This is a genomic window from Shewanella sp. BF02_Schw (assembly GCF_014596695.2).
GTDB lineage: Bacteria > Pseudomonadota > Gammaproteobacteria > Enterobacterales > Shewanellaceae > Shewanella.
The window spans coordinates 692059-807401 of sequence record NZ_JABKAW020000001.1 but is presented as its reverse complement, the minus strand read 5'-3'; the positions used below and the strand labels follow the sequence as shown (position 1 = coordinate 807401).

Genomic DNA, 115343 nt, shown 5'->3' with positions numbered 1-115343 from the left:
TGACGTGCTTTTGTCACCATGCTCATAATGTCCATACGGGCAATTTCGTCTAAATAGTCAATATGATCGATAACATAATAAATAGGTTGCATGATATCAATACGATACGGTGTGCGCAGTACGTCGAGTAAATCAAACGGCTTACGTTCAGGGCTGTCACTTAATGCATACATGGTTTCACCCGGTGAACTTAAAATGCCGCCGCCGTATATTTGCAGTGATTCATTTTTCGCCTGAACCAAACCGAACTCAATAGTAAACCAATATAATCGCGCCAGAAACACGCGCTCTTCTTTTGATGCCGCCAGCCCTAACTGGCCATACATATGTGAAAAATGCCCAAATGATGGATTGGTTAATAACGGACAATGGCCAAATATCTCATGAAAAATGTCAGGTTCTTGCAGGTAATCAAACTCTTCTTTGCTACGAATAAACGTCGCGACTGGAAACTCTTTATTGGCCAGTAACTCAAAGAAACGCCCAAATGAAATCAGTGCAGGCACTGCAGCAGTTTTCCAACCCGTTGCATCAAGTAACACTTTATCGATTTCAGGCAATTGTGGAATGCGATCAACTGACATGCCTAATGCATCTAAGCCTTGTAAATAGGCTTGGCATGCGCGGCCCGGCATATTCGTCACTTGGCGCTGATACAATTGTTGCCATAATTGATTCTCATGCTCTGAGTAATCAATGTAACCTTGGGCATCAGGTTGGTGTGCAATATACTTTGTTGCTGTACTCATAGGTTCCACTTTACGTCAACTTCACTCCCTACATAGTGTGCTAAGGGTGATGTTTTGTTAACTCCTTCACAGTTTATTGTCTTGCCATAATGTAGTGCTAATCGTAAACAAATAAATACAACTACTGATTTAGCTCTCACTCTGCGCCCATTTTTATAACTACTTTTGACTCACTTTATAGGAAAGCTGACCGGTATTAATTTGAACGTGCCATCAATAATTTAAATGGCAATTGAACTGTGATAATTTACAATACATGAGAGGCTATTTATCTAACTGACCGGATAAAAGTTGATCGCCAAAAATCAACCAGCCCTATAACTTGACTCATTAATTCACAGGACGATTAAACTATGACAATTTTGGTAACCGGCGGCGCAGGCTATATTGGTACACATACCGTAGTAGAGCTATTAAAGGCCGGACAGAAAGTGGTCATCGTAGACAATCTATCAAACTCAAGTGTTGAAGCGTTGGCTCGAGTTAGAACCATTACCGGTAAAGATGTCACGTTTTATCAAGGCGACATTCTAAACAAAGCCTTACTGCAAAAAGTTTTTGCAGATCACAGCATCGAATCCGTCATTCATTTTGCAGGATTAAAAGCTGTCGGTGAATCGGTCGAAAAACCATTGAAATATTACGAAAACAACGTCACCGGTTCCATCATTTTATGCCAAGTCATGGCTGAAAATAACGTCAAAAACTTAGTTTTTAGCTCATCTGCCACGGTTTACGGCGATCCCGCTAGCTTACCCATTAAAGAAGATTTTCCTACTGGCGCAACCAACCCTTATGGCCAGTCAAAATTGATGGTTGAGAATATTTTAGCTGACTTGCATAACTCGGATAACAGCTGGAATATAGCTCGTTTACGTTACTTTAATCCAGTCGGCGCTCACGAAAGTGGCTTGATTGGCGAAGACCCTAACGATATCCCTAATAACTTGATGCCATTTATTGCCCAAGTTGCTGTTGGCAAACGCCAACAATTAAGCGTTTTTGGTGATGATTACAACACACCAGATGGCACAGGCGTACGTGATTATATTCATGTTGTTGATTTAGCTATGGGTCACTTGCAAGCACTTAAAAAGCTGCAAACTAAACCTGGGCTGGTGACTTATAACCTCGGTACGGGCATAGGCTACAGCGTGTTAGACATGGTCAAGGCATTTGAAAAAGCTTGTGGCAAAACCATTGCTTATCAAATTAGTCCTCGCCGCCCTGGTGATATTGCAGCCTGTTATGCCGACCCAAGCTTTGCCGCTACAGAATTGGATTGGCGTGCAACCCATACAGTTGAAGATATGGCAAATAGCAGTTGGAAATGGCAATCAAATAATCCTGATGGTTACAATACCAACGCCATTAATTAGGTGATCTATCAGAGTCACTCAGGACGAATTTATGCACCTACTATGCTGCTTAATAGTATTTTGACGTACGACTGCATGGTCTATTTTTTTCTATAAAAAATAAGATATTGCCACCATCCATGGCGGCAAGATGCACGAGATAGAGCAATGTAGGAGCTGTTGCCGAGAGCAACTATGCCTACAATCCTATTGCTTGCCTAGAAGAATTGCTTGCCTAGAAGATGCCGATTCTCTTTGAATGACCAGATAATTATTGGAATTGGTATGAATTGCCAAGCGCTTAACAATTTTGTGCTGCAGTTAATGCTAATATTGATTGCAGCAAATATATTTAAGCTCAATTGGAACCGAAATGAACCAAGGTATTAATCAAAGTCGCCGTAATCTATTTAGTCGCAGAAAATCCAATGTTACCCGCCCGCCATGGAGCAAAACGGATCAAGAGTTTACTGACAATTGCACACGCTGTGACAAGTGTATTACCGCCTGCGAAACCCAAATAATTAAACGCGGTGAAGGTGGTTTTCCTGAAATAGATTTCACTAAAGATGAATGTACCTTCTGTAAGCAATGCGTTGATGTGTGCCCAGAGCCTGTATTTGATCGCGACCAATCCTTACCTTGGTCAATTACAGCAGCGATAAAAGACAACTGTTTAACCCATGAAGGTGTTTGGTGTCAGAGCTGCAAAGATGCCTGCGACCCTCGCGCAATTAGCTTTATTATGGCAATAGGACAAGTGCCTAAACCCATGATAGATACTGAGGCCTGTACTGGTTGTGGTGCTTGTGTGTCTCCTTGCCCCGCCGATGCGATACTCATTGGCAATTCAAACTGATTTATCCTCCAAAATGTAGAAAGATGTTATAAATACAGTTAGCGATTTTAGTGTTGTTTATCAACCTATCACGTTATATTACCGACATAATACCAACTTAAGAGCACTAAGATGTTTCGTCAAAAGCAACCGGCTAATCCACTCAGTTTTATCGCCCAAGAATGCCATTTAACCGGTAAGCTCATTTTTAGTGGTGATGTCCTAATTGCAGGTCATGTGAGTGGTGACATCAAAGCGCAGGGCAATGTAACCATTGAAACTAGTGGCACTGTCGATGGTGATATTTTATGTCGCGAGTTAATGATTGCTGGCCAATTAGCAGGTAAAGCGCGTTGTAAAAAAATCACCCTCCATGAGCAAGGGATTTTTGAAGGCGATGCTTATTGTGAAAATATTGAAATTTTAGATGGTGGCCAGTTTTTAGGTTATCGTCACAGAGAGCCTCTTACGAGTACTTCCTCAGAAAGTTAATCTGGTTTTTTAGCTGCTGTTTTACCTGCCTTATAGCGCGGGCAAGAATCATCTATCTTTAACCAACTAACCTGCTCGTCAGTGTGTATATGATAAGTCGGTCGTACTAGGTTTGGTTGGTCTAAAGAGGCTATCGACAATGAAGTGTATTGTGGATAATCTAAATGTCGGTAAGTCAATGAACAGCCACAGCGCTGACAAAAACCACGTCGAATGTTATCTGAAGAGGCAAATTCAGTCACCGGTCCTTGTAACCACTGCACTTTGTCTGTATGAAAATCCATCCAGCTCATGACTACCGCACCAACACTTTTACGACATTGATTACAATGGCAATGATCGGCTTCAAATGGCATACCGTTAACTTGATAACGTATCGCTCCACATAAACAACCGCCTTGTAATGCCATTTGAACACCTGCTACTTGATTGTTAGTCGTGTCATTCGATATCTGTCGCAGATGTTGTGTGCTGCTGAGTTTGTAGTTGGGCTTGCTGTTGCCATTGACGCAACAAAGTCACAAACTCTTTCGGTTCTCGATCTAAATTATCAATCGATAAATACACATGGTAACCCAACTGTTCGTTTAACGTTTGACAGCGATGACCAAACATTGCCAATACCCCACGGTAACGTTCACCATTGACCACTAGCGGCGTAAATTCAGCCCCCAAATAACCTTCTAAACTTTGTAAATCTTCATCTTGGGTGGCCGCAGTCATGAGTAATGGCCGCTGTTCGGTCAGTAAACCAGTGGCAAGACGGGGTGAAATACAGTCTAAAATGGGATTAATCTGTTTAAGCTTAACGCCAATATAAGGTAGCTCAATCAACTGCAAGTTTTGATTTACTCGGGCACAATCGACTCGTTGAATGTTATGCCATTCAATAAACACTTGGCCGCGGCGATGAAAAAATGCCACACCTGCAGCAGTTAGCTTAAAACTAACCGCCGGCTGATGCACTTTAGCGACACCTAAAATGAGTGCCACTGAGCCTAATGCAAAGCACAACATTCCTACGGCAAAAAAACCGTTAAGGCCGATAAAAATAATCAAGCTAGCCGTTAAACTGATGGCACCAACCACCGTTAAGGTTATGCCATTTCGTTTGGTAAAAGGGCTAATTAGTAACTCATCATTGACCACGGTTTGTCCTTTAAACTAAATATAATAAATAAGGTTTTTAATATCGCTTTGCGTCTTTTGGCTAATACATTTAATCAGCAGTCATACCTTTAATATTAAGCCACAGCATGCCAACATATTCATGGATAGATTTTTGCGAAGCTAGCAGTTGCTCTGCATCTAAACGCCACCAGAAACCTTGATGTGCAATAAAATCACTCGGTGCAGGCTGGGGTTGCATCCCTAATGAGGTGAATATCATCATCGCCCGCGGCATATGAGTTGCTGAAGTGACTAATCGAAATGGTTGCTGCCCAATTCGCTGTTGTAAAGCATAGGCCTCTTCAATGGTATCTTTGGGTTCATTAAAGGCCACAATACTGGCTTTGGGGATCCCTAACTCTTCTGCAGCTTGAGCCATAATGGTCGCATGAGCTGTCTTCAGATATCCGCCACTCCAACCACTCACAATTAAAGTGCATTGCTGTCCCAACCTAAACTGACGAACGCCTTCGGTTAAACGAGCCAGTGCTGTTGATGATAGTTGCTGCACTGCAGTATGGCCTTGTTGCTCACGATTGCCTGAACCTAATACCATCACAACACAAGAACCAGTAATCGGTTGATGATTAACGTTATGCTGTGATTCTAATGAATCTGCTAAAAAATAGCTCACTTGCGATTGGCTTGTTAATGTTAGCACCACGATAGCGGTAACCAAGAGCACTCGGCCAAATTGCAGTAACGTTACACGATTCGTTCGCCATAAAATGGCAGCCAGAACGAACAACATTATGCTAAAAGGAATTGGCATCACCAATTGTGACAACAGTTTTTTAAGCCAAAACATTAATTATTCACTTCGTTTATCATTATTGCGGCTAGTTTATCGTTATCGAGCACTAAAACAAACTCAAAACAAAAACGGCACCTTTAAGTGCCGTTTAATCTACTGTAATACTTAATGTATTTGCATATCGCGTAAGAAGTGATTACTTCTCGTCTTTGCCCCACAACCATGCTGCACCGCGAACACCAGATGATGCACCAAACTTATTTTTAACCACTTGGGTACCACATTCACGGCCAACAACATATTTGGGTAACACTTTAGGTAATTCAGTATAAATAGCTTCAATATTAGAGACGCCGCCGCCAAGTACAATCATGTCTGGGTCCATCATATTAATCACGTGTGCGAGTGAACGCGCTAAGCGATCGATATAACGTTCAAATGCGGCTGTGGCTAACGGATCGCCTTGTTGCATCATCTCAGAAATTTGAATACCGCTAGTGGCATCACCACCCGCTTCACGAAAATCACGAACAAAGCCTGTGCCAGAAATAAAGGTTTCAATACAGTCACGATTACCACAAAAACAAGTAGTGGTATTAAACTCATCTGCTGTCATCCACGGTAATGGGTTATGTCCCCACTCTCCGCCAATGCCATTACCGCCGCCATGGACACGACCGTTAATCGCAACACCTGCACCACAACCGGTACCAATAATGCCGCCAAATACAACCCCTTTACCAGCAGCTGCGCCATCAACGGCTTCTGATACTGCAAAACAGTTCGCATCATTAGCTACACGTACTTCACGGCTTAATACTTCACTTAAATCTTTATCCAGCGGATGACCGTTAATCCAGGTTGAATTAGAGTTTTTTACCAAGCCAGTAAACGGTGACACAACACCTGGAATGCCAACCCCAACAGAGCCGGTTTGGCCCGTTGCTGATTCTGCATCAGCCACTAAGCTGACAATGGCTTCTATGGTACCAGGATAGTTTTTTGGCGTTGGAATGCGCTTTCTGAAAATTTCAGATCCATCATCGGCTAAAGCCACTATTTCAATTTTTGTACCACCGAGATCGACGCCCATGCGCATCATAACTTGTCACTCCATTTGCTTATTATTAATTGGGGTTCCATATTGGGCTTGCAAGAGCTGATAACGATTAGCGCTATTTGCGTGCAAACCATGCCGATGAAGCAGCAATAAAATACGGATTTAAAATATTTTCTTTTTGGTTGTATTGCAGCGGTGTAAGCGCTGGATATTCAACAACCTGACCACCAGCACTTTCTAATACTGCTTGCGCTGCGGCGGTATCCCATTCACTGGTTAGGCCTAATCTTGGATACACATCTGCTTGCCCTTCGGCCACCATACAAAATTTTAATGAACTGCCGACACTTAACATTTGGTGTTCGCCAATAGTCTGTAAATAAGCGGCAACATCAGGGCTTACGTGAGAGCGGCTTCCGACTACAATAGGTGGCGATTGCAATGCTCTGTCACGAATATCTAATAACGATATTTGTCCGTTATATTCAAGCCATGCCCCTTGATCAACAATGCCGCTATAACATTTGTCTAATACTGGTGCATATACCACACCGGCAATGGCTTTACCTTGGTGAATAAGGGCGATGTTGACGGTAAATTCGCCATTACGTTTAATAAATTCTTTGGTGCCATCTAGCGGATCGATCAACCAATACGTTTGCCACGTTTGTCGCTCTGCCCAGCTGATATCAGCCGCTTCTTCACTCATTACAGCAATATCAGCAAAATGCTGTTTAAGGCCAGCGACAATCACATTATGGCTGGCAATATCGGCTGCAGTAACAGGGCTATCGTCTTGTTTAACCTCAATCTGCAAATCAGTTTGAGCATAAACCTGCATAATCGCAGTACCTGCATCTTTAGCAATGGCGACTACCTGTTCTAGCTCAGCTAGAGAAAATGTAATGTTCGACAAATCAATTCCTTAAAATCTATAACGGCTTCAATACCATTAAGGTGCATTTGCTCCATTATGCCATTGTTGACATCATAAATTTATATAATCATTTGATCGCACTTAAACCAAAACACTCTGATCATGCCATTACATGCTTACAACATACTGACAACACCTCTAAACTTGCTCGATACTAAGCTAAACCACTCACCACTCAAAGCAAACAGTGCATTTTTGCATTCGTATTCAGTTAAAAATCAACATCATAAAATGACACTATTTAGCTGGGATATCACAGTAAAAAACCATCGTCACTCACAGTGCTAGCTGATGATTATTGACTACATAAAACAAAATCCACTGTTAAAGCGCTGAGTCTAGTGACATAATTTCTGGTGCTATTTTGCCTAAGGTAACGTCAACACTGCCATCAATTGTTTCGCATCCAGCACCTGTTTTAGGTGATTTAGCACATTCATATACACGCACGTAATCCACTAACATCGACTGCGGAAAAATCGACTCATCGATACCGGTTTTATTCACATTCGCGGCCCATGCGCCACCCACAGCAAGATTAAGTAACATGTGAAATGGCTGATTAAACGGTGCATCATCAGGTGCGTTGACCACATCACCATTATCATCGACATACTGGCTAAACCAACCCGATGCTCGTTGAGTGGCAAAATGAACATCATCGACATACCAACGGATTTCACCTTGTTGCCATTCAACAGCATACACATGGAAGTCGTCTGCAGGATTGAGGTCATGTGGTAAACGATATTCTGTGCCCGTATAAACATTGTTGGGCCATTGTTTACCGTAATGTAATGTGCCATGTACTGCAGATTCTGGCGCCTTATCGTCGTTAACAACCTTAAGGTTTACGGCCTCCATAATGTCAATTTCACCTGATCCAGCCCAAGGACCGTATACCAAATCTGTCGGTAACATCCATATCGCCGGCCAAGTCCCCTGACCTTGCGGTAATTTGGCGCGAATTTCAAAACGGCCGTATTTCCAATCACCTTTGTTTTTCGATACTAAACGAGCAGAGGTGTAATCTAATGTTTTCGAGGTACCGTTTACGTCATAGCTTGGATCAGAATCATTTACTGCAGGCCCAGAAAAGGTTTCTCTTAATGCCGTAATCGCTAACAAACCATTACTAACTGCAGTATTTTCAGGCCGTGCGGTATAACACTGAGCCTCATCATTGCCGCCACCGTAACAGTCAACAGCAAAGCTCCACTTGGTTGTGTCTATTTGGTTACCCTCAAACTCATCTTGCCAAACCAGTTGCCAACCTGAAGCTTCGATATTGGTTATCACGGTATCTGTTGCTTGTTCTGTTGCATCATCAGCACTACAGCCAGACAGAAATATGACCGACAAAGTTAACGCGGTTAAGCTGGATACAAATGAATGATGTTTATTGAGATTTTGCATTGTTGTTCTTACCCATTTACCGTTTTTTCTTTGCCTAACGCTGTAGTAAAACAAACAACAAACGTCGCCAACTATTACGATATAACGTTAGTGAAACTAGCCCTATCAGATGACTCAAATAGGGCTAATTCGCTTTTAATTAGTTACATTTGATGGTGTTTTCTGCTGATGCAGCTTGAATGACCACATCACTGAAACGAATTTCCACTGCCGCGTCGGTGGCAAGGTAAAATGGCATCACAATTTTAGCAAAATCCATTGGTTCATCAGCAAAACATGCCAATGAAAAGCTTAAACGTTGCCATTCACCTAATTGAGTATTCACCTGCTTGGCAATATCGATTTGCTTACGACAATCACCTTCACATGCCATACCTAGCCATAACGGCTTTTGCAGTGCTTGTGTTGCATTAATACTCACTGATAACGTGGCATCACTATTACTGTAAGCCCTTAAATCACGAGGGAAATTACTAATTAACCCTACAGTGCCCAGCTCATTACCATTAAAAGATACTAAGCGCGCATCTTCTTGAACCACACGATCCATAGTACGAATGGTTAATGCGCTATTTTGCGCTACGCTACTGGTTAACCCTTGGCGCTCAGAAGCGTTAGCGATGAACATTGACCAAGGCGATTTTACTGCGCGCTCAAATAAAGGTAAATCTTCTAGTGTTTGAGTTGCAGCTAAATTGTCTTCCGACAAATTGTCTAACACAACCGCATCACTGGCAGTAGATTGGTAAGTTAAGCCATAGCCATAAGGTATAAGCGGCTGATAATCAGCTTGTGCTTGTTTAGTGTTGTATTGGGCTAATGGCACATTAATCTGAGTTTGCTGAGGTGTCGCAGGCCATGAGAATGACAATTTACCGACAAAATCATGAGCAACTTTGCCATCAGCCTGAGTAAATAACACATCTGCAACGCCTTGCCCTTCAGAACCCGGTAACCAGGCTGCGACAAATGCATCAGAGCTGTTGAACTCAGCATTAACCCACATAGGACGGCCACTAATAAACACAGATACCACTGGAATACCTTGCGCTGTTAACTTCTGCAATAAAGCAAGATCACGCTTGTCTCCACGTTGATATTCTAAGTTATCAATGTCGCCGTTACCTTCTGCATACGGCTCTTCACCAAACACAACAATCGCAACATCTGGCTTTTGCTGTGGTTCAAATTCACCCGCAACACTTAATGTTGTTGTACCACCAGCTTGAGTGACCAATTTATCAATACCAGCGTAAATTGACGTAGCACCAGGAAAATCACTATTTTGGTTATCAGTACCCTGCCACGTAATGGTCCAGCCACCCGATTGTTTACCGATATTATCCGCAGCATCACCTGCAACCAACACCTTTGCATTAGGCGCTAAAGGCAATAAACCTTGATTATTTTTAAGCAGTACTAAAGATTCACGAACGGCTTGACGTGCCACCTCACGGTGACTTGCTTGGCCAATTAATTCAGTTTTACCCGATAACGGCCGATTGGCAGGGCTAGGTTTGTCAAACAAACCTGCACGGAACTTAACCCGTAAAATACGTTTAACCGCATCATCAATACGCGCTTGGCTTATTTCGCCATTATTCACCTGTGCAATGGTGTTTTCATATAACGGTTTCCAAGCGGCAGTTGGCACCATAAAGATATCTAAACCGGCATTGACGGCTTGCGCACACGACTCATTAGTACAATTTTCGATTTGTCCGTGACCGTTCCAATCACCTACCACAAAACCATCGAAATTTAATTTATCTTTAAGTACATCGGTTAACAGATATTTATTGCCATGATTTTTAACCCCATGCCAGCTATTAAATGATGCCATAACACTTTGTGCCCCAGCATTGAGTCCACCCACATAGCCTTGTGCATGTATGTCATATAAGTCTTGTTCGCTGGCAATATTATCGCCTTGATCGATGCCATTTTCAGTGCCGCCATCGCCTAAAAAGTGCTTAACCGTTGAAATCACATGTTGATCAGATAAAAAGTCACCATTAACTGAGCCTTGCAGGCCCTCAACGATGGCGTAAGAATAGGCTTTGACGATTTGTGGGTCTTCTGAATAACCTTCATAAGTTCGACCCCAGCGATCGTCTCTCACTACGGCAACTGTGGGTGCAAATACCCAATCGATACCGGTCACCATCACTTCTTTTGCCGTGATAGCGGCTATCTTTTCAATTAACTTAGGGTTATTAGCCGCCCCTAAACCAATGTTATGCGGGAACAAAGTCGCGCCGATAACATTGTTATGACCGTGTACGGCATCGGTGCCCCACATGGTTGGAATATTAATCCCATCAACACTGTCATCGACCGATGCTTGATACAAAGATTCCGCCAGTGCAATCCAATCTGCAGGCGTAGCATGTTTGTCATTGTTAGGGTATGCACCACCACCATTGAGATACGAGCCAAAACCATATTTACGCATATCTTCAACGGTAATATCGCGAATTTCAGGTTGGATCATTTGCGCGACTTTTTGATCTATAGTCATTTTAGCCACTAACGCATCAATTTTGGCTTCTAAAGCATCATCTTTGGCGATAGCAGGCTTAAGATCCGGCCAAATGGCTAATGACGACTTAGCTGCTGTATCACCAACCATGGCTGGGGTAACTGCAGTTTTTTTATCTTGTTGAGTGGCGTTGTTGTTCTCGCCGCACCCACTTAAGCCAAGCAATACGCCTAAGGCTATCAAGCTTGTTTTTGTCGGTGTGCTGACTTTATGCATGCACTGTAATTGAGTTAATCTCATGGTCTTCCCTTATACCTTATCTGCGAATACTGGACGTTTTGCAGCACATCCAATCAAACCGTAATAACCAATAAATACGTAACATAACAGAGGTAGAATAAAGGCTAATTGAATGCCTAAACTGTCAGCTAACATGCCTTGTAATAATGGTAAAACAGCACCTCCGACAATGGCCAAGCATAAAATACCCGAACCTTGACTGGTGTGCTGTTTTAAATCTTGTAGCGCTAAACTGAAAATGGTTGGGAACATGATTGAATTACACAAGCCGACTAGCAACAATGCCCACATGGCAACGGTACCGGCACTCAACATGGCTGCTGCCACTAAAACACACGCACATAGCGCATTAAACGCGAGTACTTTGCCTGCGTTAATTTTTTGCATGACTGCAGCACCAATAAAGCGCCCAACCATCGCGCCACCAAAGTAGTAAGCAATGTAATGCGCAGCCTCCGATTCAGACACGCCTCCAATATCATCTTGAGTTAAAAAACTAATTAAAAAGCTGCCAATCCCTACTTCAGCGCCCACATAAACAAAAATACCCACGGCACCCAGCACCAAATGCGGGTATTGCCATGCGCTACCTTTTACAGCGGCATTAGACTGAGTGTCTCGTTTGCCCAGTAAAGGCAGTTTTAACAACATAAAAATGAATGCTAATACAAACAACGCACCCGCTAAAATAAGGTAAGGCGTTTGTACTGCAGAGGCTTGTTGCTGAATCGATAGCTGGCCAATCACTTCGCCAACCTCAGTGACTTTGCTGTCATGTTCAACGGTCGATAAAATTAACCAACTACCAAAAAATGGCGCCACCGTGGTGCCTAATGAATTAAATGCTTGGGTTAAGGTTAAACGAGACGATGCGGTTTCGGCTGGACCTAATACGCTCACATATGGATTTGCTGATACTTGCAAGATGGTAATGCCCGAAGCCAGTACAAAAAAAGCAAATAAAAACATATTGTAAGAGCCATAACTGGCCGATGGATAGAACAGTAAACACCCTACACATGCAATAACCAATCCGGTAATAATACCTTTTTGATAACCAATTTTACCGACTAGGGCTCCTGCCGGAATAGACACAATAAAATAGGCTCCGAAAAAGCAGAACTGTACCAGCATTGCTTGGGTGTAATTAAGGTCGAACATGTTTTTTAAATAAGGGATTAAAATATCATTTAAACAGGTTAAAAAGCCCCACATAAAAAATAACGAGGTTAACGCTATCAAAGCAAAACGAAAGTTGCCTTGCTGGTGAGTCGAATCGGCATTTGCCAACTCAGGTTGAAGCGGTGAAGTCGCCATGACATTCCCTTATTGTTGTTAATAGTTATCTTGGGTTGCAGTACATAACGCCATTGAATGGATACCAATAATCTCACGCCAAGAGTTAATTCCCCGTAAACCCTAGACATTTGACTGGTGATAATTTCCACACTTGAGCAAGCAGATAAGCATTCAATAATTAACCAAATCAATTATTGACCTTTGGATAATTAATCACTAATCTCAATGTAAGCGCTTTCATTTTTAACATATCGATAACTGATGTCAACGATTTTTAAACGCGAGAGCTTATTTTTTACTGCGTATCTATCACGGCGGCAAGGCCTTTTATCAGGGTATTTCAACGTAATAAGTTAGTCATAAAAATAGACACAATTAAATAATACTAAGTGAATTTAAATATGAAAATTATGTTACCAGCCGATTCTAAAATGCATTCAAAAGCGTTCACCTTTGGTGTGGCGACTGCTTCTTTTCAAATTGAAGGCGCAGTGGATTCTCGTCTTCCTTGTATATGGGATACCTTTTGTGCGACTCCAGGCAAAATTCGTGATGGTTCTGACGGTTCGCAAGCATGCGAGCATGTAAAGTTATGGCGTGAAGATGTCGATCTAATTGAATCGCTAGGCGTTGACGCCTACCGTTTATCGATTTCATGGCCACGCGTAATGCATAAAGATGGCAGCCTCAATCCGCAAGGTGTGACGTTTTATACCGACTTACTCGATGAATTAAATCGTCGTGGTATTAAAACCTTTGTGACCTTATACCATTGGGATTTACCACAACATATTGAAGATAATGGTGGTTGGTTAAATCGCGAAACGGCCTATTTATTTGCAGACTACGCCGACAAAATCACTCAGGCATTCGGTGACAGAGTCTATTCATATGCAACCTTTAACGAACCATTTTGCAGTTCTTACTTAGGTTACGAAATTGGCGTTCATGCGCCTGGATTAGCAACCAAAGCGTTCGGTCGTCAATCTGCACACCATTTATTATTGGCTCATGGTTTAGCCATGAAAGTATTGCAAAAAAACAGTCCTAATAGCCAAAATGGTATCGTACTTAACTTCACGCCTTGCTATAGCGCGACAGACTCTGCAGCAGATGTTAACGCCGCAAGTAAAGCCGATCAGTACTTTAATCAATGGTACATCAAACCACTGTTTGACCGTTGCTACCCTGACATTATTAATGACTTCGCCGCTGAAGATATGCCCGTTATTGAACAAGGCGACTTTGATATTATTGCTCAACCTATCGACTTCTTAGGCATTAACTTTTACACCCGTGCGGTCTATAAAGCAGACCCAGTAAATGGCTTTAGCCAAATCGATATGGTCGACAAACCTAAAACAGATATTGGCTGGGAAATATACCCACAATCCTTCACCGACTTATTAACCTCTTTGCATGCACTTTATCCTTTACCGCCGATCTACATTACTGAAAACGGTGCGGCAATGGATGATAAATTGCAAGACGGTAAAGTGGATGATCAAGACAGACTCGAATACTATAACGCTCACTTAAATGCAGTAAATAATGCCATTGAACAAGGCGTTAATGTTGTAGGATATTTTGCGTGGAGTTTAATGGATAATTTTGAATGGGCTGAAGGCTATTTAAAACGTTTTGGGATTGTTTATGTTGATTATACAACTCAACAACGCACCCTGAAAGCCAGCGCCTATGCGTATCGAGAATTTATAAACTTAAGAAAATAATATGTTAACCAGATAAAGCCGTTGTATAAAACGGCTTTGTTCTATTCAAACAGTTGCATCATTTTAACAAATAACAACAATTGAGGCATGTATGATAAGCACCAGAGAAAAAATAGCTTACGGGCTCGGGGACACTGCCAGTAATATTGTTTTCCAAACTGTTATGCTGTTTTTAACCTTTTTCTATACCGACATTTTCGGTATTTCGCCAGCATTTGTCGGCACCATGTTTCTAGCTGTACGCTTAATTGATGCGGTCACCGACCCATTGATGGGCGCGTTGGCAGATAGAACCAATACCCGTTGGGGTAAGTTTAGACCCTACCTATTATGGTTTGCCCTACCCTTTGGTTTTATCAGTGTTTTAGCCTTTACTACTCCTGATTTAACTGAAGACGGCAAAATGATTTATGCCTTCGTTACTTATACCGCACTCATGATGGTCTACACCGCCATTAATATCCCATATTGTGCATTAGGCGGCGTGTTAACAGCCGACCCAAAAGAGCGAGTGTCAGTACAATCTTACCGTTTTGTATTTGCAATGCTCGGTGGTTTATTGGTGTCAGGTTTAACCTTACCCCTAGTCGAATTTTTAGGTCAAGGCGATCAAGCCAAAGGTTACCAACTGACTATTGCCGCCATGAGCGTTTTGGGTGTTGCGATGTTTCTTGCCTGTTTTTGGGGTACTAAAGAGCGTTTACACCCGCCAGCGGATCAACAGTCTAGCTTTAAGAAAGACTTTACCGATATGCTCAAAAATGACCAATGGCGTGTGTTAGCTATTGCGGCAGTGTGTTTATTATCAGGCATGGTGTTACGCACTAGCTTAGCGATTTACTACGTTAAATATTTCCTTAACATGCCGGACTCCATCACCCTATTTATCACTCTGGCTATGGTTGGTAATATATTTGGTTGTATTTTAGCTGAGCCTTTGGCTAAACGCTTTTGTAAGGTCAAAGCTTATATCACTTTGCAACTGCTTGCGGCAGCGATGTGCGTAGTGAGCTACTTTGTACCTAGCGATCAAGTCGTGCTCGCCTTTGGAATGTTTATTATCTGGGGCTTTACGTTCAACATGGCCACCCCATTACTTTGGGCAAAAATGGCTGATGTTGTCGATTATGGCCAATATAAAAATGGCGTACGCATTACCGGGATGATTTATTCCTCAGTGATTTTCTTTATCAAACTGGGTGTTGCCATTGGTGGTGCTTCTGCGGGGTGGTTATTAGCGGGTTATGGTTATCAGCCTGATACCATGCAAACGGAGCATACTCAGCAAGGTATATTATTATCATTCACTATTTACCCTGCGATTGGATCTTTAGTCGTGGCTTTTGTAATGCGCTGGTACACTTTAGATAATCAAAAAGTGGACCAAATTCACTTAGAATTAAATAGAGAAGCAAAATAAAAGCATGTTAATCTTGGAGCCATGTGCTCCAAGACGGCTTTTTAATACTCATTATATGGCAACTATTTACGATGTATCAGTGATGGCTGGTGTGTCTCTGGCGACTGTGTCCCGAGTCATGAACAACAACACCAAAGTAAGCGATAAAACCAAACAAAAAGTACTCGATGCAATGAAAGCGTTAGGTTACCGACCTAATACCATTGCACAGTCACTCGCCTCGAACTGTTCAAACAGTGTCGGGGTTTTGGTGTCTCAGCTTGACGGTCCTTTTTACGGTCCCATGATGACCGAAATTGAAACAGCCCTTAGAACAGCTAACAAGCACGTGATTATTGCTGCTGGTCATAGTGACGAGAAACAAGAAAAAGAAGGGGTTGAGTTTTTAATGAGTCGCGGCTGTGATGCCCTTATTTTGGACATTGAGGCTGTATCGGACGATTACCTAATCGAGCTCAGTAAAGGTTCAACGCCGGTGGTATTTATTAACCGCTATATCGACGCTATCAAAGAACGCTGTGTTTATCTTGAAAATGAACAAGGTGGCTTCATGGCTACCGAGCACATTTTATCACTTGGCCATAAAGATATCGCATACATTTCAGGGCCATTGTTTAAGCTCGATGTGAGAGATCGCCTAAAAGGACATAAACGAGCATTGCAACAATACAATATCGATTTTGATGACACCCTTTGCGTTGAAAGTGACTTTAAAGAAGCTGGCGGTTGTGAAGCGATGGAACGTTTATTGTCGATGAACAAACCGATCACAGCTGTAGTGTGTGCTAATGATCAGATGGCCTCAGGCGCTATTGCTGTGTGTTTGGAGCATGGATTGCGTGTTCCGGAAGATATTTCATTTATCGGTTACGATAATATCCCTTTCCCGCAATATATTTCACCTAAATTATCTACCGTCAGTAACCCCATTAACGAGATGGGTAAAATGGCCGCTCGCTGGGTACTTCGACAAGTTTACAACAATAAAGACGTGGTAATTGAACGCTCATTTCAGCCAGAATTATTTATTCGTGATTCAGCCAAAGCGGTTAACCTAAAAAGTCAATAACCTGAATTTACAAGGCAGATAACATGAGCATATATCATTAATTGTTCATGTTATTTAGCAACGGTATTGGCTCATAATGCAGTCGCTATTAGCTAATACAGCAACTATTAACGAGTGTAATAACTATTCATAGACAGGATCTTTAGCAATAAACCTATATTTTAGATAGAAAAAAGGCCTTATTTATGATCTGATAATTGTCGCCAAACAAATCAACCTGAACAATAAATAAAGCCAATGACAATTATCACCTTAAAAAAGCAATTTATGCAATTCTTCAATGCAGACATCCTTCAAAAAATGGCTAAGCGCACAGGGTTTATACAGCGAAATCGCGCTGTACTACCTGAGTTACTGGTGCCGAGCTTGGTCTCTGCGTTGAGCAAAGGGAACTGCCATGCCATTGCTGACTTACATCGTCAGTTTAATGGTATGTGTCTGACAGAAAATGATAATGTGGCTTACAAACCTTTTCATAATCAGCTCCGCAAAGCCGCCTTTGCTGATTTTATGAAGCAACTGGTTCAGCTGGCTATCGCTCAGTTTGCTCGCCAACAATGCGCTTCGCTTCCGAAGAAATTGTCAGGCTTTGATGATATTTTGCTTCAGGACGGCAGTTCTTTTCATGTTCACAAGGCGTTAGCTGACGTGTACCCAAGCCGCTTTAAGCGTAATCCCGCCGCGATAGAGTGCCATATGACCATGTCATTGCGCACATTTAATCCCACAGCAATGGCGATAAGTGCTGATACCGCTTCAGAAAGAACCTATCTCCCCATGGCCTTTAGAATGAAAAATACACTGCTTCTGGCTGATGCGGGCTATCCTGATTTCGAATATTTTGCCAATGTGGAACGCCATAATGGTTTCTATATTTTTCGGGGGACAAAGTCACTCAACCCAAGAATAGTTGAAGCTAGAAATGGCAAGGGCCGTGTGCTGCCTAAGCTTGCCGGAGTGAAACTTAAAGACATCACGCGTCGCACCAATCGCTCAGAAGTGCTTGACCTAAAAGCCCAGCGGGGAACGCAGGAATTTCGAGTGATAAGGCGTTGGTTTGCAGAAGAAAAGAGATTTTGCATCTGGCTAACCAACTTACCGGCAGAGTCTTACTCAGCCGATGACATTATGGCGATTTACCGCTGCCGCTGGCAGGTTGAGCTGCTGTTCAAAGAGTTGAAATCACATACAAACTGGCAGAGATTTGCCACCGCGCAGAAAGCGATAGTTGACGGCCTAGTATGGGCCAGCCTGCTGGCACTTATCATCAGACGCAGCACCGCGATGCGTATCATGCCTTCAGTTTCGCTGTTCAAAGCGGCAAAGAATGTGGACGTTTGGCTGCTGCCAATCTTTGAGTGTATCTGTCATCGGGCTTGGTCAGAAATAACAGAAAAGATAGACTGGGCGGTCTGCTATATAACAATAAACGCAAAAAAGTCACAACAAAGAAAATCTAGAAAAGACATAACGTTAGATGGAATTTTTGCAGGCCTTAATGCTTAAGGTCCAGTGTATGAATAACTATTAACATTTGATTTTTGATACGACCCACTAATAAAAAGTAAGCCTCTCACATATTCACCGCTAACATAACACTTAGTATTTAAGTGAAACTCCAATACCTGCTCACGACTGACATTATTACGATTACCTGAGCTAGGTGATTACTGGCATGTTCAAGTCACTTATCAGCTCCCCTTTTCACCAGACAATATAATAGTTCAACGTATCTAACATTCAATGTAACACCTTCACCACCATTGTTGCTTTAACAAGGTATCTATATTGAACGAGCCAGCGCTGATGATAGTAATAGGATGAAGTCAAAGGCGTGAGTGTTAACCCTATTGATTGACAACCATGCCACCCAAATACATGACAACACCTTAGCTTATGCCTCTGAGCACACCTTATTCGAGCCCAATAATAAGATAAGTCATAAATATAATTGGTAACAATCTAACCCACAAAAGAAAGCGCTTACATTTTAGTGCGGAAACAAACATTAAATTAAAAACGTTTAAAAACAATAAATAACAACATTAAGTATAAATAAATCTACATCTGAGTTAATGAAATGTAATAATTCGAACTTGTTTTTGTTGACTGCGGTCACATTTTACACTAGTTTTATGTAAGCGCTTACATTAGATGTTTTATAACCCTACAATTATAAATAATGATTACTGCGTGGATAGAGAATTAAAAAAACGATTTGCGCCTAACCCGCAATATTGAGAGAAGTAAAATCTAGTCAATGGGGATTTCCTAGATGAAAACAACAAAATTTACAAAAACTAAGCTTGCGACCAGTTTATCGCTAGTGCTTGGTGTGAGCAGTATGTTACCAGCCTATGCTGCTGATGAAGCAAGTGAAGAAAATATCGAAGTAATATCGGTTACTGGTATTCGTGGCAGTTTAATTAAATCAATGGATGTGAAACGTTCATCAAGTGGAGTCGTTGACTCTATTTCAGCTGAAGACATTGGTAAGTTTCCTGATACCAACCTAGCGGAATCGTTACAGCGTATTACTGGTGTATCGATTGACCGTTCTAACGGTGAAGGCAGTAAAGTATCCGTGCGTGGTTTTGGTCCAGACTACAACTTGATCACCCTCAATGGTCGTCAAATGCCTGTGACTACAGGTTCGCGCTCATTTGATTTTGCTAACATCGCTTCTGAAAGTATCAGTGGTGTTGAAGTACACAAAACTAGCCAAGCTTCAGATTCAACCGGTGGTATTGGTTCTACTATTGATATTTTAACGCATAAGCCATTCAGCTCTCCGGGCTTAAAAGCCACATTTGGTGTAAAAGCAGTTGATGATCAATCAACCGATAATGGCTCAGTTACCCCTGAGTTATCAGGTTTATACTCAAACACGTTTGCTGATGATAAATTTGGTATTTCACTCTCGGCCAGTTATCAAGAGCGTGAAAGTGGCAACCAACAAGCACAGGTCGGCACCGGCTGGCGTAGCTTCCCAGGTTCTGCTGACAACAGTGATTGGGGCGGCGTTGCTAAAGACAGCACCCAAGTTAATCGTCCTGGTGATAGCGATATTTATTCAGTTCCGCAAACCACTGTTTATCGTTTTGAAGAACAACAACGTACCCGTACTAACGGCCAGTTAGTATTACAGTACAGCCCTGTTGATAGCGTAGTCGCAAGCTTAGATTATACCTACATGCGTAACGACATCGACACTCAATCGAATGACGTATCAGCATGGTTTAACTTCGTTCCGTCTGAAAACGTATGGTCTGATGGCCCTATCGCCTCACCACTTATTTATTCTGAAACTTATGGTTCACCTGCTGATTTATCTATGGCGGCTGGTGATTATGGCGTACGTAACGAAAGTGGTTCTTTAGGTTTTAACCTTGAGTGGCAAGCAACAGATAACTTAAAGCTGACATTTGATGCGCACAACTCGGTTGCGGAAAACAAACCAAACAACCTTTATGGTTCAAACAACAATTTAAGTACTGCAGCGTTTGTGCGTACCAGCGCGGCAACTGACTTTAGCGGTGACTTACCAGTGCTTGCTGTTGGTGGTGGTAATGCAGTGACACCTGCAGACATGATGCTTACCGGTTCTGTTTTTGGTAACGCACGTAATAAGTCTGAAATTGATCAATACCAATTTGACGGTGAATACTTATTTGAAGATGCTGGCAGCATTGACTTTGGTGTTGCGTTAACGAACGTAAACAATCACTCACAAAGCGTCAACGTTCAGCGTAACGATTGGGGTGGAGTAGGCTCTGCAGGTGACTTTGAAGACGCATGGTTCCCAGCTGACACCATTCATGACAAATTTGACGCCAATGGCGGTGACTTCTCACTTTCAGACGGTAACTTCGATGTTTTAGATACCATTTTCATGTGGGACTTTGCGTCAGTACGTGATTTTGCAGCAGCAAACTATGCTTCTGCAGTAAGCGGTGATTGTGGTAATGGCTTCTGCCCTTCAACAAACTATGCAGCTGAAACAGACCGTTACACTGAAGAAGAATCACAAGCCGTTTATGTACAGTACAACTACGATAATGAAATTGCTGGCATGCCATATGACGTGCATTTTGGACTTCGTTATGAGCAAACTGATGTCACCTCGACCGCAGCCGTTGCTGGTTATGATGGCGCAAATTGGATTGCTGAAACTGAAATTGCATTAGTGGGTACTGGTGAGCAAGTTTTTGAAACCAAAACCGGTGATTACGACTATTTACTTCCAAGCTTCAACTTTAATATTGAAGTGGTAGAAGATGTCATGCTTCGTGCAGCATACAGCGAAACTATTGGTCGTCCTAGCTACACAGATATTCAAGGCGGTACGGTATTAGCGACCCTTGCCAATCGTAGTAATGGTGGTGGTTCTGCTGGTAACCCTACATTATTGCCGCTCGAGTCTGAAAATATCGACTTCTCGGCAGAGTGGTATTACGCGCCATCGAGCTACGTGTCGGTAGGATACTTCCGTAAAGACACTAAGAACTTTATCAGTTCTGAAACAGTTAAAACCACTAACGGCATTTATAACCCAGCATCTGGTGATTTATATAAAGCTGCTGTGGCCGCAACGGGGACAACTGAAGCTGGCGCTGTTCGTGATTATATTTTCGCAAATTATGCTGATAATGCTGCTGTAGATGCCACCAATCAAATTATTAGCGGCAGTGCAGCTAATAATGATGAATTGTTGAACTTTAATATTTCAACGCCATCAAATAGCTCTAATAACTCAGTCATTGATGGTTGGGAGTTTGCGGCTCAACACTTCTTCGGCGAAAGCGGATTTGGTGTAATAGCCAACTACACCTTGGTTGATAGTGATCAGGCTTACGACAATTTCTCATTTGATGCACAGTCAGCATTAATCGGTATCAGTGACACTGCTAATGCGGTATTGGTGTACGAGAATTATGGTTTCCAAGCTCGTATCGCATACAACTGGCGTGATGAGTTCTTAAACTCTACAGGTCAAGGTACTGGCGCTAACCCACAGTACACAGAAGCTTACTCGCAAATCGATTTGTCTGTTAGTTATGATGTCGAATCTGTTGAAGGCTTAACCGTGTTTTTCGAAGGACTTAACATTACTGAAGAGTACATCCGTGTTCACGGTCGTGCAGAAGAGCAAGTGTTAAACCTAACCGAAACCGGCGCTCGTTATAGTTTAGGTGCTCGCTACACTTTCTAGCCTATAGCGTAATGCAATAGTCATTGAGTGATATTTCGGCTAATACCCCAGTGTTAGACGGAATTCACTCAAGTTCCCTTTCAGGTCGTTGAGGTGCCAGCCTTTGTCACCTCCTTTTATTGCAACATATTGAGTAACAAGGACGTTACTATTTTTTACGCCTAGTTGTTTGAAACCATACACGCAAAACATAAAAAAACTATTACTTGAATGTGCAGACATTTTATTGAATGCTAGTTAATGTGTTCTTTAAGCAATCAGATTTTTAGATTCATCAGAATAAAAATAATAATCACGCCAAAAGCGTAGGTAAAGATGATGCAAAAACCAATAACCGAAATAGTCATCGTTGGAGGCGGTACCGCTGGTTGGATAACTGCCGGTTTGTTGGCCGCTGAACATAATGTTGATAACGGTGTTTTAGCTCACTCTCCCAAACTCAATATTACTTTAATCGAATCACCGGATGTGGCCACTATTGGCGTAGGTGAAGGCACTTGGCCTTCAATGCGCTCAACCCTGAGCAAAATTGGTATCGATGAGAACGACTTTATTCGCCAATGTGATGCTAGCTTTAAACAGGGCTCTCGGTTTATCAATTGGTGTGCAGACCCACAAAGCAAGGTCACTGACAGCTATTTACATCCATTTAGTTTGCCCCACGGTCACCAAGAACTCGACTTATGCCAATATTGGCTGCCTCATGCCGAACAAGTCAGCTTTGCCGAAGCCGTTTGTAGCCAGCAAGTATTAACTCAGCTTGGTTTAGCCCCCAAAAGCATTGCCACTGCTCAGTATCATTTTCAAAATAACTACGGCTACCACCTTAATGCGGCTAAGTTTAGTCAGTTACTCACAGAGCATTGCACTCAAAAACTCGGCGTCACCCATATTCGCGACCATGTCAGTCAAATTATTAATAACGATCATGGCGACATCGACAAGCTGATCACTAAACAACATGGCGAAATCAGTGGCCAGTTATTTATCGACTGCACCGGCGCAAAATCTCTACTGTTAGGTGAACACTTGCAAGTGCCTTTTTTATGTCAAAAATCGGTGCTTTTTAATGATCGCGCGCTCGCGATACAAGTCCCCTACCCTGATGCAAATAGCCCTATTGCGTCTTGCACCCACTCAACTGCACAGTCAAACGGTTGGATTTGGGATATAGGCCTACCAACGCGTAAAGGTGTCGGCTATGTATATTCATCAAGCCATACCAATGACATAGATGCACAGCAAACATTGTTTAATTATCTCGGTGTTGATGGCGCTGCAGCTGACAAATTGGAACCGAGACAACTGACGATTAACCCTGGGTATCGTGCTAAATGCTGGCAAAATAACTGTATTGCTATCGGGATGGCAGCAGGCTTTATCGAACCATTAGAAGCGTCGGCTTTGGCATTAATAGAATGGACTGCGTCTACCTTAGCCCAACAATTACCACCCAATCGTATGGTGATGGACACGATTGCTAAGCGTGTTAACGAGCGCTATCAACTACACTGGCAACAAATTATCGACTTTTTAAAGCTGCATTATGTGATAAGCCGACGTGAAGCTGATGGTTATTGGCGTGACCATCGTGAGTCAAACTCAATCCCCGACAGCTTACAAGCCATGCTCGAATTATGGCGTTATCAAACACCGAGCCAACAAGATATTAGTTATAAAGAAGCCTTATTTCCGGCAGCCAGTTTTCAATATGTACTTTATGGCATGGGCTATAACACCCAATTGCCCAATCATGTGAAACCGTCAATGCAACAATTGGCACAGCGACTGTTTAATGACAATCAACAGCGCACCCAAGCGCTTGCTAAAAACCTGCCGAGTAATCGAGAGTTACTCGATAAAGTTGCGCAATATGGTTTCCCTAAGCTTTAAGACATGACATAAATAATCACGATAACAACGCAAATAAGATTACAGACAAAATTCACGTACAATAATCATAAAAATACGACGTATTTGAACGAACAAGATAGGACATCAAAATGAGCCAACATGTATTACTAAACAGCATTGAACATAAAGACGTAAAAGTGATGACTCATCGCTCTGCTGCACTAGGCGATAACCTTTGGTATAGCGTGACATTTCCGCAAGAGTTTCGCAGCGTGCAAGCCCATTACCCGATCTTTTTTCATAAAGATACTGCCACAGGTCAGTTTTACGCGGTGGCACTATTTGGTTTCCAGCAAAATGATAACGTGTTTTTAAGTGAACAAGGCTGGAGCGCATCATACGTGCCGCTTACTGTGCGTCGCCAACCTTTTTTAATCGGTCAACAAACCGTACTTGAAGACGGTGTAGAACGTCAGCAACGCGTTATTCATGTGGACTTAGACCACCCTAGAGTCAGCGAAACCGAAGGTGAAGCATTATTTTTACCTTACGGCGGTAACACGCCATTACTCGATGATGTCGGCGAAATTCTTGAGGTCATACATCATGGTTTACAAGATGGTCAACGCTTTGTCGATGCCTTGATTGAACATCAATTGCTGGAATCATTCACTTTAGATATTGAGTTAGACAACGGTCAAAAAAATCAGATGATCGGTTTTTATACCATCAATGAAGAAACCTTAGCCGGATTGTCTGCTGACGCATTAGCAAAGCTGCACCAGCAAGGTTACTTGCAAGCCATTTACATGACATTAGCCTCGCAAAGCAATGTAAGAGACTTACTTAACCTCAAGAATGCGCAAGGTTAATAGTGATGACAACGGTCAAGACACTGCAGCAAGTCGAACGTATCAATGAATGTACATTAGAGAACGTCATAGACTTAATCCGTGAAGCCGACAAACCCATGGTATTTAAAGGGCTGTGTCGCCATTGGCCGTTGGTCCAGGCAGGATTAGAGTCGGCACAAAGTGCGATGACTTACCTGCGCCAGTTTTATCAAGGCATGCCAGTAACAGCGTATTATTTACCGCCAGAGCAACAAGGTAGAGTGTTTTACAATGAAAAACTTGATGGTTTTAATTATCAAGCCGGCCGATTGGACTTTAATCAGCTGCTAGACCGATTAAGCCAAGAAATGATTAAAGACATGCCTGCGGGAATGTACATGGGCTCGACGGATATCCACCAATGTTTACCCGGTTTAGGGGCACAAAACAGTTTAGATTTAGCGCCCATGCAACCGTTAACCAGCATCTGGCTAGGTAACCAAACCAAGGTGGCTGCTCATTATGACTTTCCGCTAAATCTGGCGTGTAACGTGGTTGGTAAGCGTACCTTTACCCTATTCCCACCCGAGCAAATTAGTAATTTGTATGTTGGCCCCATGGAACTGGCACCCGGTGGCCAAGACATCAGTCTCGTTGATATGGCGAACCCCGACTTTGAACGTTTCCCACGTTTTCAGCAGGCATTAGACGCCAGCCTAACAGCAGAGCTAAGCCCTGGTGATGTGTTATTTATTCCCAGCATATGGTGGCACCATGTTCGTGGCGTCGATGACTTTAACGTACTCATTACCCACTGGTGGCGCGATACTCCTGGCTTTTTAGGCCGCCCTAACAATGCCTTATTGCACAGCATATTAAGCTTACGCTCTCTGCCTAAAGCTCAGCGCCAAGCATGGAAATCGATATTCGAACACTACATTTTCGATCATGACGATGTTGATGACAGTCATATTCCCGACAATGTGAAAGGCATGCAAACTAAGCCATTAGACGAATTAACGGCCCGCAAAATACGTGCAGACTTAATCAATAAATTAAAACGATAATGCTGAACACAGCAAGATATCAAGCCAAACAGGATGCCCAAGATGAATAAATCAATCAAAAAAGTTGTCATTGCCGGTGGTGGAACCGCAGGTTGGATGGCCGCAGCCGCCTTTAGCAAACTGTTGGGCAAAAATCTTGAAATTGTATTAGGGGCTGTTGATCTTTCACATTGGCAGCCAAATTATAGAGCAAGCTAGAGCCAGCAGGCTTTCAAAATTAATTTTCAATTTATCATAGCGGGTAGCTATCGCTCTAAAATGCTTGAGCCGAGCAAAAGCATTTTCAACTAAATGCCGATATTTGTATAAACACCAATCGATATCGCCATTTCCTTGCTTCGAATTTTGTCTTCTAGGGATCACTGGCTTTGAACCACATTCACGCACTTTATCTCTAATCGCTTCACTGTCGTAGCTGTCTGCAATAATAAATGACTTTGTGGCAATAATTCAATAAGGGCATTAGCTGCTTGCTATCATGAACTTTCCACCTGTAACAATGAATTCATCGGTAAACCAGCTATCTACCGCGAGATGGATTTGCTTGTATTACCACCACGACTTAACCCAATTGCTGATTTCATCAGATGATGCACCTGAACTGTGTTGATGGCTTTACAACTTCCATCAATAAATTCCCATTCAGTATCACTATTAGTCGATAATGTTTTGAACAGCTAAGTAAAATACCTTTTCTGACCACAGTAAAATCGACGGTAAATGGTATTCCATAAGCCAAAATATTCAGGTAAATCTCATAGGGCAGCAACACGCAATCGGTAAAGGATACCTATCGTAAATCGATGCTCTTGCTTGTTATAAACTCTATCATCAAGCAGAATAGCTTTTAGCTTCGACCACATCTCATCAGTGAGCATTAATCGGGGCATGGTAATCTCGTTGTATTTGTTTTTGGCGAAGTGAATTATACGAGATTACCTTCTTCGCACAAAATTCAAACAAAGATCAACAGCCCCTAGTAGAATCTGACGAAATTGGTACTGTTGGTGTCGGTGAAGCCACTATTCCAACCTTGCATATTTTCCATCGTTTACTTGGGTTAAAAGAGCAAGACGTTATGGCAGCCACTAATGCCACCTTCAAACTCGGTATCCAGTTTGAAAACTGGCATGACGTCAACAAAGACTACCTGCATTCATTTGGCTTTTTAGGTAAAGACTGCTGGGCTTGTGGCTTTCAGCACTTTTGGCTTAAAGGCAAGCAACAAGGCCTAGTCAGTGACATTGGCGACTATTGCACCGAGCATTTAGCTGCTCGCCAAGGCCGATTTGCCGTATTACCCAATCAAGACTACAACCATGCTTACCATATGGATGCGAGCCTTTACGCTAAATTTTTACGTAAATTTGCCGAACACCATGGCATGACCCGCATCGAAGGTAAAATCGCCGACGTATTACAACACGACGACACGGGTAATATCCGCGCGTTAAAGCTTGAAAATGGTGAGTTAATTGAAGGCGATTTATTTATCGACTGCACCGGATTTAAAGCGTTGCTTATTGAGCAAACCTTAAACACTGGCTTTGAAGATTGGAGCCACTGGTTACCGTGTGACAGTGCGATAGCAGTACAAACTGAAGCGGTTCAAAAACCAATTCCATATACTCGCTCGATTGCCCGAGAGTCTGGTTGGCAATGGCGTATTCCGTTGCAAACCCGCACCGGCAATGGTTTAGTGTTTTGCAGTAAATACATTTCTGATGCTGATGCGACTGAATTATTGCTCAATAACATTGAAGGCGCGCCGATCAATCAACCTCGGGTGATTAAGTTTAAAACGGGTACTCGTCGTCAACATTGGAACAAAAACTGTGTAGCAATAGGGTTAGCTGCCGGCTTTTTAGAGCCATTAGAGTCCACCAGCATTCATATGATCCAACGCAGCATAGTGCGCCTATTACAGCTGTTCCCATCACAAGGCATTATAGATACCGATATTGCTGAATTCAATCAACAAACGAAAGTTGAAATGGATAACATTCGCGACTTTATTATTTTGCATTACAAGGTCACTGATCGCGAAGACAGTCGCTTTTGGCGTTACTGTAAAAACATGCCAATTCCAGCCTCATTACAACATCGTATCGACATGTTCAGCCAATCAGGCAAAGTCTATAAATACGGCAATGAATTGTTTGGTGAAAGCTCGTGGATCCAAGTGATGATGGGCCAAGGCTTAATGCCGAAAGAATATCATCCTATTGTCGACATGATGGACGAAGCGGAATTAACCAGCTTTTTAAACAGCATTAAAGCAACGGTAAAACGTAAAGTTGATACCTTGCCAGCGCACCATGATTTTGTGCAGCATTACTGTAAATCAGCCAGCATGTAAGGTTGTAACATGACAACCGACTCATCGAACAACCAAACGATATCAAGCAAGAATACTCTATCAAGCAAGAGTATTATCAAGGTGGGGCCATTTACGCCCCACATTGAGTTTATTGGCCTACAGCAAACGCCGGTGATTATCATTGATGACTTTGGCGCTGATCTTTCGCCGCTAATCGATATTGCGATAGATGATAGTCAATTTAATCAAGACCAAGGTTCATACTATCCAGGGCAGCGCGCACCGCTGCCCAAGCAATATGTAATCGACGTGATTAATGCGGTATACCAGTTAATATATGATACCTACAAGGTGTCACACTCGTTACGCATAAAGCCCCAACAATGCGTGTTTTCGGTTATCGACAAGCCTGCAAAACGTTTATTGCCGCTGCAATGCATGCCACACTTTGACACCCCAGACCCGCACTATTTTGCGATTCTGCACTATCTCAATGATGGTGCTCATGGGGATACTGGATTTTTTCGCCATAACGCCACGCAATATGAACAGATAACACCACACAACATTGACCATTACTTTAATCAGGCACAGCCGGTTGTCGATGCACAACAAGCGCTGACGCCTGATTATGTGGTCGATAGTAATGATCACTACACCCTTTATCATCAGGTTCAATATCGGCCAAATCGTTTAGTCATATATCCCGGCAACCTACTCCACTCGACGTTAGTCAACCCAGCTACCGACATCGATAGCAGCCCTAAAACAGGACGATTAACCGCGAATATCTTTATCAATTTCAAATAACACAGGGACCTCGTTATGGCTAAGCCACAGCACGGCAACATCTCGTCAAATAATAAAAAGAAAGCGCTTACAGCATGTGTTTCATCACTTATATGCTTAGGTGTCAGCCACGCTGCACTGGCGGCACACCCAACGATTACCCCACAAACCTTACATGCATTAACGGTGTTACCAGATAATGAAAAGCTGCGTATTGGCAATCGTATCAGCCAAGTCGAAGATGACATTAACCGCTTATTACCTCAATTAACCTTAGAGGAAAAAGTGTCATTAGTGCATGCTGCGGGCAAGTTTCACATACCTGCTATTGAGCGCTTAGGCATACATGAAATGTGGATGTCAGACGGCCCACACGGTGTGCGCTACGAAATCGATCGCAACTCATGGGCACCCGCAGGATGGACTAACGATTACTCAACTTATTTACCGCCATTAACTGCCATCGCCGCCAGTTGGGATCTCAACATGGCCACGCTGCACGGCAATGTGCTTGGCGCCGAAGCACGTCATCGCAATAAAGATCTTATTTTGGGCCCTGGTGTAAACCTCGCGCGCCTACCGTTATATGGGCGTAACTTTGAATACATGGGTGAAGACCCATTTTTAGCAGCTAGCTTAGTAGTGCCCGAAATTAAAGCGATTCAGGCCAATGATGTCGGCGCCACCGTAAAGCATTATGCCCTTAATACCCAAGAGCTAAACCGCACAAAAGTAAATGCAAAACCTGATGAGCGCACCTTGCGTGAAGTGTATTTACCAGCGTTTGAAGCGGCGGTAAAACAAGCCAACGTACATGCCATTATGGGCGCCTATAACGAATTTAGAGGCACTAACGCCAATCAGAGCGAGCACTTAGTCAATACTATCTTAAAAGGCGAATGGGGCTTTCAAGGGGTGTTACTTACCGACTGGAACGTCGACATCAACACTTATGATGCCGCCATGAACGGCCTTGATATCGAAATGGGCACAGATGTCGCTGATTTTGACGATTACTTTATGGCAAAACCGCTACTCGAGATGCTTAACGCTGGCAAAGTACCAGTATCAGTACTTGATGATAAAGTCCGCCGTATTTTACGGGTGCAACTCAGCATCGGCATGATGGATAAACACCGTTTATCCGGCGAGCGTAACACTCAAGCTCACCGTGATGATGCTCGCACACTGGCTGCAAATGGCATTGTATTACTTAAAAACGATAACAAGGTATTACCGCTTCACGCTGACAAACTTAAATATGTCTTGGTACTTGGTCCCAATGCCGATAAACGCCATGGATTTGGTGGCGGCTCATCAGAAGTTAAAGCACTCTACGAAATCAGCCCATTAGCCGGTTTAAAAGCCAAACTGGGTGATAAGGTCGACATTCAACTAATGCGTCCAGCCAGCAGCCAGTTTATGCCGATACCCAATGACTATCTCACCACACGTCATTGGACAGGCACGCCATCGTGGCAAATTAATTATTACAATGACAACAAAATGACCCAGCTCGCCAGTGAATCATGGATAGCCGATCCGCAATTTAATGCCAAAGGCCAAAAACAGTTTGTCGATATTAAAGCCAACATCAAACCTATCGAAACTGGCAGTCACAGTTTTAACATAAAAGCTGACGGCCAAGTGGCATTGTACATTAACGATAAACAGCTGATCGCCAGCACCCAAGCAAACCAAGGACATGTTATCAGTAAAGCCATGACCTTAACTGCTGGTGAAACTTACGCGGTGAGCTTACGTTACCAAGGCGACAAGCAAGCAACCTTAGGCTGGGAAACACCCAACAGTTTGTACAATACCGAACAAGAGTATTTAGCCGCAGCCAAGAAAGCCGATGCGGTTATCTACTTTGGCGGCTTAAGTCATGCTGATGACCGCGAGTCTATCGACAGACCTGACATGGTATTGCCTGGCCAACAAGATGAGGTCATCGCCAAACTGCTCAAAGTGAATCCAAATACTGTGGTGTTTATGATTGGCGGTTCTGCGGTAGAAATGCCGTGGGCAGATAACGCTAAAGCGGTTGTGTGGGGCTGGTATGGCGGTATGGAAGCCGGTAATGCTTACGCGGATATGTTATTGGGCAATCAAAACCCTAGCGGTAAAATGCCCATCACCTTACCGAGAAAACTTACTGACACCGCGCCAATAGCGTTAAACGATTACAACGCCACTGAATCAGTTTATAGCGAAGGGGTATTTATTGGTTATCGCTGGTTTGAACAGCAAAATATTGCGCCGTTATTTGCCTTTGGCCATGGCTTGTCTTACAGCCAATTTGATTACAGCAACATCCGTCTTTCAAGCGCTGACATTGCAAATGATGACACTATCACCGTTACTGTCGATGTCACTAACACCAGTAAAGTCGATGGTGCCGAGGTAGTGCAATTGTATTTGCACGACGTTAAAGCCAGCGTACCGCGTCCCGCAAAAGAGCTAAAAGGCTTTGATAAGTTATGGTTAAAGGCAGGTGAAACCAAAACAGCTAGCTTTACACTAACCCAACGCGACTTATCGTTTTGGGACGTTAACACTAATAATTGGTTAGCCGAATCAGGCCAGTTTGAAGTGATGATTGGTGCATCGGTTGCCGACATTCGTTTGCGTAAACGCTTTAACTATCAACATAAAGCCAAACCTTAGCGGTTCAACTTAGTCTCTTATAACCCAACAACTGCCTGCGCCACATTATTCTGTTGGCGCAGGCAGCTCCAAACGTTAACGCTCAATAAATGTCATCAGTTGCTCGGTTAACCTTGTCGATAATGCGCTTTCACCCGCATGATTAAGCAGTAATGCCACACATTCTGCTGTGCATAAACCACCTTCAATTTGATTGCGCCTAAGTGGGTATATCGATTTAGGTGGATTCACTAAAGACACTTTAGGCAATTCCTTTAGATAAGGGCTCTGATTAAACATTTTGCGCGCTTCTTGCCAAGTGGCATCGATAATCACTAAATATTCAGGCGACGCTAATGACAAACCAGCCTCTTGCGTAGTGTCATCACTTGGAAACACTAAGCCTACTTTACCCGCTTCAATCGCAGCCAATAATTCAGCATCGGGCTGTTTGCGGTGCCACTCAACCACCCGCGCGCTATCGCCTAAAACGTGTTTGACTAATTGGCCGGTATTATTAGCACGATCCATTTCTCGTGAATGCGTTAGTAAAATAATTTTCAACATAATTTTAAAAATAACACCTATAAAATGAACCGCTTAACGCCGTAATGACAAACCGCAATACCAAAGTAATAAAAACATAACGTCGATAAACACAATTCAATAACCTGAAACGACTGCTTACGATAGACCAATACATTAACGCTATGAAAATACGATATACTCTCGAAAAATCGATTTAGTGTCGCGACCTAATCGATTATAACCACCGTATTCTACCCATAAACCCAAGTTCAGGTTATTTAATGATACTACAGCAAGTTATTGCATTATTTTTCACTATGTTAATTTTGGCGATACTACCGGGACCGGTAGTGTTTGCCGTGGTATCAAGAGCATTTTCAAATGGGTTCAAGCATGGCGCTTTTATTACCCTTGGCGTGCTGATGGGCGACTTTGTTTACATCCTATTAGCCTTGTTTGGTTTGGCTGCCATTGCCAATGCGATGGGGCCAGCGTTTGAAATAATAAAGTACGCCAGTGCGCTTTATTTATGTTGGTTAGGTTTCAGTATGTTGCGTGCAACCGCCAAAGGCGTTCAATTAGCAACCATACCTAAAGTGAGCCAATTTAAAAATTTAATCACAGGCCTGCTTATTGCCCTTGGCAACCCTAAAGCATTGATATTTTACGTCAGCTTTTTTCCTGCTTTTGTGCCTATGGTCCATGTTGACCTTATCGATGTGATGATTATACTCGCCACTGCAACCTTGGCTTTTGGTTCAGTTAACCTCACTTATGCATATTTGGCATCAAGTGCAAAACAGGTATTTACCTCCCCTAAAGCGGCAACGATAATGAATCGTACTGCAGGCAGTATTATGTTGATTGCTGGCATATTGATAGCCATAAATATATAGGATGTTGCAATGACCGCGTTACGCTTTACCCCACTGACACTCACAAACGGACTGACCTTTAAAAACCGTTTAGTGGTGCCGCCAATGGCGTCACAAACCGCAGATCTAAATGGCTTAGCAACTGAAACGACCATCAATCATTACCATCATTTAGCCCAGTCGGGTGCAGGGTTGGTGATGGTAGAATACAGCCATGTAAATTTGGCAGGACGAAGTGAGTCTAATCAGCTTGGGGCGCATGATGATGCTTGCTTACCCGGCTTAAGCCAAATTGCCGCGACGTTACATAATGCAGGGGTAAAAACAGGCTTACAAATTACCCATTGCGGCGGCAAAGACAGTGCAGGTATTAGCGCTGATATTATGGGGCCGTCAGGCATTACCGTGCCAGCATATGATCGTGTATTACCAACCCCTAGAGCCATGACATTGGATGATATCAATCAATGGCAGCAGGATTTTGTTAGTGCTGCCATTCGTGCTGACAAAGCCGGATTTGATTTAGTCGAGCTGCACTGTGCCCACGGTTACGGTATTAATCAATGGTTATCTCCGCTGACGAATCAACGCCAAGACCAATACGGTGGCAGCCTTGAAAATCGCGCCAGAATATTGATCGAAATAGTCAGTAAAATAAAACAAGCGGCGCCAAGATTAGCAGTAATGACCCGCATTCCTGGGCAAGACGGTTACCCTGGTGGTTTGTCTCATGACGATATGGGCCACGTTAGCCAATGGCTAGTTGATGCGGGCGTTGAAATACTTAATGTTTCATCAGGCATTGGGGGCTGGAATCGCCCTAAAGACAAACGCGGCGAGGGCTTTTTAGTTGAAGATGCAGCGCCGCTGACAGGTACAACGAAAGCGGCAGTGATTGGTGTCGGCGGCATTGAAAGTATTGATTACATCGAAACCATTTTAGCCACTGAACAGGTTGATTTAGTGGCTGTGGGCCGGGCTATTTTGGCCGGACCAAGTGAGTTTGCAACACGAGTGATGGCTCAACATAAATAATGCTGTAACGTCAGCAATGGCTCAGCCTAAATAATGATCTAGAGCCTAAATCTAATCTTAATTGCTGAGTATTAAGTACTAAAAAAGCCGCTCAATAACGCGTTATTGAGCGGCTTTTTTAGTACTTGTTACAAAGACGAGTGATAGAAATTAGTTACCGATTGTTTTCAATTTATGTAGATAATCCGCATTGCTTAATAATGCTATCACCTCTGCGGGTTCCAACCATGATTCTAATTGCGATAAGCTTTCAGCATGGTTTAATTTCCATTCCGCAATAATTCTCGGGGCATAAAACGTCGGTTTTTGTTCACCTACGTCTGGTAACTGAGCAAGGTGCCATTTAAGTAATAAAGGATTATTAACCAACCGACTGAACGGATGCATGTGTCGTAGATGGGGCAAATTAGCCTCGTTTTCCTTCACTTTAACCAAAATGTTAACTGGTTTTTTTTCTTCAGGCGCTCGCAATAATCCGACTGTTTTAATCCATTTAGTTCGCCTCGCGCCGCCGCTTAACCAGGACAAAGGGATCGATAGCATCAACCCTATTGTAATCGGTAATAACCAGTAAAAGAGTTCTGTACTGAGCGATAGTGCAGTCAAAGCCAGCGCAACCCCAAACACGGTATGACCAAGATGAGCACGCATCACTGACATCCAGCTCAATGCACCATCGTCTCGAGATTGCGGCATCCAACCACTGTCTTTGCCTCGAAATATAGACAACACCACGCCAAACTGCGACACCATCAGAATGGGTGCATACAGAGCAGACATGATCATTTCCAGCAAGGTACTCAAGGTTAACAATATTGGCCCGCCAAATCGTAAACACCGCGGAATATTAATCAAGGCAGCAAACCAGCCAAATGCTTTAGGTGCCAGCACAATGGCCATTGACACCACAAACAGGCTTAATGCGCGCTCAGAATCAAACACTGGCCAGGTTGGAAACAGCGATGGATTGGCAAAGTACTCTGGACGTATAAATGCCGCCTGAACCGCAATCGCAAGCCCGACCATAATCAGGGCTAACCAAAAAATGGCGCTCAGGTAAGACATCACCCCAGACAAAAGATGCAACCGCGTCGGCAATGAGAAACCGCGAGCAAACATAAATGCTGAATGCTGTAAATTACCCTGACACCAGCGTCGGTCACGGATCATCACATCAATTAACGACGGTGGAGCTTCTTCAAATGAAGCCTCAATATCGGTATCAAAACGTACTCCCCAACCTGCACGACGCAGCAACGCCGCTTCGATAAAGTCATGACTTAATACATGGCCGCCAAAAGGTGCTTTACCGGACAGAATAGGCAGATGACATGACTCAGCAAATGCTTTGGTGCGAATAATGGCATTGTGGCCCCAAAAATTTGAGGACAAACCATGCCAAGCCGACAAACCCTCGGCATAAATAGGACCGAAGCATTGATTGGCAAACTGTTGCAAACGGCTGTAAAGCGTATTGGCAAACACCAGTGTCGGTAAGGTTTGAATAAGACCGACGCCAGGTGCGCCAGCTAAACGACGTGATAATGTCACCATCGACTTTGCGCTCATGATACTGTCAGCATCAAGCACTATCATTGCCTCATAATCACCGCCCCAACGCTGAACCCAGTCGCCGATATTACCGGCTTTACGTTCACTGTTTTGGTGACGACGACGGTAATAAACCGGACACTGTGGTTGGCTGTTATTGATAAGATCTAGAAAAGTCTGTTCCTCAGCAATCCATGCATCAGCTCGATTAGTGTCACTGAGAATAAAGAAAGCATATTTACCCGGTGCGGTAGCGATTAAATCTGCACTCATCGCCTCTATTGTGGCCCGAATACGCAGCGGATCTTCGTTATAAATAGGCAGCAATACCGCCGTTTTGAACTCTGGTTCTGTCTCATTCTCTTTAATTAGGCGTGGTTTGAGATGCAACAGAAAACCTAATAGTGCCTGTGAAAAAGCAAAAGTAACCCACAGAAAGTTAATGCTAAACAACACCAAAAAAACCATTTGCAAACTGGTAATGGCATTGGTGTTAAGCACCAAATACATTTCTCTTATGCCATAAGTCGATAAGCCTGCTGTAACCATGAACACAAATAACTGTGCAACAAATGTGCGTAGCGTAAACCACACGGTTGGTTGACTCGGAGTTAATCTATGACCCGGTTCAGAAACCTCATGACGAGACATCAGCAGTGGCGATTCCTCTGGCAATGCACGTGCATCATGATAGGTATTGTTAACGTGAGCAGACAAAGGATTATTATTGTCTATCATAAAGGCCAGTCCTCTGCAGTAAAGCGATACAGCCATGTCATGCCAAGCGGTTTATCTTTGTTGCTTAGCTGTACACGTAATTCTGCAACCTCAGCATCTTGCGGATCGAACGTGATAAAAACTCTGGCACCATCAACACTGGGATTAGACTCAATACGTGATTCTAAAATAGCGCCGCTGCTGATACTGGCATCGACGCGAATATGGCTGATATCATTGGCATTAATGTGACTGTAATCGATAACAATCTCATTTTTATCCGTCGATAACTTGCGACCACCAGCAGTTCGAACCACTTTTACTTTGCCTTCGGTTTTAGGGATCTGATCCACCCAGGTCAATTGATATGAATAGGCGAATGGCTGGCCTTTTTTCAAACCTTGTTCTGGCTTCCAATAGGCAACAATATTGTCATTGGCTTCAGAATCAGATGGAATTTCAACCAGTTCAACTCTACCTTTACCCCAATCACCAGTTGGTTCAACCCACGCAGATGGACGAAGATGATAATTTGCTTCAAGGTCCTGATAATAATCTAATTTTCGATGTGGCTGGATCAAACCAAATCCTTTAGGATTCTCATCCATAAAAGAACTCACCTGTAATCCACGAGGATTATTCAGCGGACGCCAGATTTTCTCATTATTACCTTTTTCCATTAGCAGGCCTTCAGAGTCATGCACCGCAGGACGGTAATCAGCAGTATCAGCGCGATCGATGCCGCCATGCATAAACATTGACGTTAACGGAGCCAGACCCACATTCTTAACATCCTGCCTTGGGAAAAGCTTAACATCGACGCCCATTCGGGTCGGATCGCCAGGGTAAATAGCAAAACGATAGGCTCCTGTTACACTCACACTGTCTAGTAACGCATGGACCACAATCGCCTCTTGATGACTGGATGGACGTTCAATCCAAAACTTTTTAAATAAAGGATATTCTTCACCTTTAGGATCGGCAACATTGATGGCAAGTCCGCGGGTAGATAAGCCATACGCTTGCCCTTTAGAGACCCCACGAAAATAACTGGCGCCCTGAAACACAAGAAATTCATCTTTATAATCATCGCGATTGATCGGGTAATGCAAACGAAAACCTGCATATTTACCGACTTGCTCCAGTAATTTGCCAATTGATTCATCTGGCACTCTGAAGGATGATTCAGATACTGCTACCGGAAATGATTTACCATTCTCGACCACGTCGATATCAATCAACTGTTTATAGATATACCCAGGAGCAAATAGTTGTATCGAGAAAGGCGTGGGCGCATTGCCCCAAATAGCAGCATGTTGTTGGAAATTAATTTGACGATAGGTTGAGTAATCTATTTTAGTCAGCGCTTCGGGGGCTTGTTTGGGTTCAATAAAAGGGGTCTGGGACAGTTTTTGAGCAACTTCTACGACTGTGTCATGGGAGAATGGCTTGCCATCAGTTTTGGATACTGGCGTTTCTGCATAAGCAATACTTACCGATGAAACTAAAAAGAGTGATACCACGAGATGAACCCAAGCTTGCACAGAAAAGCGCTCATCAAGCATATTTTTTAGCGGTGAATCGTAAAACATATTAACAGTCCTTAACATATTGAAACTCCTTATTGAAAATTCACAAAATAGCTCCACAACATCGTACTCACTAACGGTTCTGCCCCTGTACTGTTAATCGAGGTTGGTATTAATCGAGGCTGGTGTTGACCGAAGATAATTTTAGTCAAAGATCATTTAAACGACCTCGTTTAGATAATATTGATCGCTATCAGCATAGCTTCAATTATTTAAAAAAATGAACCCCAATCATCTTGAGCATTACGACTTAACTAGTATTACCATTAAACGTAAACATTTTGAGTATTTTATCCACAATATGAATATTGTTTAACGCTCAATCCTATTTCGCTGAAATATATGGCCAATATCTAACCCAATAATGACTATTAGTAATAAATACGACTAAATAAGGGCAAATAAATAAGGGCGAATAAATAAGGGCGAATAAGCAAGGCGTGCCATTTGGTGAATTAATCTAACGACCATTTGAGATAACCACGGTATTGGAGGGAACCACTACAAGCGGTCAAAGGACTCAAGCTAAAAGATAAATGACAATAAGGTTATGGCCGAATATAGGTAATCGGTTTAGGTATTGAGTGTCAGCAACATGATTGTTGTTTAATTTGGCACAGTACACAATATCGATATTGATGATGGCAAAGTGAATGGGAATAGCGCAAAAGGTTTGGCATATCCACTTGTGGAACGTCTGACGGTTAGCGTGATTGAACGTCCATAACGATGAGTGCTTATATTTGATAAGGCACTCACTGAATGAGATTACACAGCATCTGAATCTATTGAAATTATGCCTTTAAATATCAGCGGGTAGCGTCTTACCCGTTGGCCAATATCATCACTCATCACTTGCCTATATAGCAGTTCAATGTCGTTATCGTCTTCAAACACCAACAGTAACCGATCAATTGCCGTGTGCAGGCCTTTTTTCAAATAAGGTTGAGCTTGGAACTCAGCAATATTACGTCTAACTATGGCAATTTTCTCAGGATGAAGCCGAAGAATGGTAAACACCTGTTCAAAATAAGCTGTGTGCTCAGCAGGCGTCGCACGAGACGAACGCCGTTGTCTTGGCGCTGATGAACCACGTTTAAAGTACATTGCAACCAAGGTTCATCTCCATTTTCGAGTTAATGTTTATCGAGTCAACGTGTATCGAGCCCATATTTATCGAGCCAAAGCTTATTGAGCCAAAGTGTATCGAGCCAAAGTGTATCGAGCCAAAGTGTATCGAGCCAAAGTGTATCGAGCCAACGTGTATCGAGCCAACGTGTATCGAGCCAACGTGTATCGAGTCAACGTGTATCGAGTCAACGTGTATCGAGTCAAAGTGTATCGAGTCAAAGTGTATCGAGTCAAAGTGTATCGAGCCAAAGTGTATCGAGCCAAAGTGTATCGAGCCAACGTGTATCGAGCCAACGTGTATCGAGTCAACGTATATCGAGTCCATATTTATCGAGCCAAAGCTTATTGAGCCAAAATGTATCGAGCCAACGTTTTTAAGCCAATGTTATCGAGTTCATCTAGGGTAATTGATAACCGCTAAATCACTTGAGTTTCGCGAATCTACACGCTAGTTCAAGTGATTTTGGTGTTATTAACTCAACGATTAACTCAACAATGCTAATAAATCGTTCGCACTGCCCTGCCATGGACCTTGAGTACCATCGGATAAAATACTGTCTGCCAAACCTTGTTTGTGCTGCTGCATTTCTTGAATTTTCTCTTCAACGGTGCCCTGGGCAATGAGTTTATAAACAAACACTGGATTTAACTGGCCAATACGATGAGCGCGATCGGTCGCTTGGCGCTCCGCGGCAGGGTTCCACCACGGGTCAAAATGAATAACAGTGTCCGCAGCAGTAAGGTTAAGTCCGGTTCCACCGGCTTTTAAACTGATCAAAAACACCGAGTTATCACCCTCTTGAAACGAATCAATTTGGGTCTGACGGTCACGAGTTTGGCCTGTCAACTTGCTATAACTGATAGCTAAGCGTTTCAGTTCATCTTCAATGAGTGCCAGCATGCCGGTAAATTGGCTGAAGATAAGGATCTTACGACCTTCTTCAATCATTTCAGGCAGGTTTTGGATTAACCAAGTCATTTTAGCGTTGTCTTTTACCTGTTGAGCTTGTTCAAGCTTAACTAAACGCGGGTCGCAACAGGCTTGACGCAACTTCAACAATGCATCTAAAAACTCAATATGACTACTCGATACTCCTTTCTTGGCAAACAGTTCACGCAATTTTTTCTCCATCACTAAACGGATAGACTCGTACAAATTACGTTGATCTCTTTCAAGTTCCAGAGTTTGAATAATCACGGTTTTTTCAGGTAATTCTGATACCACTTCTTTTTTAGTGCGGCGCAGCATAAAAGGAGCAATACGCTGACTCAGTAACTGCGACTTTTCAACATCGGCTTGCTTCTCAATCGGACCACGGAACTGTTTATTAAAGTAAGTATGCTGACCTAATAAACCTGGCAAGCAAAAATCCATCAATGATTTTAATTCGCCTAAATGGTTTTCAAGCGGCGTACCCGATAAACATAAGCGAAATCTACCTCTAAGGGTTTTAATCACTTGGGTGACTTTTGCTTGGGCATTTTTAATCTGTTGTGCTTCATCCAAAATAATATGCTCAAACACATATTCACAATAAATGGCTTCATCACGTAACATTAATGGATAGGTTGTTACGACCACATCAAACTGGTTAATTTGATCTAATAACGGCTGGCGTTTATTACCGTGGATCACCACTACATTCAGCGACGGAGCAAACTTATTGGCTTCTTTTAACCAGTTACCCACTAAGCTAGTGGGACAAACAATTAAACTGGTACGACGCTCGGTAGCGTCTTGCTTGGCTTTGAGTAAAAATGCCAATGCTTGAACGGTTTTACCCAGGCCCATGTCATCGGCTAAAATACCACCTAGTTGATATTCTTTAAGAAAACACAACCAGTCAAAACCTTGTTTTTGATAATCACGTAATGTCGCATTTAAGCCATCGGGTAACTCAACCGGAACCACCCCTTTAAACTCTGCGAGTTTGGTGGCTAAATTGCGCACACGTTCGCCATTGAGTAAACGCACGTCACTGGCAGATAAATCATTCAAAATATGCGCACGGTTGCGTGGTATCGAAATGACATCGCCAGAATGACGATTAAATAATTCTTGGATAATACTAATCAGCGGCTTAATGGTTTTGGCTTTTATTTTAATAAAACCACCGTTAGGGCCAGGTAATAGCAATTCATCATCGTCTGCTGGTTCACCATTTTGTTGTAACCAACGGGCAACTAAGGCTAATAACGGTACACTTTGACCATCGATGTCGGCACTGAGCGATAACGAAAACCAGCCAGACTCATCATCGTCAACTAAGTCGACATCTAACTGTGCATCGGTAATTTGTAAGTCGAAGTCATCATCAAAATGAATATCCATACCCAGCGCAGTTAACGCATCAAGACCATTGTCGGTCAATTCAGACCATTCAAAAATCGACTCGGGTAATAAGCCGACACTGACATAGTAGGGTTGTTGTGAACTGGCCAGCGTAGCGTCTGGCTCAAGCGTCACTAAGCCTATATCCGCTAATGACTGTAATGCCGCGAGTTCTTGCTCGACATGTCTATGCACTTGATACTGAACTTGATTTTTTTTGACTAAGCTTATGCGTTCGGGTTTAGTCGATGCATTAAAGGTAATTTCACCGTAACAATGATCAACTCGAATAACCGGTTGCAGAATCGGGTTGTTGGCAATGAGCTCACGCGTAAAGGTTAAGCGTGTTAACAATGAATCTGTTATCTCGCAAAAATCAATTTCACTCGGCACAGGCACGGTTTTAGGCGAAAAATGCTGGAGCATTTTATGACTAATGGCATCCACTTGAGCCAAGGGCACTGGTGGCATGTGTTGCAATAAACTTAACTTTTTAACTGGCAAGTCAGTGTCTATTCTACCTAAATGCAAATAGTCTAATTCAACATACAAAGGTGGCTCGGTAGCAATAAACTCCCAATTATCCAGCCCAGGCATGCGCATTTGCATTTGGGTATGTTTTTTATCCATTTCACACCAGACAAACTCAGGCACAACGGCTTTAGCCCATGTTAGTGGGATGCGATTTTCTTCCCAAAAACACACTTCGGCGGTGAGCATTTTAGTCAGCGCTAAAAATGAAATCTCACCTTCAATATAAATTTTAGAGCCATGATTATTTGATGACAATAACAAGCTGATAATCTGTTTATCTTCAGGGTCAATCCACCATGGCATGCTATAGCGAATATCGGCTAATGCTAGCTTGCTGCCTTTATTGTATTGACCTTTTTTATTAAATTTACTGCGTTTAAATTCGACAAAAATGCCATGAGGATCGTTAGATAACACATAAATAATGCGGTCTTTTTCTTCGTCCTCTTCTTCAAACTCGGCAACCGTTTTTTGCTCGTCAAGTTGGCGTAACCATTGGTGGATACGCTGCTCTTCAACCGGCTTTTTATCGACCAGTGCCAGCATTGCTGCGGCAACGTGCTTACAATTTGTTCTAACAGGGCAAGTACAATGTGAACGCATCACAATTTTGTGATTCACATTAACTAGGGTGATTTCTTGACGATAGGGTTCAGCAGCAGATCCTTCAACATAGGCCTCAATATCATGATTATTACTGCTGGCAGTAACTTCTAGAACTCGACCTTGGATCAAATAGTTTTGCGCTTTTTGAATTTGGGTGGCCGAAAACAGTTTCGCAATCATCTCTAATGAAAGCTTAATGGGGAGATTAAACAGTTTCGCCGACATCAATATACCTAATAAAACCGCAGCAAAATAAACAATGGCTGCTGATAAAAAAGTTAACTTGCCATTCTATGGAAGAAAGCAGGCAATATCTAGGCTTTGCTGATCTTTCGAACAAAAAACTCGTTCAAACACGCTATATTATTGCGATTACACATATTGGGTGGTCGCTAAAGCTCAGATACAGCAATAATCTGTATCATCATACGAATTAACATACACAAAAGTTTGCTTACCACTAAAGCCAATTTTAACCTTGAGTCGTTGGGAGATATTACCAAGAGGAATTTAAGGTGGGCGAATGTATGACTAATGGCTACTCACGTCGGTTATTTGTACACCGTCTCAAACATAAGTCGAACATATGCCAAATGTAAACCGAGCATAAGTTAGCCACGGTCGAATACAAGGGTACTTAAGCAATACAATCTCAATGAATAACTAGCCACTATCCAAAGCTGACTAGTTATTCATTGGCAAACACTAAAAACGTTCTACAGACCACTGAATCGCCATGAGCCCAATCGCAATTGAACCGAGCTGCATGCCCCAATGTCGATACCAAAGTGTATGGCGTAGAAACATCAATACAGGCAGCACTAGCGCTAAAATCGCCAGCTGGCCGATTTCAACGCCAACATTAAACGCAAGAATCGCTAATAGTTTTTGATTTTCAGGCAAGCCAAGCTCGCCTAATACTCCAGCAAATCCCATGCCGTGTAACAGGCCAAACGCAAACGTAATCCAGCCTAAACGTAATACAATCGGCCAGACATTATTTAGCGCCGCAAACAACACCGACAATGCAATGCCCAGTTCAACCCAGTGACTACTAAAATTAATCAGTCCCAATGCGGTGGCAGTTAACGTTACCGAATGCGCTAATGTAAATGCAGTAATAATCCATGCTGTGTCTTTAAATATTTGCTTAGGCTTATCTATCGGGTGCCATTTTTGTTGTTCACGCACCAACACACAGGTTAATAACAACGCCAATAAAAATAAGATATGATCAGTGCCCTTCCAAATATGAATAATCCCTTGGTAAACATATTCTATAAATGTATCGCTGAGCTGACTTTCAGCTAAGTTAATCAATATTATCGGGTTATCGTTACTGATCACTCGAGCGTATTGATGATCGGGCGTTGCAATGGTGGTAATCACTTTATGATCAGTGTCTATATTGAAGAAAGCTTGATAATTAATGGTCAACACTCCAGGGCTATCACATTCAGCCTGAAATGAACTGACTAGATAACCTTCACTAAAGTGTTGGTCAACTTGCTGCGTTGGGTTAAAACTCAGTGGGCAATCTTGCTCTCGGCTTATTGCCAAAGATGAACGTAAATAATCCACTATCGCAATTTGATGAGCTTGTAACTCTCCCCAAGTAAGCTCACCATCTTGGTTATCATCAATAGGGACAACTTGGTTTATGTCAAAAAAACGCACTTGCCAATCACCTTGAATTTGCCCGTGCTTATCGAGGTGAACAGACAAATAACTGGTGCTCATTTGATGGGCTAAACTGCCATGACTAAACAGTAACATTAGCAGTAATAATCCATCTTTCATCACCGAAAAAAAACGTGTAAATGCCTTCACTGGTTTATCCTTAACTTGCTACATGATCGACAGCGAGGTTCTGACTGACTTGTACTGACTTTTTATCATTTTTAGTCTTCCTCAACAATGCTTTAGCCTGTTCTAAAAGTATCCGATCATTGTCTTGACGTGCTACCTGCCAGTTGATTTTGGCCCAGTAAAGTGCTTTTTGGGGCTGAATATCAATATTTAAATAATATTTTGCCAGATCGGATGCATGCAAGCTGTCTTGTCTTTGCTCGCGCAATTTAACTCTTTGGGCAAAAGTCCATTGCCATTTAACAGTATTGCCAAGGGATTTTTCCGCTATCGCTAAGCGCAATAATAGTGCGTCGTCTTGAACAGCGTTATTATTGACGACACTGGAGAGCATATCGTACACCTGTTGATGTTGATTTAATGCCAACTCAATATCAGACCATAGCGCTAATAAACTAACCGGAGCATTGTCCATATCTAACTGATTTAAATAACTCAATGCTTCTTCTGCCATACCTTGCTTAAATGCCATGTCAGCAAGAATTTGCACTATCCAACGTTTTTCTGGTTCATTATTAGGTTGATACAACTGGTACAACCGAGCTAACTCTTGATAACTTTCGGCCAGTTTGCCATTTTGACTAGTCACTTCTAAAGCACAGGTAGAAATCAACAAAATATCGGCTTTACCGATTAGGGTTAAACACGCTTGCCTTGCACCGACAATATCCCCTTGTACCAGATGAATATTGGCTTTTAATAACCAACTATTTATCGCAGTCGGTTTTAATTCAATGGAGCGTTCTAACGCCTTTATCGCCCGATCAAATTGGTGTTGATGCTGTAATACTCGAGCATATAAATAATAGGTCTGCGCATCGGGGCTGGCATTGGCCATTTTGGCTTGTAACCAAGCTTTTGCACGACCGTAGCGATAGTCAGCTTCACCGGGATATTGTCCTTGTTCAATAAAATCACTGATGTCGTCTAAGCTCATTTGCTTGTCGGTATCATTAAACACTTTCCAGGTCGCAATAACTTCACTGGTATCTTTTGGTGTATATGGCGCCGCAGTACTGTTGCCTACCATCAACAAACATGCACTGACAACCATTACAATATTGATGTAAAATTGAATATTGAGGCTAAATTGAGGGTACTTAATCATTGGTGTTAATCGCCCTGATATCACTTGCATAACGCCTCCTTAATGCCATCCTTGGCTATGAATATCGATCTAATTAATCATTACTTCTCAGCTGAGATAATCATTCATTGGATGAATAAGATAGATATTTGGTCCTGTGTTATAAACTTAAGCTAGCGAATAGAACTCGCACTATTAATCCAGTAATAAGTCGTCGTAAAAATCAGCCGTTGAAACATCGTTCTCAACCATGCGGCCATTAACACGTAAAGGTGCAGCTTGGCTTAGTTGTAAAAATGCCTGACGACTTAAGCTTGAAAACATCACTTGCTGTGCATCAATGGTAATGTTCACCATCGCTACCACAGGGTCGTTTACGCCATCACTCACAGCAACAGTAAAACTGTCCATGCCAGTCACTTCATTGGCAGGAGTATAAGTAAACTCGCCATTTGGCTTTAAACTAACCGTACCAAGCGTCGGTTCACTCATCACAATAAACGTTAATGCATCACCATCTTTATCGGTGGCTATCACTTGATCTGTCACTGGCGTTTCAGTCACGGTGGATAGCATGACACTGCTCACCATTGGCGCACTGTTTTTAGCCATGGTCATCGCATCATCATCTGAGTTACAACCAGCTAAAAAACCGCCACTGAGCACACTGATTAATACCACTGGTTTAGCGAGATTATTAAGCGCTTGACGCGTCGCATATCGAATAGAAGTATTCATCTTATGTTCCTTATTTTGAGCCCGAAAGCGGCGTCGCTAAGTAAGGGAAGTGATCCATCATCATGGTCGCGTCAACGGGTGCACCATCAGTAAATGGCACGTTACCAACGATGGCATCATCACTAGTACAAAGGCCTAAATCCGTGTCAGTACCATTGACTGGGATGGGGTAACATAAACGTCCCATTACCACGCGCAGTGCAATATCAACCACATCATCACCCGGACGACGACCATTTGGGAAACCGGCTAAATCATCACCAGCCACACCAAAAGCTGACTGCATATCACGTGATTTTGCCGGAATGCCGGTATTAAGACGCAACATTTCTGAAGGCGTCACCATCTCAAGTTGGTTAACACCAGCAAAACCAGTGAGAAATGCAGTAACAAGATCGATACGAGGGAAGTTAGTTGGCGCTAACGTTTCAATGTTTGTTCCCAACGTTTGATTAACCGCGTCTTTGAACAGAATGTTAAGCAACTCTGGTAAGCTCGGGTGCGTCACATAGTCAGCAAACTGAGTGTCATCTTTAGGATGTGAAGTCGAAAAGGTGTCTTTATCCTTTAAGCCAATCACTAACTCGTTAACCAGTGGATTACCCAGACGAGATACCTGAGTTAATGCGCCGCCGTTGACTTCAGTTTTACCCACTTTGGCATTTGGATTTAAAATACGCGCTTGCGGTAAACTGGCGGTAGTCCATGCACCAATGGTGCCGTTGCCTTGAGTCGTTAAACAAGACTTTGGCACTTCAATTGAAATGGCTGTGACATTTTTATCCATCAAATCATCATTATCAACAGATTGAGTGATGCCACCTGGAAATCCACCTTGGTCGCCAGCGCCCGGTGCACTATCACCTTCTACAGGCACATAGTTGACCAAATCAAAGGTTTTGCCTAAGTTAACCACGAAAGGGTCTTTACGTTGGCCAACAAACACTTTACCAGGACTTGCACAACCATCGAGATTAAATTCGTAGATGAATTGACCCGCATAACTTGCATACGCGCTGCTATCACCGAAACTCTTATTACCAATGTAATCCAGTGGTTTATGGAACATCGCCCCTGAAGTATTGGTTAACGCTGTTGCGCTACCACTATTTTGTGGTCCTTTAACAAGTGTTAACTCATACGACTCGCTAAAGTTTGCCGCACTTTGATCCGCAGCAGTAATGCCACCAATATTTTTAAGCGGTACTGACACACTACGTTGATTGTCAGCAGGACCAACCGTTAGCGCAATACCTTGATTATTATTGGCAAGCTCATTGGTAAAGTTAAATTGGAAGGTTAAATCTTCTATAGCATCACCATCATTATCGATATGAATGCTGTATACCGCAGCAGGATCCATCGCATAATAGTTAGGTCCGCCGTAGGCATCTTGCAGTGGAATATAGTTGGCGATAAGAGTGACGAAATCTTCACGTCCAGCTTCGTAGCTATTAAAAGCGTAGAAGTCGGTAGAGTCTAATGTTGGAAAACGAGTGATATTGGGTGCTTCTCGGTGACTTGACGCAAATGCATTAGCGCCTAATAAAGTGCTGCATACGATACTGGCGATTAGGGATATTTTTAGTACTTTCATGACCATTTCCTTGTTATGTAGTAGAGTCATATCAGTAAACGGCTCAGGTTCCATTTTGGATGCAGGTTTTAGCAATTATTGTTGAAATAAATCAAATAAAAAAATTAACATACTGAATTTAAATGAATTTATAAATAAACTATTTTTGCTAATTTAATAAAAATGTTAATTTCTGCATAATGAACTATCAATATGGTCCTTTCAATACAGCCCCTCTATACAATTTCTTTAATACAATCCTTTAGTATGTGAACGCTCAGAAATGAGTCGTTAACAATTTCCCGTTAACCGATGACTCATCGATAGCCAATGGATCCAATGGATAGTTGCAACCATAAAAAAGCGGCCAATAGTCTCACTATTGGCCGCTTAAATGTTAGCGTGGTAACACATCAATGCTTTGAAGCATCACCCTATCATTAAGGCTTTATAAAATTGCTAGCTCTGCGGTATACAATACCTCTGTTGGTAAGCCATTTGGTGAGCCGTTCAAAGGCTCTAAACTTACCGCCAGAGCCACTATATCCATGTCATCAAATTGACTGTTTTTCACCAATGTTAACTTGCCTGACTTAGGCAGTAAGCCTAATGAAATTGGATTTTCGACACCTTTAGCCACCATCCATAACTCATAGTCTTTATTCGCCAGTGGCTTAAGGTTACTAGTAGAGCGCACTTCAATCGTATTGGAGGTGACTTCAATCAGCCATAATGCTTTAGATTGTGCACTTTGCACTACCGCAACTTGCTGCGATGTAGCAACTGGTACAGGCTGATTATTCACAACTAAAACAGCCATAACAATGGCTGCTGCGCTTGCCATTGAAGCCAATCCCTTCCATAAACGGTTACGTGTTGCCATAGGCACCACATTTGAGGTTTCTGGCGATGGCGCTTGGGCCACATTATCAACAAACCCTAGCGACATACTGATTTGTTGCCAAACCCGTTCATCTGGGGTTATCGGCGTTAACAATTGATTCATGCCATGTAAATGTTGCTCCCATAACCAAGTGCTTTCACGCAGACTGGGAATTTGCATCATTAATTTTTGAAACCGACATCTAGCTTGGCCACGCAATGTACCAAGTACATATTCTGCTGCTAATGCATCTTTTAATTGAGGATCACGATAATTCATAGCGATAAACACCTCTGTAATTGTTGTAAACCACGACGGATCCAACTCTTAATAGTGCCTAATGGTAAATCTAAGTGCCCCACAACTTCGTGATGCGATAAACCATTATAGTAAGCGAGATGAATTGCTTGTTTCTGCTGAGGCTCGAGTTCTCCCATACACTGGTCGAGTTTATTTTTATGAACCTGAGGCCCGTCATCATTGATATGCTCTTCAAAAACGGCTTCTTGGCCATCTTCAAGTGGATCTTCCTTTCTGACCTTTTGATAACGCAACATGTCTAAGGCTCGGTAACGAACAATACTGATCATCCACGTGAGAACCGATCCTTTTCCGTGTTGATATTCTGTCGCGTTATGCCAAATTTTTACGTAGGCTTCTTGTAATACCTCTTCGGCTAACTCACGTCGACCGAGCATTTTTAAGCTAACTGCGAATAACTGGCCACTGGTAGATTGGTATAAATCAGCAAACGCTTGTTTATCTCCATCTGCACTAGCACTTAATAAGTTAAGTAAGGTGTCTTGATCCATAATCTGCCACGTTTCCCTATGATGGTTCGATATAGTTGATACAGGCTAATTGCGCATATATTGATAAAAAAGCCCCAATAGTGTTTATACGAACCAAAGTTAATATTGGATGCAAAATAAATAAAATAAAATAAAAAAGCACCATCACTTTTCAGCATGGTGCTTGGTAGCAATAATATGAAGCTATATTTAACCTTGCAGTAAATACTCTTCAGCTTTCTCGATACTGCGCGGTTTACCCACCAGCATTAAAATATCGTTACGCCTTAATATCCACTCAGGGGGGGGATCGATCTCCTCGCCTTTACGCCGCACCGCTCTAAGCTCAACATCCAAAGCTTGCCATGGAATATCTGCAACGGTTTTACCCACCGCACTAGCACCTGAAGCCAGTGACACAGCATGGAGTAAATCTAAGGTAAAATCAGTTTCTGTGCCGGAAAAGAAACCGTGTAAATATTGATAATGATTACGACGTTCAGATTCCAAGCGTTTAATAATCCGCGCTAAGGGGACGCCACATTTAAACAACACTTGCGACACCAGCATTAAGCTGCCCTCAAGTGATTCAGGGATAACTTGGGTCGCCCCCGCTTCTTTAAGCTCATGTAGATTCGCATCATCGCGAGTGCGCACCAATATTTTTACATCGGGAGCCAGTTTACGCGCCACGGCTAAACACTCTTCAGATTGCCTTGGTTCGCAAAATGTCACCACCACTAAGCTCGCTTGACGAATGCCCATCTTCTTCAATAGCGCCATTCTGCAAGCATCACCAAAATGAATATTTTCGCCTGCGGCTCTCGCTTCTGTCACTCTGGTGGGATCTAAATCAAGCACCATATAAGGCACCGCTTCTGTTTTCAAAAAGCGTGCAATCGTTTGCCCTACGCGGCCGTAACCTAAAATCAGTACCACATCACTTTCGTCAGAATGAGGCAATACAATTTCTATCGGTTCATTTTTAGGTGGCAGCTTATTGCCGCTAACCTTTTTGGCAATATCAACACTGTGGCGGATCAGCCAAGGCGCCATTGACATAGATATCACCGCCACGGCGACTAACACAGTGCTTACTTCGGTATCGAGTAATTGATAATTTACTGCTAATGCCAGTAACACAAAACTAAACTCACCGACTTGACCTAAACTAATTGCGGTACTGAGTGATACCTTAGTATTTTCACCCACAAGTTTGAGCAAACCGTGCACGATTAATATTTTGGTGAGCACCACACCTGCCAAAATCAATAATACTTGCCACCAATATTGCATCACTAAATCGAAATTCAGTAGCATGCCGATGGAAATAAAAAACAAACCCATTAATAAATCACGAAATGGCCTGATGTCAGCCTCTAACTGGCGCCGATACTGGCTTTCGCCAAGTAACATCCCAGCAATAAATGCCCCTAACGCCATCGATAATCCAAGCCATTGAGTAAACGCGCCCGTCACTAAAGCAACAACTAAGGTAGATAATACAAATAATTCATTTGAACGTGAGCGAGCTACTTCGTCAAAAATACGTGGCAATATCCATTTACCAAATGACATTAATCCTAAAAAGGCCAAAATACCGGTGAGTAATCCCCACGCGATACTATTGAAGCTCATTTCAGCACCGCCTTTGGCTAATAGCGGCATTAAAATCAATAGCGGCACCACCGCTAAATCTTGAAATAACAATACACTGACCGACAGCTCGCCGTGTCTGCGCCTTAACCAGTTTTGTTCATTAAGCAGCTTTAACACTATGGCCGTTGACGACAGCGCAATAGCCGAACCAATCACCACCGCAGCCACTAAGTTTTGCCCAACCAACATAGCAATGCCGCCAGCCACAAAGGCTGTTACCAGCATTTGGGCGCTACCCAGGCCAAAAACCGTTCGGCGCATTGCCCACAACCTCGGTACCGAAAACTCAAGTCCTAAGGTAAACATCAGTAGCACTACGCCTAACTCAGCCACAGATTGCATTTGTAATTGGGTAAACCAATGAAAACCGCTGGGGCCGCTAACAACCCCGGTGAGTAAATAAGCTAAAATGGCCGGTAAGCCGAGTCGACGTAACAATGCAATCGCCACAATAGCAATCACAAGCATCAACAAAATATGGATAAAAATACTGTGTTCCATTGTGGCTTTGGCTCCTTGTCAAAAAACTGTCGAAAGGGAAATAAAACGTTTTGTTAGCACTACAGTAAAACAACAACCAATTAATAACTATAGAAAATTTTTCATAGGCACGATTATTGCTAACAATATGGTAATTAGTTGTAACGTACTGGAACCAATATTATGGATTTTTCAATAGCGACAGAATTATATCCTGAAGATTACTGGTACCGTTCAGACGCTTACTTGAATATGGAACCCGAACTGGACCTTATTCAAGTGATTCAACAACTACATGGAAGTTTAGATCCTCGGACAGTTTTTGCCTGCTTCGGCAAGATCCTAGGACAACATTTGCCGATTAAAGGACTACAATTGAACCTAGACAAACAAAAGTTTGTTTGGGGACGTCACTACGGTATTGAACTGCAACGTACTATTAACGATAACCAAGATACGTTTATCATAACCTATCAGTTGTCTGTAGCACTTAGTTCGGCGCAAAAACACACTTTAGAGCAACTTGAAGGCATATTAATTCAACCGTTGAATAATGCGTTGAAGTATCAAAATATGTCTAATCAAGCCATGTTTGATGCACTAACCCAATTAGGTAATCGTTATTATTACCGCCAGGCAATCGACATCGCATTAGCACGAGCTAATCGCCAGCAAGGCCAAGTGTCTTTAATTGTATTAGATTTAGATAAATTTAAACAACTTAACGATGCGCATGGCCATAAAGTCGGTGATTTTGTATTAGTAGGCTTTGCCGCATTAATTAATGAAGCCATTCGTAATACAGACCAAGCCTTTAGAATTGGCGGTGATGAGTTTGTGATCGTTACCCAAGGGGATGCCCAGGCCGCTGCAATAGTATGCCAACGTATCATTGATATGATGCCAAAACATTCTGAGCTCACCGAATATAACATTCAGTGCAGTTTAGGTATTGCGGAGTCAAAACCGCAACAACAAGCAGAAAATATATATGAGCGTGCCGATAAAGCCATGTATTCCGCGAAAGCTGCCGGACGTAACTGCTATCGAATTTGCGCTAATTAGCACAACCTTATACTTATGTAGTAACAACTAATTAATAAAAAAAGACCTTAACAGGTCTTTTTTATTGGTTGATTATTGTATGGTAATTACATACCGCGAAGCTGAATACGCCTTAAAAACTCAGTCATCACTCGGTCATACACTAAATCACCTAAAAACAAATCCTCGACGCCATGGTCGATACTCGGATTGTCATTCACTTCAATCACATAAGCCTTACCGTCGATTTCTTTTAAGTCGACGCCATACAAGCCAGCACCAATTAAATTAGACGCTTTAACCGCAGCATCGACAATATTTTGTGGCACCATTTTCAAGTCAATACAGTCAAAATCACCACTGCTAACACGGCCACTTTGATGATGTTGGTAAATCTGCCAATGACCGCGACTCATAAAGTAACGACAGGCATAAATAGGTTGACGATTTAGCACGCCGATGCGCCAGTCATAATCGGTTGGCATAAACGCCTGCGCTAAAATTAGCGCGCTGTGCTCAAAGATTATCGCTGCTTGTTCAAGTAAAGTTTCACGGTCTTTAACTTTAACAACCCCGAGCGAAAATGCGCCATCGGGTACTTTAAGTACAATCGGTAACCCTATGGTGTTAATAACATTATCGGCCCAGTTTTTATCTGAGGCTTTAAAGATTAAACTTTTGGGTACGGGCACTTTATGTTTGTTTAATAGTTCGGTTAAAAACACCTTATTAGTGCACTTCATAATGGATTCAGGATCATCCATTACCACTAGCCCAAGTTGCTCAGCCGCTTTAGCAAACCGATAAGTAAAGTTGCTGATATTAGTGGTTGAGCGAATAAACAAACCATCAAATTCACTTAACCGAGCCAGATCATGAGAACCAATTTGGACTAAATCCATGCCAATACGATTAGCCGACTTAGTAAATAACTTTAACGCGGCTTTATCTGATGGCGGCATTTTCTCATGCTCATCCACCAGCATGGCAATTTCGTAACGATAACGTTTCGACGGTTTCGGTAAACGCCATACTTTTTGTGAAAACACTTCAAGATACTTGGCAAATAAATCTTGTTCAGGCTCGGTTAAATCTTGAAACGCAGCAGGCTCAATGGTGTTAACTTGCCATTTACCTGACATTTTTAACAAATTCACCTGCAATACAGGCACAGTAAAACGTTCAAATATTTTACGCGCAAGCTTGTCTAGCAACGGATTATCACAATAGCCAAAATACAGCTTCATGCTGATTTCATTCACCGTCTCTGGCAGCTTATCTAAGCCTGATTGCGGCAAACTAAAAAAACGGTCCTGAGATAAATCATTAATGGTCATTACCCGAGGGATCACGCGATGCCCACGGGCTTCCGCCATTAACGAGCAGTAATAACCTGTGCTTAAATAATCATAACTGCGACACAAGTTAATCACTTGCATGGCGCTTTGATCTGCAAATGCACCCATTTCTAAATAATCATGAACCGTGACCATATGGTCACTGGGCAAATAGGGACGCCAATCATTAACATCGTCGGTGACAATTAAAAAATGAGCCATAAATATCTGTTGCCTCTTGTGCGGTTTAGCGCGTAAATTAAGCCACTATCATGTTTTGCCAACTCGAGCCGACTCATGCTTATTCGTCAAGCTACCCCCAGCGATTTGCCCCAACTAAACCACATCGAAAACAATGCATTTAGTGGCGATAAAATCAGTTCTCGGCAGATGAAACGCTTTATCAATTCACCTCTGGACAGCTTATTAGTGGCCGAAATAGACGGCACACTTGCAGGCTATGCCCTAGTGTTGTTTCATCGTGGTACTCGGCTAGCCAGGTTGTACTCTATTGCCGTTGCAAGCGAATTTAGAGGTCGCAACATTGCCTTCGAACTGGTCACACAATGTGAGCACACAGTAGTCGAACGTGGTTTCATTACATTACGCCTAGAAGTGCGAAACGACAATATCGCTGCCAAAAATCTTTATTTAAAAATGGGTTATAAAGTCCTAAAAACCTTAGTGCATTATTATGACGACTTGGCTGATGGCGTGCGCATGCACAAACGCCTAGACCCACCAGGGCCAAGCAAAGTCATCAAGATGCCTTTGTATGTACAAACCACCCCATTTACCTGTGGCGCGGCCTGCTTAATGATGGCCATGAGTGCGGTAAAGCCACAATATAATCCAAGTCGAGTTGATGAGCTGAGCATTTGGCGCGAAGCCACCACAATTTTTATGACCAGCGGCCACGGCGGTTGCAGTGTTCATGGCTTAGCCTTAGCAGCGATTAAGCGCGGATTACAGATTGAAATGTACAGTCAATCAACCTCGGTCCCTTTTATAGATAGCGTTCGTGACAGCAATAAAAAAGCCGTCATCACCATTGTGCATGACGACTTTTGCCAACAATTGATTTCGCAAGGTGTTGAGATACACAACGCGGCACCTACACTGGTTCAAATTAAACATTGGATTGACAGCGGTTATGCCGTTTTGCTGATGATAAGTACTTATCGCTTTAATGGCGAGAAAGGCCCACATTGGGTGGTATTAAGCGGTTACAACGAGCAGTTTATGTTTATTCACGACCCATTTGTTGAAGCACAAAAAGATGCGATTAACGCTGCATATGTACCGATTAGTCAGTCAGAGCTGGCGCAAGTGATGCAGTATGGGAAGCAGAAACAAGTGTCTTGTCTAGTGGTTAAGTCATCTTTGGCTTAAGATGGTTAAGTTTTTTATGGCCTGCAACCACAACTGGCTATTCAAACTGCGTTTGAATTGAGATCGCAAGGTTGCACCTTGATCAGGTCAAATTTACCATCGTTCTCTCGATGGTGGTGTAGAGCAGGGATCCAGCTGTTTCTTTTGTTGTTTGTGCTTATGGCCTGCGGCCACTAACGTCGTGGCGCTTCGCCCATACCAGATTAACATCGCAAGGTTCCACCCTGCACGGGCCAAAAGGGGATCAACAGCAATCCCCTCTTGGATCACCCCTGCCGTTCCGGCAACATTTTCGCTTTTTAACCAAACAACAGCAGCGAAAAAATTGCGACGGAAATTGATCTAGCGTTTAACTGCATTTATAGCCTGCTTCGGCCTTATTCGAAAATGCTAACGCTTCCGATGGGGCGTCCCTTCCCCTCGAAAGCTAGCTCGCCATCCTTGGCTAGCTCACGTCATTTTCTTCAACGACCTCAAGTCCAGAGTTGAATTTAACCATTTGAAAGCTGAGACTAACTCGTTTTTGGACAAAAGCTGGTTAGAGTTAAAGCTCTTAAAGTGATGAGTCTAATTAGGGGATATATTGCAAAAATTTACAACCTAATGTCAGCAATGCGTACAAAGTTAGCATTATAAATTTTATGATGAACGACTGCTAGGAGCCAGTAAGATGATGAACAATCATTGTTGACTTTCTATGCCTCCTGCAAGCTCTCATCGGATGTTGGAACATCCTTTATAGAGCGGAACCTTTCACACCAAAGCGAACGCTGGGTAAAAAAAGAAAAGGTGCTTATAATAATTAATGGAAGATTACTATTAATTATAACGAACTTAATGAGGTTTCTATGAGCACTAAAGAGTACGTGTATGAAGATACCAATAGCGATTTTGCGCTGTTTCAAGAAATCACGTTTGATGATGAAAACAATAACCCCGCTGTACTGCAAATCGATAATGCTTCAGACTTTTCGGTTTTTTCCCACAAATTGATGAGTGATAGTGATAAAGTTTCGTCACAACTTATAGCTGAAATTCCCGCAGACGAATTCGATAAAATTGCAATTGAGTGGTGTAAAAAGCGTAAATTGCATGGTGCGTTAGGAGGGCCAGTCGGTCTAGAGTTTGGTAGCCCTGATTGTAAGTATGATTAATTATAAACTGGTCGAATTCGACCAGTTTAGCTCCTCTCTTTGGAGTTACTGAAACTAATGGCACAAAGTTATCGTTAATAATTTGATGATGAGTGAACGCAGTGGTGGCGCAGGAGCTAGTCAAGATGATTTTCATCGAGTTTGCTATGCTATGACTCCTGCAAGCTCATAGCTGCCAGTGACAAGTTATCTGAAACGCTAACTTTGCCACACTGCGGACAGGTACTGTCAACCTATCTGAGTTCGGCGACTAAAAGCTGTAAAACTAACCTTAAGCTAAATTCTGGACGCAACTAACCTGCATCCATTGAGAAAAAGATCGGTCTCGTAGAGTTCGATAATGCTTCGCTTGTAGTCGATGACGGCCAAAGCGAAAGAGATTGTTTACCACCCCATGGCACCTAAGAAACCGTTGAGCTTGGCCTTGTGATTTAAAGTTACGCATCTGCCTTTCCTGCTGTCGAGTCGGTTGGTGTGATAACTCACATCGATTATTCTCATATTGAACTGTAGCGTGCTCAACACTTGGGATTAATTCTTTTCTTGCAACTGAATAACTAACTGTTAAACGATTCCAAGTTCACGCCTCATTTCCTTAAACATCTTTTCTTGGACTTCAATTAGCTCTTTACCTGATTCAGTGAACTCTTCAGCAATGAACTTCTGGACATAAGCATTTGTTTCTTCAGGCTGCGCCACAAATTGAGTTACGTTGGAGTTCATCCAGTTAAGGAACTCGACAGTTTTGTCCTGTGCCTGCTCAAGAAGGACAATATACCTATCAAGAAGTGATAATAATTCCTCTCCAGCTTCAAGTCGAAGGCCGCCAATTTCATTTTTAAAAGTAAGGAACTGTTCTGAAATATCGCCCTGTAGACCAAATATACTTTTAATGTACCTAAGTGTATTTTCATCTGATGGGTTTGTAATGACATCAAGAATTCCTTCTTGAAATGTTTTGAAAAGAGCTTTTCTTGAGCTTGCCGAATACGCATTCATCATCGCGTAGTACTTTTTATACTGCGCAAGCTTTCCCTCATATAACCGCTTTTTTTTATCTAAGTCATACTCTAATTCTTTTCTCAAATGCTCAAGATCTTGATCATATTCGTGCTTGATAGAATGCCTCAAACGCTCCTTAAGCCAAAAAATACCTAGGACATTTACAAACGCACCCACAAACGCAGAAGTTGTAATTGTTGTAGTGAAGTCCAATCTATGCTCCTATTTGTTTAGCAACTTGATATGAACAAAGTTGCTCATTTGGCTATCCTTAATAACCTGCCACAAGTAATTTACCTACCTCATTGATCCACTGTATCACGACATGATTTCGATTGTATTGGATTAGCAAATTTGGCCACAGAGTTTGAGCCATAGACATGAGGAAAAGTAAGCTAAAATGCAGATGCTTCAAATCATGGTCAATCTCGCTCTGGCTTGCTTTGGGGCATAAATGATTTGCATACCTTGCTTGCAATTGGTGTGATTCAACTCTGAACTTGAGGACGTTGAAGAAAATAGCGTGAGCCTGACAGGACGTCAGGCTAGCTTTCGCGGTACAGGATGTACCATCGGAAGCGTTAGCATTTTCGAATAAGTCCGAAGCCGATTCCAAATAAAGCCCAAAGCTGGATCAATCCCCATGGCGACCTTTTCGCAGCTGTTGTTTTGTAAATAGCGAAAATGTTGCGGGGCGGCTGGGAGTTCCAAGAGGGAACAGCCGTTGGTTTCCTCTTGGTCTGGTGTGGGTGAAGCGCCACGACGTTGGTGGCCGCAGGCCATATGTATCAGCCCATGTAGGGTGGAACCTTGCGATCTTACTTCAAACGAAGTTTGAAAAAGTCTGGTGTGGGCGAAGCGCCACGACCTTAGTGGCCGTAGGCCATTTCAAATAAAAATATACTACGGTTATTTACCGTCTTCCGCTCTGCGTTTTTTAAAGTCTGAATCTTCGATCCATTTTGGCCAGTCGTTGTTGTTGGCAAGCTTTTCAATGATGTCGCTGATTAAAGCTAAGTCTTGCTCTACCCCGCCTAAATTCCAGCTGGCATCGTAATCGTCTGCGCCTTGATGGTACTTATGGGCAATGTAGTCTGGGTCAGTGTCGCCTAAGCTCATGAACATTAACCCAGGGACGCCTTGTTGGGCTAAGGCAAAGTGGTCTGAACGGAACATTAAGCCATTTTGTGGACGGGGATCAGCCTTTACAGTGCGGCCTTGTGCTTTGGCGGCATCGTCTAAATAGGTTTCAAGTTCTGACACGCCTTGACCATAACGCAGGATGTAATTAACACCATTGCCTACATTCATGCCGTCTATGTTTAAAAACGATACCAGTTGTTTAGTCGGTACCGGAGGATTGGCAGCAAAGTATTGCGCGCCAATAAGGCCTGTTTCTTCGGCGGTAAATGCAGTAAACAGAATAGAGCGTTTAGGTGCTTTGTTTTGCGCTTTAAAATGACGCGCTAATTGCAATACACCAGCAACGCCAGAGGCATTGTCGACGGCGCCGTTTAAAATAACCGTTTTACCATCTTGCAAGGTTTTACCTAAATGATCCCAATGGGCATGCATGACTAACCATTCGTCGGCTTGGCTGGTACCTGGTATCAGCCCTGCTACGTTATATGAGGTGGCTAATTCAATGGTATTTTTTACTGCTAAATTGGCTTTGAGTTTAAGTGGTATAGACTTAAAACCCGCTTTTGCTGCGGTGAGTTTGACTTTATCAAAGTCTAAGCCTGCTGCTTGAAACACTTTTTGCGCGGTTTGGTGTTGGATCCAACCCATGACGCCAATGTGTGATTGGTTTTTGTGGTCATCAACTAAAGTGTATTTAGTATTAGTGTTGCTGTTTTCAACGACGTTCCAACCGTAGGCTGCGGGTGCAGTTTCGTGGACAATAAACACCGCTTTGGCGCCCTGCCTTGCTGCTTCTTCATACTTATAAGTCCAGCGGCCATAATAGGTCATGGCATTGCCTTTAAAGATGGCAGGATCTTGAGTCGCAAAGCCTGGGTCATTGACCAGCATAATCACGGTTTTGCCTTTAACATCAATGTTGGCGTAATCATTCCATTGATATTCTGGCGCATTAATACCATAGCCAACAAACACTACATCGCTGTTATCTACATTCACTTGAGGCTGAACTTGTTCAGTACGGGCGGTGAAGTCAGTGCCGTTGTTGAACACTAAATTGCCCATACTCAGCTGCATTGTTTGATCGGCAGTAATTTTAGCCATTGGCACAGCTTGACGATAACTGTCACCAAAACCTGGAGCGAGTCCCATTGCTTTGTAGGCGTTTTCTAAATACTCAACCGTCAGTTTTTCACCATGGGACAATGGCCCACGACCTTCAAATTCATCACTTGCTAAGGTTTGCACATCTTGACGATAGGTTTTTTGATCAAATTGAAACGGCGTAGCATTTACGCTTGGCAGCAAAAACGCACCAAGCACAGCTAATAAACGAAAGGTATTCACAGACAACATCCTCTGTTGAGTATTAAGAAAAACCATTGTAGCAACAAGATCGCCACATTGAAAAAAGGATTAGAGTAAACATTATTATTCGTAAAAGTTGGAAATAAAACTCTGCTCTGTTTCACATAATAATATTGAGTTAATTTTGCCTATATCAAAAATAAGTTGACATAATATGTCTTAGCAAACATAGTGAGACATATTATGTCAAAGGCTGTATATCAAAGATAATATGTCTCTGGGTAAGTTTGATATGGAATATGCGTACCGTTGTTATTTCGCACGACTCACTCTATCTCTTAACGCTAATTAATGTGAAAAGGAAAATACATGAAATTTATTATGGTGGCTTTAATCAGCTTTACACTTGGTGTTGTAGGTGCAGGTTTTGTTGCATTGAAGTTTTTCGCTTATGGCGGGCAAAGTGTTGCCGCGGCAGAGATCCAAATGTCGACAACGACATTACAATTGATTGAGTCAAACAAAATAGACTTAGCGGTTAAAAAACTTTGCTCTGTATTACCGATAGCATTAAAAAATAAAACGGAAATGGATGCTTCATTTTTTGCAACTGAATTTAATTACGGTCAAACAGGACCTGGAGAACATATTGAAAGTCAGGCGGAGAAATTGCTCCAGCCAGAAAGGATCTGTCAACCCGCCAATTAACAGGAAAGATAAACATCTGTGGCCTAACTGAAACAATTTAGTACTACCTATTTTAGATAGTAACTTCGTGCAGTGTTAGGCTTTACTGCTATGCCTTCATCGTCCTAAACCTAACGCTTTTATCGCATATAGCAGTGAAGCTTTCTGGCACTTAGTCATAGGCATTATCGGCTGTAGCTTGTTATCGCTTTAAGCTGTTTTTATCGCTTGTTACCATTTTGACCGACGGTTACCGCTTGTTATCGTCTTGACCGACGGTTACCGCTTTTCATCGTGCGTCAAAAAGCGGTATACAAATCCCTTGCTCACCCGTTTGCGCTAAATAGCGTTTGTCGACCCATAAACCAACGGCGGCGACTAAGGTGTCACCATAAAAAACTAACGGGATTTGTGGTCTACGCCATGGCGGGATATTGCATTCTTGCCACAGTTTCTTTAATTCGCGCGGTTTTTGCCGTTGTGATGTGGCAAATTGTGGCTGACATTTAATTGAACCTGCCGCGCCAAAGCGTATGCTCACGGCGGTATTATTGGGTAAAGCAAGTAGCGGCGTATTGTCTGTGGCGATTTGCAGGCCCAGCTGGCATTGCTTGTGCCCAACTCGGCACACTATCTGTTGCAGCTCGCCTTTAAGCAGTTGCTCAAATGGTTGTTGAACTGTACTTGCATCAATAGCGTCGAGCTCTTTATGGCTAACCACATAAGCGATACCAGCAAAGCGTTTAACCTGATAATCGCCCCACTGAATCGACATATTCGCGTCGTCTTTAGCCGCTAACAGTTGTGACAGGATCTGCTGTAATTGCGCTTGCGAAGGTAAACTAACGCCACAATGAATTAAATAACCGCGAAACAGTAATGCTTGCCAAGCGGCACTCAATTGGCCAAACCCAGTAAGCGTAAACCCAGTTGATTCGGTCATTAATGCATTTGTAACGCCTGGCACGATTAACCACTCGGGTAAGCGATGACTCACTTCGTCGTCAATAATCTGTTGCTGCTCGGCACATAATGCAGCGCTACGCCCTGCGGTAATCGCAATACTTGGCCAACGTTGTTTTAATCTTGGAATGATATCGAGGCGTAAAAAATTTCTATCAAAGCTGTCGTCTTGGTTACTTTCATCTTCGATATGGGATAGTTGTTTTTGCGCCGCAAATTGTTCAATCTGCTCGCGGCTGATATCTAATAATGGCCTTATGAGCCAAGCTTGTTTGTAAGCTTGTATCGCCCCCATTGCCGCTAAGCCTTTTGGACCTTGGCCACGTTTTAACGCGAGTAATAAGGTTTCAAGTTGATCATCTTGATGATGGGCAGTGAGTAAAATGTCACCGGGATTAAGATAACGGTCAAATGCTTGGTAACGAGCATCACGGGCTTGCGCCTCTAAACTCTGCCGAGGGCCCTTTTCAACCTTAACTCGTTCAATCTGCACTGGCAGCTGATAATGATTAGCTCGAGTGATACAGTGCTGTACCCAAGTGTTAGCATTGACACTAAGTCCATGATGAACATGAATAAGCAGGCAAGCAATATGCGGATGCTTGTGTGCCAAGGCACTTAATCCACATGCGAGCACTTCTGAGTCAACGCCACCACTGTAAGCCAGTACTAACTTAGGCGATGATTCACCTTTAACTACACTCATTTGATAAAGGGGTAATATCGCTTGTTCGAGCAAACTTAGCAGTTGTGGTGCACTCATTTGCTCTGTTAACGAAGACTTTTCAATCATGATGCGCGCCTAATTAAACACGATTTTGACGTTAGTTGAACCAAGCATGCTTTCGAGGGCTAACATTAACTCATCACTGGGATTAACTCGCCACTCTTCACCTAACACGATTTTGCCGCTGGCTTGCTGTTTGGTGTAGTTAATCACCACAGGCACAGCGCCCTTACGCCACGGTGTTAATGTTTGCTCAAAGGTTTGTAACCACTCAGGCGTGACATCATCGCCATGAACATTGATTTCAACCGCTTTGGCAAAGTGACTGCGCGCTTCGCCAATTTCAATGATATTACGGGCGTTCATGCGATTGCCGCCAGAGAAATCATCAAAGCTGACATCACCTTCACAAATTAAAATGCGATCTTTTTCGAGCATGTGGCCAAACTTTTCAAACGGTTCGGTAAATAGCATGACTTCTAAACGGGCACTTTTATCATCTAATGTGACTAAGCCCATTTTAGAGCCACGCTTAGTGATCATCACCCGTGTTGCCACCACTAGACCAGCTGCTTTTACGGTTTTACCGCGCTCGGTTGGGTGAATGTCTTTTAAGCGGCCATTAGTGTATTGCTTCAGTTCTTTTAAATACTGATTAATAGGGTGACCAGTAAGGTAAAGTCCTAATGTTTCGCGCTCACCTTCCAACCAGATTTTGTCTGGCCACGGAGTACAATGGACAAAGTTTTGCTTACTGTCTTCAGGTTCACTATTGAGTAAACCAAACATGTCATTTTGACCAGTCGCTTCTGCTTTAGCATGTTGCGCCGCAGCACTAATCGCTTGAGGCAAGGTCGCCATCATTGATGCTCGATGCGGGCCTAATGTGTCTAAGGCGCCTGCAAGGATAAGCTTTTCAATTACTCGCTTATTGAGTTTTTTTAAATCAATTCGAGCACAAAAATCGAACAGGTCGGTAAACGGTCCATTTTTACGGGCTGTTAAAATAGAATCTACCGGGCCTTCACCGACACCTTTAATCGCGCCGATACCATAAACAATATTAAGGTCGTCATCGACAGTAAACTTGAATAAGCCTTTGTTGACATCGGGCGGAATTAGCGGCAAGCCCATGCGTTCACATTCGTCAACCAAGGTGACGATTTTGTCGGTGTTGTCCATGTCGGCAGACATTACCGCGGCCATAAATTGCGATGGAAAATGGGTTTTTAACCACAAGGTTTGATACGACACCAGTGCATAAGCGGCAGAATGCGATTTGTTAAAACCGTAACCGGCGAACTTTTCCACTAAGTCGAAGATCTTCATCGACAAGTCGCCGTCGACGCCGTTATTAATCGCCCCTTCTTTAAACGTGCCGCGCTGCTTGGCCATTTCTTCAGGTTTTTTCTTACCCATTGCACGACGGAGCATATCCGCGCCGCCTAGGGTGTAACCCGACAATACCTGAGCAATCTGCATGACCTGCTCTTGGTACAAAATGATGCCGTAGGTCGGTGACAATAACTCTCTTAGTGACTCATGCTGATATTCAGCATCTGGGTATGACACTTCCTCACGGCCGTGCTTACGTTCAATAAAGTTGTCAACCATGCCTGACTGCAAAGGACCTGGGCGGAAAAGAGCCACGAGTGCAATCATGTCTTCAAAACAGTCGGGCTGCAGACGTTTAATCAGGTCTTTCATACCGCGAGATTCCAGCTGGAATACCGCGGTTGTTTCGTAGCGTTGCAGTAATCTAAAACAGGCAGGATCGGCAAGCGGAATGGCTTCGATACTAACGGGTTCTTTACCTTCTTTAATCAGGCGCGGATTAATCATCTGCAATGCCCAATCAATAATGGTTAAGGTACGTAAGCCCAAGAAATCGAACTTAACCAGACCAGCAGTTTCAACGTCATTTTTATCAAATTGTGTTACTGGGTTTAAGCCTTCGGCATCGCAATACAGCGGTGCAAAATCGGTAATTCGAGTCGGTGCGATAACCACACCACCGGCATGCTTACCCGCGTTACGTGTTACCCCTTCTAAGCGGCGACACATATCGATAAGTTCTTTAACGTCTTCATCGCCGTCATAGGCTTCAGGAAGCGCGGGTTCAACTTCAAAGGCTTTCGCCAATGTCATCCCTGGTTCTGCGGGGATTAATTTAGTTAACCGTTCAACAAAGCCGTAAGGATGACCTAATACGCGGCCAACATCGCGCACAACGGCTTTGGCCGCCATAGTACCAAAGGTAATAATCTGTGATACCGCTTCTCGGCCGTATAACTCGGCAACGTGATCAATGACTTCGTCGCGTCGGTCCATACAAAAGTCGACGTCGAAATCGGGCATGGATACACGTTCAGGGTTCAAGAATCGTTCGAACAGTAAATCGTATTCTAAAGGATCTAAATCGGTAATTTTAAGCGCGTATGCGACTAATGAACCCGCACCAGAACCACGGCCGGGACCAACTGGAATGCCGTTGTCTTTGCCCCACTGAATAAACTCCATCACGATAAGGAAGTAACCAGGGAAACCCATCTGGTTAATGACTTTCAGTTCAATCTCGAGGCGTTCGTCATATTCGACACGTTTTTCAACGCGAACTTGTGGGTTTGGAAATAAAAACTCAAGACGTTCTTCTAAGCCTTTAACGGACACGTTAACCAAGAAATCTTCAATGGATAAGTCGCCAGTAGGGAAATTAGGCAAAAAGTATTCATTTAGGCGAATGGTGACATTACAGCGTTTCGCAATTTCAACGCTGTTTTGAATTGCTGACGGAATATCGGCAAACAATGCGATCATTTCATCTTCGGTGCGCAGGTATTGTTGATCGCTGTATGTTTTAGGGCGACGCGGATCGACTAAGGTAAAACCATCATGAATTGCCACCCGGATTTCATGTGCTTCAAAGTCATCTTGTTTTAAAAACACCACTTGGTTAGTGGCAACTACAGGTAAACCTTTGGTTGATGCTAGCTCAACCGCCATGTGTAAATAGCGTTCTTCATGGGCACGACCCGTGCGGATAAGCTCGAGGTAATAGCGATCTTCAAAGTGTTGTTGATAAAAGGCAATCAGCGACTCTACTTGGTTTTGATTACCTTTTAATAATGCCTTACCGACATCGCCATCTTTGGCACCCGAGATAATGATCAAGCCGCTGTTATATTTGACTAACCAATCTTGGTCGATCACCACTCGGTTATCGACATGACCACGAAGATAAGCTTCACTGATCAACTGAGTCAGATTTTGGTAACCTTCATTGTTCATCGCAATAATGGTTAAGGCGCAAAATTCTTTTTCAAAACCAGGTGTTTGCACCCAAAAATCTGCGCCAATGATCGGTTTTATCCCCGCACCATTACAAGCACCATAAAACTTAACCAAACCACAAAAGTTGTTTTGATCAGTTAACGCTATTGCTGCCATCCCCTGATTCTCAGCAGCAGCAATAATAGGTTTAACTTTAGCAACGCCATCTGACATTGAATAATCACTGTGGACGCGCAAATGAACAAAACGAGGATCGGACATAGAATATTTTTTCTTCGAAAAAGATGAATGAAACAACACGAAAATGCGGGATTTAGACTACCAAACTACGCGATGTTATCCAACGATAAACTCGCTTAATTTGGCTATTATCAAAATGTATCCTGAAGCAATATACGTTCAGCGACAGGTTTAAAACTTCTACGATGCTCAGGTAATACGCCATACAAGGCTAACGCTTCAAAGTGCGCTTTGGTTGGGTACCCTTTATGCTTAGCAAAGCCATACTGCGGGTGCAGATTGTCTAACGCGTCCATCTCGGCATCACGAGTGACTTTGGCAATAATGGATGCCGCACTAATAGCAGCCACTAAACCGTCGCCTTTAATTATCGCATGACTGGCAATACCAAAATCCGGTACCCGATTACCATCAACCAGCACTCGTTCAGGTAAAATGGATAACCCGGCTACTGCGCGTTGCATGGCCAACATGGTGGCATGCAAAATATTCAGCTCATCGATTTCAGCAGGGCTGGCACGGCCAATACTGACACTTAGCGCATTATCCATAATCTGTTGATATAAGGAATTACGACGTTTCTCGCTAAGCTTCTTAGAATCATTAAGGCCAACAATCGGTTTATTTGGGTCTAATATCACCGCGGCAGTGACCACATAGCCAACCAATGGACCACGTCCGACTTCGTCAACACCAGCAACAAGCCCTTGTGAAATAATGGCTACTTGTTCAGGGGTAATATCTTTTATCACAACCGATAATGTCGACATATTAGCTTATCCTAGTCAGGTTACGGCGCTGGTAATAATGCTACTACAGCATCTGCAGCTCGCTCGCTGGCATTACACTTTAGCAATTGATGTAATTCTTCAAAGCGGGTATTTAGCGGTGCAAAATCTTGATTAAGCTGGTTGATTATCGCATCGGCAATTAACTGTGGTTGGCAATTAGCTTGCATCAGTTCTGGCACGATGGTGTCGTTTGCGAGTAAATTAGGCAACGAATAATTTTTGATTTTCATCATTTTAATCGCGATGGCGTATGTAATTGGGCTAACCCGATACGACACAACCATAGGACGTTTAACCAGCATGGCCTCTAATGTCGCGGTGCCAGATGCTAATAAAATACAATCTGCAGCAGCCATGACTTCGCGAGATTGACCTTCAACAATAGTGACTTCTAGATCGGGAGCAAACTCCTCCAGTGCAGCAAGAAACTGTTGTCGACGAGCATCATTAACCACTGGGGTGACAAATTTGATGTCTGGAAAGGTTTGCTTAACTAACTGAGCAGCTTTTATAAATGGTTCAGCTAATTGCTTTAGCTCTCCGCCTCTGGACCCTGGCAATACTGCCAAGTATTCAGCATTAGGATCTAATCCTAATAACTGCCGAGCAGCCAGCTTATCACTGTGCATCGGAATATCGTCCGCAAGAGTGTGCCCCACAAAGGTACAAGGTACTTGATGTTGGTCGTAAAACGCTTTCTCAAACGGCAATAACGACAACACCATATTAGTGGCTTTAGCAATTTTAAATATACGTTTTTGACGCCAAGCCCATACTGACGGGCTGACATAATGGACTGTTTTAATCCCTTTGGCTTTTAATTTAAGCTCTACGCCAATATTAAAATCGGGCGCATCAATACCAATAAAACAGTCTGGCGCTAATTCAGTAATTTGTTTCACGAGACTAGAACGAATATGAAGCAGTCGAGGTAAATGTGATAACACTTCGACTAAGCCCATGATCGACAGTTCTTCCATTGGGAATAAACTCTCAAACCCTAGAGCTTGCATTCGAGGGCCACCAATGCCAATAAAGCGCGCATCAGGGTAGCGTTTTTTGAGTGAATTAACTAAACCGGCACCTAAAATATCGCCGGAGATTTCTCCGGCGACAATGGCGAATACTTTTGAAGGAGAGTTGGTCATCGTTTCCGTCTATCGAATAATGCCACGAGCAGAGTGGTTGATAAATTCCATAAATGCTTTCACATTGATGTCTTTTTCAGCGGCCTCGATTAATTCAGCGTTAGCTTCTTCAATGGTTAAACTCTTACGGAAAACCGCTTTATACGCACTCAAGATTGCTCGTTGGTTTTCTTTGGTAAAACCACGGCGTTTTAAGCCTTCTAAGTTTAAGCCACGCGGTACTGCAGGAGAACCAGCAGCCATCACAAATGGGGGAACATCTTGCAAAATAAGTGAAGCACCCGCGGTAAAGGCATGAGCGCCAATGTGTACAAACTGATGCACACCAGTCATGCCGCCCAAAATAACCCAATCGCCAACATGTACATGACCCGCAATTGAAGCATTATTGGCCATAATAACGTTATCACCGACAAAACAGTCGTGGGCAATATGAACATACGCCATAAACAGACAGTTAGAACCGATGCGAGTTTCACCTTTATCTTGGGTCGTACCACGGTGAATGGTAACCGACTCACGAATGATGTTATTGTCGCCGATAATTAAGCGAGTTTGTTCGCCTGCGTACTTTTTATCTTGACACTCTTCACCAACTGAAGAGAATTGAAAAATACGATTACCTTTACCGATAACCGTTGGACCTTTAACCACAACATGAGAACTTATCCATGTGTCGTCGCCGATTTCAACGTTTTCACCAATGTAGGTCCAAGGACCAATAGTGACGTTATTACCAATTTTGGCTGTTGGGTGAACAAACGCTAATTTATCTATCACTTCTTAATCTCTCTACGTGCACACATGATTTCAGCAGAACAAACCAGTTCACCATCAACCAAGGCTTCACCAACAAACACACCAATACCGCGACGCTCTTTAATCATTTTAACGTGAAAATGTATTTGGTCGCCTGGCTCAACAACACGTTTGAAACGCGCTTTATCAATACCAGCAAAATAATACAGTACCTCTGGAGACGGCTCTGTACTCATGGTTTTAAAGGCAAGTAAACCCGTTGCTTGTGCCATGGCTTCTAAAATGAGCACGCCAGGCATAACAGGCTGTATCGGAAAATGTCCCTGAAAAAAAGGCTCATTTATGGTGACATTTTTAATCGCATGTAAGTGCTCACCTACAGTAAAGTCCAATACACGATCGATCAACAAAAATGGATATCTATGAGGTAGATATTTAAGTATCTCTTTAATATCCATGGTGTTTAATTGGTTTGACACACTACATTCCTTAAATAAGGCAGAATTACAATTATTCTGTGCCCTTAGCACTTTTCTCGAGGGTTTTCACTCGGCTAAATAATTCATCTAATTGACGGAAACGAACAGTGTTTCGACGCCATAATTTATTTTCCATTGCGATGGTAGCAGACGAATACACACCTTTTTCACGGATAATACTGGTCACGTTTGTTCCGCCTGATATGTGTACACCATCAGCGACACTCAGGTGTCCAGCAACAGCACTACCGCCACCGAGGATACAATATTTACCAATGGTAGAACTGCCGGCAATAATAGAGCCACCAGCCATTGCAGTATTTTGGCCGATAATGACATTATGAGCAATTTGAACTTGGTTGTCGATAATCACGCCATCGTGGATCTCGGTATGCGACAACGCACCACGGTCAATGGAAGTACATGCGCCAATTTCGACATGATTGCCAATCCGAACGCCGCCGGTTTGTGGAATTTTAATCCAGTTACCGCGCTCATTGGCATAACCAAAACCATCAGAGCCAATAACAGTCCCTGAATGGACGATGCAATGATGGCCAATATGGACATTATGATAAACGCTCACGTTCGCCCAAAGACGCGTGTTTGAACCAATAATACTGGTTTCACCCACCACACAACCTGGACCAATCTGAACATTTTCACCCAAAATAACATTGGCACCTATCACTGCATTTGCACCAATAGCCACACCGTCACCTAAAATGGCTGATGCATCTATTTGAGCCGAAGGATGAATACCAGGCGTTTCTTTTGGGGTGGTATCAAGTAATTGCGCTACTCGAGCAAACCCTACGTAAGGATCGCTAACAATCAGGGCGTTACCATGATAACCACTTGCTTCTTTTTCGCTCAGCAATACCGCACTAGCTTGAGTTGCCTCAAGCTGAGCACGGTACTTACTATTGGCTAAAAAAGAGAGTTGGCCTTTAGTTGCACTTTCAAGGGTAGCGACACTGGTTATTTCCAGCGTGGCGTCGCCTTTAATCGTTGCCCCTAATAGTTGGCTAAGCTCTTTTAAAGTCACTTTTTGCATACTTATTATTTGCCTTTGCTTAAGGCTTCTACCACTTTGCTGCTGATGTCAGCTTCTGGCTTAACAAAAATAACTGCGCCACGTTGTAGCACCATGTCGTATTTTTCTTTACCAGCAATGGTATTAATCGCTTTTTGAACTTGAACTAATAGTTTGTTTTGCTCTTCACCTTGACGACGACGCATGTCTTCATCTAATGCTTTGCCTTTCAACTGGAATTCAGACTTTAATGATTCCATTTTACGTACTAATTCAGTCTTTTGTGAATCGCTCATTAAGGCGCCGTCACGTTGTTGTTTCTCAACCAAAGAACGCATTTCTTCTTGCATTTTTTGGACTTCAGCAACACGGTCACCAAACTCAGCTTTTAATGATTTAGAAATTTGTTCGCGCTGTGGCAACTGCTCGAACACTTCACCCATATCAACCACAGCGAGTTTTTCCGCTTGGGCTAGCATAGGGGTAGCAAACAATGCCAATGTAATTAATGCGCGATTTACCATCTTTTTCAAAGTAGACTCCTTGTTAAACTTGTTGTTATCAGCAAAACCTGCCGAGTGTATTTGTTTTAGAACGTTTTGCCAATATTGAATGAGAAAATCTCTGTCTCGTCATCTTCATATTCTTTCAGTGGCCAAGCTAAACTGAATACCATAGGTCCCATTGGCGATAACCACTGCACGCTCATACCCCATGAGGCACGTAAGCGTTCTGGATCGCTATAGTCTTCTAACTTAGAGAACTGATCCGCTGGTAAAGTCCGATATGAGTCATAATCAAACTCAGTATCCCATACGTTACCCGCATCAACGAAGAAACTGGTTCGCACTGAGTTAGTGTAAGCTTCATCAAGGAATGGTGTCGGAACAATCATTTCAAAGCTTGCTGTTGCAATGGCATTACCACCAATTGAACGGCCAGAACTCACCTGAATGGTATTTGGGTCACCAGGTAAACTACAACCATCACCAGAAACATCAGGCGCACATTGCTCACTACCACGGTATAAATAGAACGAACGTGGGCCTACTGAGTTAGACTTAAAGCCACGTAACGAACTGCTACCACCAGAATAATAGTTTTCCCAGAACGGTAAGATTTGATCGTTGTCGTTAAACTGACCATAACCGTTTGAATAACCTAAACGGGCGCGAGCCAATAATACAAACCCATGCTGAGGTGTCAGAGGGAAGTAGAAGTTAGTATCGAAATCCGTTTTAAAGTACTGTAAGTCAGAACCTGGCACTGTCATTTTACCGCTTAAACGTTGCGATGAACCATCTGTCGGGAACGTACCACGGTTAAGTGTGCTGCGGTACCAACCGGCATTCAATTCAAAGTTATCAAAACTTAAGTCTGAATTAGGATCATCCGTTTCACGATACACATTATAGAAACGCAACGCTTGTTCATAAGCAGAGATTTCTGAAATAGTATTATGACGATAACCAATACCACCGTTCAAACGGTTAGATTCGTTAATCGGGAATCCAGAGTTTAACGCTACACCATAAGATTTATTCTTATAGCGCTCAAGGTTAGCCTCGTTGGCATCAAATTCGTTCCAGTAAACGCTACCACCTAAACTGACACCATCCTTAGTAAAGTATGGGTCGGTATAAGACAAGTTGGCACTTTTAGAATATTTGTTAGTGTTGACGCTAAAACCAGCTTGGTTACCAGTACCAAGGAAGTTATTTTGCTCAACGCCAAACTGCAAACTCACACCTGATTCAGTACCATAACCGACACCTGCGTTGAACGAACCTGACGGTTGCTCTTTCACAGTCACTGCGACATCAACTAAATCGTCACTGCCCGGTACTTGAATGGTTTCTGCATCAACAGTTTCGAAATAACCTAAACGGTTAAGACGTAGTTTAGACTGTTCAATTTGAGCAGAATTCAACCACGCACCTTCCATTTGGCGTAATTCGCGGCGCATTACCTCATCTTTGGTAACCGTGTTACCAGTGAAGTTAATTGAGCGAACATACACGCGCTTACCCGGCTTAACATTGATGTTGAGTACCACTTCTTTGGTTTCATCATCAATTTCAGGATAGGTTTTAACTTCAGGATAAGCATAACCAAAGCGGCCAAGGTATTTGCTGTACATTTCTTCGGTGAATGTCACGTCGGCACCGTTGTACATGTTACCCGCTTTAATTGGTAAAATAGATCTCATTAACTCTTCGCGACCCATTAGGTCACCAATTAAGTTAACTTCTTTCACCTTATACTTTTCACCTTCATTCACGTTAATAGTGATGTACAAACCTTTACGGTCTGGTGTCATCGCCACTTGCGTTGAAGTCACTTCAAAACGAATATAGCCTTGATTATGATAATAAGTTTTAATGGTTTCTAAGTCAGCTTGTAGCTTTTGCTTTTGGTAGCGACGTTCACCAAATAAATCCCACCATGCCACATAGTCTTTAAGCTCAAGCATACTGATGAGCTCAGAGTCTGAGAACACAGTATTACCTACTACGTTGATTTGACGGATTTCAGCCGCTAAACCTTCGGTAAACTTAAATTTAAGCTCAACACGGTTACGCGGCAAGTTGATGATTTGCGCTTCAACTTTGGCACCGTATTTACCCACACCGTAATAGAAATCTTGCAGGCCTTTTTCAATACCAGACAACATGGTTCTATCAAGTGATTCGCCAGCTTTAACACCAGAACCGTCAAGGCTTTCTTGTAACTGCTCGTCTTTGATATCTTTATTACCGTCAAACGAGATAATACTGATAGTTGGACGTTCTTTAACCGTTACATAGAGTATACCGTCTTCATGACTGACACTGATGTTTTCAAAATTGGTTGAACCGTAAAGGCTCTTAATCGCTTGCTGTAATTTAACTTCATCTACCGTGTCACCTACTTTCACAGGTAAACTCAATAGTGCTGCACCGAGAGCAACTCGTTGCAAACCTTCTACTTGGATGTCGGTCACTTCAAAAGGTTGGAAAGACTCTGCCCAACCATTCCCTGAAAAAGACGCGCCGACGAATAACATCGAGGCAAAAATTTTATTAAATCTCATAGAGCACTTCTAATTATTAGTCTGTCCTTGCTCAGAGTCGGGCAAAATCGTTGAATAAGGCTACGCCCATCAACATTAGCAGCAAAGCTGCGCCAAACCTGAATCCTATTTCCTGTACCTTTTCGGGTACAGGCTTACCAGTAATCACTTCTATAAAGTAATACAGCAAGTGTCCCCCATCGAGCACTGGCAGAGGCATTAAATTAATAATGCCTAAGTTAACGCTGATGAGCGCGATAAACCCTAGAAAGTACACTAAACCATAACTTGCACTGGCGCCTGCGCCTTGTGCAATCGAAATAGGACCACTAAGGTTTTTCACCGACACATCGCCGGTAAATAATTTTCCAATCATCTTAAAGCTGACGACAACGAGTTGCCATGTTTTATCAGCTGCAGCGATAACAGAATCTACTATGCCATACTCAAGCTCAAAGCGCATATTATCAGGCCACTGAGCTTGGGTTGGGCTAATTCCGACAATTCCGATAGTTTTACCATCAGAATTTTGTTGTGCTTTTGGCACAACATCAACATTGATTTGTTCGCCTTGACGTATCAATGTCATATTAATATTTTTATTAGCAGAGCTTTGTACCACATCAACAAACGCATTCCAATCGCTGTATTGAGTGCCATTGATGTTGACGAGTTTATCGCCAATCTTAATGCCCGCTTGCTCTGCCGCACTGTCTTTACTCACTGCCGCAATCGTTGGATCTATCCCTGGGCGAAATATCCCTAAACCGAGTGCGGTAATCGGCGACTCTTTTTCTGGATCGAAAACCCAATTTCGCGTATCGAGTTTTACGGTGCGAACGGGCATATCCATGCCCGACAACGCTGGTAATGGTGCTAGGGATAACTCAATACTGTCATCACCAATATGACCCACTAAGGCTAAATTAACTTCTTCCCAAGTACGTACTGGCTGTCCTGATACCGCTATAATTTGTTGTGGTTCAACCAACTGAATAACACTGGCAGGACTATTTAACTTAGTACTGTCTATTACCGGCTTAATCGACGGAGTACCAATAAGGTACATGACATATAACGCTACAATTGCAAAAATAAAGTTAGCTATCGGGCCGGCTGATACAATCGCAATACGTTGCCATACCGTTTTACGGTTAAAGGCCTGGTCAAGTAAATGCTCCGGCACGTCTTCAACGCGCTCATCAAGCATTTTGACATAGCCACCTAGTGGGATCATAGCGACGACATATTCAGTACCATCTTTACCCACTTTACGCCAAATCGCTTTGCCAAATCCGATAGAGAAACGCTCGACTTTAACACCACAACGACGGGCAACCCAAAAGTGGCCATACTCATGAGCGGTAATTAAAATACCCAACGCGACGATAAAAGAACCTAAGCTCCAAAAAAAATCTATCATTATTTCCCTGAATTAATTTAGTGTGCTGATAACGGACACTGCCGTGGCACGTGCTTGCTCATCAAGCTGTATTATATCTTCAATACTGTCTAAACGTGTTTGTTGCACCGAGTCTAAACAGCGATAATTAACGTTAGCAATATCAGTAAAACGAATGTGACCTTTTAAAAATGAATCGACAGCAATTTCATTGGCCGCATTCAACACTGTGGTCGCTTCCTGACCTTGCTCACAGGCTTGCATCGCTAAGCGTAAACATGGAAAACGGTCAAAGTCAGGTTCACAAAAGCTTAACTGTCCGACTTTGAAAAAATCTAAAGGTTCAACGCCAGCGCCAATTCTTTGCGGATAGCTCATACAATGAGCAATCGGTGTACGCATATCGGGGTTGCCCATTTGTGCAATAACAGAACCATCGCGGTATTGCACCATTGAATGAATCACGCTTTGAGGATGTATCACTACTTTGAGCTGTTCAGCTTGCGTATTAAACAACCAGCGAGCTTCGATAAACTCTAAGCCTTTATTCATCATGGTGGCTGAATCGACAGAGATTTTAGGCCCCATGGACCAATTAGGGTGATTGCAAGCTTGAACAGGTGTCATCGCACTCAGAGTGGCTAAATCAGTGTTTAAAAACGGTCCACCTGAACCGGTTAATAAAATATGTGATATGCCATTGGCACTTAAGTCACAATAACCGAGTTGCGCTTGGACATTGGTTGGTAAACATTGAAATATGGCATTGTGCTCGCTGTCGACAGGTAGCACTGTCGCACCCGACTGTCTAGCAGTGTGCATAAATAACTCACCCGACATAACCAATGCTTCTTTGTTGGCTAACAACACGCGTTTACCAGCTTTAACAGCGTCAAATGTCGGTACTAAACCCGCTGCACCAACAATAGCGGCCATAACGGTATCAGTGCGACTGTCGGTCACTAACGCATTTAACGCCTCAGCACCTGTAGTCACTTGAGTGATACATCCACTAGGCAATAACGATTTAAGCTCCATGGCGGCGCTCTCATCCACCATATGAGCATACTCAGGCTGATGAGTGATACACAAGGCCAGCATTTTTTGAACACTGGCATTGGCCACTAATCCATAGACATGAAAATCGGCAGGGTTATTTACCATCACACTTAAGGTGCTAGCGCCAATTGAGCCTGTAGCCCCTAAAATCACCATATTTTGCATTGGCATCACATCCACATGGCTATGTAGATAAAGGTAAACACTGGCAATGCAGCCGTTAGACTGTCGATACGGTCTAAAATACCACCATGACCAGGTAAAATGGTGCCAGAGTCTTTAATATTTGCAGCACGTTTGAACATACTTTCAGACAAGTCACCAAAAGCAGAAGCCAGAGCAGTAACGAGTGTCACCACAATGAGTAAGCCTAACTCTTGTTCTGGCGCAACATACATAATGCCCGCAACTACGACCATAGTAGTAATTAAACCACCGGCTAAACCCTCAAGCGTTTTAGCAGGACTCACACTCGGCATCAATTTATGCTTGCCTAACTTACGTCCAGCAAAATAAGCACCGGTGTCAGTCGCCCAAACCACTAACATAACGATAAACACTAATGCACCACCATAATAGGGATGAACGTTACTGCTTAACGATTTGAGAGCGATTAAAGAAGCAAAACACGGGATGAGTGTTAACTGACCAAACATGGATTTCAGCATAGGGCTGTCTTTCCATATTTTGGCACTTTTAGGAAAACTGAACACCAATGCACTACTGACTATCCACCAAAATACACCAATAGTGATGATGGCCAAATAAATAGGGTGTAATTGGCCTTTAAACCACAACACATCTAAGGGTACTGATAAGTTAAGCGCTATCATTAACAGACCCAGGGTAGCAGTAAAAGACCACTGGGTGACATTACAGCTTGGGTCAATGAAACTGCCCCACTCTTTTGCTGCAATTAAAAACACTGGCACTAACACCCAAGCAAACCAGTTTGCTGGAAGTAAAAATATTGCCCCGAGTACAATTGGGATTAACCACAATGCTGTTATTATTCGTTGTTTTAGCAAAAACTAATCCTCTTAATATTTATATTGCGCGTATCTCTTCAATTTGACTACCCGTCAAACCAAAACGGCGCTGCCGACTGGCAAAAATGGCAATAGCATCACGGAATGCTAGCTCATCAAAGTCAGGCCATAGGGTGTCAGTAAACACCAACTCGGCATAAGCGGCCTGCCATAAAACAAAATTACTAATGCGGTAGTCACCGCCAGTACGGATCATTAAATCAACTTCGCTCTGGTTTTGCATGCACAAATGTTCATTTAATGCTTCTTCGGTCATCTGACTGCTGGTGATTTCGCCACTTTCTACTTTTTCGGCTAATTTTTGTGCAGCCTGTAAGATATCCCAACGTCCGCCATAGTTCGCCGCCACATTTAATATCAGACCAGTATTGCTTGCTGTTTTCTCTTGAGCACCGGCAATTTGTTTCTGTAAACGATTAGAAAACCTGCTGGTATCACCAATAATATTGAGCTTAACTTGGTTTTTATCGAGTAGTTTCAATTCACGTTGTAACACCGTAAAAAACAATTCCATCAACAAACTGACTTCTTTATCTGGTCGGCGCCAATTTTCGCTCGAAAATGCAAATAGGGTTAATGATTCAATACCAAGTTGACTTGCAGTACTTACCGCACGGCGCACAGCTTTAACACCGGCTTTATGACCGAAAACCCGGGCTTTACCCTGCAGTTGTGCCCAACGGCCATTACCATCCATAATAATCGCAACATGTTTGGGCAGAGATTGTTTTACTACATCAGATAATTGTCCCGGCAACAATTGCGAAGTCATTTGCTCCGAATCGGCTTTAGGGTCTGATTCAAACTCAACTGTAGACGACATCTACGACAATCCTTTATAAAAACAAACGCCGTGTAGTATACCCTTACACGGCGTGTTAACTCTAGCGTCTAAATTGACAGATTATACTTCCATCAACTCTTTTTCTTTCGCTGCTAGTATTTGATCAATGTTTTTGATTGATGAATCAGTGTGCTTCTGCACTTCATCTTCACTACGGCGAACATCATCTTCAGTACATGCTTTTGCTTTTTCAAGCTTCTTGACTTCACTGATTGCGTCGCGACGAACGTTACGAATGGCAATACGACCATTTTCCGCTTCGTTACGTACCACTTTGATAAAATCTTTACGACGTTCTTCAGTTAACGAAGGCAACGGAATACGCAAAGTTGCACCTGCAGACATAGGGTTTAAGCCTAAATCTGAACTCATAATCGCCTTTTCTACCGCTTGAACTATCGATCTATCAAATACGTTCACTGTTAGTGTACGAGAGTCTTCAACTCCGACATTAGCCACTTGATTAAGCGGTGACATAGAACCGTAGCAAGACACTTGAATAGAATCTAATAAACTTGGGTGTGCACGACCAGTACGAACTTTCGCCATTTGGTTTTTAGTTGCATCTACGCATTTACCCATGCGCTCTTGCGCATCTAACATAATAGTATCAATCACAATAATTTCCTTTTTGTCACAAATTCATGTGTGTTTGAGCATTAGCCTAAGAATGACACATGCAATAAAACCGCTCAAACAGTTAAATTATATAATATAAATATTTTCTGTGTCTGTGATTAAGCAGGTTGTTTACTGCTAATAATCGTACCTTCTTTCTCACCCATAATAACGCGGCGAAGTGCACCTGGCTTGTTCATATTGAATACAAGAATCGGCATATTATGATCACGTGCCATAGTAAATGCAGCGAGATCCATTACTTTTAATTCTGATTCAAGGACTTCGGCAAAACTAAGCGTGTCATATTTAACCGCTTCAGGGTTTTTCATTGGGTCTGCTGAGTATACACCATCTACTTTAGTGCCTTTTAGTACCACTTCAGCTTCAATCTCAATACCACGTAAACATGCTGCTGAGTCTGTTGTACAAAAAGGATTGCCCGTACCCGCAGCAAAAATAACCACACGACCAGACTTTAATAGGCTAATTGCTTCTGTCCAAGTGTAATCATCGCACACACCTTTAAGTGGGATAGCAGACATAAGGCGGGCATTAACATATGCACGGTGCAAGGCATCACGCATGGCTAAGCCATTCATTACGGTTGCTAACATACCCATGTGATCGCCCACCACGCGGTTCATACCAGCTTTTGCTAAGCCTTCACCACGAAATAGATTACCACCACCAATAACCACGCCAACTTGAATACCAAGTTCAACAAGCTCTTTCACTTCTTGTGCCATACGATCAAGTACTTTAGGGTCAATGCCGAAGCCTTCTTCACCCATTAATGCTTCACCGCTTAATTTAAGCAGAATACGTCTAAACGCTGGTTTTGGATTGGTGCTCATAATTTTCATCCTGATCATAACAAAACCGCAGCGGTTGCTGCGGTCTTAGGGTATTTAGATTAAAGCGATTACGCTTTTTTAGTAGCGGCGATTTGCGCAGCTACTTCAGCAGCGAAATCTTCTGCTTTCTTCTCGATACCTTCACCAACTTCTAAACGAATAAAGCTGGTTACTGTAGCGCCTTTCGATTTAAGCACTTCGCCAACAGTTTTCTTTGGTTCCATGATGAAAGCTTGACCAGTAAGAGAGATCTCACCAGTGAACTTCTTCATACGACCAACAACCATCTTCTCAGCGATTTCAGCAGGCTTGCCTTCATTCATCGCGATTTCGATTTGAAGCGTTTGCTCTCTTTCTACAAGTTCAGCAGGCACATCTTCAGGGTTTACGAAATCTGGCTTAGAAGCAGCTACGTGCATTGCGATATGCTTTAGTGTTTCTTCATCAGCTTCACCCGCAACCACAACACCAATACGATCACCGTGACGGTAAGACGCAAGGTTTGCACCATCGATATACTCAACGCGACGAACGTTGATGTTTTCACCGATTTTAGTTACAAGCGCAACACGAGTTTCTTCAAACTGTGCTTTTAAGTCTTCGATAGACACTTTAGATGCAGCAGCAACATCAAGCACTGCGTTAGCAAATGCTAGGAAGTTTGAGTCTTTTGCAACGAAATCAGTTTGACAGTTAACTTCTAAAAGTGCAGCGAAACCTTCGCCATTCTTGATTAGAATTGTACCGTCAGCAGCGATGTTACCTGCTTTTTTAGCAGCCTTCGCGGCGCCGCTTTTACGCATGTTATCAATCGCTAGTTCGATGTCACCGTCAGTTTCAGTCAGTGCATTCTTACAGTCCATCATGCCAGCGCCAGTGCGGTCACGAAGTTCTTTAACTTGGGCAGCAGTAATTGCCATTGTTAAATCCTCTAATTTAATTCGTCTAATATTGCATTTATAAAACAGGGGCCAAAAGGCCCCTGTTCACCAATTATCTTATTGGCAAATAAGGGGGATGATAATCATCACGCCTTATTAAACAGCTTCTACGAAACCGTCTTGCTCAGCTTGAACAGCTAAATCTTGACCACGGCCAGCGTTAGCAGCTGCAGCAACAGAAGAAGTGTACAAACGGATAGCACGCATCGCGTCGTCGTTACCAGGAACGATGTAGTTAACACCGTCTGGTGCAGAGTTGGTATCAACAACTGCAACAACTGGAATACCTAGGTTGTTTGCTTCTTTAATAGCGATATGCTCATGGTCAGCACCGATAACGAATAATACGTCAGGTAAACCGCCCATGTTCTTGATTCCGCCTAAAGACTTTTCTAACTTGTCTAATTCGCGTGAACGCATTAACGCTTCTTTCTTAGTTAACTTGTCGAAAGTACCGTCTACAGACTGGCTTTCTAGCTCTTTAAGACGCTTGATTGACTGACGAACAGTTTTCCAGTTAGTTAACATGCCGCCTAACCAACGATGATCAACATAATACTGATCACAAGAAAGTGCAGATGCTTTGATAGCTTCGCCAGCAGCGCGCTTAGTACCTACGAATAATACTTTACCTTTCTTAGAAGCGATGTTGCTAATGAAAGCTAAAGCTTCGTTGAACATTGGTACTGTATGCTCAAGGTTGATGATGTGTACACCATTACGAGCGCCGAAGATGAAAGGCTTCATCTTAGGGTTCCAGTAACGAGTTTGGTGACCGAAGTGAACACCAGCTTGTAGCATGTCGCGCATTGAAACAGTAGTCATTGTATTTACCTTAATGTAAGGGGTTAGACCTCCACGCATCCCATGTTTCGACTTTCTAACTTCCGTTAAGAATGAGAAAGCACCCCGAAAAATGTGTCGATACGTGTGTGATTTAGTATTTAAGTTAATTGCCATGTATAATGACCACCATATTTTACGATTTGCCGAACACAATGTATACCTTGCTAAAAAAAGCAGCGATTGACATTGTATTAACTCGAACCGTACAACAACGATCTTACACATAACGGCGCGCTTTATACCATAAACGGCATGTAAATACAAATTTTTGCCGTAAAATCCTTGGATAAAACAAGCCTATTTTGACCGTCAAAAAGATAGAGAGTTTTTCATGAGTATTGTGATCAAAAATGCAGACGAGATAGAAAAAATGCGTGCAGCGGGTAAATTAGCGGCGCAAGTATTAGAAATGGTAGCTCCACACATTAAGGCTGGAGTGACCACAAATGAATTAGATGAAATCTGTGCTAAATACACCGAAGAGCAAGGTGCTATTTCAGCCCCGTTAAATTATCACGGATTTCCGAAGTCTATTTGTACGTCGGTAAATGAAGTCGTGTGCCACGGTATTCCTTCAGAGTACGTGTTAAAAGAAGGCGATATGATTAACCTTGATATTACTGTCATCAAAGACGGTTATCATGGTGATACCTCGAAAATGTTTTTAATTGGTGAAGTATCAGCAAAAGACAAACGTTTAAGCCGCATTGCCCAAGAAAGCTTGTATTTAGCCATTCGTAAAGTGCGTCCTGGTTTAAAATTAGGCGAAATTGGCACAACCATCGAAAAATTCATCAAAACAAGTAAAACAGGGCTTGATAAGTACTCCATCGTACAAGATTATTGTGGTCATGGTATTGGCACTGGCTTCCACGAAGAACCACAAGTTGTTCATTATAAAAATAATGATAAAACCGTGTTAAGACCCGGTATGTGCTTTACGATTGAACCAATGATCAATGCAGGTCGTCATACTACTGTGTTGGATAAAAGTGATAATTGGACAGTGACAACTTCTGATAGTAAAAACTCAGCACAATGGGAACATACACTTTTAGTGACCCAAACCGGTGTAGAAGTGTTAACTTTGCGTGAAGAAGAAGACTTTCCCCGTATCATTAACCACTAAAGACTCAAATTAGTAAGGACATCAATGAATACTGCGCTGGCCGCCAAAAACGCATTAATTGACTTAAACCAGCGCTTAGTTGAGCAGTACACTGCAAAACACCCTATTGCTGATATTGTTAAACACCGTAGTCAATTTGTTGATGCTTTACTAACACAAACTTGGCGGGATTTTGGCTTACATAATAGCCAGCTTGCCCTAGTTGCCGTTGGCGGCTACGGTCGTGGTGAACTGCATCCCTATTCAGACATTGACTTACTTTTTTTGGTTAACGATGAACAATTATCGCCCAAAACTGAAATTCAGTTAGGGCAAATCATTACCTACCTTTGGGATACTGGGCTTGAAATAGGCCACAGTGTACGCACAGTTGCGCAAACCATTGAACAAGGTAAATCAGACATCACCATTGCCACAAATCTCATTGAAGCCAGATTGCTCACTGGTAATGAATATCTATTTGACGTGTTATACGATGCTATTCGTCAACAAGACTTTTGGCCCTCTTATGACTTTTATAATGCCAAGAAAGATGAACAAACGACTCGTCATAGTAAAGCCAGTGCCTTTGATTTAGAACCTAACATCAAAACCTGTCCCGGCGGATTGCGTGATATTCAAACCATCGCTTGGGTTGCAATGCGCCACTTTGATGCTGCTAAATTAGAAGATTTAGTCGAGCACGATTTTCTAGCGCCAGCCGAATTAGCAGAATTAATTGAATGCCAAAATTTTCTGTGGGAAATCCGTTTTGCACTTCACACCACCGCGAATCGCAACGAAAACCGCTTGTTGTTTGATTTACAGAGACAAGTTGCCAGTTTATTAGGTTACGAGGATGCTACCCAATTAGCCGTCGAACAAATGATGAAGCGCTATTATCGCACGGTACGCCGAGTGATGGAGCTTAATCAAATGCTGTTGCAATTGTTTAAGCGCGCGACATTAGGTCACACTCAAGCACTGGAAATTCAGCCGATAAGCGATGTTTATCAACGGCGTGGACGTTACATTGAAGTATTAGATGACGATTTATTTAGCCGCCAAAACGAAGAAATATTACGCTTATTTCTACTGGTGGCTAAAAACTCAAACATTCAAGAAATTTACGCGCCAACGTTACGATTACTGCGCAATGCTCGTAGAGCATTAACATCACCCTTACAAGAAAACCCCGCATGTCGTAAAGTGTTTATGGAGATCTTAAAACATCCACGAGGTATTACCGCATTTTCATTAATGCACCAGCACGGTATTTTGTCGTCTTACTTACCGGCTTGGCGCAAGATTGAAGGCCAAATGCAGTTTGATTTATTTCATGCTTATACCGTTGACGAACATACCCATAGATTACTGCTCAATATTGATCGCTTTTCACAGGCTGAACAAAAAGATGAATTTCCACTCGGTGCCATCTTAATTAATCAGTTACCGAAAAAAGGTTTGTTAGTTCTCGGGGCTATTTTTCATGATATCGCTAAAGGCCGTGGCGGCGATCACAGCAAATTAGGATCAAAAGACGCTATCGACTTTTGTAAATTGCATGGCATGAATGATCATGACGGTCGCTTAGTGGCTTGGTTAGTTGAAAATCACTTAGTGATGTCAATCACCGCTCAGCGCAGAGATATTTCAGACCCGGAAGTGATTGCACTATTTGCCGAAAAAGTACGCGATGCTGCACACTTAAGTTATTTGTATTGCCTCACTGTCGCAGATATTTGTGCCACCAATGAGAAAACATGGAATAACTGGAAAGGCTCGTTATTACGTGATTTGTATTTTTCAACTCAACGAGTATTAGCTCGGGGTAAAGAAAAACCTATTGATGCTAAAGCGCGGGTTAAAGAGGTCCAAGCCAAAGCTAAAAAAGAACTTATTCGTCGTGGCCTGAAAGAAAAAGACATGGATGAACTCTGGTCTCGGTTCAAATCTGACTATTTTTTACGTCATCAGCCAACCCAAGTGGCCTGGCATGCTGAGGCCATTCTAAAACATCATCACGACGAACCATTAGTATTAATGTCTAAGCATACAACACGTGGTGGTACGGAGCTTTTTGTCTATAGCAAAGATAAACCAAAACTGTTCGCCACCGTTATGACCGTTTTAGATAACAAAAATATCAATGTGCATGACGCTAACATCATGACATCAAAAGATAACTATGCACTCGACACCTTTGTGATTTTAGAACAAGATGGCGAACCGATTATCCAATTATCACGCATTCAAAGTATCCGCAAAGCACTTGAAAAAGCCTTGGCAAGTGAAAATCCAAAACTGCCGAAGTTTAGAAAACTAGCCCGGATCATGAAACCTTTTAATGTTGCGACTCATGTTAGTTTCTTACCCAGTGCTCGCCATGGTACAAGTATGATGGAATTAATCACTCTCGACACCCCAGGCTTATTAGCCAAAGTCGGTGATACCTTCTACCGTTGTAATGTGACATTATTAGCCGCTAAAATTACCACTATTGGTGAACGTGCAGAAGACTTTTTCATATTAAAAAACCAAAGTGGAACGGCCCTAGATGAGCCACAACAGCAACAATTAGCTGATGCGCTAACACTGGCGCTAAAATCATCTAACTAATTTAAACCATAAATTTGTGCAACTAATCATTTAATACCGGGAGAAAACAATGGAGGCTTTACGCCAACGCATTGAAGCAGCATTCGAAACACGTCAAGACATCTCACCTGCAACCGTAGAACCGAGTGTTCGCGCTGATGTTGAAACCGTGATCAATATGCTCGATAAAGGCCAAGTGCGCGTTGCTGAAAAAATTGACGGTGAATGGCATGTTCACCAATGGCTTAAAAAGGCGGTACTACTGTCTTTTCGCATTTTTGATAACGGCGTGATTGAAGGTGGCGACACCAAGTATTTCGACAAAGTCCCACAAAAATTTGCCGATTATGACGAAGCTCGTTTTAAAGCAGAAGGTATTCGTGTTGTGCCACCCGCAACGGTTCGCAAAGGCTCATTTATCGGTAAAAATACCGTATTGATGCCATCTTACGTTAACCTTGGTGCCTATGTTGATGAAGGTACTATGGTTGATACATGGGCTACTGTTGGTTCGTGTGCGCAGATTGGTAAAAACGTACACTTATCTGGCGGTGTTGGTATTGGCGGTGTTTTAGAGCCATTACAAGCAGGTCCAACCATTATTGAAGATAACTGTTTTATTGGTGCTCGCAGCGAAATCGTTGAAGGTGTTGTGGTTGAAGAAGGCAGCGTCATTTCAATGGGCGTTTACATTGGCCAAAGCACGCGAATTTTTGATCGTGAAACTGGTGAAGTACATTACGGTCGTGTTCCTGCTGGATCGGTTGTCGTATCAGGTAACCTACCATCGGCTTGTGGCACATACAGCTTGTATGCAGCGATTATTGTCAAAAAAGTTGATGCTAAAACCCGCGGTAAAGTGGGTATCAATGAACTATTACGTATCGTTGATTAATTTTATTATCCAACGATAATCTACAAAAGGCTCCTAGGAGCCTTTTTTGTTAATGTTAAATTATCCATTAAATAAAAAATATAAGTTCCAAAAAATAACATTAACTTATCAAATCAATAGTATAACTAATTAGATCTTGCTTGTGCATTCACCAATAATGCATTCGCTAATATTCGCCAGGTTAACATTCCAATCACCAACTGCTTGTCATTTTGAACAATCAAATAATTAACATTACTTTTTTCCATCGTCCGTTGAGCATCGTTCAAAATGGTACGATCGTTAATCATATTTATTTTATGTTCCATCACTTGATGTACACGTTTATTCAGCAAGCTTCTATCCGCTGCACGTTCTGCTGCTGTATTTAAAAATGGGCTGTGCCAAAATGCTAAAACGTTATTATCAACCACGCCTATTGGGCTACGATTTTTTTCTGACAGTACCACGGCCACATCCATTTTAGCTTTTTTCATCATAGACTCAGCATGTTCAAGAGTATGATACTCCTCTAAAAAAACAACTGGGGCTAATGACAAAGTGCTAACATATTCTTCTTGTTTAAAGTCTTCGACAGCCAAAATATCAATACAGGTATCAACAACGACCTCATCGAATATTATGCCTCTGCCTTTTAATAACTCTTGGGTTAACACCTCCATTCCGAGCGATGGCCGATAAGGTCGATGGCTAAGAATCGAATCAGCAACGTCGGCTACAGCAATGATCTTGGCTTCAAGTATAATGTCATCCGCTTTCAACCCTTTTGGATAACCTGAACCGTCTAAGCGTTCATGATGTTGAAGGATCATTTGCTTAATAGGCCAAGGAAACTCCACTTCATCAACAATTAAAGCGCCTTGCTCAGGGTGTTGTTTAACCAAGCCAAACTCAGCATCACTTAACCGTGAGGGTTTAGATAGAATCTGGCTTGGAATGGCCAACTTACCGATATCGTGGATCAATGATCCCAGTTTTAATCCTTCCAATACTTCAGGTGTTAAGCCCATTTTCTCGCCAATAAGATAGCTTAACTGCGCAACCGACTTTTGATGCCCCGCGGTATAAGCATCTTTTAATTCTAGCGCTTCTGAAATGGCACCAATCAACTGCACCAAAATGAGGGTCATCTTTTCTTTTTGCATTTTAATAATGCTAGATTGTCTCGATACCGCTTTCATGGTTCGAGGTAATTCGACGCTGTGCCACAAAATAGTCGCAAAAATACTTAACGATTTGGCATCTACTTGGGTATAAGGTTTATCTCGATTGCCAACGCCGATAATGCCAACGAGTTTTTTGCGATAATGAATCGGCACACAAAGATGATTACTAAAGGCAAAAAAACCTTGTTGTTGCGAGCGATTCTCAGAAATACTGGCTAATTCATTATGCACCATCGATTTACGGGTTTGGATGGTTTCAGCCCAAATACCAGAATCTGCTTTATAGGTTTGTTGTTTTGTAATCGTAAAGTATTCACTGACGTTTTCACTCCATGTGGTTCGCACTATTTGATTGTTTTTCTCATCAAACATATGCAGATAACCCACATTAGATTGAGTCAATGAAAGTGCCTGTTTTAATGACGTAGCAAACACCATATCACCGCTGGCATTAATCACTTCTTCGATTTGATTTAGCCAATCATCACTAGACTGGATCGCTTGATGATAATCAGGATGTAAATCAGATAACCAAGCTTTATCGAGTTCGATTTCTATGAAGGTAATACACCAATGCTCACTGCTTTCTTCTATCGGGGTGACAGTCGCTTGTAATGCATGCCCTTTGTCATCAACAAAATTGATCAGTTGTGAAGAAAGATGATTGGTAAGATCTATTTGCTCATGAGTAAGCATTGAAAAAGCATTCGATAATGGTTGTTTTAGAATAGCCGAGATGGGTTTATTGACTAATTTGTATAGCGGTTCACTTAGCTTAATTAATTCAAGCCTATCATTAAGAATGCCCCAACAGAGCCCAACTGTTTTAGGTAATTCTGAAGGTTTTAAGAAAAAATTAGCTTTTTGTAACATCCAGTTTCCCGTTTCTTACTTATACAGACTAAAAATATCAATTCCAATGGAATACAGCATAGCAAATTTCTAATAGATAAGTTGATACAGTAACTTACAGGAATCACTCATCTTTATTTATCTTTAAAGATAACACCATTTGATTTAACGTCAAATGATGTATATCTACAAACTTTAAAACACGACCGTTTTATTACCGTACACCACAACTTGTTCATTTAATACCAATTGCAGGGCTTTACTTAATACGCTTTTTTCAACATCACGGCCATTATGGGCTAATTCTTCTGCGCTATAACTGTGATCAACTGAAATGACATCTTGTTTAATAATAGGTCCTTCATCCAAGTGATTATTCACAAAGTGTGCTGTTGCACCAATAATTTTAACACCACGATCCCATGCTTGCTTATAAGGTGATGCACCAATGAATGCGGGTAAAAAAGAATGATGAATATTAATAATTTTATCTGCAAATGCTGTTACAAACTCAGGTGTTAATACTCGCATATATTTAGCGAGTACAACAAAGTCCGGATCATAAGGTTTTATCACTTTAAGCATCGCTTGTTCATGTTCTTGACGATTTAAGCCTTCATGACTGACATAATGAAATGGGATATCAAACTTTTCAGTTAATGGCTGCAACACATCATAATTGCCTACCACAGCAGCAATCTCAACATCCAAGCCACCATAATAAGATTTCATCAGAATATCGCCTAAACAATGGGCTTCTTTTGTCACCATGATCACGATACGTTTTTTACCCATATCCACTAATTTCATGTGATTTTTAGCTGGCAATACTTCACGTAATTCATTCAGTAGGCGTTCATCATCAAACACCCCTTCAAGCTCCGCACGCATAAAAAAGCGGCCTTGAGTGTGGTCAACAAATTCGGTGTTTTTAATAATGTTTAATTGATGAGCAAAACATACGTTGGTGATTTTAGCTATCAACCCCTGAGCATCAGCACAATCGGTTATTAGCACTTTACGTTGTAAATTAGCTGGGGTAAAAATAGTTTTATCTTGATGGCTCACGCGTACAACTCCTCTTAAAATACTGTTTTACAGTGTGCCATTTAAAAAGATTTTTGGGTGATGTTTTTAATGATAAATTCTCATAAAAGAGAAATAATCTTGCTTTAAATACAAAACTCTCAAATATGTATGACAAGTTAAGCAACAACTATTATGGCTTAATGAAACAACCGTCCGAACTAACGCCGAGAATCTAAATATTTTTGCAGCAATTTACGTAATGTTTCAGCCTTAGTGCCATAAACAACTTGTACACCTTTGCCCATAACAACCACGCCTTTAGCTCCTAAACGCATTAGTCTAGCTTTATCGATTAAATTGGCTTGATTAACACTTATACGTAAGCGGGTTAAACAGGCATTAATCTCAACAATATTCTCGCGTCCGCCCAATGCAGAAATCATAGCCCGCAAGCTCTCTTTAGGCTCTGCAGGTAAATCACTTTGCTCGATTCGGCCAGGTGTTTTTAAATTGAACGCTAAAATACTGGCCCTAAAAATGGCATAATAAATGACTGCGGTAAGCGGGCCCAATATCCAAATCCAATGAGTATTAGCAGAGCGAGAAAACAATAAGGTGAAATCTACCAGCCCATGAGAGAACACGATGCTGTGATGAACTTCTAGTAAAATACACACGCTGTAAGCTATGCCCGTGAGTAATGCATGCACAATAAACAAAATTGGCGCGACAAACATAAAGGCAAATTCTATCGGCTCTGTCACCCCGGTTAACCAACTAGCTGTCGCCGCTGATAACATAATCCCCGCAACTCTGTTACGCTCGGATTTATCAGCACAACGCCAAATCGCTAATGCTGCCGCGGGTAAGCCCCACATTTTAATCAAATAGCCACCAGCAAGATTTCCCGCCAATGGATCGCCGGCCAAATAACGCGCCACCTCACCCCGAACCACTGTACCTTGATTAATGTACTGCCCTACTTCAAGATAAAATGGCGCATTCCAAATATGATGCAACCCTAGTGGAATTAATAAGCGTTCAACCGTTCCGTAAACCCCAAAAGCAATAGCGGGGTCTTGATATACAGCCCAATCAGAAAGGAGTTCAATAATATGCGACAAGGGTGGCCAAACATGCACAAGTAAATAAGCCAGTGCCATAGACAGGGGTATAGTAATTATTGGTGCACTGCGACGACCTTCGAAAAATGAAAAAATAGCAGGCAATTTAACATGTTGACTAAGATTGACAGCTAAACATGTCATCGCACCGACTAACATTCCGCCAGCGATACCAGTGTCAATCGTTTGCATGCCCCATAGCGGTCGCGATACCAGGCCATAAATATTTGTTAGGGCACCCATCGTGGACAAAAACACCCCGAAACCAAATACAGCTGAAAATGCTGCAATGCCTTGGTCTCGACAAAAACCAATCGCTACAGCAACACTAAACAGCAAAGGCATCATGGTAAAAACCAGATTGCCTACAGCAGAAAATACTGTATTCAATTCTGCAGGGATAAATGGCAACGGGTTAACCGTCAACCCTAACATCACCCCCGCAGCAGGTAAAATAGCAATAGGTATGAGCAGTGCTTGACTCAGGCGCTGTGCGAATTTAAACCATTGTTGCGTAAAAAAACTTACGCTACGTTTACCGATATGACGGCGTTGTGCCAAGTGGCTATCCATGTTTTAGCTTCTATTTCGGGTTCCATTGTTTCACAGGCATCAATTTCTAATCGTTCAGTCAGCGGCTTGGCACCCAACTCGGTTAACAACTCATCAAATTGTTTTATCGCCCCACAAAAAGTGTCATAGCTCGAATCGCCTAACCCAATTAGGCTGTATTGCAATAATGGTAAATACGGTGCACTGGATTTAAGTTCATTAAACCAAGGAGACATATCCTCGGGTATATCACCTTGCCCTGTGGTTGATGACACTACTATGAGTAGTTCATCTTGAGGTGGTATAAAACCAGATAATTCATTGGGTTGCCAAAGCTTAGTTGTAAACCCTAATGTTGCAATCGCTTTAGTCACTGTTTCGGCTGTAAATTGTGCGCTACCATAAACGGTACCAAAAACAACATTGACCTTTTTCATGGTATACTTTCCCCTTAAATGTAATACGATATAAAAGACCTTGAGTCTTAGTGACTTACCTTACTGTATTGTTTGAGTCTCTCGCAAGTGTCTTTATAAAGTAATTTAAATCGATATGGTCAACATCAGTTGCCCCAAATGAAATAGCGCAATAACGGAATCAAGACGATGCGACAAGTGAGCAGAAAGCGAAGACTAAAACTACAACATAAATTCGCCCACATTCGTCGTAACTATTATTTCCACATCGAACAAAAGCAGCACGAACCTATACCGCATATCCCCGAATTTGAAAAGCTTAAAGCCTTGCTTGCAGACCGAATGAATTAACTTAACAATATACTTGGCATTGAGGATAATTGATCATCATCCCAGCCAAATGCGTTAAAAACATTCAACCATTCAGCTTCTAACTCTGTTTCAATATGCATTGCTTGCTGGGTTACCGGATGCACAAACTGCAGGCTTTTTGCAATCAACCACAAACGGTTAATACCGAAATGTTCGCGAAAGAACTTATTTTGTTTACCATCGCCATGGGTTGTATCACCAACAATTGGATGACGTAAATGTGCCATATGACGACGTAATTGATGCTTGCGGCCTGTATGAGGGCTTAATCTTACCAAACCGTATCGGCTGGAAGGATAACGACCAGAACTAAACGGTATTTCGGTATTCAATAATGGTTGATAATCCGTCACGGCTTCTTGTGCGGCTTTGTTGGGATCAACATGCTTATCGCCTAAATCATCAAATTCCTGTTTTAGGGCATAATCTAGCGTGCCAGACTCATGCATATTGCCACGGACTATGGCTAAGTAGTGTTTTTTGATACTGTGATCAGCAAATTGCTCACATAATGCCCGAGCCACCTCACTAGACTTGGCAAACAGCAATACTCCGGATGTTGGTCTATCTAGGCGGTGCACCGGAAAAACATGGCAGCCCACTAAATCACGAGTCATCTGCATCGCAAAAAAACGCTCTCTACGGGCTAAATAACTACGATGAACCAACAAACCAGCAGGCTTATGGATAGCAACTAGGTGCTCGTCTTCAAATAGAATGTCGATATGGGGAGGTTGTAAATCACTGTCTAATTCAGTATCTGCAGTAGAGGTCTCATCCATGTATTCTGAGCCTATTGGTTCACATAAGTCATCGTTATCTAATGAGTATTCAGCATCGTTATCTTTTAAGATCATTTGTTATCACTTTACTTATTTTGTATTGGCCAACTCAGTATTGGCTTAATTTTTTTGTTGGAATGTGGTGGTGTTTGTCATTCGCTTAACGCTGACTGAGCAAAGTATCAAATTGTTGTAATTGAGCAATCAGAACATCACCATAGTGCATACCTTGCCACACATGCTCGGCCATAGGCGCTAATGCCATATTGGTCGGTAAAGGTTGTCGTTGCGCAATAAGCTCGGTCATCTTTGGAATAAAAATAAACTGCAACCATTGCTCGAATGCCATTACATCACAGCAAAAAGGTGCAGTACTCGCCATAACAGATGCAGGAGGTGAGATATCAGACCATAGCTGAAATCCCTTAAGCAATTGTTCTAATTTAACTAAATAATTTTGGCTGGCTAAATAAAGCATAAAAATGAACGACAACATAAAGGCTAAGTCGGAGTATGATATCATTTAGCCCATTGAATACCCATCCAACTTCTTTGATTTAGTGACGACCCCATGACCGAGATAACCACCTTAAGCCAGTTTCTGACGACCGCAAATACACAATTCCAAATATACGATTTAGGTCGCCGAGTGCAACATATCGATATGTTAGCTTTTCAGCAAATTGATTCTTTACTGGCACCGTATCCTTATCCTATTCAAGGCCATGCACAGTTTGCTATCGTATTTTGGCAACAAGAACAATTACCTTATATTTGGTTTGTAAAGTTACCTCTAGATGAGCAAGGTTTATTATCACCTGCGCCTCGAACTCAGTTTATTAAAATGATTTTAGAAGCCCTAGGTCGTAATCCAACCCAAGCATTAACCGATGTACAGCAAGAACAATTAGCCAATCATCCTTTCAGCTTTAAGCCTAATCAGCACAAACTGGCGTTATTTAATGCATTGGTCAGACTTCAGCTTGGTCAACCCGCATCGAGCCAATATGAATTTGCGGCACAGTATTTGTCTGGCCAAGCAGCGCAAAACACATGGCCACTACTGGGTTTACAAGGTTTAGCCGATATTTGCGTTCGCGCACATCAATTCAACCATCTTGATGACATTATAAATGCACTTGATAATGCACCTATTGAAGTGCAAGCCGCCCTTTGCCAATGCTTAGAACACATTAATATTGATAAACGCCTTGCCGAGTACTTATTTAATCAATTAAAACAAGCTGAAGACCATATAAAAGTGATGTATTTAGCGGCATTAGCATCTGATGTTCAATACAGTACGACAGCCATTAACCAGCTCAATGAACAACAACATTTAGACGACAACACGCTAATAACAATTGCAGCACGTAACTGGTTAGCGTTAAAAGATGATGCCACTCGTAAACACTATTTAGAAGCGCTAGCAAAACAGCCTCAGCACTTCTTTAATCAAGTATTTGCTGATATCGTGGCAATACCCAGCTTACGTTCTGGATTATTAGCCGACTTAAGGCATCCAGACAGAAGCGTTCAATTAGCAACCGCAATTGGCGGATTATTTAGAGCTACCAGCCTATGATGACTGATTTTTTATTAATTGTTGCTTTAGTTGTCGTTGCTGCTTTTTTTTGGCAACTTCGACAAATGGCAGAATTAAGCCGAACGATTACAGAGCAAGCCTGTAAAAAGCAAAACGTACAACTACTGGCTATTGCAATGGAATCAGCCCGTCCAAGTATTGGTGGCAGTACTGGCATTTGTTGGAAAGCAACATTCATGTTCGAGTTTAGCACCGATGGTATTAACCAATATCGCGGCCATATTTTAATGCATGGTAATCGAGCCAAAAAAATTGAATGGCCAATTTTCCCTGAACCAGAATGGATGGATGCACCAATGGCGAGCGGTAAATTTGGCAGTTGTGGCAGCAGTAAAAGCTGTGATTCTGGTAAATGCCACTAATATCACGCTTTATTTGGCTATATTGAACCCATAAAGAAACGCTATTTTGTACAAAATAGCGTTTTTTTGTGTGAATAAATACATTATGTTTTTGGCTTTTCGAGCCTTTTGTAATCGCTATACGTGACGGTTTGAATGCTGTCGAGTGATTTGAAAATTGCAGCAGTACCACTTATCACCGTCGATTTGCTTACTGGCATAACTAACCCCTCAAAAACATCAAAGCCCAATTCTAATTCAAATTTTGTCAGCGTTACTGAAAATGCGGGGTTTAGCTCGTCGGTGTTCGTGATTGAAATTTTTCGTAGGTGCTTTGAGGCTTTATCTAAGTGCAACACTCCAGTAAGCGCATCATTATCTAATTCATCAATATTAGGCACAAACGTAAATGAGACACTAACGTCATCCTCGCCCACAAACGCCAACGTCGATAAATCAACTGAAAAAGAAAACGCCAACTCATGACTATTTCCATCTTTATCTTCATTAAGGTCTTGTTGATCTTGTCGGTATTCTTTTAACCTTTCATTATCCGGTATCTGGCCATTTTCGGAGACCAAAAGCCAACGTTCAGTCTCAGAAAGGGAACCATTAAATTGCTCGACACGAGTCATGTTTACCATCACGGTTTGCTGCGAATATTGCCAAAGGACATTAGCATCGTCTTTATTACTGTTGATCTCACTTAAGGCTTGTTCTACCCACTGTTTCTCCGCCGGTGTAACCTCTGCGTTAACGCTATAACTGGCCGCAAATAAGCCAACTGCAACAACTAATTTAAACAGATCCATGTTTTTTCCTTATGCAACCTGTACTCGAAATAATAAACGCCCCTCAAAAAGCCCTTTGCCTTGCTAACTGCGTTGAATTAACTTGCAATAATCTGGCTATTGACGCAGTTATTAACATGTAAGGAGCGAGTCTTGTTAGTAAAACACATGACATGTTTGATAAGGGATAATTGCTAAAATATGATTTTTATAATGATATTCTCATCACTTATCCCTAGTTCAGATTATGTAACTCCAATATATACAAATCATGTGCATAACGCTTTACAATTTGACAACAGGGAGGCTGGGCTAATTTTTTTTATAAAGAGTAAAGAGGGAACAGCCGTTGGTTTCCTCTTGGTCTGGTATGGGTGAACCGCCACGACGTTAGTGGCCGCTGGCCATATTCCAAAAACACTTTGAGGCACAAATAAGATTGTCTGTTTAAGTGGAAATATACAAATTCAACTCAGAGCTTGAAATAGTTGAAGACTATTTATAACTGAAAAAATGAACCTAGCAAGACGTGTAACTAGCATTCTGTGACCATATCAAACAGTTTCACTATGTTAAGGGTTAAGCCAAAGAACTTACCTACTTTTAGAATTAGCCGCTCTTATAGCCGCGTAGCGAACTAGCAGGGCGAAGTCCGCTCTAGTATCTAGATTCTCGATCACACTGTTGCTAACGTTTGTTATCATTCACAATCAAATTACAGACGTAAAAAAGCCCCAACTATTGTTGAGGCTTTTTTACACCATACTTACGTATGTAAATGATGGTACCCGAGGCCGGACTTGAACCGGCACGCTTATTCAGCGAGGGATTTTAAATCCCTTGTGTCTACCGATTCCACCACTCGGGCAAAGTGTTGTTTTAACCGTTACTTAAAGTAACCGTCAAACGCAATTTTGTGGAGGCGCGACCCGGAGTCGAACCGAGATAGACGGATTTGCAATCCGTAGCATAGCCATTCTGCCATCGCGCCATCTTTAACCAAATTCAAATCCATCGGATAAGATAAGAAATTGGAGCGACATATCGGGTTCGAACCGATGACCTATACCTTGGCAAGGTATCGCTCTACCAACTGAGCTAATGTCGCTTATTCAATCGTTTCAATGCTTTATTATATCTGCAAGAAAGGTATCGTCTTTCAACCTATCCAACTGAGCTAATGTCGCGTATTCAATCATTTTAATGCTATATTATATCAGTAAGAAAGATTTCATATTTCAACCTATCAAACTAAATTAATTTCGCATTAATCGTGTTTGTTAACATAAAACCCTAAGGCTTGTTGTTGACTCATCACTTGTCTACCGGGAGGCATTCTACCGAATTAACCTCGTGTGTCAATTATTGATTTACGCAATTATGACTGTTTGCGCACTAAATAATCTTATTGAACTATTATTACGCTATTCTGCCGTTAAATCTTTCCAAGCTGCTGAAATGTAACTCATCATAGACCAGAACGTCAGTGCTGCGGCAATATAAAACAAGCCGTAAGCGACATCAGTTAGCCAAGGTGTGGGTTTCCAAATCAACCCAATAATCGCGATCATTTGCGTTGCAGTTTTATATTTACCAATCCAAGACACGGCAACTACGCCACGTTTGCCTATTTCGGCCATCCATTCACGCAAAGCTGAAATAACAATTTCGCGACCAATCATAAATAACGCTGCTAAGGTTAAGTACACATTGTCATTTTGTTGAACCAACAGCACTAATGCGGTCGACACCATGACTTTATCTGCAACTGGATCCAAAAAAGCGCCAAATCGGGTTAGTTGACCAAGTTTACGCGCAGCATAACCGTCTAACCAATCGGTCAAAGCGGCCAACCAGAAAATAAATGCCGAAACAAATGGTGCCCATGGATATGGTAAATAAAATACCGCTATAAATACGGGTAACAAAGCAATACGGAATAATGTCAGTGCAATAGGTAAGTTAAACGGCATAAAAAGACCAATTTGTCAGAAGCAGCGCCAATCTTGCCTTAATTTTAGCCCCCTCGCAATGCATCATGAATTGTTTGTGCCATTTCTAAGCTAATTCCGGGTACTTTTGTCAATTCAGCCACGCTAGCGCCCTTCACTTCTTGAATTCCGCCTAAATGTTGCAACAAAGCTTTACGCCTTTTAGGGCCCACACCTGCGATGGATTCTAAGGTAGAAGTATTGCGAGTTTTCTGACGTTTATTACGGTGTCCGGTAATCGCAAAGCGATGTGACTCATCGCGAATGTGCAACATTAAGTGAAATGCAGGCGAATCACTGGGAATATCGAAAGCTTGTTCACTGCCACCAACAATAAAGGTTTCAAGGCCTGCTTTGCGACCCTCACCTTTAGTCACGCAAATGAGTAATGGTGGATTATCAATATTGACACACTTTTCATCGACAATCGTTTGCGCCACTCTTAACTGGCCAATACCACCATCAATGAAGACTAAATCAGGCACTTTGCCATTGTTGTCGATTTTATCAAATCGACGGCTTATTGCCTGTTCCATCGCGGCATAATCATCACCACCGGTAATACCGGTAATATTGTAACGGCGATAATCGGCTTTATGCGGCCCTTCTCGATTAAACACCACACACGATGCCACAGTGCTTTCGCCCATAGTGTGACTGATATCAAAACATTCCATCCGCTTAATCGGTTCATTAAGTTCTAGTGCTTCTTCAAGTAATTGAAAACGTTGTTCAACAGTATTCTTATGTGACAGTCTGGTCGCGACGGCATTACTGGCGTTAGTCATGGCAAGACGTAAAAAATTAGCTCTGTCACCTCTTACTTGCGTTTTTAACTCAAACTTTTTATCTAATGCGTGTTCTATCGACGCTTCTAATTCTTTTATACCGTCAAAGTGATGGCTGAGAATGACTTCTTTTGGAATAGTGCGCTGAATATCGGCATTAAGGTAAAACTGGCCCAAGAATGATGACAACACTTCTTCAATTTCAGTTTCTGCGGGTACTGAAGGATAATAGCTGCGACTACCAAAAATTTTACCATCGCGAATAAACAATAGATGAAAACAGGCAATACCTGAGGCGTAATCGACGCCGATGACATCCATATCGCCTTTATGATTTGACACTTCCTGCTGTTCTGCCACGCGCCTTAATGCGGTAATTTGGTCACGATACTGTGCCGCACGCTCATATTCCATATCAATTGCAGCAGTCTCCATTTTGGCCACCAGCTGTGATATGACTTGTTTGTCTTTTCCGCGTAAAAATAAACCGGCTAATTTGACCTGTTCGCTGTATTCCTCATCACTGACAATCCCCACACAAGGCGCACTACAACGATCTAATTGATACTGTAAACAAGGCCGAGATCTGGATTTATAATATAAGTCATCGCATTGGCGGATTGGAAACAGCTTTTGCATTAAATGCAAACTCTCACGGACTGCACCACCATTAGGGTATGGGCCAAAATAATGACCTTTTTCACGTTTTGGACCACGATGATAAGCAAGTCGAGGGTGCTTATGGCCGCTCAACAGAATATACGGATAAGATTTATCATCACGCAGCAGCACGTTGTATTTGGGCATGTACTGCTTGATGTAATCGTTTTCGAGCAATAGCGCATCAGTTTCGCTGTGCGTAACGGTCACATCAATATGATCGATATGCGAAACCAGCGCCTGAGTTTTAACATTGGCGATATTGACTCTAAAATACGAGCTTAAGCGTTTTTTGAGATCTTTGGCTTTACCAACATAAATAACCTGTTGGTGTTTATCGTACATTCGATAAACACCAGGCGCTGAGGTGACATGTTTTAAAAAAGATTTGGCGTTAAAATCACTTGGCATGATTAAAGCTACTTAATGCGTTGCGAGGAATACATTATTCCTGACTAGAATGAACCTGTATCGAGCATTTTGTAACGGATAGCTAAACGGGTCAACTCAACGTCACCGCCGATCCCCAGTTTGGCAAATAGTCGATAACGATAGCTATTGACAGTTTTAGGGCTTAAATTTAATTTTTCAGAAATATCATTAACCTTTTCACCATTGGTTATCATCATCATAATTTGCAATTCTCGCTCAGACAAACTGCTAAATGGATTCTCGTCAGAGTGGTTAAATTGGCTTAGCGCCATCTGTTGCGCAATTTCTGGCGACAAATAACGTTGACCACGAGCCACTTGAGTAATGGCACGCAATACTTCTGGCGATGTGGAACCTTTAGTCAAGTAGCCAGAAGCACCAGCCTGCATCACTTTGGTCGGAAAAGGGTCTTCTGTTTGTACGGTTAACACAATAATTTTAGCGTCTGGCTGATAGCGTAAAATCTTACGGGTGGCTTCTAATCCCCCCATACCAGGCATATTCATGTCCATTAAAATGACATCCGCTTCATTTTGTCGAGACCACTGTACGGCTGTTTCTCCATCAGGTGCTTCACCGATGACTTTAATACCGCGTTCATCTTCCAAAATGCGACGAATACCCGTTCTCACGAGTTCATGGTCGTCAACCAAATATACAGATATCACTTAAACCCACCTATTATTATGCGTAATTCATTTTTGAATTTTAGGGCCGTTTTTATATATAAAACATTTATATGTAAAATCTTATCGTAAAAAAACACCGGTAACATTGCATATTTTACACATCTCATTTATCTGCTTGAATTTAGCATCTTTACATTTACTGACACAAGCAAAGTCAATTATTAACGTGAGAAATGAATGTAAAATAGGCAATTTTGTTACCTTAGTATTGCAATTTAACCTTTTTAAATCATTCACCCTGCAAGGTGACAATAATTGTGCGCGCCGAAGCATGGTCCCGATGCTCACATAAATATAAACCTTGCCAAATACCCAAGTTCAAACGCCCATGGGTAATCGGAATTGACTGACTAGCCCCAATCAGGGTCGACTTGATATGCGCAGGCATATCATCGGCACCTTCATAAGTATGCTGGAAGTATGGCGCACCTTCTGGTGCGAGTACATTAAAATGCCGTTCCAAATCGCCACGAACAGTAGGGTCAGCATTTTCGTTTATCGCCAGCGATGCTGAAGTATGCTGAATAAACACATGCAATAAGCCAACATTGATACCTCCTAGCTCTGGCAGCCGTGCTATCACTTCATCAGTAATTAAATGAAATCCTCGTCTTTTAGAGTTAAGTGTCATCTCTCGTTGTAACCACATCAAATAAATCCCTCTTCAAGCGACACGCACAGATGAATAAACCATTAAGCAACAACATGCAGAACGAAATACAAAGCATACATCAGAGCAGTGTTAAGACTGAAAAAAATGAGGCTATTGTCACACAATTTACTCACTATTTACCGAACAATTAACCGATTAATATCAATTTCACTGTTCATAGAGTAGTTACATCCTTAGCAATATAAGAACATCTAAAAGAATATCCGAAAGAACATCATTAGATTTAACAATTATTACTTTACAAACAATAATATAGGGAAATTTATTTTTGTATACTTTTGGATTGATTATGAAATGTAGATAATAAAGGCTAGGTTTGCAAAGATTTAAACGTAAGCGTCCGGGCAAGTACGTCTTCAACTGCGCTCATCGAGCCTTTATCTTAACGACTGATAATGACATCAGGAGTTAACATGGCTAAACGTTCACATCAAGATTGGGCTGCTTTGATACAACAGCAATCCGCTAGCGGCTTAACGATTTCAAATTTTTGTCGTGTGCACAAGCTTAGTCTTAGTGGGTTTTACGCCCGCAAAGCGGACATGGCTAAAACGGGCACCCAACAGATAGCGCCGTTTGTTAAGGCTACCGTGACATCGCCGACAGCGATGACAACCCAAGCTCAACCTTCCGCTTCAGGGCAGGCTATCCATTTTCAGCATCAAACCGGTTTATGGACTTTCCCCAGCACCTTGCCTGCACGATACCTGCTGGAGATTATAAAAGGCCTACAAGCATGTTGATGTTTCGTGAGCTTCCGTGTGTTTATCTGCACCGTGCACCGGTGGATTTTCGTAAATCGATAAATGGCTTAGCTGTTATCGTTGAGCAGCAATTATCCTTACAGGCCAGCGACGGCAGTGTGTTTGTCTTTTGTAATAAAGGCCGTGATAAATTAAAAATCCTCTACTGGGATAACACCGGCTTTGCACTGTGGTACAAACGCCTCGAGCAGGATAAGTTTAAGTGGCCGACGAAAAGTATGGATGAGTGCCTGAGTTTATCTGAGCAACAGTTTCATTGGCTGTTATCTGGCTTTGATGTACTGGGGCATCAGCATGTGAACGGCTTGAGTTACAGTTAATTGATCGCCATTGCGAAGGCTGTTTTCGATAATTAGATCATTGTATTATCCTTGTTTCGGGTGATGTTTGATATAATAACACCATGAAATTAAGCCCTGATAACTTACCCAATGACGTTGATTTACTTAAGCAATTATTGCTTGAGACGCTGGCGGCTAAAGATAATGTTATCGAGTTGAAAGACGCTGAAATCGCCGAACTTAAACACTCTGTGCAGCGTTTGCTTGAACAATTTCGCTTAGCCCAGCAACAACGTTTCGGCGCCAGCAGTGAAAGCCATGACTATCAAGGTGAGTTGTTTAACGAAGCAGAAGTGACGGTTGATGAGCCTGTTGAATTAACAGCAGATGCTGACGCGCCTGTGTCACCTAAACAGCGCGCCAAGCGTAAATTACTGCCTAAAGACCTGCCACGTGAAGTGATTATCCATGACATCAGTGATGAAGATAAGCAGTGTGAGTGCTGTGGTCATGAGCTGGCGTTAATGGGCCAGGACAGTAGTGAGAAGCTGAAGTTTATTCCGGCGCAAATCAGTGTGATTGAGCACGTTAGATTAAAATACAGCTGCAAGCATTGTGAAACCAAAGGAACCCAGGCCAATATCAAGCAAGCGCCCGTGCCAGCTAGCCCTATCCCTAAAAGTGTGGCGACACCAAGCTTACTAAGCCAACTCATTACCAGTAAATATCAGTACGCATTACCCCTTTATCGGCAAGAAACACTGTTCAAACAACACGGTATCGCCTTAAGCAGGCAAACCATGGCAGATTGGATGATGAAATCTGCAGCGCTGTTCAAGCCCTTATATGATTTACTCCACCACCATTTATTAAGACAAGATGTCATCCACGCCGATGAGACCACGCTTAAAGTGATTAACGATGAGCGGGTGAAATCCTACATGTGGGTGTATTGCGCTGGCGCGGATAAACCAAGCACTGAGCCTCGATATCAAGGTTTGCGCAATATCGTACTGTACGACTACCAAGACGGTAGCCGCGCGGGCACCTGCGTGAGCCGTTTTCTTGCCACCGAGCAAACGGTATTTAATGGTTATTTACAAGTCGATGGCTACGCAGCGTATCAGCAGGCAAGTAATAAGCTTGTAGGTTGTTGGGCTCATGCTAGGCGCAAGTTCAAAGAAGCGCTAATAGCACAAGGCAAACCCAAAGCAGGCAAAGTCAGTAAAGCGGATATGGCATTGAGCATGATAGCCAAGCTGTACCGTATTGAAACCCAAATACAAGCACTGAGCCTGGAAGAGCGATTGTATTTTAGGCGCACCCATTCATGTGCCCAATTGGCGTTATTTAAGCAATGGCTGGATAAATCAGTGCAGCAAGTGTCAAAAGAAAGCCCACTAGGCAAAGCCATCCATTACAGCCTCAATCAATGGTCAGCGTTGAGCCGTTATACAGAAGACAGCCGACTCAATATCGACAATAATCGCGCAGAGCGGGCAGTAAAACCCTTTGTGATAGGGCGTAAAAACTGGCTATTCAATCACAATCATCGTGGCGCTGAGGCGAGTGCAATTTTGTACAGCATCATAGAAACGGCTAAAGCGAATGGACTCACCCCGTTTGATTACATCGAACACTGCTTAGAACAATTATCCTACCCTAAATGCGATCTCAACAGCCTTTTACCCTGGGAGGTTAAACTAGACAAGGCGTAGTTCGCCGGACGCTTACATTTAAACGGTCTATATATATAAATTAGCCATTAATGCTAACTAAACAGAAAAATGATCATAAATTGGCATCTGCATAACTTTAAGCACTGTGCTTTAAGGGTAACGAAGCATACATCATCGTAACCAATACATTATTCTAATGCTGGATAATTTCCGCCAGAAAACAAAAAGGCACAACCTTAAGTTATAAGGTTGTGCCCGTTAACACTTTTGTCAGCAATCCGGCTGAAATTTGCTCCCTGCACCATCCATGTAAACATGCTTCCTGCAGTCCTTTTCCCTGTTCTCATTTCCTTGTCTATTTGTGTAACACAAACAAACGCATGAGTTTCATTCCGTTGAACAGCCTATCCGTTGGCTGAGCGGTAAATCTATTCAATCCGTTGAATTATCCCAGCTGCATCCTGCAGCCCTATCCTTTTTTTCCTTGTGTCGACTATTTACTGTCTTCACCCATCCTTGATTCGGCTATCCATTTGCCGAGCTTATGCTCAAATCCGTGAGCGTGTCCTAGTATCATCCCTAATATTCTTAAGCATCATTAGTCTTATTTCTCATCCTAAGAAAACCAACTGATGACCCGCTTTCGATAACTACATTCTAGCCAAAATAAACGCCGAGAAAAGTCACTCTACTCCATTTAAATACACATCTCACATGTCAGTAAATCGTTAGAAAAATGTAATTGCCTGATTTTAAAAGATTAACAATAATTTATAACGTTAAACACTGACAACTTTAGATAAGATCCCTTACACACTTGTAGGATATTGCTTACAAAAGCGTGAGCAAGTTAATACTTCCAGGGTTATTTGCGCCATAAACGCTTTATCATTTGACCAAACATGACCCAATCTGCCCATAAACTGTATAGCGGATAAGTGAATGTTGCGGGGCGATTTTTTTCAAATATAAAATGCCCTAACCATGCAAAACCATAACCGACTACCGGCAACCACAATAGCTGCCACCAATGTTGGTTAATCAGAGTGTTAATAATAATCACAACAATAATGCTACTGCCAATGTAATGCAGTCTTCGACAAACGGGATCTTGATGTTGCGACAGATAAAATGGGTAAAACTCTGCAAATGAAGAATAACGCTTAGGTTCCATTACTCACTCCTTATTAACAACTCGCTAATGGTATGCTCTGTTAGTATTAGATTATTTCATTTTAGACACTATGCCTTACTGTAAAACAATATTTCACCTTCAATATTGCCAATACTCACAGTGGCAATGCTGACAAATTCTTGTTTCACGAATGCTTGATGGTGCGAAGAGTTACTCACAAATACCCCAATGCCATCAAGCCCAGGTTGCTCATCACACCAACTCAATACCGCTTGAATTAACTTGGCACCATAACCTTTTTGCTGCTCATTGGGGGATAAGGCAATAAATTGCAAAACCCCGCATTTTTGCGAAGGAAGATGTTCTAAAATGCAGGTCTCTTTTTGCATTAACCCTTGAGTTGATTTCCATCCTGTACCCAACATCATTTTAAAACGCCAATGCCAATAACGCCCCTCACCCAAAGGTACTTGTTGCGTAATCACACAGGCAACCCCAATTAAACGGTCACCGTCAAATAGGCCAATTAAAGGTTGTTCTTGTTGCCACAGTTCATTTAACTCTTCACGAATCGCCGCTCGAAGTTTCTGTTCGTATTGTTGATTGTCATCTTGCCCAAGTACCTCGATAAAATAGGGATCATCATGATAAGCATTATAAAGAATAGAAGCTGCGACTCGTAAGTCTTCTGCCGTCAAATAGACTGCACGTAAAGTTTCCAAGGTGTTATTGTCCATTATTATTCCTTGTTGGTTAACTCGCTAAAGTTAACTTAACAAGTTTGAAACATTGTACAAGTTTTGTTTACCCATTTTACCTGTTAGCGGTTGTGAGTGTCAGTTGTTTGCAATTTATCTCATCAAGACGGATACTAAAATTGTTTATCTAACCATCATAAGGAATGCGCCAAATGGACACTACATCAAATGATTTAAGTCACTTATTTAAGCAATTAGGTTTGCCTCACGATCAAGAGGGAATCGACGACTTTGTTATCCAAAACAAACTGGATAAACACACATTAATTACTGATGCCGATTGCTGGAATTCAGGTCAAAAAGCATTTTTAAAAGAGGCATTATTACAAGACGCCCAATGGTCAGAAGTGATTGACCAATTGGACGTGATGATGCGAGCTAAATTGTAATTAACACTTAATGTCGGATAACCTCACTCGGCAATTAGTGCTGTCTGTAGGCGGTATCACCCCAGCCCACTAAAACGTCATCTTTGAACACAATTGGCGTGCATTCATCTTTGGTTGTTTTACCATCGCCTTCTGCCCATTGGGTACGATAAAACAACACTTTGATGGATTGCTCTGCATTATTTTGAGCCGACTTGGTATAAGCTTCACTAAAATCAGCCGTTCCCATTAAGGTTGTGACTTGATCACTGCTCATTCCCATAGACAATTTGCTCAACAGATCACGATTTTTATCTTGTTGCACTTGCCAATAATCAGCACTTTTACCCGATTCATGGTCTCCGACACTAATAACACAACCACTTAATCCTAGTGATGTTGCGCCAATTAATGCCGCTGCGATAAGTTTTAATTTCATGTTGCATCCTTTTTGTTAAAATAAAATCCGCATTGTATTTACAGATCCTTTAAGCCAAAATCGTGCCATAAAATAATATACTGATTTATATAGCTTTATGTTTTAACTCAACAAGAAATTAGTTAATCTCACTATATGGAATTATGGAATTAAGGAATTAAACCAACAATGAGTCCAATTGAACAAGTACTTGCCGCAGCAAAATCAATTGCTAACAATGGGCATACGCCCAGCTTGGCGCTGATAAAAAGCCGTTTAGGCAATAGCATTCCGATGCCTACCCTTATCCAAGGTTTACAACAATTTAAGGCGCTGCCTAAATCTGAGTGGCAACATTTACCGGAATTAGCAGACATTCCATCAATAGCCGATGTCCCATCACATGATCAACCCGATCTTACTCAAGTGATTCAACAGGTTATGACCCTACAACAACACATTAGTCAGCTAACCCAACGAGTTACTGAGTTAGAAAACCAATTACAAAATAATATGACTCAAAGCTACATAATCAATAATAAGGCTGAGCAGTAGATGTTTGTCACCGAACTACGCTTTGAATGTTTTGCCGATACGACAATTGATACGGTAGAGAAAGCCATTAACGCTTTTCTTGAAGCCTTACGAGCTAATGGACAAATTTTAGGACGTGAATTTGCGGTCGCCTTTAATGACGGTGAATTTAGAGTTCGTTTGCTGTTACCTGAAAAAACCAGCTTAGCTAACCGCCACAGTAGCCCATGGGTAAAAGTGGCCTTAGCAGGCCTAACTGCAGCGAAACTATTGGCCCCTAGAGAGAAATTCATCGGCCAAGACATAAACTCCGAAGCCAGCAATACCGACACGCCTTCATGGCAACTGCTGTATACCAGTTATGTGCATATGTGTTCGCCACTGCGTAATGGCGATAACCTGTTACCAATACCTCTTTATCAGCTGCCTGCTACTTTTAATGGCGATCACAAACGCATCATAAAATGGCAAACAGAATGGCAAGCATGCGATGAACTGCAAATGGCCGCAGCCACAAAAGCTGAGTTTGCAGCTTTGGATGAGATCACTCGAGCGGACAGTGACCTATTTAGACGCGGTTGGGATTTACGTGGCCGGATAGAATATTTAACTAATATCCCCACCTATTATTACTTATACCGTGTGGGCGGCGAATCATTGCAAGCAGAGCTAGCTCGCCCCTGCCCACGCTGTGGATCTAAAGATTGGAAGCTAGATGAGCCACTTTTAGACATGTTTCATTTTCGCTGCGAGCCTTGCCGTATTGTGTCTAATTTGTCTTGGGATCATCAATAAATGGAATTGTGCCATTGAGTTATCAGCAGATTATATCCTACTACAAAGATTGTTATAAGGAAGATAGCGCCTCCATCAATCTTTGGAATGTGAACAAGTTTAAACAAGAAGATCGTCTCATTCTTGAAGGGCAAGATGAACTAGGTACAGGTTTTTTACCTCGTTTGCCTATCCCGCAAGAATTTGCTGAGCCAATGCTTAAGCGAGTGGCAATGTACCAAAGGGAAAGAATACTGCTGTACGCACGATTTCTATTTGTCGGTAAAGTGACTATAAAAGGTGAGCTCAAAACGGTTGTCTCACCGCTGCTGTTTAATGAAGCCACCATTGAACAACAAAACAATAATTTCTATTTTTCAGCCCAAACAGAAGACACTGAAATCAATGAAGCCCTGCTGCAACAATTGCTACCAGAAGATAATGAGCTTTCAGAAGATCTCATCAATGAAGATATACATTCACCATCTTTTTGGACCTCATACTTTAGCAGTAATCAAATTGACATAAACTCACTAGAGTTATTGCAATATCCCAAGCTTGCTGGACACCAAGATATTAAAAAAGCATTAACCCAAGAAACACCCCGCTTATTACCTATTTCGATGCTACTTTTTGTCGAGAGGTCATCGAGCAGTCGCGGTGTACTTCACGAATTAGAAAGTATCATTAGCGCTAACGAACAATCAGCTCCTATTTGTAAACTGTTTAACCAAACGTTTGAAAAACGTGCTGTAAGACTCAGAGCCCCAACACTTAAATATGACTTTTTACCGGGGTTATTATCTACGCCACAAAAGAAAGTTATTCATATCGCTGCCAATGCCGATTTAGGCTGCGTATCTGGTCCGCCAGGAACGGGCAAGAGCTACACCATATCTGCTGTTGCTGCCGAACATATGGCGCGCGGTGAGTCGGTGCTTATTGTGGCAAATAATGACGTAGCCCTTGATGTGATTGCAGATAAATTGGCGAGTAATTTTAACTTGGGCGACGTGTCTATTCGCGCAGGACAAAAAGCATTTTTAAAACAATTAAAAGACTATACCGCGGACTTACTCGCAGGATACTTTAGCGATGACTTAAGCCAAAACCCACAAGCATGTGAAGACGAACTGAATAAGCTGCAACGATTACTGATAAAACTGGAAAAACGTTTCCTGGCGTTCAGTCGCAGGTCTATTCGCCGTGGTTTGCACCTACATAAACTTCAAGCACAACAATCAACATGGCTAAAACGGGTTTATTTGTTTTTTACCCAAGGGTCAATAAACCAATGGCATCATCAATGGGATGCGTTAAACACCATTAATAAACACACTGTTACGCGGGAAACACTGGCAGCTGAATATCTTAATGCACTAAAAAAGAATAACTTAAACACATTAGTTAATCAGCACCGTAAATCGCTACAGGCTTTTAACCAAGCGATTCGCAGTAGAACGTCCAGTAAACAACTCGCGTTATTTGAAAAAATAGAATACGCCACATTATTTGCCGCATTTCCCATCTGGCTAGCAAGCTTAAACAGCCTACACAGAGTATTGCCGCTTAATCGCGAAATGTTTGATTTAGTGATTATTGACGAGGCAACACAATGTAACATTAGCAGTTGCTTACCTGCGCTATACCGTGCAAAACGTGTATTGATTGTTGGCGACACAAAGCAATTAAAACATTATTCCTTTTTAGCCAGAAGCAAACAAACTCAATTGCTTGCCAAAAATAATGTGCCCGAAAGCAGCCCAGGAGCCATCAGTTATCGAGATAACTCCATCTTAGATTTAGCGTTAAAAACATTAGCTAGTGCGCAAGAGTTGGCCTTTTTAGATGAACACTTTAGAAGTAAGCCTGAGCTGATTCATTTTAGTAACCAGTCTTTTTATCAATCTAAATTAAAAATCATGCAACACCGACCCTGCACCAGTTCAGGCCATTTGCACCTTCATCGTATCGCCGGTACTCGTGATGCATCGGGCGTTAATCCACAAGAAGCACAGAGTTTATTAGCAGAGATCCAACATCAAATAACACAAGATGCCCAAACTGGCATCACTCATAGTATTGGAGTTATCTCGCCTTTTAGCGCGCAGGCTGAATATATTGCCACATTGATTGAGCAGAAGATCCCTCAAACAGATGTCATTAAACACAACATACGTGTAGCCACGCCGTTTGGGTTTCAAGGCGAAGAGCGGGATATCATGCTGATTTCGTTTGCGATTGATAACGACAGTAAACGTGCGACTGCTTATTTAAATAAAGCGGATGTGTTTAACGTCACCATTACCAGGGCACGTCAAAAGCAGTTGATATATTTGTCTATGGACGACTCGTTATTACCAGAACACAACCTGTTACGCCAATATGTTACTTCTATAACAACCTTTAATGCCAAACACAGCGTGACCTCAGAGATAGACACATTTCAGCAAGAGCTTATTGAGGCGTTAACACAGTACAATATTGATACTTGGCCTGGGTATACCATTGCCGGCACCGAAATAGACCTATTGTGTCGTTATGCAGACAAATACCTTGCGGTTGACCTTATTGGTTTTCCTGGGCCTTGGGCTAACTTTTTTGAGCTAACAACCTACAAATTATTTAAACGGGCTGGCGTTGAAGTATTGCCCATAAGCTACGGATTGTGGATTGTTGATAAACAAGCGTGCATAGACAAAATAACTCAGACACTAAAGTGTGGAGAAAATAACCTAAGCGAAGCATAAAGGAGGATATTACGAGGAAGATGAGTGTTTGAATGCTCGAGTTTGAATGCTCGAGTTTGAATGCTCGTGTTTGCATGCAATGAACGCATTAAAGCACCATAAAATGGCACTTCAATGCTTGATGCGGTTACTTTTTGCGTAACAAATAATCCCACATGGTTTTAATGCGTTGCCAAATTCCTGGATGATCTACCGTATGAGGTAATTCCTCGACGGGTTTTGATGGCGGTTTGATCATCGGCGATATTTGCTCTAAAAACGCCGTTAATGATTCGGCTAATTTAGTGCGCTGTTTTTCACCTGGAATTTCAATCCACACGCTGCCATCATCATTGTTTACCGTCAGCATTTCGTCGTCATCACCTAGCACACCGATAAACCAAGTTGCTGGTTGTTTGAGCTTTTTCTTCATGATCAAATGACCAATTACATTTTGTTGCAAATTTTCGAAGTCATCTTGATTCCATGCTTGGAGTAATTCACCGTCGCCAAATGATGCAGTAAACGGTAATGGCGCGGAAAAATACTGGCCATAAAATGCATGAATATCTTGGTGTAATTGAATATTTAATGCATGCTCCACGTTACTAAAGTCAGCGACATTGTCACGTTTAATGGGCTGCCAGAACACAGTATCATCAGTGTCCGCATTAAAGGTGCCTTGAATACATATTGAGTCTTCGCCCAAAGGATAATAGCGCGGAAATTCAGATAGCGTATCTTGATAAGATTTAAGATAGTTTTTTATAAAGCAATCTAATGCAGATGAACAAGACACTTAAGCCACTCGTAGTTTATAATAAAACCATATTTTGACACGGAAACCGATTAGATGACACACAATCACGACCCTTATAGTGATGCAGCAGCATTAAAAGGCCTAACATTAGGCCAAGCAACTGCTTATCAAGCTGAGTATGACGCGTCACTGCTGCAAGGGGTTCCACGTAAACTTAACCGAGATGCTATTGAATTAAGTGGTCAACTCCCTTTTCACGGTACCGATATTTGGACCGGATATGAATTGTCTTGGCTTAATGCTAAAGGCAAGCCTGTTGTTGCCATTTTGGAAGTTCAGTTAGATATCAACAGTGTCAATTTGATTGAATCTAAATCTTTTAAGCTGTACTTAAATAGTTTTAACCAAACTAAGTTTGACAGTGTCGAAGCCGTACAAGAAACGTTAAGCCGCGATTTAATCGCTTGTGCCCAAGGTGATCTGACCGTCAAAGTCATCGAACCAAAGCATTTTAATCTCGAACGTATTATTGATTTACCGGGTACTTGTATTGATGACTTGGATATTGAAGTCGACGAATACGCATTTAATCCCGATCATTTAATCGGTGGTACAGATCCTGACAAAAACGTGGCTGAAACACTGAATTCAAATTTATTGAAGTCTAATTGTTTAATCACCTCTCAGCCAGACTGGGGCAGCGTGATGATCCGTTATCAAGGCCCTAAAATTGATCGTGAAAAACTGCTGCGCTATTTAATCTCATTCCGCCAGCATAACGAGTTTCACGAACAGTGCGTTGAGCGTATTTTTGTCGACTTAAAAAAATACTGCCAGTGCACTAAGTTAACCGTTTACGCACGTTATACGCGTCGTGGTGGCTTAGACATCAACCCGTACCGCAGCGACTTTGAAAACCCACCTGAATCTAATCGCCTCGCGAGACAATAATCGCCATCACATATAGCGATATTAACAAAAAGCCAATCTCTCTAAGATTGGCTTTTTGATTAATGCTGTCTGCATTATGAAGAGCCATATGCATCATGCATCAGTTTTTCAATTATTTCCCTTAACCAAATACATGACTTATCTAATGCATGTTTTGTCGGCCAAATGCTGTATAAATTTATTGGCCGAGTCTTAAAAGGTAATTCAAGTAAGGTTAGTTTAAACAGTTGCGCATAGCTTTGGGTAAAAGTATATGGCGCTATGCCTATGGCATTCGACTTACTGATTAACGACAACATACTCAAAATAGACGACTGCTCACTGTATAAAGTGCGCTGCGGTAATGGATCATTAGAAATGATATCTGCAACACGCATATTATCGCGATGTAGACGATACATAACGTGCTCGGCGGCAAAAAAATCATCGCTGCTGACATGGTTTTTTATCACTGGATGATGTTGACGTACCACACAAATAATCCGCTCTTGGGCGACCTTTTTAAAACTAAACATTTTTAGTTTTGGCGGCATAATATCCACTACCAAATCTACTTTTTGCATTTGTAAGTCTTGAAACTGTTCCGCCTCTAATACTGGTGAATTACGTAGCACCACCCTGACAGACAAATTAGCTAATGCTCTATCTAATTGCGGTTGTAATAAATCGATAACAGCTTCATTGGCATAAATGGTAAAAACTCTTCTAGAGGTACTGGGATCGAACGCTTTAACTCCCATCAAAGTTTGTTCAATGGTATCTAGCATTGGCTGAACAGTATTAAATATATGTAACCCTGTTGCTGTAGGTTCAATACCACGACCAACACGAATAAATAATTCACAACCCAGTGTGTTTTTAAGACGGCTAATCGCATTGCTCACAGACGACTGCGTCAACCCTAACTGTTCTGCTGCGCGGGTGATTGATGATTGCTGGCATACAGTACAAAAAACTCGCAGTAAATTTAAATCCAATGCTGGCAATTTATTGGCAAACGCATCGTTCATACTCATTCCTTTTTAGGCCAAATACATTCATATAAAAAATGTTTTATCACCATTTCACTATAGTTATTTTTTGGTATTTAACCACTAAGATAGTTTCATCAACGTTAAAACATTTATCTTTAACTATATGAGGACTTACCATGAAAAAATCTATCATCGCACTATCAATGATTTCGACCCTGTCACTCAATGCTTTAGCCGCTCAGCATGAACACGACCACTTAAGTGTCGATTACCAGGGAAAAGAAGCGACTCCAGCAACGGCAGCCCACAATACCGAGGTAGCCAAAACGCTTAACTTTAATGACAAAAATGCGTTCACCCGTTTCAACCAAAATAGAATAGCCGAGTTTGATCAAGCCACCGCAGATATTCTGCGTGCAGAATTTAGCTTTATCAGTGATAAATATCCTGACTCAGTTAACCCGTCGCTATACCGCCAAGCACAGCTTAATATGGTCTCGAACGGATTATATAAAGTCACCGATGGCATATATCAAATTCGTGGTACTGACTTGTCAAATATGACCTTAATTCGCGGTAAAACCGGTTGGATTGTTTATGATGTGTTATTAACCAAAGAAGCGGCGCAGCAATCTATCAAATTTGCTTTTGAACACCTTCCTGAAGGGAATACATTACCGATTGTTGCAATGATTTATTCACATAGCCATGCTGACCACTTTGGCGGAGCCCGGGGGATTCAAGAGCTATATCCTGATGTAAAAGTGTACGGGTCAAACAATATTACAACCGAAGTGGTTGCCGAAAACGTACTCGCAGGCAACGCTATGAGCCGTCGAGCCAGCTACCAATATGGAGCAACTTTGGGCAAACATGATCATGGTATTGTTGACGCTGCGCTTGCTAAAGGTTTATCCAAAGGTGAAATTACCTACGTAAAACCCGACTACGAACTTAATCAAAAAGATAAATGGGAAACCTTAACTGTCGATGGACTTGAAATGGTGTTTATGGATGCCTCAGGAACAGAAGCAGCCAGCGAAATGGTCACTTATATTCCTTCAATGAAAGCCTTATGGAGCGGGGAATTAACCTACGATGGTATGCACAATATCTATACTTTACGCGGCGCAAAAGTACGCGATGCATTAAAATGGTCAAAAGACATTAACCAGATGATCAATTCATTTGGTCAAGATGTTGAAGTGCTATTCGCATCGCATTCAGCACCAGTATGGGGTAACAATGAAGTAAATCAATACCTTAAAATGCAACGCGACAATTATGGTTTAGTTCATAACCAATCACTGCGATTAGCTAATCAAGGCGTAGTATTACAAGATATTGGTGACGCAATTATGGACACCATTCCACAGCAGGTAAAAGATCAATGGTACACCAATGGTTATCATGGCACTTACAGTCATAATGCTAAAGCTGTTTATAACATGTATTTAGGCTACTTTGACATGAACCCAGCTAACTTAAACCCATTGCCAACGCAACAAGAAGCGACAAAATTTGTCGAGTACATGGGCGGCGCCAACAACGTTGTCGCAAAGGCCAAAGCAGACTTGAGCCAAGGTGAATACCGTTTTGTAGCTACAGCGCTTAACAAAGTGGTTATGGCAGATCCAAGTAACCAAAGTGCTCGAGATCTACTAGCCGACACCTACGAGCAACTAGGTTATCAAGCTGAAGGGGCTGGTTGGAGAAACATCTATTTAACCGGTACTCAAGAGTTAAGAATAGGAATTCAGCCAGGCACACCTAAATCAGCCTCTGCAGATGTATTGAGCGAAATGGATATGCCGACTTTATTTGACTTTTTAGCCGTAAAAATAGATAGCATTGCCGCAGATAAACTGGGCGATATTAGTTTAAATGTGGTGACTAAAGCCGATAAGACGGAAGTTGAAAGCACCATATTTGTAGAGCTTAGTCATGGTAATTTGAACAATATTGTTGTTAATAAACTTCAAAAAGCTGATGCAACGTTAACCATTGCCAAAGCGGATGTTGTCAGTATTTTATTAGGTCAAACCACGTTAACGCAATTAATTGAACAAGGTGATGCCAGTATGACTGGCGACAAACAAGCCTTTGGAAAAATTGCCTCGACCTTAGTACAATTCAATGACAAATTTGAAATTGTACCGTTAAAATAATTACCAGATCGTACCATCTTCTTGGTCTTGGCTTTAGTCTTAGCCGAAGCATTGCTTCGGCTAAGTCATCAACGGTTCCATCAACCCAACAAATCATCAAAGCTTAATTGGGCACACGATAAGGTGTTGTAAATGGAGTAAGGCTCAATTACCACGTTAGAAACAGCTGAGTTAGCCAACCCCAAAGTCACCGCAAAACGGTATTCATTATCGAGTCTTCCCATCACCGTTTGCCAACTAAAATCGGTTGCGACAGGCTGTTTGCTATCGGTAAAATTCAGTTTTACCGGTTTAAGTAACTCAATTGACTGACTGTGATTATCAGCCCGTTGCAACGGGATATTGCACTGCTCTGCCTGGCTAAAATCAACACTAAATGACTTAAGTGATAACGCTAATCCCAGTCCGCGTGCTTTTATGTAGGATTCTTTTACAGCCCATAAATCAAAAAATCGTTGTCGTTGTAATGCCTCGGGCAATTGCAATAAGGTGTTGGTTTCTGTTTGAGTAAAATAGTGATTCAAAATGGGCACTATGTCGGTACTGCTACGCTGTCGTTCAATATCGACACCAAAGCAAATATCTTGCTCAGGATTGTATACCCACTCGTTACTCGCTCCATCAATCGTTGGCTCAGTTTTTTCTTCAGCATTGGGTGCAATCAATACTCCAATCATTAGCCATTGACCACTGTGGCTTAAATTGAAATGCAGCCCAGTTTGCGCCAACAAATCTTGTGTCAGTGCAGGCTTACCTTTAGCGCCGTAACTAAAACGCCATTGTTGAGGCGTTAATGCACTGTGCAGCGATAATACAGCCCGAAGCGCAATACGAACTTGCAACGCATTATGACGCGCCGACACGCTTTTATAACGACCAACCTTGGCCAGTTCATCATCACTTAACCAACCTAAGGCTAAACCCACTTCATAATCAGCAGGTGATAACGCCCCATTAAGTGGCACAAAATAAACATAAGGCTGAGAAAGCCCAGTTGATCGAGTGGCTGGTCGAGTGGCTGGTCGAGTAGCTGAATGATTAGTGAGTTGAGTTATTGAAGACATGACCGACATAAAAAACACATAACACTCTGTTAAACGATAATACGGCTAAACTACCTCAATAAGCTCGATGCCGCGAGAATTTTGTCAAATATCACCCATGTAGCGAGTGATGCAAATAAGCATTTTCAGCATCAAAAAAGTTATTTTCGCTTTTACTGTTGATGATTGGC

Annotated in this window: 94 protein-coding genes, 3 tRNA genes and 2 pseudogenes (1 of these 99 running past the window's edge); 36 read left to right on the top strand and 63 right to left on the bottom strand. The window is 42.2% G+C overall.

The window, feature by feature from the left end:
* Window positions 1–749 carry the 5' portion of a phenylalanine 4-monooxygenase gene (phhA, locus tag HNW13_RS03690; protein ID WP_101086680.1) on the bottom strand. It extends 49 nt beyond the left edge of the window, so only the first 749 of its 798 coding nucleotides appear in the window; the start codon lies at window positions 747–749; its stop codon lies off the left edge, out of view.
* 353 nt (window positions 750–1102) lie between these two features.
* Here phhA and galE point away from each other — a divergent pair, with 353 nt between their 5' ends.
* The 3 genes from galE (at window position 1103) to HNW13_RS03675 (ending at window position 3437) form a co-directional block, all read left to right on the top strand.
* Window positions 1103–2128 carry a UDP-glucose 4-epimerase GalE gene (gene galE / locus HNW13_RS03685; protein WP_162023469.1) on the top strand — a complete coding sequence of 342 codons (1026 nt, stop codon included), beginning with the start codon at window positions 1103–1105 and terminating at the stop codon, window positions 2126–2128.
* 352 nt (window positions 2129–2480) lie between these two features.
* Complete coding sequence (gene napF, locus HNW13_RS03680) at window positions 2481–2966, top strand: ferredoxin-type protein NapF (protein WP_182744533.1); 486 nt, start codon at window positions 2481–2483, stop codon at window positions 2964–2966.
* A gap of 111 nt (window positions 2967–3077) precedes the next feature.
* Complete coding sequence (locus HNW13_RS03675; protein WP_101086677.1) at window positions 3078–3437, top strand: polymer-forming cytoskeletal protein; 360 nt, start codon at window positions 3078–3080, stop codon at window positions 3435–3437.
* Here HNW13_RS03675 and HNW13_RS03670 read toward each other — a convergent pair.
* The 8 genes from HNW13_RS03670 to fucP all read right to left on the bottom strand — a co-directional run bounded on the left by HNW13_RS03670 (window position 3434) and on the right by fucP (window position 12873).
* Window positions 3434–3847: a GFA family protein gene (locus HNW13_RS03670; RefSeq protein WP_192115259.1), complete on the bottom strand. Its 414-nt coding sequence runs from the start codon at window positions 3845–3847 to the stop codon at window positions 3434–3436. The genes HNW13_RS03675 and HNW13_RS03670 overlap by 4 nt on opposite strands.
* 31 nt (window positions 3848–3878) lie before the next feature.
* The gene (locus HNW13_RS03665) at window positions 3879–4586 is read right to left on the bottom strand and encodes a DUF2982 domain-containing protein (RefSeq protein WP_192115260.1); all 708 of its coding nucleotides are present in this window, start codon (window positions 4584–4586) and stop codon (window positions 3879–3881) included.
* 70 nt (window positions 4587–4656) lie between these two features.
* Entirely contained in the window at window positions 4657–5415 is a 759-nt protein-coding gene (locus HNW13_RS03660; protein ID WP_192115261.1) for an ElyC/SanA/YdcF family protein, read from the bottom strand.
* Between the two features lie 142 nt (window positions 5416–5557).
* Complete coding sequence (mak, locus tag HNW13_RS03655) at window positions 5558–6463, bottom strand: fructokinase (RefSeq protein ID WP_101086673.1); 906 nt, start codon at window positions 6461–6463, stop codon at window positions 5558–5560.
* 73 nt (window positions 6464–6536) lie between these two features.
* The gene (gene cysQ, locus HNW13_RS03650; RefSeq protein ID WP_182744530.1) at window positions 6537–7337 is read right to left on the bottom strand and encodes a 3'(2'),5'-bisphosphate nucleotidase CysQ; all 801 of its coding nucleotides are present in this window, start codon (window positions 7335–7337) and stop codon (window positions 6537–6539) included.
* A 345-nt stretch (window positions 7338–7682) separates the two neighbouring features.
* Window positions 7683–8774 carry a glycoside hydrolase family 16 protein gene (locus tag HNW13_RS03645; protein ID WP_192115262.1) on the bottom strand — a complete coding sequence of 364 codons (1092 nt, stop codon included), beginning with the start codon at window positions 8772–8774 and terminating at the stop codon, window positions 7683–7685.
* Between the two features lie 139 nt (window positions 8775–8913).
* Complete coding sequence (locus HNW13_RS03640) at window positions 8914–11556, bottom strand: exo 1,3/1,4-beta-D-glucan glucohydrolase (protein ID WP_192115263.1); 2643 nt, start codon at window positions 11554–11556, stop codon at window positions 8914–8916.
* A gap of 9 nt (window positions 11557–11565) precedes the next feature.
* Window positions 11566–12873, bottom strand: a complete 1308-nt coding sequence (fucP, locus tag HNW13_RS03635; RefSeq protein ID WP_101086669.1) for an L-fucose:H+ symporter permease — start codon at window positions 12871–12873, stop codon at window positions 11566–11568.
* A gap of 383 nt (window positions 12874–13256) precedes the next feature.
* On the opposite strand from fucP, the gene HNW13_RS03630 reads away from it, so the two are divergent.
* The 9 genes from HNW13_RS03630 to HNW13_RS03590 all read left to right on the top strand — a co-directional run bounded on the left by HNW13_RS03630 (window position 13257) and on the right by HNW13_RS03590 (window position 26241).
* Complete coding sequence (locus HNW13_RS03630) at window positions 13257–14588, top strand: GH1 family beta-glucosidase (RefSeq protein WP_101086668.1); 1332 nt, start codon at window positions 13257–13259, stop codon at window positions 14586–14588.
* A gap of 91 nt (window positions 14589–14679) precedes the next feature.
* A complete protein-coding gene (locus HNW13_RS03625) occupies window positions 14680–16008 on the top strand; it encodes a glycoside-pentoside-hexuronide (GPH):cation symporter (protein WP_192115264.1) in 1329 nt (442 codons plus the stop codon).
* A gap of 55 nt (window positions 16009–16063) precedes the next feature.
* Window positions 16064–17077, top strand: coding sequence for a LacI family DNA-binding transcriptional regulator (locus HNW13_RS03620; RefSeq protein WP_101086666.1), 1014 nt, complete (start codon window positions 16064–16066; stop codon window positions 17075–17077).
* A gap of 237 nt (window positions 17078–17314) precedes the next feature.
* Window positions 17315–18583, top strand: coding sequence for an IS4 family transposase (locus tag HNW13_RS03615; protein ID WP_192115265.1), 1269 nt, complete (start codon window positions 17315–17317; stop codon window positions 18581–18583).
* A gap of 769 nt (window positions 18584–19352) precedes the next feature.
* The gene (locus HNW13_RS03610; RefSeq protein WP_162023478.1) at window positions 19353–22289 is read left to right on the top strand and encodes a TonB-dependent receptor; all 2937 of its coding nucleotides are present in this window, start codon (window positions 19353–19355) and stop codon (window positions 22287–22289) included.
* Between the two features lie 315 nt (window positions 22290–22604).
* Window positions 22605–24182, top strand: a complete 1578-nt coding sequence (locus HNW13_RS03605) for a tryptophan halogenase family protein (RefSeq protein ID WP_192115266.1) — start codon at window positions 22605–22607, stop codon at window positions 24180–24182.
* A 110-nt stretch (window positions 24183–24292) separates the two neighbouring features.
* Window positions 24293–25015, top strand: a complete 723-nt coding sequence (locus HNW13_RS03600) for a SapC family protein (RefSeq protein WP_192115267.1) — start codon at window positions 24293–24295, stop codon at window positions 25013–25015.
* Window positions 25016–25020: 5 nt separating this feature from the next.
* Window positions 25021–26043 carry a cupin-like domain-containing protein gene (locus tag HNW13_RS03595; RefSeq protein ID WP_192115268.1) on the top strand — a complete coding sequence of 341 codons (1023 nt, stop codon included), beginning with the start codon at window positions 25021–25023 and terminating at the stop codon, window positions 26041–26043.
* 42 nt (window positions 26044–26085) lie between these two features.
* The gene (locus tag HNW13_RS03590; RefSeq protein WP_243756163.1) at window positions 26086–26241 is read left to right on the top strand and encodes a tryptophan 7-halogenase; all 156 of its coding nucleotides are present in this window, start codon (window positions 26086–26088) and stop codon (window positions 26239–26241) included.
* Here HNW13_RS03590 and HNW13_RS03585 read toward each other — a convergent pair.
* Window positions 26209–26933: pseudogene (locus tag HNW13_RS03585) on the bottom strand (IS5 family transposase). The gene HNW13_RS03590 and the pseudogene HNW13_RS03585 sit on opposite strands and share 33 nt — an antisense overlap.
* Before the next feature lie 86 nt (window positions 26934–27019).
* Here HNW13_RS03585 and HNW13_RS03580 point away from each other — a divergent pair.
* The 3 genes and pseudogenes from HNW13_RS03580 to HNW13_RS03570 form a co-directional block, all read left to right on the top strand.
* Window positions 27020–28402: pseudogene (locus HNW13_RS03580) on the top strand (tryptophan halogenase family protein); the annotation flags it as partial.
* A 9-nt stretch (window positions 28403–28411) separates the two neighbouring features.
* Entirely contained in the window at window positions 28412–29173 is a 762-nt protein-coding gene (locus HNW13_RS03575; RefSeq protein ID WP_192115269.1) for a DUF6445 family protein, read from the top strand.
* A 15-nt stretch (window positions 29174–29188) separates the two neighbouring features.
* Window positions 29189–31822 (top strand): glycoside hydrolase family 3 C-terminal domain-containing protein, encoded by a 2634-nt coding sequence (locus HNW13_RS03570; protein ID WP_192115270.1) that lies wholly within the window; start codon window positions 29189–29191, stop codon window positions 31820–31822.
* Window positions 31823–31897: 75 nt separating this feature from the next.
* On the opposite strand, the gene HNW13_RS03565 is transcribed toward HNW13_RS03570, so the two are convergent.
* Complete coding sequence (locus HNW13_RS03565; RefSeq protein WP_101086658.1) at window positions 31898–32368, bottom strand: tRNA-uridine aminocarboxypropyltransferase; 471 nt, start codon at window positions 32366–32368, stop codon at window positions 31898–31900.
* A gap of 242 nt (window positions 32369–32610) precedes the next feature.
* Between HNW13_RS03565 and HNW13_RS03560 the strand changes: the two genes are divergently transcribed.
* Together HNW13_RS03560 and HNW13_RS03555 are read left to right on the top strand one after the other, a co-directional pair.
* A complete protein-coding gene (locus tag HNW13_RS03560; protein WP_192115271.1) occupies window positions 32611–33225 on the top strand; it encodes a LysE family translocator in 615 nt (204 codons plus the stop codon).
* A 9-nt stretch (window positions 33226–33234) separates the two neighbouring features.
* Entirely contained in the window at window positions 33235–34239 is a 1005-nt protein-coding gene (locus tag HNW13_RS03555; protein ID WP_192115272.1) for an NADH:flavin oxidoreductase, read from the top strand.
* A gap of 150 nt (window positions 34240–34389) precedes the next feature.
* Here the strand turns inward: HNW13_RS03555 and mdoH are convergent, their stop codons facing one another.
* The 3 genes from mdoH to HNW13_RS03540 form a co-directional block, all read right to left on the bottom strand.
* Window positions 34390–36528, bottom strand: coding sequence for a glucans biosynthesis glucosyltransferase MdoH (gene mdoH, locus HNW13_RS03550; RefSeq protein WP_192115273.1), 2139 nt, complete (start codon window positions 36526–36528; stop codon window positions 34390–34392).
* Complete coding sequence (locus HNW13_RS03545; protein WP_243756162.1) at window positions 36525–38099, bottom strand: glucan biosynthesis protein G; 1575 nt, start codon at window positions 38097–38099, stop codon at window positions 36525–36527. Before HNW13_RS03545 ends, mdoH begins: the two co-directional genes overlap by 4 nt.
* Before the next feature lie 765 nt (window positions 38100–38864).
* Complete coding sequence (locus HNW13_RS03540; RefSeq protein ID WP_243756216.1) at window positions 38865–39203, bottom strand: hypothetical protein; 339 nt, start codon at window positions 39201–39203, stop codon at window positions 38865–38867.
* Window positions 39204–39287: 84 nt separating this feature from the next.
* On the opposite strand from HNW13_RS03540, the gene HNW13_RS23610 reads away from it, so the two are divergent.
* Window positions 39288–39605 carry a hypothetical protein gene (locus tag HNW13_RS23610; RefSeq protein ID WP_192115276.1) on the top strand — a complete coding sequence of 106 codons (318 nt, stop codon included), beginning with the start codon at window positions 39288–39290 and terminating at the stop codon, window positions 39603–39605.
* A gap of 106 nt (window positions 39606–39711) precedes the next feature.
* On the opposite strand, the gene HNW13_RS03530 is transcribed toward HNW13_RS23610, so the two are convergent.
* From HNW13_RS03530 to HNW13_RS03495, 8 genes are all read right to left on the bottom strand, one after another.
* Window positions 39712–42924, bottom strand: coding sequence for a DEAD/DEAH box helicase (locus HNW13_RS03530; protein WP_192115277.1), 3213 nt, complete (start codon window positions 42922–42924; stop codon window positions 39712–39714).
* Window positions 42925–43404: 480 nt separating this feature from the next.
* On the bottom strand, window positions 43405–44529 hold the full coding sequence (locus HNW13_RS03525; protein WP_347813073.1) for a HupE/UreJ family protein: 1125 nt from the start codon (window positions 44527–44529) through the stop codon (window positions 43405–43407).
* A 10-nt stretch (window positions 44530–44539) separates the two neighbouring features.
* Window positions 44540–45706: a tetratricopeptide repeat protein gene (locus HNW13_RS03520; RefSeq protein ID WP_192115278.1), complete on the bottom strand. Its 1167-nt coding sequence runs from the start codon at window positions 45704–45706 to the stop codon at window positions 44540–44542.
* Between the two features lie 144 nt (window positions 45707–45850).
* A complete protein-coding gene (locus HNW13_RS03515; protein ID WP_192115279.1) occupies window positions 45851–46393 on the bottom strand; it encodes an Ig-like domain-containing protein in 543 nt (180 codons plus the stop codon).
* Window positions 46394–46403: 10 nt separating this feature from the next.
* Window positions 46404–47990: a DUF4331 domain-containing protein gene (locus HNW13_RS03510; RefSeq protein WP_192115280.1), complete on the bottom strand. Its 1587-nt coding sequence runs from the start codon at window positions 47988–47990 to the stop codon at window positions 46404–46406.
* A gap of 427 nt (window positions 47991–48417) precedes the next feature.
* Window positions 48418–49131, bottom strand: a complete 714-nt coding sequence (locus tag HNW13_RS03505) for an anti-sigma factor (protein WP_192115281.1) — start codon at window positions 49129–49131, stop codon at window positions 48418–48420.
* Window positions 49128–49664, bottom strand: coding sequence for a sigma-70 family RNA polymerase sigma factor (locus tag HNW13_RS03500; RefSeq protein WP_192115282.1), 537 nt, complete (start codon window positions 49662–49664; stop codon window positions 49128–49130). The genes HNW13_RS03505 and HNW13_RS03500 overlap by 4 nt, the downstream gene beginning before the upstream one ends.
* A gap of 189 nt (window positions 49665–49853) precedes the next feature.
* Window positions 49854–51803 carry a monovalent cation:proton antiporter family protein gene (locus tag HNW13_RS03495; RefSeq protein ID WP_162023495.1) on the bottom strand — a complete coding sequence of 650 codons (1950 nt, stop codon included), beginning with the start codon at window positions 51801–51803 and terminating at the stop codon, window positions 49854–49856.
* Between the two features lie 162 nt (window positions 51804–51965).
* Between HNW13_RS03495 and HNW13_RS03490 the strand changes: the two genes are divergently transcribed.
* Window positions 51966–52847 carry a GGDEF domain-containing protein gene (locus HNW13_RS03490; RefSeq protein ID WP_101086648.1) on the top strand — a complete coding sequence of 294 codons (882 nt, stop codon included), beginning with the start codon at window positions 51966–51968 and terminating at the stop codon, window positions 52845–52847.
* Window positions 52848–52933: 86 nt separating this feature from the next.
* On the opposite strand, the gene HNW13_RS03485 is transcribed toward HNW13_RS03490, so the two are convergent.
* Window positions 52934–54385, bottom strand: coding sequence for a RimK family protein (locus HNW13_RS03485; protein ID WP_101086647.1), 1452 nt, complete (start codon window positions 54383–54385; stop codon window positions 52934–52936).
* A 75-nt stretch (window positions 54386–54460) separates the two neighbouring features.
* Here HNW13_RS03485 and HNW13_RS03480 point away from each other — a divergent pair, with 75 nt between their 5' ends.
* Window positions 54461–55555, top strand: a complete 1095-nt coding sequence (locus tag HNW13_RS03480) for a GNAT family N-acetyltransferase/peptidase C39 family protein (protein WP_192115283.1) — start codon at window positions 54461–54463, stop codon at window positions 55553–55555.
* An 848-nt stretch (window positions 55556–56403) separates the two neighbouring features.
* Window positions 56404–56709 (top strand): hypothetical protein, encoded by a 306-nt coding sequence (locus HNW13_RS03475; protein ID WP_192115284.1) that lies wholly within the window; start codon window positions 56404–56406, stop codon window positions 56707–56709.
* Between the two features lie 271 nt (window positions 56710–56980).
* Here the strand turns inward: HNW13_RS03475 and HNW13_RS03470 are convergent, their stop codons facing one another.
* The 3 genes from HNW13_RS03470 to HNW13_RS03460 form a co-directional block, all read right to left on the bottom strand.
* On the bottom strand, window positions 56981–57241 hold the full coding sequence (locus HNW13_RS03470; protein WP_347813076.1) for a DDE-type integrase/transposase/recombinase: 261 nt from the start codon (window positions 57239–57241) through the stop codon (window positions 56981–56983).
* Window positions 57242–57273: 32 nt separating this feature from the next.
* Complete coding sequence (locus HNW13_RS03465) at window positions 57274–57924, bottom strand: hypothetical protein (protein WP_192115285.1); 651 nt, start codon at window positions 57922–57924, stop codon at window positions 57274–57276.
* Between the two features lie 696 nt (window positions 57925–58620).
* Window positions 58621–60210 carry a M28 family metallopeptidase gene (locus HNW13_RS03460; RefSeq protein WP_192115298.1) on the bottom strand — a complete coding sequence of 530 codons (1590 nt, stop codon included), beginning with the start codon at window positions 60208–60210 and terminating at the stop codon, window positions 58621–58623.
* A gap of 321 nt (window positions 60211–60531) precedes the next feature.
* Between HNW13_RS03460 and HNW13_RS03455 the strand changes: the two genes are divergently transcribed.
* Window positions 60532–60870, top strand: a complete 339-nt coding sequence (locus HNW13_RS03455; protein ID WP_192115286.1) for a hypothetical protein — start codon at window positions 60532–60534, stop codon at window positions 60868–60870.
* Between the two features lie 268 nt (window positions 60871–61138).
* Here HNW13_RS03455 and tilS read toward each other — a convergent pair whose 3' ends face one another.
* From tilS to rpsB, 17 genes are all read right to left on the bottom strand, one after another.
* The gene (tilS, locus tag HNW13_RS03450) at window positions 61139–62605 is read right to left on the bottom strand and encodes a tRNA lysidine(34) synthetase TilS (protein WP_192115287.1); all 1467 of its coding nucleotides are present in this window, start codon (window positions 62603–62605) and stop codon (window positions 61139–61141) included.
* 9 nt (window positions 62606–62614) lie between these two features.
* Window positions 62615–66091, bottom strand: coding sequence for a DNA polymerase III subunit alpha (gene dnaE, locus HNW13_RS03445; protein WP_192115288.1), 3477 nt, complete (start codon window positions 66089–66091; stop codon window positions 62615–62617).
* Window positions 66092–66201: 110 nt separating this feature from the next.
* Window positions 66202–66840, bottom strand: a complete 639-nt coding sequence (gene rnhB, locus HNW13_RS03440; RefSeq protein WP_192115289.1) for a ribonuclease HII — start codon at window positions 66838–66840, stop codon at window positions 66202–66204.
* Between the two features lie 20 nt (window positions 66841–66860).
* Window positions 66861–68009: a lipid-A-disaccharide synthase gene (lpxB, locus tag HNW13_RS03435; RefSeq protein ID WP_192115290.1), complete on the bottom strand. Its 1149-nt coding sequence runs from the start codon at window positions 68007–68009 to the stop codon at window positions 66861–66863.
* A 9-nt stretch (window positions 68010–68018) separates the two neighbouring features.
* Window positions 68019–68789, bottom strand: a complete 771-nt coding sequence (gene lpxA, locus HNW13_RS03430; RefSeq protein WP_101086637.1) for an acyl-ACP--UDP-N-acetylglucosamine O-acyltransferase — start codon at window positions 68787–68789, stop codon at window positions 68019–68021.
* Window positions 68786–69247 carry a 3-hydroxyacyl-ACP dehydratase FabZ gene (gene fabZ, locus HNW13_RS03425; RefSeq protein WP_011636755.1) on the bottom strand — a complete coding sequence of 154 codons (462 nt, stop codon included), beginning with the start codon at window positions 69245–69247 and terminating at the stop codon, window positions 68786–68788. Before fabZ ends, lpxA begins: the two co-directional genes overlap by 4 nt.
* Window positions 69248–69278: 31 nt before the next feature.
* The gene (gene lpxD, locus HNW13_RS03420; protein ID WP_162023506.1) at window positions 69279–70304 is read right to left on the bottom strand and encodes a UDP-3-O-(3-hydroxymyristoyl)glucosamine N-acyltransferase; all 1026 of its coding nucleotides are present in this window, start codon (window positions 70302–70304) and stop codon (window positions 69279–69281) included.
* Between the two features lie 5 nt (window positions 70305–70309).
* Entirely contained in the window at window positions 70310–70807 is a 498-nt protein-coding gene (locus tag HNW13_RS03415; protein ID WP_011636753.1) for an OmpH family outer membrane protein, read from the bottom strand.
* Window positions 70808–70872: 65 nt separating this feature from the next.
* A complete protein-coding gene (gene bamA / locus HNW13_RS03410) occupies window positions 70873–73356 on the bottom strand; it encodes an outer membrane protein assembly factor BamA (RefSeq protein ID WP_101086635.1) in 2484 nt (827 codons plus the stop codon).
* A gap of 31 nt (window positions 73357–73387) precedes the next feature.
* On the bottom strand, window positions 73388–74758 hold the full coding sequence (gene rseP / locus HNW13_RS03405) for a sigma E protease regulator RseP (protein WP_101086634.1): 1371 nt from the start codon (window positions 74756–74758) through the stop codon (window positions 73388–73390).
* 12 nt (window positions 74759–74770) lie between these two features.
* Window positions 74771–75961, bottom strand: coding sequence for a 1-deoxy-D-xylulose-5-phosphate reductoisomerase (ispC, locus tag HNW13_RS03400; RefSeq protein ID WP_192115299.1), 1191 nt, complete (start codon window positions 75959–75961; stop codon window positions 74771–74773).
* 5 nt (window positions 75962–75966) lie between these two features.
* On the bottom strand, window positions 75967–76824 hold the full coding sequence (locus HNW13_RS03395; RefSeq protein WP_101086633.1) for a phosphatidate cytidylyltransferase: 858 nt from the start codon (window positions 76822–76824) through the stop codon (window positions 75967–75969).
* A 19-nt stretch (window positions 76825–76843) separates the two neighbouring features.
* Complete coding sequence (gene uppS, locus HNW13_RS03390; RefSeq protein ID WP_011636748.1) at window positions 76844–77668, bottom strand: polyprenyl diphosphate synthase; 825 nt, start codon at window positions 77666–77668, stop codon at window positions 76844–76846.
* Between the two features lie 81 nt (window positions 77669–77749).
* On the bottom strand, window positions 77750–78307 hold the full coding sequence (gene frr / locus HNW13_RS03385; RefSeq protein WP_162023507.1) for a ribosome recycling factor: 558 nt from the start codon (window positions 78305–78307) through the stop codon (window positions 77750–77752).
* A 119-nt stretch (window positions 78308–78426) separates the two neighbouring features.
* A complete protein-coding gene (gene pyrH / locus HNW13_RS03380; protein WP_011636746.1) occupies window positions 78427–79164 on the bottom strand; it encodes a UMP kinase in 738 nt (245 codons plus the stop codon).
* A gap of 68 nt (window positions 79165–79232) precedes the next feature.
* Complete coding sequence (gene tsf / locus HNW13_RS03375) at window positions 79233–80084, bottom strand: translation elongation factor Ts (protein ID WP_162023508.1); 852 nt, start codon at window positions 80082–80084, stop codon at window positions 79233–79235.
* A 117-nt stretch (window positions 80085–80201) separates the two neighbouring features.
* The gene (rpsB, locus tag HNW13_RS03370) at window positions 80202–80930 is read right to left on the bottom strand and encodes a 30S ribosomal protein S2 (protein ID WP_011636744.1); all 729 of its coding nucleotides are present in this window, start codon (window positions 80928–80930) and stop codon (window positions 80202–80204) included.
* A 352-nt stretch (window positions 80931–81282) separates the two neighbouring features.
* On the opposite strand from rpsB, the gene map reads away from it, so the two are divergent.
* Genes map through dapD form a run of 3 tightly spaced genes read left to right on the top strand, consistent with a single transcriptional unit; the run spans window position 81283 to window position 85552 of the window.
* Window positions 81283–82080: a type I methionyl aminopeptidase gene (gene map / locus HNW13_RS03365; RefSeq protein WP_101086631.1), complete on the top strand. Its 798-nt coding sequence runs from the start codon at window positions 81283–81285 to the stop codon at window positions 82078–82080.
* 24 nt (window positions 82081–82104) lie between these two features.
* Window positions 82105–84678 (top strand): bifunctional uridylyltransferase/uridylyl-removing protein GlnD, encoded by a 2574-nt coding sequence (glnD, locus tag HNW13_RS03360; protein ID WP_192115291.1) that lies wholly within the window; start codon window positions 82105–82107, stop codon window positions 84676–84678.
* A gap of 49 nt (window positions 84679–84727) precedes the next feature.
* Entirely contained in the window at window positions 84728–85552 is an 825-nt protein-coding gene (dapD, locus tag HNW13_RS03355; RefSeq protein WP_101086629.1) for a 2,3,4,5-tetrahydropyridine-2,6-dicarboxylate N-succinyltransferase, read from the top strand.
* 125 nt (window positions 85553–85677) lie between these two features.
* Here dapD and HNW13_RS03350 read toward each other — a convergent pair whose 3' ends face one another.
* From HNW13_RS03350 to HNW13_RS03325, 6 genes are all read right to left on the bottom strand, one after another.
* Window positions 85678–87591, bottom strand: coding sequence for an HD domain-containing phosphohydrolase (locus tag HNW13_RS03350; protein WP_101086628.1), 1914 nt, complete (start codon window positions 87589–87591; stop codon window positions 85678–85680).
* Window positions 87592–87765: 174 nt separating this feature from the next.
* Complete coding sequence (gene purU / locus HNW13_RS03345; RefSeq protein WP_174839644.1) at window positions 87766–88638, bottom strand: formyltetrahydrofolate deformylase; 873 nt, start codon at window positions 88636–88638, stop codon at window positions 87766–87768.
* A gap of 179 nt (window positions 88639–88817) precedes the next feature.
* Window positions 88818–90296, bottom strand: coding sequence for a PTS transporter subunit EIIC (locus tag HNW13_RS03340; RefSeq protein WP_101086626.1), 1479 nt, complete (start codon window positions 90294–90296; stop codon window positions 88818–88820).
* The gene (locus HNW13_RS03335) at window positions 90248–90712 is read right to left on the bottom strand and encodes a flavodoxin (protein WP_101086625.1); all 465 of its coding nucleotides are present in this window, start codon (window positions 90710–90712) and stop codon (window positions 90248–90250) included. Before HNW13_RS03335 ends, HNW13_RS03340 begins: the two co-directional genes overlap by 49 nt.
* Window positions 90713–91038: 326 nt before the next feature.
* Complete coding sequence (gene truC / locus HNW13_RS03330; protein ID WP_192115300.1) at window positions 91039–91845, bottom strand: tRNA pseudouridine(65) synthase TruC; 807 nt, start codon at window positions 91843–91845, stop codon at window positions 91039–91041.
* A 160-nt stretch (window positions 91846–92005) separates the two neighbouring features.
* Entirely contained in the window at window positions 92006–92368 is a 363-nt protein-coding gene (locus tag HNW13_RS03325; protein ID WP_243756161.1) for a YqcC family protein, read from the bottom strand.
* Window positions 92369–92416: 48 nt separating this feature from the next.
* On the opposite strand from HNW13_RS03325, the gene HNW13_RS03320 reads away from it, so the two are divergent.
* Both HNW13_RS03320 and HNW13_RS03315 read left to right on the top strand, forming a co-directional pair.
* Window positions 92417–93430 carry a DUF3549 family protein gene (locus HNW13_RS03320; protein ID WP_192115292.1) on the top strand — a complete coding sequence of 338 codons (1014 nt, stop codon included), beginning with the start codon at window positions 92417–92419 and terminating at the stop codon, window positions 93428–93430.
* Window positions 93427–93813 (top strand): DUF3301 domain-containing protein, encoded by a 387-nt coding sequence (locus HNW13_RS03315; RefSeq protein ID WP_101086621.1) that lies wholly within the window; start codon window positions 93427–93429, stop codon window positions 93811–93813. Before HNW13_RS03320 ends, HNW13_RS03315 begins: the two co-directional genes overlap by 4 nt.
* A gap of 83 nt (window positions 93814–93896) precedes the next feature.
* Here HNW13_RS03315 and HNW13_RS03310 read toward each other — a convergent pair whose 3' ends face one another.
* The 8 genes from HNW13_RS03310 to HNW13_RS03275 form a co-directional block, all read right to left on the bottom strand.
* The gene (locus HNW13_RS03310; protein ID WP_192115293.1) at window positions 93897–94604 is read right to left on the bottom strand and encodes a hypothetical protein; all 708 of its coding nucleotides are present in this window, start codon (window positions 94602–94604) and stop codon (window positions 93897–93899) included.
* Between the two features lie 761 nt (window positions 94605–95365).
* Window positions 95366–95451 (bottom strand) — tRNA-Leu (locus tag HNW13_RS03305).
* A gap of 49 nt (window positions 95452–95500) precedes the next feature.
* Window positions 95501–95574: transfer RNA gene (locus tag HNW13_RS03300), tRNA-Cys, on the bottom strand.
* Between the two features lie 41 nt (window positions 95575–95615).
* A tRNA-Gly gene (locus HNW13_RS03295) sits at window positions 95616–95691 on the bottom strand.
* 316 nt (window positions 95692–96007) lie between these two features.
* A complete protein-coding gene (pgsA, locus tag HNW13_RS03290) occupies window positions 96008–96556 on the bottom strand; it encodes a CDP-diacylglycerol--glycerol-3-phosphate 3-phosphatidyltransferase (RefSeq protein ID WP_011638096.1) in 549 nt (182 codons plus the stop codon).
* 44 nt (window positions 96557–96600) lie between these two features.
* Window positions 96601–98433, bottom strand: a complete 1833-nt coding sequence (gene uvrC / locus HNW13_RS03285) for an excinuclease ABC subunit UvrC (protein WP_192115294.1) — start codon at window positions 98431–98433, stop codon at window positions 96601–96603.
* Between the two features lie 44 nt (window positions 98434–98477).
* Window positions 98478–99122, bottom strand: coding sequence for a UvrY/SirA/GacA family response regulator transcription factor (gene uvrY, locus HNW13_RS03280; RefSeq protein WP_011638098.1), 645 nt, complete (start codon window positions 99120–99122; stop codon window positions 98478–98480).
* Window positions 99123–99372: 250 nt separating this feature from the next.
* Window positions 99373–99792 carry a secondary thiamine-phosphate synthase enzyme YjbQ gene (locus HNW13_RS03275; protein ID WP_192115295.1) on the bottom strand — a complete coding sequence of 140 codons (420 nt, stop codon included), beginning with the start codon at window positions 99790–99792 and terminating at the stop codon, window positions 99373–99375.
* Between the two features lie 437 nt (window positions 99793–100229).
* Between HNW13_RS03275 and HNW13_RS03270 the strand changes: the two genes are divergently transcribed.
* The 3 genes from HNW13_RS03270 (at window position 100230) to HNW13_RS03260 (ending at window position 102579) form a co-directional block, all read left to right on the top strand.
* Window positions 100230–100559 carry an IS66 family insertion sequence element accessory protein TnpB gene (locus HNW13_RS03270; RefSeq protein ID WP_208062797.1) on the top strand — a complete coding sequence of 110 codons (330 nt, stop codon included), beginning with the start codon at window positions 100230–100232 and terminating at the stop codon, window positions 100557–100559.
* On the top strand, window positions 100553–100900 hold the full coding sequence (gene tnpB / locus HNW13_RS03265; protein ID WP_208062795.1) for an IS66 family insertion sequence element accessory protein TnpB: 348 nt from the start codon (window positions 100553–100555) through the stop codon (window positions 100898–100900). Before HNW13_RS03270 ends, tnpB begins: the two co-directional genes overlap by 7 nt.
* Before the next feature lie 83 nt (window positions 100901–100983).
* Window positions 100984–102579, top strand: a complete 1596-nt coding sequence (locus HNW13_RS03260; RefSeq protein WP_208062794.1) for an IS66 family transposase — start codon at window positions 100984–100986, stop codon at window positions 102577–102579.
* Between the two features lie 826 nt (window positions 102580–103405).
* Here the strand turns inward: HNW13_RS03260 and HNW13_RS03255 are convergent.
* Together HNW13_RS03255 and HNW13_RS03250 are read right to left on the bottom strand one after the other, a co-directional pair.
* The gene (locus HNW13_RS03255; RefSeq protein ID WP_101087775.1) at window positions 103406–103714 is read right to left on the bottom strand and encodes a DUF962 domain-containing protein; all 309 of its coding nucleotides are present in this window, start codon (window positions 103712–103714) and stop codon (window positions 103406–103408) included.
* 68 nt (window positions 103715–103782) lie between these two features.
* Window positions 103783–104412, bottom strand: a complete 630-nt coding sequence (locus HNW13_RS03250) for a GNAT family N-acetyltransferase (RefSeq protein ID WP_101087773.1) — start codon at window positions 104410–104412, stop codon at window positions 103783–103785.
* A gap of 173 nt (window positions 104413–104585) precedes the next feature.
* Here HNW13_RS03250 and HNW13_RS03245 point away from each other — a divergent pair, with 173 nt between their 5' ends.
* Window positions 104586–104822, top strand: a complete 237-nt coding sequence (locus tag HNW13_RS03245) for a DUF2789 domain-containing protein (protein WP_101087772.1) — start codon at window positions 104586–104588, stop codon at window positions 104820–104822.
* Between the two features lie 34 nt (window positions 104823–104856).
* Here the strand turns inward: HNW13_RS03245 and HNW13_RS03240 are convergent, their stop codons facing one another.
* Window positions 104857–105240, bottom strand: a complete 384-nt coding sequence (locus tag HNW13_RS03240; RefSeq protein WP_162022700.1) for a DUF3192 domain-containing protein — start codon at window positions 105238–105240, stop codon at window positions 104857–104859.
* A 168-nt stretch (window positions 105241–105408) separates the two neighbouring features.
* Here HNW13_RS03240 and HNW13_RS03235 point away from each other — a divergent pair, with 168 nt between their 5' ends.
* From HNW13_RS03235 to HNW13_RS03225, 3 genes are all read left to right on the top strand, one after another.
* Window positions 105409–105774: a hypothetical protein gene (locus tag HNW13_RS03235; protein WP_192115301.1), complete on the top strand. Its 366-nt coding sequence runs from the start codon at window positions 105409–105411 to the stop codon at window positions 105772–105774.
* Complete coding sequence (locus HNW13_RS03230; RefSeq protein WP_101087769.1) at window positions 105775–106548, top strand: Zn-ribbon-containing protein; 774 nt, start codon at window positions 105775–105777, stop codon at window positions 106546–106548.
* Between the two features lie 89 nt (window positions 106549–106637).
* Window positions 106638–109277, top strand: coding sequence for an AAA domain-containing protein (locus HNW13_RS03225; protein WP_347813072.1), 2640 nt, complete (start codon window positions 106638–106640; stop codon window positions 109275–109277).
* A gap of 127 nt (window positions 109278–109404) precedes the next feature.
* On the opposite strand, the gene syd is transcribed toward HNW13_RS03225, so the two are convergent.
* On the bottom strand, window positions 109405–110055 hold the full coding sequence (gene syd, locus HNW13_RS03220) for a SecY-interacting protein (RefSeq protein ID WP_101087767.1): 651 nt from the start codon (window positions 110053–110055) through the stop codon (window positions 109405–109407).
* Window positions 110056–110109: 54 nt separating this feature from the next.
* Between syd and queF the strand changes: the two genes are divergently transcribed.
* The gene (queF, locus tag HNW13_RS03215; RefSeq protein ID WP_162022696.1) at window positions 110110–110967 is read left to right on the top strand and encodes an NADPH-dependent 7-cyano-7-deazaguanine reductase QueF; all 858 of its coding nucleotides are present in this window, start codon (window positions 110110–110112) and stop codon (window positions 110965–110967) included.
* Between the two features lie 74 nt (window positions 110968–111041).
* On the opposite strand, the gene HNW13_RS03210 is transcribed toward queF, so the two are convergent.
* Window positions 111042–111977 (bottom strand): LysR family transcriptional regulator, encoded by a 936-nt coding sequence (locus HNW13_RS03210; RefSeq protein WP_192115302.1) that lies wholly within the window; start codon window positions 111975–111977, stop codon window positions 111042–111044.
* Between the two features lie 140 nt (window positions 111978–112117).
* On the opposite strand from HNW13_RS03210, the gene HNW13_RS03205 reads away from it, so the two are divergent.
* Window positions 112118–114109 (top strand): alkyl sulfatase dimerization domain-containing protein, encoded by a 1992-nt coding sequence (locus HNW13_RS03205; RefSeq protein ID WP_192115303.1) that lies wholly within the window; start codon window positions 112118–112120, stop codon window positions 114107–114109.
* Between the two features lie 80 nt (window positions 114110–114189).
* On the opposite strand, the gene HNW13_RS03200 is transcribed toward HNW13_RS03205, so the two are convergent.
* A complete protein-coding gene (locus HNW13_RS03200) occupies window positions 114190–115182 on the bottom strand; it encodes a 4'-phosphopantetheinyl transferase superfamily protein (protein ID WP_192115304.1) in 993 nt (330 codons plus the stop codon).
* Window positions 115183–115343: the final 161 nt, after the last annotated feature.

Bases quoted from the DNA above. Each gene is read 5' to 3' on its own strand.
- galE (WP_162023469.1), top strand. From the start codon at position 1,103: ATGACAATTTTGGTAACCGGCGGCGCAGGCTATATTGGTACACATACC.
- napF (WP_182744533.1), top strand. From the start codon at position 2,481: ATGAACCAAGGTATTAATCAAAGTCGCCGTAATCTATTTAGTCGCAGA.
- HNW13_RS03675 (WP_101086677.1), top strand. From the start codon at position 3,078: ATGTTTCGTCAAAAGCAACCGGCTAATCCACTCAGTTTTATCGCCCAA.
- HNW13_RS03670 (WP_192115259.1), bottom strand. From the start codon at position 3,847: ATGGCATTACAAGGCGGTTGTTTATGTGGAGCGATACGTTATCAAGTT.
- HNW13_RS03660 (WP_192115261.1), bottom strand. From the start codon at position 5,415: ATGTTTTGGCTTAAAAAACTGTTGTCACAATTGGTGATGCCAATTCCT.
- mak (WP_101086673.1), bottom strand. From the start codon at position 6,463: ATGATGCGCATGGGCGTCGATCTCGGTGGTACAAAAATTGAAATAGTG.
- HNW13_RS03645 (WP_192115262.1), bottom strand. From the start codon at position 8,774: ATGCAAAATCTCAATAAACATCATTCATTTGTATCCAGCTTAACCGCG.
- HNW13_RS03640 (WP_192115263.1), bottom strand. From the start codon at position 11,556: ATGAGATTAACTCAATTACAGTGCATGCATAAAGTCAGCACACCGACA.
- fucP (WP_101086669.1), bottom strand. From the start codon at position 12,873: ATGGCGACTTCACCGCTTCAACCTGAGTTGGCAAATGCCGATTCGACT.
- HNW13_RS03630 (WP_101086668.1), top strand. From the start codon at position 13,257: ATGAAAATTATGTTACCAGCCGATTCTAAAATGCATTCAAAAGCGTTC.
- HNW13_RS03625 (WP_192115264.1), top strand. From the start codon at position 14,680: ATGATAAGCACCAGAGAAAAAATAGCTTACGGGCTCGGGGACACTGCC.
- HNW13_RS03620 (WP_101086666.1), top strand. From the start codon at position 16,064: ATGGCAACTATTTACGATGTATCAGTGATGGCTGGTGTGTCTCTGGCG.
- HNW13_RS03615 (WP_192115265.1), top strand. From the start codon at position 17,315: ATGACAATTATCACCTTAAAAAAGCAATTTATGCAATTCTTCAATGCA.
- HNW13_RS03610 (WP_162023478.1), top strand. From the start codon at position 19,353: ATGAAAACAACAAAATTTACAAAAACTAAGCTTGCGACCAGTTTATCG.
- HNW13_RS03605 (WP_192115266.1), top strand. From the start codon at position 22,605: ATGATGCAAAAACCAATAACCGAAATAGTCATCGTTGGAGGCGGTACC.
- HNW13_RS03600 (WP_192115267.1), top strand. From the start codon at position 24,293: ATGAGCCAACATGTATTACTAAACAGCATTGAACATAAAGACGTAAAA.
- HNW13_RS03595 (WP_192115268.1), top strand. From the start codon at position 25,021: ATGACAACGGTCAAGACACTGCAGCAAGTCGAACGTATCAATGAATGT.
- HNW13_RS03590 (WP_243756163.1), top strand. From the start codon at position 26,086: ATGAATAAATCAATCAAAAAAGTTGTCATTGCCGGTGGTGGAACCGCA.
- HNW13_RS03575 (WP_192115269.1), top strand. From the start codon at position 28,412: ATGACAACCGACTCATCGAACAACCAAACGATATCAAGCAAGAATACT.
- HNW13_RS03570 (WP_192115270.1), top strand. From the start codon at position 29,189: ATGGCTAAGCCACAGCACGGCAACATCTCGTCAAATAATAAAAAGAAA.
- HNW13_RS03565 (WP_101086658.1), bottom strand. From the start codon at position 32,368: ATGTTGAAAATTATTTTACTAACGCATTCACGAGAAATGGATCGTGCT.
- HNW13_RS03560 (WP_192115271.1), top strand. From the start codon at position 32,611: ATGATACTACAGCAAGTTATTGCATTATTTTTCACTATGTTAATTTTG.
- HNW13_RS03555 (WP_192115272.1), top strand. From the start codon at position 33,235: ATGACCGCGTTACGCTTTACCCCACTGACACTCACAAACGGACTGACC.
- mdoH (WP_192115273.1), bottom strand. From the start codon at position 36,528: ATGATAGACAATAATAATCCTTTGTCTGCTCACGTTAACAATACCTAT.
- HNW13_RS03545 (WP_243756162.1), bottom strand. From the start codon at position 38,099: ATGTTTTACGATTCACCGCTAAAAAATATGCTTGATGAGCGCTTTTCT.
- HNW13_RS03540 (WP_243756216.1), bottom strand. From the start codon at position 39,203: ATGTACTTTAAACGTGGTTCATCAGCGCCAAGACAACGGCGTTCGTCT.
- HNW13_RS03530 (WP_192115277.1), bottom strand. From the start codon at position 42,924: ATGTCGGCGAAACTGTTTAATCTCCCCATTAAGCTTTCATTAGAGATG.
- HNW13_RS03520 (WP_192115278.1), bottom strand. From the start codon at position 45,706: ATGCAAGTGATATCAGGGCGATTAACACCAATGATTAAGTACCCTCAA.
- HNW13_RS03515 (WP_192115279.1), bottom strand. From the start codon at position 46,393: ATGAATACTTCTATTCGATATGCGACGCGTCAAGCGCTTAATAATCTC.
- HNW13_RS03510 (WP_192115280.1), bottom strand. From the start codon at position 47,990: ATGAAAGTACTAAAAATATCCCTAATCGCCAGTATCGTATGCAGCACT.
- HNW13_RS03505 (WP_192115281.1), bottom strand. From the start codon at position 49,131: ATGAATTATCGTGATCCTCAATTAAAAGATGCATTAGCAGCAGAATAT.
- HNW13_RS03500 (WP_192115282.1), bottom strand. From the start codon at position 49,664: ATGGATCAAGACACCTTACTTAACTTATTAAGTGCTAGTGCAGATGGA.
- HNW13_RS03495 (WP_162023495.1), bottom strand. From the start codon at position 51,803: ATGGAACACAGTATTTTTATCCATATTTTGTTGATGCTTGTGATTGCT.
- HNW13_RS03490 (WP_101086648.1), top strand. From the start codon at position 51,966: ATGGATTTTTCAATAGCGACAGAATTATATCCTGAAGATTACTGGTAC.
- HNW13_RS03485 (WP_101086647.1), bottom strand. From the start codon at position 54,385: ATGGCTCATTTTTTAATTGTCACCGACGATGTTAATGATTGGCGTCCC.
- HNW13_RS03480 (WP_192115283.1), top strand. From the start codon at position 54,461: ATGCTTATTCGTCAAGCTACCCCCAGCGATTTGCCCCAACTAAACCAC.
- HNW13_RS03475 (WP_192115284.1), top strand. From the start codon at position 56,404: ATGAGCACTAAAGAGTACGTGTATGAAGATACCAATAGCGATTTTGCG.
- HNW13_RS03460 (WP_192115298.1), bottom strand. From the start codon at position 60,210: ATGTTGTCTGTGAATACCTTTCGTTTATTAGCTGTGCTTGGTGCGTTT.
- HNW13_RS03455 (WP_192115286.1), top strand. From the start codon at position 60,532: ATGAAATTTATTATGGTGGCTTTAATCAGCTTTACACTTGGTGTTGTA.
- tilS (WP_192115287.1), bottom strand. From the start codon at position 62,605: ATGATTGAAAAGTCTTCGTTAACAGAGCAAATGAGTGCACCACAACTG.
- dnaE (WP_192115288.1), bottom strand. From the start codon at position 66,091: ATGTCCGATCCTCGTTTTGTTCATTTGCGCGTCCACAGTGATTATTCA.
- rnhB (WP_192115289.1), bottom strand. From the start codon at position 66,840: ATGTCGACATTATCGGTTGTGATAAAAGATATTACCCCTGAACAAGTA.
- lpxB (WP_192115290.1), bottom strand. From the start codon at position 68,009: ATGACCAACTCTCCTTCAAAAGTATTCGCCATTGTCGCCGGAGAAATC.
- lpxD (WP_162023506.1), bottom strand. From the start codon at position 70,304: ATGCAAAAAGTGACTTTAAAAGAGCTTAGCCAACTATTAGGGGCAACG.
- HNW13_RS03415 (WP_011636753.1), bottom strand. From the start codon at position 70,807: ATGGTAAATCGCGCATTAATTACATTGGCATTGTTTGCTACCCCTATG.
- bamA (WP_101086635.1), bottom strand. From the start codon at position 73,356: ATGAGATTTAATAAAATTTTTGCCTCGATGTTATTCGTCGGCGCGTCT.
- rseP (WP_101086634.1), bottom strand. From the start codon at position 74,758: ATGATAGATTTTTTTTGGAGCTTAGGTTCTTTTATCGTCGCGTTGGGT.
- ispC (WP_192115299.1), bottom strand. From the start codon at position 75,961: ATGCAAAATATGGTGATTTTAGGGGCTACAGGCTCAATTGGCGCTAGC.
- uppS (WP_011636748.1), bottom strand. From the start codon at position 77,668: ATGTCGTCTACAGTTGAGTTTGAATCAGACCCTAAAGCCGATTCGGAG.
- pyrH (WP_011636746.1), bottom strand. From the start codon at position 79,164: ATGAGCACCAATCCAAAACCAGCGTTTAGACGTATTCTGCTTAAATTA.
- tsf (WP_162023508.1), bottom strand. From the start codon at position 80,084: ATGGCAATTACTGCTGCCCAAGTTAAAGAACTTCGTGACCGCACTGGC.
- rpsB (WP_011636744.1), bottom strand. From the start codon at position 80,930: ATGACTACTGTTTCAATGCGCGACATGCTACAAGCTGGTGTTCACTTC.
- map (WP_101086631.1), top strand. From the start codon at position 81,283: ATGAGTATTGTGATCAAAAATGCAGACGAGATAGAAAAAATGCGTGCA.
- glnD (WP_192115291.1), top strand. From the start codon at position 82,105: ATGAATACTGCGCTGGCCGCCAAAAACGCATTAATTGACTTAAACCAG.
- dapD (WP_101086629.1), top strand. From the start codon at position 84,728: ATGGAGGCTTTACGCCAACGCATTGAAGCAGCATTCGAAACACGTCAA.
- HNW13_RS03350 (WP_101086628.1), bottom strand. From the start codon at position 87,591: ATGTTACAAAAAGCTAATTTTTTCTTAAAACCTTCAGAATTACCTAAA.
- HNW13_RS03340 (WP_101086626.1), bottom strand. From the start codon at position 90,296: ATGGATAGCCACTTGGCACAACGCCGTCATATCGGTAAACGTAGCGTA.
- HNW13_RS03335 (WP_101086625.1), bottom strand. From the start codon at position 90,712: ATGAAAAAGGTCAATGTTGTTTTTGGTACCGTTTATGGTAGCGCACAA.
- truC (WP_192115300.1), bottom strand. From the start codon at position 91,845: ATGGATGAGACCTCTACTGCAGATACTGAATTAGACAGTGATTTACAA.
- HNW13_RS03325 (WP_243756161.1), bottom strand. From the start codon at position 92,368: ATGATATCATACTCCGACTTAGCCTTTATGTTGTCGTTCATTTTTATG.
- HNW13_RS03320 (WP_192115292.1), top strand. From the start codon at position 92,417: ATGACCGAGATAACCACCTTAAGCCAGTTTCTGACGACCGCAAATACA.
- HNW13_RS03315 (WP_101086621.1), top strand. From the start codon at position 93,427: ATGATGACTGATTTTTTATTAATTGTTGCTTTAGTTGTCGTTGCTGCT.
- HNW13_RS03310 (WP_192115293.1), bottom strand. From the start codon at position 94,604: ATGGATCTGTTTAAATTAGTTGTTGCAGTTGGCTTATTTGCGGCCAGT.
- pgsA (WP_011638096.1), bottom strand. From the start codon at position 96,556: ATGCCGTTTAACTTACCTATTGCACTGACATTATTCCGTATTGCTTTG.
- uvrC (WP_192115294.1), bottom strand. From the start codon at position 98,433: ATGCCAAGTGATTTTAACGCCAAATCTTTTTTAAAACATGTCACCTCA.
- HNW13_RS03275 (WP_192115295.1), bottom strand. From the start codon at position 99,792: ATGTGGTTACAACGAGAGATGACACTTAACTCTAAAAGACGAGGATTT.
- HNW13_RS03270 (WP_208062797.1), top strand. From the start codon at position 100,230: ATGGCTAAACGTTCACATCAAGATTGGGCTGCTTTGATACAACAGCAA.
- tnpB (WP_208062795.1), top strand. From the start codon at position 100,553: ATGTTGATGTTTCGTGAGCTTCCGTGTGTTTATCTGCACCGTGCACCG.
- HNW13_RS03260 (WP_208062794.1), top strand. From the start codon at position 100,984: ATGAAATTAAGCCCTGATAACTTACCCAATGACGTTGATTTACTTAAG.
- HNW13_RS03255 (WP_101087775.1), bottom strand. From the start codon at position 103,714: ATGGAACCTAAGCGTTATTCTTCATTTGCAGAGTTTTACCCATTTTAT.
- HNW13_RS03250 (WP_101087773.1), bottom strand. From the start codon at position 104,412: ATGGACAATAACACCTTGGAAACTTTACGTGCAGTCTATTTGACGGCA.
- HNW13_RS03245 (WP_101087772.1), top strand. From the start codon at position 104,586: ATGGACACTACATCAAATGATTTAAGTCACTTATTTAAGCAATTAGGT.
- HNW13_RS03240 (WP_162022700.1), bottom strand. From the start codon at position 105,240: ATGAAATTAAAACTTATCGCAGCGGCATTAATTGGCGCAACATCACTA.
- HNW13_RS03235 (WP_192115301.1), top strand. From the start codon at position 105,409: ATGAGTCCAATTGAACAAGTACTTGCCGCAGCAAAATCAATTGCTAAC.
- HNW13_RS03230 (WP_101087769.1), top strand. From the start codon at position 105,775: ATGTTTGTCACCGAACTACGCTTTGAATGTTTTGCCGATACGACAATT.
- queF (WP_162022696.1), top strand. From the start codon at position 110,110: ATGACACACAATCACGACCCTTATAGTGATGCAGCAGCATTAAAAGGC.
- HNW13_RS03210 (WP_192115302.1), bottom strand. From the start codon at position 111,977: ATGAACGATGCGTTTGCCAATAAATTGCCAGCATTGGATTTAAATTTA.
- HNW13_RS03205 (WP_192115303.1), top strand. From the start codon at position 112,118: ATGAAAAAATCTATCATCGCACTATCAATGATTTCGACCCTGTCACTC.
- HNW13_RS03200 (WP_192115304.1), bottom strand. From the start codon at position 115,182: ATGTCGGTCATGTCTTCAATAACTCAACTCACTAATCATTCAGCTACT.